This window comes from Candidatus Dormiibacterota bacterium (assembly GCA_035532835.1).
Lineage (GTDB): Bacteria > Vulcanimicrobiota > Vulcanimicrobiia > Vulcanimicrobiales > Vulcanimicrobiaceae > DAHUXY01.
The window spans coordinates 1-89,154 of the sequence record DATKQG010000059.1 but is presented as its reverse complement, the minus strand read 5'-3'; the positions used below and the strand labels follow the sequence as shown (position 1 = coordinate 89,154).

Here is an 89,154-nt window from a genome sequence, read left to right as displayed (position 1 = left end):
ATCCGAAGAACGCGGAGAGAACGGGCTGCAACGCCAGCCGCGCGAGATCGTCTTTAGCGATGCCGATGCACGCGCCGTTCAGGACCAGGTCTATCAATGGGCCGATACCGCCACCAACGGCCAGTCCGCCCAGCCCAACGCGCTCCCAACGCCGTTCAACCCGGCCCCGTTCCCGAATCTCCCCTCCGGAGCCCCCACCCCGCACCCGTAGCGGTAATAGCGGGCTACATCACTCGGAGGCACTACCTTCGTCACGGCGCACGTCGAGACACAGCTCGATGACTTCGCGAGCATTGGTAAGACACTCTTCGATCGTCTCTCCCTGTGTGTGCGCTTCAGGGAAGGCTGGAATGTGGACGCTAAAGCCCCCCGCGCCCGGCTCGGGTTCAAGCACAATGGCATAACGTTGCCAGCCTAGGATTGCCGATACGTCTTCGGCGAGAATCGCCCCAGGAACGGCATACAACGCTTGACGTTATACCGCTTTCGTTATATGCTTGACGTGTGATCGACAATTTTCATGATAGCGACACCGAGGCGATCTTCAATCAAATCCGGGTCCCTCGCTTCGCTGCGTTTGAAAAGGTCGCGATCCGTAGGCTCTTTCAACTCGCCTCCGCCACCTCACTCGCGGACCTGAAAGGCCCCGGCCTTCAACTCGAAAAGTTGAAGGGTGACCGCGAAGGGCAGCGCAGCATCCGCATCAATCAAAAATGGCGCGTGTGCTTTGTCTGGGAAGACGGGCATGCCAACAACGTCGAGATCACCGACTACCACTAATGCACAAATTCACGCTTCGGATTCTTAATGTCCAACGGGAGGCCCGATTCTTATGACGACTCATATTGCGCCGCCGCATCCCGGCGAAACGCTTCTGGAAGACTTCATGCTTCCACTCGACCTGTCAGCGAATCGGCTCGCACACGATCTTCGCATCCCGTCCACGCGCATCGGGGACATTGTTCATGGCCGTCGCGGAATCACCGCCGACACCGCACTACGCCTTGCACGCTATTTCGGAACGTCGCCCGAATTCTGGATGAATCTCCAGACCCTCTATGATTTACGTACCACCGCAGGTGCGAAGGCGCAGGAGATCGCCCAAGACGTACGTCCGCGCGAGACGGCGGTTCACTAGCGCTTAAGGCTAGGCGGCCGTCCAGTCTTCGATGCGTAGGGCCGGCACCTGGGCGAAGGTGCGGTCGTTCGTAACCAGCACCGCATTGGAGCCCAAAGCGTGCGCGGCAATGAGCATATCGAGCGGGGCGAGGGGCTTTCCGCATCGGGCGATTTCAGCCCGTACGGCACCGTAGTGTTCCGCAATCCCAGCATCCCAAGGCAGCACGTCGACGCGCAGCAAGAACTCCCAAACGAGCGCCTGGAGGCGTTTGGCTTCCGGCCGCTTTGCCAGGCAGTAATGTAATTCGCCGGCAGTGACCGCCGAAATGCACAGGGACGCCATCGGCACCGATATGACGCGCCGAACGACGTTTGGCTGCTCCCGTATCAAGCCGCTCACGGTATTGGTATCCAGCATGTATCGCGTCAATCAATACCTTCAAGCGGGTCGCGATCGTGCATCTTCTGGTCGCGTTCCTCGGCAGCCAAAAAGCCGTCTGGAATGTCGGTGCCCTTGAGGGAGGCGAAGAAGCCATCCCAACTCGTGGGCTTGCGCGACAGAATCACATCGCCTGTCTCGGCGTCCCTACGAATGAACACTTCCTTGGCGTCGAACCTGAAGGCCGCGGGTAAGCGTACCGCTTGGCTGCGGCCGTTCGTGAACAGCTTGGCGATGTGGCTCATGATGCTCTCCCAGCGGCGGTATATATCAAAGTATATATCATGCCACACTTGGAGAGCAAGCCAGCTCTAGCGGATCGTGATGGGGATGCCGCGGGAGGCTTGGTCGCCGGCGGAGTTGCGGGCGATCACCTGCATGGTGTAGTTGCCGCGAAAAAAGACGGGGACGTTGGGCACGGTATACGCCATCGCAAACCGGCCGACGCCGACCTTCTGCATATCGATGCTGTAGGTGGCGATCCGCACCTCGACGCTCGCGACGTTGGAGCTGGTGAGCACCGTGCCGGAGATCGTCTGGCCCGGATGCATCGTGCGCTGCGATACCGAGACGCTCACGATTTTAGGTGCCGCATCCGCCGGGCGAATGGGGACGCGTTTGGGTGCCGGTGCCGGTGCCGGGGTCGGAGCCGCGGCCGGGCTCGGCGGAGCGCTCGCGGTCGCCGTCGCGGCGGGCACGGCGGCAGGCGCGGTGGTTGCGGCCGAGCCGGGCGCGCCGGTGGAAACGGCCGATGCCGCAGGTACCGGTGTTTGGGCGGCCCGCGAGAGCGGAGCCACGGACGGGGCGATGCTGGGCGTGGCGCTCGCCGGAGCCGACGTCGGCACGCGGACTTCGCTCACCACCGCGGCGGGCGAGGCCACGGGCGCAGGGCTACCCGCGGCGGATTCGTGCGTCGCCGGGGTGCACGAGGCGAGGATGGCCGCCGGCAGGCAAGCGGCGATGAAGAACTTCGATAGGTTCACGGTGCCGGAAGGTTCGAGGTGCGCAACGGACTTTCCGCGCAGGGAGTCGAAGCCGCGCCCCGATGCAAGAGCGCCCGTCCGGCCGCTTGGCCCTGAGCGTCGTGGTCCCGCTCTTCAACGAAGAGGACAACGTCGTACCGCTCCTCGATCGCGTTTACGCGATCCTGGAACGGCTCCCGCCCGAAACCACGTTCGAGGTGGTGCTCGTCAACGACGGCAGCAACGATCGCACCCTCGCGCGCATTCGCGAGCAGCTTCCGTTACGAGCGAATCTCGTGCTCGTGAATCTCTCGCGCAACTTCGGCCACCAACTCGCGGCCTCCGCCGGTATCGATATCGCGACGGGCGATGCCGTCATCCTCATGGACGGCGATCTACAAGACCCGCCCGAACTCATCGATGCCTTCCTCGCGAAATATCGCGAGGGCTACGACGTCGTCTATGCCGTGCGCAGAACGCGCAAAGGCGAAAGCGCCTTCAAGTTGCTCACCGCGCGCATTTTCTATCGCACGATCAAGCGCCTCACCAAAGTCTCCATCCCCGTCGACACCGGAGATTTCCGCTTGATGAGCCGCCGCGTCGTCGATGCCCTCAAACGCTCGCCCGAACGCCACCGCTTTTTACGCGGCATGGTGAGCTGGGTCGGCTTCAATCAAACCGGCATCGAATACGATCGCGACGAGCGCCTCTCCGGCGTTACGAAATACCCGTTTACGAAGATGATCCGCTTCGCGATCGACGGCATCACATCGTTCTCCGACGTACCATTACGCTTCGCATCGTATCTCGGCTTCATCTCGAGCGCGGCCGCGTTCATTTACGCGCTCATCGTGGTCGGCTACAAACTCTTCAGCCTGCACCCGCCCGGCTACACCAAAGGCTGGGCCTCGCTCATCGTCGCCATTATCTTCCTGGGCGGCGTCCAACTCATCAGCCTGGGCATTCTCGGCGAGTACATCGGCCGCGTCTACGACGAAGTCAAAGGCCGCCCGCTCTACCTCATCGCCGAAATCGAACGCTCGTAGCGCCTGCGCCCTAGATCGTGGCGTAGACGAGCGGGTGCGGCGTCGGGCGTGCATCGCCGATCGCGATAGCGGTTTGTACGTGCGATCCATTCACGTGCACGCCATAGCATTCGGCGAGCAGTTGCCCGCGCTCGACGCGATCGCCGACGCGCACGTTAAGGCGGATACCTGCGGTCGGCGCCTTAGCGCTCCACTCGCGGGCGAGGTTTCCGAGCGCCACCGCATCGATGCGCTCGACGTAGCCGTCGCGTTGCGCGTTCACCGAGTGCGTGCGTTCCGGTAACGCCAACGCCTCCAGCGCGTGACGACTGCCCCCCTGCGCTTCGATGAGCTCCACGAATTTTTCGTACGCGCTGCCGCTATCGAGCACGCTCGCGGCCAAAGCGCGCGGTTCATCGATGCCGGCAAGTTCCAACATTGCGGCTGCAACCTGAAGGCACAGCTCGCGTACGCGCGCGTCGAGAATGCGGCCACGCAAGAAATCGCGCGCTTCGATCACTTCGATGCCGGTCCCGATCGAATGGCCGAGCGGCTCGTTCATATCCGATACGATCGCTTTCGCGCCGCGGCCGAATTCGCGCGAGATATCGACGAGCGCTTGCGCGAGTTCGATCGCTTCGCGCGGGGTCCGCATGAACGCTGCCGAACCGCACTTGACGTCGAACACGAAGCGATGCGCGCCGCCCGCGATTTTTTTCGATACGATCGACGAAGCGATCAGCCCGAGGCTCGGTACGGTTCCGGTGCGATCGCGCAGATGATACAAGCGCTTATCCGCGGGCACGAAGGCATCGCTCTGGGCCGCGATCGCGCAGCCGATGCGCTCGACTTGCGCGACGAACGCATCCATAGGCAGCGCGGCGTTGAAGCCCGCGATCGTTTCGAGCTTATCGATCGTGCCGCCGGTGTGGCCTAGGGCACGGCCCGAAAGCTTCGCGACGCGCACGCCGCACGCGGCCACCAACGGCACGACGATCGGCGAGACGATATCGCTCACGCCCCCGCTCGAGTGTTTATCCACGACGATGCTGTTGGACGGATACTGCAGCGTTTGGCCGCTTGCGACCATCGCTCGGGTGAGCGCGGTCGCTTCGGCGATCGTCAGGCCGCGCCACACGCAGGCCATCGTCATCGCCGCCATTTGAGCGTCGTCGACCGCGCCGGCCATATAGGCGGCCACGATCGCGTCCCAGAGCGACGGCTCCAACTCTGCGCCCTCGCGTTTACGCTCGATCGCCTGGCGCATCGCCCGTTCGTCCATCACGATCCCGGATTTCGCGAACGCGAACGCGAAGCCCGCCAACGTGCACTATCAGCCGGTCGTCGATCAGATCTCGGTTCGCGTTCCGCTCGACCCGTTGATGGGCATGGTTTTTGTCGCACTTTTCGCCGCGACCGCGCTCCTGACGATGCGCCGCGCGAGCTACGGGCTGGCCTTGCTGCTCTTCGTCACGCCGTTCGCGCTCTATCGCGATGCGTTCGGGACGACGATCACGCTGCCGAAGGTGGTGCTGGTGGGCGTGATCGTCGGCTTGCTCAGTTATGCCGGGATACTCCGTTTTCTGCGCGAGCGCGAGTTTAGAGGCATCGCAATCGCCTTAGCTGCGCTCTGCGCGGTGACGCTGCTCACGATCGTCACCGCACTCCATCCGACGCCGGTGTTGCGCGAAACGTTGAAAGCCGTCGAACATCTCGTGCTCTTCGCGGTGGCGTACGTCGCCTATCGCCTGGACCCCAACGATACGTTGTTGCTTCGCGCGCTCTGCGCGTCGGTCGCGTTGGTCGCGCTCTCGGCACTCGCGCAAGAAGTTGTGGGCGCGCCGTCGGCGCTCGTGCTCGGCGATACCATCGTGCCGCGCATCGCCGGCGCGCTCGAAGGGCCCAATCAACTCGGTGGATATTTGGAACTCGCGATCGCGGCGATCGGAGCTTGGGCGATGGAACGCCCCGGGAAGCTCGTCGCGCTATGCTTGGCGCTCGCGGGCTGCGCCGCCGTTCTCACGTTTTCGCGCGGCGCGGCGGTTGGTATCGCCGTCGTGTTGATCGTGCTCGGCATCGTTCGGCGAGACCGCTGGTGGCGCGCGGGCGGCCCCGCATTGGTGGGAATCGGGATCGGCGGATGCGGCGCAACCGCGTGGGGACTCGTCGCGCATTCGTTCGGCTTCGCCCGCGTGGAGGCCGCGACCGATTATTCGGGCGGCGTCGGCAATCGGCCGGAGTTGTGGCGCGCGGCCTGGACCTTTTTTCGCACCCATCCGTGGCTTGGCATCGGCGCCGGTAACTATCAGCTCGAACTCGATCGCGCCGGCGTGTACGGCGTGCGCACGCATGCCAATAGTTGGTACCTGCAGGCATTGGCCGAGGGCGGCATCGCCCTCTTCGCCGCCACGCTTGCTTTCATCGCGAGCGCGATCGCAACGCTGCGCGCGCACCTGCGCGACGCGCAGCCCTGGGCGCTCGGCGCCTTTGCAGCGACGATCGCCCTGTGCGTCCATCAAACGGTCGACTACCTCATCTTTTATCAAAAAATCGGCACGCCCTGGATGCTGGCCATCGGTTTGGGCGCGGCGGCCATCTCCGGTCGTACGCGTTCGCGGCCCGAGTCTGCTATAATCAGCGATTCATGACGACGACGCTTGCCCCAGAGGCCTCCCGCCTGCACGATGCGCTCGTGCGGGCAATTCCGGCTTCGAGCCGTGCGCTGCGCGGCCTGATCGATCGGCTGGCGACTCGGCGCGGCACCTACGCGCTGCACGAAAGCGTCTCCGGCGCGCGGCCCGCGCTCCTGGCCGCCATCCATCGCGAACTCGACGGACAGATGTTGGTCGTCATGCCGACCGCCGACGTTGCCGAACGCGCCTTCGCCGATCTGCTGTATTACCTCGGAGAGGACGATCCCAAAACCGTAGCGCTCCTGCGTTCGCGCGATGAATCGATCGGAGCGCTCGAAAGCCCTTCCGATCGCAGCGCGCGCATCACGCTCCTGGCCGATCTCGCCGACGGAACGCCGCGCATCGTGCTCGCGCCCGTATCGGCGCTGCGTCAGTACACCATGCCGCCCGCCGCGTTCTCCGAACTGCGCTTCACGCTGCGATGCGATGAAGAGACCGGCTGGGATACCACCCTCGGTCGCCTCTATCGATTGGGCTACGTTCGCACCGACGTCGTCAGCGCGGTCGGCGAGTATGCGGTGCGCGGCGGCATCTTGGATCTGTTTGCCGCCGCATCGGATCGGCCGGCGCGCATCGAATTTTTCGGCGATACCGTCGAGAGCATTCGGAGTTTCGATATCGCCACGCAGTTGAGCGATACGCCGCTCGAAGCGTTGCGCATCGACCCGTGGAGCGAGATACCGCGCGACGCGCACCATCGCGAGAGTGTGTTGGAGCGCTTCGCCGGCCCGGCAAACGTCCGCGACGCGCTCGCAAGCTACATCGAAGGCGGCGACGATTTGCCGGATGCGTGGCTGCCGCTCGCATTCGACGAACGGGCGACGCTCCTGGATTACCTGCGCCCCGAAGGCATCGTCGTGCTGGACGAGCCCGGCATGCTCGCAACGATCGAACGCGCGCTCGACGAAGAGCACTCGCGCGAGCAGAGCGTCTTGCTTGCGGGCGTTGAATCGGGCGAACTCTCGATCCGCGATTCGGAAGTTGCCGAGGCGCTTCTTGCCGACGTTGCGGTCGCCCATCCCACTCTTGCCGAGCTCGCGCCGCACGTTGCGGCGCACCCCACGCTCGTGCTCGCCGGCGGGATCGATCCCGACGCCGCGGGCGCGTTCGTACCGGCGGTTTTGGAAGCATTCGTCCTGGAATCGCGGCCGGCCGAACACTTCAATCGGCAGATCGAACTCTTTTCGCAATCGGTTCGCGAATGGGTCGCGCAGGGCGAGACCGTTGTGATCGTCAGTTCCGGCGTCTCGCGAACGATCGATCTGCTGCGCGCGGCGGGGATTACTGCCGAGCGGGGCTTGCGGCCGGCAAGCGACGGGCGCGCGGCGTTGCTGCGCGCGGCACCGGCCGGCCACGGCTACGTCGTGGTGGATCACGGCAATATCGAGAGCGGCTTCGCCATTCCGGATCTGCACCTGCGAGTGCTCGGCGATCGCGAAATCTTCGGGCAGCCTTCGAAACGCATCAAACTGCGTGCCGTCAAAGAAGGCGTGCCGGTCACCCTCGCGGACCTGAAAGTCGGCGATTACGTCGTCCACGCCGTGCACGGGATCGGCCAGTATCTCGGGCTGCGCACCGAGACGATCTTGGGCGCGACGCAAGATTATTTGGATCTGAAGTATTCGGGCACCGATCGCATGCTGGTGCCGGTTACCCAGATGCATCAGGTCACCAAATACTCCGCGGCCGAAGGCCAGTCGCCGCGCCTCTCCAAGATGGGCGGCGTCGAGTGGGCGCGCGCGAAGACGCGCGTCTCCGAATCGCTGGCGAAAATCGCCGAAGGCTTGGTGGCGCTGTACGCCGAGCGGGAACTCGCGCGCGGACACGCATTCGGGCCGGATACGCCGTGGCAGGCCGAACTCGAAGAATCGTTCCCGTACGATCCCACCGTCGATCAGAAAAAAGCGATCGACGCCGTCAAAGCCGATATGGAGCGCCCGCAACCCATGGACCGCCTGGTCTGCGGCGACGTCGGCTACGGAAAAACCGAGGTGGCGATCCGCGCCGCCTTCAAAGCGATCGCGGATAAAAAGCAAGTGGCGGTGCTGGTGCCGACCACGCTGCTCGCGGCGCAGCACTATCGCAGCTTCTCGGCGCGCTTCGCCGGATTTCCGGTGCGCATCGACGAGCTCTCGCGCTTTAAAACCAAAGCCGAACAGCGCGAAACGCTCCGCGACCTCGCGCTGGGCAAAGTCGACGTCGTCATCGGCACCCATCGCTTGCTGCAAAAGGATATCGTCTTTAACGACCTCGGACTCATCGTCGTCGACGAAGAGCAGCGCTTCGGGGTGATGCACAAGGAGCGCCTCAAGGAATACCGCGCCAGCGTCGACGTGCTCACGCTCTCGGCTACGCCGATTCCGCGAACGCTGCATATGTCGCTAGTGGGCGTACGCGACCTCTCGCTGATCCAAACGCCACCGAAAAACCGCATGTCGATCAAGACGATCGTCGTGCCGACGAGCGACGCGATCGTCCAACACGCGATCATCGCCGAACTCGACCGCGGCGGCCAGATTTACTATCTGCACAATCGCGTCGAATCGATCTACGCGGTCAAGAACGCGCTGGAGAAACTCGTGCCCCGCGCGCGGATCGCGATCGGTCACGGCCAAATGACCGAGAGCGAACTCGAGCCGGTGATGCAATCGTTTATCGAGGGAGACACCGATATTCTGGTCGCCACGACGATCATCGAGAACGGCATCGATATCCCCAACGTCAACACGATGATCGTGAGCGATGCCGATCGTTTTGGGCTCGCCCAGCTCTATCAACTGCGCGGAAGAGTCGGCCGCTCCAACCATCAAGCGTATTGCTACTTGCTGTATCAGGGCCATAAAGCGCTTAGCGACGACGCGAAAGCGCGCCTCGAGGCGATCCGCGAGTTCACGCACCTGGGCTCGGGGCTGCAGATCGCTATGCGCGATCTCGAGATCCGCGGTGCCGGCAATTTGCTGGGTGCCGCGCAATCGGGCTTCATCGCTTCGGTCGGCTTCGATACCTATTGCCAATTGCTCGCCGACGCCATCGCCGAGCGGCGCGGCATGGGGACGGCCGTCGAAGACCGGCGCGAGGCCGTGATCGACGTAAAGATCAGCGCGTTCATTCCCAACGACTACATTCCGCAAGTCTCGCAGAAGATCGCCGTCTACCAGCAACTCGCCAAGGCGCGCACCGTGGACGCCGTGCGCGAGATCGCGGCCGGCGTGCGCGATAGGTTCGGCGCGTTTCCCACGCCGCTCGAACACCTCATCGAACTTACCGAGCTGCGCGCGATCGCTTTACAGAAACACGTCACGCGCGTCATCGTCGATGAGAAGCGCCTCACACTCGGAGTCGGCTCGAGCTTTATTTTGGGGCCCGCCGCAATTCCGAAGTTCCAATCGCTTACCAAAAACAAATTCCGTTTTGCCGAAGGCAAGATCTTGGTCGATCTGCCGCCGATTCCGCGCGAAGGCAGGGCCGAAGGCGTCTGGATGCCGCTGTTGCGTAGCTTGCTCGAAGCGCTCTAGCGTTTCAAACCGGCGGATGCCGGGTAATGAGCCCGAAACATGGTGCCCATTTGCCGCTAAGGCTATCTCGAAGTATCGCGTCGCTTGAATCGGCGATCCTGGTCATCATATGGCCGGGTGCGGTCGCGCCGTCGCAGGATGCGCCGGCGAGCGGCGGCAACGTGCTGAGGATATCGGCATGAGATGGAGCTTTGAATCGCAAGACGCCAACGGCGCGTACGGCGCGCGAAGCGACTTGGTCGCCTATCTTGAGTCGCGCGCCAATCACGATTCGGATGTCCCGGCGGCGGCCCTGATCTTCGGCGAACTGGTCGGTAACGTGGTGCGGCATGCGCCCGGCCCGATCTCCATCCACGTGCACTGGGAGAACGGGTTTGCCGTATTGACGGTACGCGACCAGGGGCCCGGTTTCGAGTGGTCGGGGCGCCGGCAACTCCCGGACGTGCTCGCCGAATCCGGTCGCGGACTCTACATCGTCCAGACGGTCGCTCGCTCGCTTAAAGTACGCCGGCTGCCGCACCGCGGAACCGAGGCCGTCGTGCTATTGCCCGTTTCGCTCCGTCCTGCGGCTCAACGCGCCTGAGAGGACCTCACCGCTTCCGAACGAACCCCGCCGACGTGGCGTCGCTCTGGCGCCGCGTCTATTCACTCTGACGTTATCCCACTGGAGCCGACCATGTCGAAAGCCCACCGCATACTCGCGGGCCTCGCCACCGCTCTTCTCGCCGGCACGCTGGTTGCGTGTTCGGGCGGCGGAACGATCGCTACCGTTAACGGCCAAGCGATCAGCCAAGCATCGTTCGATTCGAAGCTCGAAGGTAGCCCGGCCGCGCGCGGTACGCTGCAGCAGATGGTGCAAGAAGCGCTCATCGAGCAGTACGCGAAGAACAACAACATCAACGTCACCGACGCGGATATTACCGCGCGTGAAGACCAGCTCAAGGCGAACTTCCCCAACGGCTCGTGGGGTGACATGCTCAAGGCGCGCGGCTTAACCGAAGCCGACGTCCACAACGCCCTGCGCGAGCAAATCATCCTCGATAAGGCTGTCGGCGGAAGCGTCAAGGTTTCCGACGCGCAGATCTCCGCGTACTTCGCGAAGAATCACGCCGCGTTCGATAAGCCCGCACAAGTGGACGCGCGCCACATCTTAGTACCGGATCTCGCAACCGCGAACAAGATCGAAGCACAGCTCAAGGCGGGCGCGAAGTTCTCCGCCCTGGCCAAGCAGTACTCGATGGATCCCGGCAGCAAGGATAAGGGCGGCGAGCTCGGTTGGTTCCGCCGCGGCCAGATGGTCCCGGCATTCGACCAGGCCGCATTCTCGCTCCCGATCGGCAAGATCAGCGCTCCGGTGAAATCGCCGTTCGGCTACCACATCATCCAGGTCGAAAAGCGTCAGCCCGGCGTCAAAGCCACGCTCGCCAACACGCACGACCGCATCGCCGACCTTCTGCGCCAGCAGCAGGAAGCTCCGCTGATCCAGCCGTTCCTGGCCGGTCTGCAAGAGAAGGCGACCATCACCGTCAACGACCCCCGCTTCGCGGGGCTCTTCCCGTCGCCGCCGCCGGCCGCTGCACCCGCAGCCTCGGTTGCGCCCGCCGCTTCCTCGTCACCCTAGGGACTTTATCCGTCAAAGCTGAAGCTTTGCCGGCTAAAGTCGCCAAAAGCGGTCGCCCTGTGGGCGGCCGCTTTTGCTATCCGAGGGTAAGCAATAGCGCTATCCGGGGGTAAGGGGGGTGGGCGGAGAATGAACGGCGACTGATGATGGTGCGAATCGTGGGGCTCGGCCCCGGCGATCCTAGTTTGATGACGCTCGGGAGCGTGGATGCGCTGCGAAGCGTCGCGCATGCGCTCGTGCTTTTAGCCCCGGCCGATCTCCAATCGTATCTTGCAAGCGCGGGCGTCGCGCTCACCGACGACGTCGCAACGGACGCGGCGCTGATCGTGCGCGGCGGCACCGACGAAATCGAACGCTTCGCCGTCCGCATCGATGCGATGCGCGAGCGCGGCGATCTCGGGATCGGCGTGCTAGGCAACCCGCTCTCCGATTTTCCGGGCCTCCCGCTATTACTACGCGCTCTCGAAGCGCGCGATATCGAAACCGCGATCGTGCCCGGCATGCCGCACGCAACGCTGTCGGCGTCGATCACGATGCCGCTCGTACCGCTTCCGCCGCAGTCCTCGCACTATTCGTGGGACGATCTCATCGAAATCATGGCTCGCCTGCGCCTGGGCTGCCCGTGGGATCGCGAGCAAACGCACCGCACGCTGGTTCCCTACCTCATCGAAGAAACGTACGAAGTGGTCGAAGCGATCGAGAACGAGGATGCGAGCGAACTCTGCGAAGAGCTCGGCGACCTGTTGCTGCAGATCGTCTTCCACGCGCAGTTGGGTTCCGAGACCGGGGCATTCACCGTGGCCGACGTGATTGATGCGCTCTCGAACAAGATGGTCCGCCGGCACCCCCACGTGTTCGGCAGCGCCGTTATCGAAGACGTCGATTCGCAGTGGCGTAGCTGGGAGAAGCTCAAGTCGCAAGAAAAGACCGGGCAGAAACGCGCCAGTCGCCTCGACGGCATCCCGAAGCATCTCGGCGCCCTGCAACGCGGGCAACGGATGCAAGAGAAAGCGGCGCGCGTCGGCTTCGACTGGCCCGATATCTCGGGCGTTTTGGATAAACTGCACGAAGAGCTAACCGAGCTTAGCGAAGCCCGCCGGGCGAAGAACGACGACGACCACGTACGCGAAGAACTCGGCGACGTCTTCTTCACCATCGTCAATCTCTCGCGCGCGCTCGGCATCGATGCCGAAGCGGCGATGCGCGAAGCCAACGAAAAATTCTACCGGCGCTTCCGGTTTATGGAAGAACGCGTCGCCGCAAACGGCAAGGCGCTCACCGATCTATCGCTCGTCGAACTCGAGGAATTATGGCAACAGGCGAAGACCCAAGCAGCCTGATTCGGCTGCGCATGAGCGCGCACGACGCGCACTACGGAGGTGATCTCGTCGACGGCGCGCGGATGCTCGCCCTATTCGGGGACGTCGCAACCGAATTGCTCATCCGCATGGACGGCGACGAAGGGCTGTTTGTCGCCTACGATTCCGTCGAGTTTCTCGCCCCGGTCTATGCCGGCGATTATATCGAAGCGCGCGGCCGCATCGTGCACGTCGGCACGTCGTCGCGCAAGATGGAGTTCGAGGCGCGCAAGGTGATTACCGCGCGCACCGATATCTCTCCCAGCGCCGCCGATGCCCTAACCGAACCGACGATCGTTTGCCGCGCGAGCGGCACCTGCGTCACACCCCAAGCGAATAAGCGCATCTAATCACGTTTTGCGAAGGAGCGTCCATGATCGCGATCACCGTCGCCTACCAAGCCGGCAACAAGATGAACACCGATTACTATTACGGCTCGCACGTTCAGATGGTCGAAAATACGCTCACCGAATACGGGCTCAAAGCAAGTGAGGTGCGCAAAATCGTCGGCACGCCCACCGGCGACCCGGCGCCCTATCAAATCATCACCACCCTCTACTTCGAGAGCATGCAAGCCTACAGTACGGCGATGGCGAGCGACGCAGGCCGCCACGTGCTGGACGACATCAAGAACTTCTTCGAAGGCATGCCCGATATCATGATCGGCGAAGTGTAGCGAACGTCTACACGAGGCGCGCGTGCGTCTTCTTCTGCCACACCAGTTTATAGTACGTAAACTGCGCGCAGAGCACGAAGGCGTATGAGATCGGGTAGCCCATCCAGACGCCGCGCAAACCGTAGTGCTGCATGAGGATGAACGCCGCGGGTACTTCGACCGCCCAGATGGCGAAGATGCCGTTGATCGTGGGCCAGAGCACCGTGCCGCTGCTGCGCATCACGCCGCTGATGACGGCGCTGTTACCGAAGAGCAGATAGCTCCACAGCGTAATCACCAACAGGCCGTGGGCGACTTGGATCGTCGCCGGGTCGGTGATGAACCAACCGATCAAGACATCCGCGAAGATGTAGCAGATCGCGATGAGGATGCCGCCGATGATGTAATTGAGCATCACGGCCGAACGCACGACGCTCCCGAGTTTGTCTTCGCGCCGCGCGCCGATGCACTGTGCCCCGAAGATCGAAGCCGCGATGCTGATCGATATCGCCGGAAATTGCACGTAGCTGATAATTTGGTTGACGGCCCCGTATGCCGCCGTGGCGTTAGCGCCGAAGCGATTCACGAAGCTGATCACCGCAATCTCGGCGAGCGAGACCATGATCACCTGCAAGCCGGTCGGCACGCCGATGCGCACGACCAGCCAGAGAATCTTCGGGTCGAAGAGCATATCGCGCGCCATCTCGGCATCGAATCGCAGTGGATGTTTCGTGCGCGAGAGCATCACCAGCATCGCCGCGAATGCGATCCCCTGGCTGAGCAATCCGGCGACGGCCGCGCTGACGACGCCGAGCTGCGGCAAACCGAACCAGCCACGAATGAGCGCTGGGGTAAAGAGAATCGTCAATACGGTGCTGACGATGAGAAACCACAACGGCGTCTTCGAATCGCCGGTGCCGCGCAGAAATGTCGTGAAAACCAAGTACGGAAAGATGACCGGCGCCGTGAGGAACACGACGCGCGTATAGGCATCGGCTTCCTTCAGAATCGATGCCGGGGTCCCCAGGAGGGTCAGCATGTACGGTGAGACCAACGTCCCGACCACCGACACGAAGATGGCGAAGAGCAACGTCGCCCCGAGCACGGTGCCGGCTATTTTCTTGACGCGGTGCTGGTCGCCCGCGCCGAAGGCCTGCCCGATCAGCACCGTGCTGCCGCTCGCGATCCCAATCAAGAACGAGAACAGCAAGAACACGACGGGAAACACCGCCGAAACGGCCGCCAATGCGTCGACGCCGAGCATTCGCCCTAAGAAGATAAAACTAAACGTCTGGGAAGCGGATTGCAGAACGTTACTGATCATCAACGGTATGAGGAAGACCAGAAAAATTCGCCACATCGGCTTGGTATCGTCGAAGATATTGATCCCCGGCCGCCGTGGGTTCTGCGCTTGCGCCATCCCGCTTCTATCGCGCATGCAAACGCATCGTCCTCTCTCGCGGAGTTAGCCGATCGCTCAGTTTCACGGCGATCGCTCGAAGTCTCTCCCGGTTCGCACGGTGCTCATGGGCCGACAGACAGAGATCCGCGCTTCGGGTGTCGCCAATCGTCGGGCAGCGAACGCTTCACGTTTATGTGAATAATCAAGCCGTTATAATGGACCCATGAGATTCGAGGCGGCGAGCACCGATCCAGCGTATACTTCCCGAGAACGTTATGCCTAAACGAACGATCGCACGGCCTTCTCCAGACCCCAACCTTGCACACGTCGCAGCATTGATCGGGGATCCTGGCCGCTCGACCATGCTGCTCTCGCTGCTGGACGGTCGAACGCTATCGGCCGGCGAGTTAGCTCGCCGCGCGACCGTCTCTCCAACGGCCGCGAGCGCGCACCTATCGAAGCTCGTCGCGGGTGGGCTCATTGTGGTCCAACCTTCGGGCCGCCGGCGGCTCTATCGGCTCGCCGGCGCCGATGTGGGACGCGCTCTGGAAGCGCTCGCCGTCATCTCCAAGCCGGCACGCATCGTCGCCTTGGCACAGAGCGCGATTGCCGGCGAACTGCGCATCGCGCGCTCCTGCTACGATCACCTCGCCGGCCGCTTGGGGGTCGGCATCACCGACTCGCTCGTCGCGCGAAAGATCCTGATTCCCGGCGGCTCGCACGACTACACGATTACGAACAAGGGGCATAGCTACTTCACGGCTTTTGGGCTCGACGTCGCCGACGCGCAATCGAAACGACGGCATTTCGCGAGCCAGTGCCTCGATTGGACCGAGCACCGGTCGCATCTAGCAGGCGCGCTCGGCGCAGCGCTATGCGATCGGCTCCTGGACTCCGGTTGGGTCGTGCGCACGCAGGCAAGCAGAGCGCTGCACGTCACTCCTCTGGGCCGTGCGGCACTCGAGGAGCATTTCTCGTTACGACTCTCGGAGGCGACGTATGCGACTCGATAAATTCATGAAGGTCGCGCGACTTTCGAAGCGACGCACCGAGGCGCACGAGGCGCTCGAGCACGGTCGCATCACCAAAGACGGAAAGCCGGTCAAACCGGCCTATAGCGTGAAACCTGGCGACGTGCTAGAAATCCACTATGCGAGCAAATTCGTCACCGTGCGCGTTCGCGAGGTTCCGCTGCGCATGACGCCGTCGGTAAAGCCCGCCGATCTCTACGAAATTATCGACACGCGCAAAGACGACCCGATCGAGTGGATGTAAATACACGCGCGTTCACAGTTCGAGAATCTCTCTAAGGCCGTCCTCGATAGCGCCCAATTCTGCCGGCGCGACATCTCCCAACTTCTCGCGCAGCCGCTCTTTCGTAACCGCGCGTAGTTGGTCGAGGACCGCGACCGCCGGCCTACCGATAGAGCTCAGCCCAATCAAAAGAGGCGGGCTCTCGCGCGGCGCGCTCGAGAGCGGAACGACCACTACCGTGCGCCGGCGGGCGTTCACGATGTCGCTCGTCAACACGATGCACGGCCGCGTTTTTTGGATCTCCGAGCCCTGTGCCGGATCGAGCGCGACCCACCAGACCTCGCCGCGTCGCGGGCTAGCGGACATGCCACGATTCGCTCGTGGCGTCCGGTAAGGCGTCGAATTCGCGCTCGATCTCCAAGACGTCAGCCGAATCGTTCGCAACCTCGCACGACCGCATCAGCCGGCGCTCGCGTGCGGCCAGACGCTCCGCTACCGCTTCCGCGACGTACCGCGAGCGATCGCGAGCAGCCACCTGCTTGGTAAGTCGTGCAGCTAGCGGTTCGGGCAGGGTGAACGTCATTTTACGCGTCGCCATAGTGCCATACTACCATACTCCCAGCTAATCAATCGCCCGCCCCTCGCACTAAGGTGCCCATAACCCGCCGGACCGAAGACGAGGCCAGCGACTCAACCTGGCGGAATGTTTTTTAGCACGTGAGTATCACCGTCCTCATCGCTCCGGATAAGTTCAAAGGCAGCCTTACGGCCACCCAAGCGGCGCACGCGATGCAGCGCGGCGTGCTCGCGGCTAGGCCGGAAGCGCGATGCCTGCTATGCCCGATGGCCGACGGCGGCGAGGGGACGGTCGACGTCTTTTTGGGGCGCGGCGCGGCGCGCGCGACCGCACGCGTTCGCGGGCCCTTCGGCGACCCGGTCGAAGCGGTGTACGCACTCGCCGGCGGCACGGCCATCGTGGAAATGGCGAGTGCGTCGGGTCTTGGGCTTCTCGAGCCGGCGCAGTACGATCCGATGCGCGCCGATACGTTCGGTACGGGAGAATTGATACGAGCGGCGCTCGACGCCGGCGCCGATCGTGTGATCGTAGCTGTCGGCGGTAGCGCAACGAACGATGCCGGTACCGGCATGCTGCGCGCGCTCGGCGTTCGTTTTCTCGACGTAGACGGCGCCGTCATCGGCGCGGGGATGGCGGCCTACGAATGCTTGGCGACGATCGATCTGCGGTCGCTCGATGCACGCCTTGCGGACGTGCGCATCGACGTCGCCGTTGATGTGGACAATCCGCTCTGCGGGCCCGACGGAGCGGCGCAAACCTTCGCCGCGCAGAAGGGCGCCGATCCGGAACAGATCGCGTTGCTCGACCGGGTGCTGGCGCATATCGCCGGCGTGGCCGAACGTACGCTGCAGCGCGACTATCGCAACGAACCGGGGGCCGGGGCGGCCGGCGGTTTGGGGTTCGCGCTGCTCGCATTTCTCGGCGCGCACATGGAACCCGGCGTCGCATTGATCGCCCGGGAGTGGAACCTGACGGAATTGCTGCGAGGTGCCGCGCTCTGCATGACGGGCGAAGGCAAAATCGACGCGCAGACCCTACACGGCAAAACGGTTTCGGGCGTCGCCGCATTCGCGCGCGCGCAGAACGTTCCGGTTATCGCGTTCGGCGGAGCGGTCGATCCGGACGTTGTGGAACCGCTCGCTCGGTGTGGAATCGGCGTCGTACCCATCGCGCCCCCGCAGACGTCCGCGGCGGAATCGATGCGCGACGCGGCCGAACTGCTTGCGGCGGCGGCCGAAGCGGCCACGCGGCGAACGCTGGGCGAACGCGCGTGGATGTAAAGGAACGAGCCGCATCCAAGCGGGGAAGCGGCCTGGGCGCCGATGCGAAGGATGCACTCACGCGCGATCTCCCGAGCAACGCGCACTGTCGCGATGCATTGATCTTCGGCCTCGCGCTGTACGGCGCCAATCCCGAACGAACCGCGTTCATTACCCACCGTAATGCCATCGCGCGCCTCTTCTGGTCGCTCGTCGACGATCGCAAAGCCCATCCTATCGAATCGTTACCCGTAACGCGTCTCGCGCGTCTGCCCACCTTTGCCATCTCGTTACCCGAGCGACTGCGGGTGGTTCCACCCAAACCCGCGCATAAGTGCGATCGCATCATGGAGGTGCGCGCGGCCTTTCTCGCGTGCGGTTCGCTGGCGGCGGGAAGCCACGGATACCACTTGGAGTTCGTCGTTGCCGACCCCGCGTTAGCCGAGCGCCTGGCTTGGATGCTGCGCAGTATAGGCCGCGCCCCGAAGCAGACCGTTCGCAAGCATCGCACCGTCATCTACTTCAAAGATTTTGAAGCGATCGCCGACGTGCTCACGCTCATCGGCGCGTTCGGAGCGTTGCTCCATCTCGAGGACATTCGAGCGCTTCGCGAGACCAAGAACCGCATCCACCGGCTGGTCAACACCGAGGCGGCGAATCTGCAGCGGGCGGCGGCGGCCGCCGCGAACCAGAGCCAGACGATAGCCTATATCGCGAATGCCTATGGCCTGGGCCAACTCTCGCCGCCATTGCGGGAAATCGCGGAGCTTCGCCTTGCCCATCCGGGCGAATCCCTCGCAGAGATCGGCAATCGTTGCAACCCGCCCATCGGCAAACCCACCGTCTCCAGCCGTCTCACCGCCCTCACGCGCCTAGCGGCCAAGCTTCGGTCTGGAAGGGCTCAAGGGAGCAAGCCCGGTAAACCCCGGAACCCACGGTAAAACCGCGCTACGTCCACGGAGAGCTGGTGCATGCGAATTGGAATCAACGGCTTCGGCCGCATCGGGAGAAATTTTGCCAAGGCGTTGATGGAGCGCCACCCGGGCGTCGAGATCGTCGCGGTCAACGATTTGACCAGTGCCGCCGAGTGCGCGCACCTCTTTAAGTACGATAGCAACTACGGCACGTTCGGCGGTAGCGTCGGCGTCGACGGCGACACGTTGGCGATCGATAACCAACGCATCAAAGTTCTCGCCGAACGCGATCCGGGCAAACTGCCCTGGAAACAGCTCGGCGTCGACGTGGTCATCGAATCGACGGGACTCTTTACCGATGCGGCCAAGGCGCGCGCGCATATCGACGGCGGCGGCGCTAAAAAAGTCATCATCTCGGCGCCCGCCAAAGGCGAAGATATCACGGTCGTGCTGGGCGTCAATCACCAGCAATACGACCCGGCCGTGCACAACGTCATCTCGAATGCGTCGTGCACGACCAACTGCTTGGCGACTGCCGTCAGGCCGATCGTCGAACACCTCGGCTGGGTCAAGGGCTTTATGACGACGATCCATTCGTACACCAACGATCAAAATATCCTGGACGCCCCGCACAAAGATCTGCGCCGCGCGCGCAATGCCGCGACCAACATCATCCCGACATCGACCGGTGCTGCGAAAGCGCTCTACCTAACCATTCCCGAGATCGAGGGAACGTTCGACGGGTTCGCGCTGCGGGTACCGACGCCGACCGTCTCGATGATCTACCTCGTCGCGCAAGTCAAGCGCGAAACGACCAAGGCCGAATTGAACGCGATCCTGCAGCGCAGCAGCCAGACCGATTTGAAAGCCTACGTGCAGTACTGCGAAGAGGAGCTGGTCTCCAGCGATTTCAAGCGCTCGCCCTTCAGCTCGATCATCGATAGCAAACTCTCCAACGCCAACGGGGATTTGATTCAAATCGCCGCTTGGTACGATAACGAGTGGGGATACTCGTGCCGCCTCGCGGATCTCACCTCGATGATCCTCGAAAAAATTCCGGCGAACGCCTAGCACCGCGCCTTGAATTTCCGCACGATCGACGATCTGGACGTTCGCGGCAAGCGCGTCCTGGTTCGCGAAGACCTCAACGTCCCCATGAACGACGGCGCCGTGGCCGATTACACGCGCATCGACGCAGCGCTCCCCACGCTGCGAACGTTGCGCGAACGCGGCGCGCGCATCATCGTCATGTCGCACCTCGGGCGCCCCGACGGCAAGGCAGACCCAAAGTACTCGTTGCGTCCCGTGGCGGCCGCGCTCGCCGAACGCTTGGGTTTTGCGGTGGCTTTCGCACCGGATTGCATCGGCGCCGCGGCGCAGTCCGCCGCGAACGCCTTACGCGACGGCGACATCCTCGTACTCGAAAACGTGCGTTTTCACGCCGGTGAAGAGCAGAACGATCCCGGCTTCGCGCGCGAGCTCGCCTCGCTCGGTGACCTGTACGTCAACGACGCATTCGGAACCGCGCACCGCGCGCATGCATCGACCGAAGGCGTCGCCCATCTGTTGCCAAATGCTGCGGGGCTCCTGATGGAAGCCGAGCTGCGCGCACTGGCTGCGCTCATCGATCACCCGCCGCGTCCCTTCATCTGCGTGATCGGCGGAGCGAAAGTACGCGATAAGGTCGGCGTCTTCACGCATCTCCTCGATCGCGTCGATGCCTTCTGCATCGGCGGCGGCATGGCGAACACGTTTCTCGCGGCGCAAGGTATCGACGTGGGATCGTCGCTCAAAGATAGCGATCTCGAACCGGCCAAGCAGATTCTGGCAGCGGCCCGCGCCAAAGGCGTCACGCTGCATTTACCGGTTGACGCGGTGGTCTCCGATGCGTTCGATGCGGACACGCACGCGCACGTCGTCGCGATCGACGCGGTCGGCGCAAACATGATCCTCGATATCGGCCCCAAAACCGCGCAGGCGTACGCCGCGGCAATCGCCGGAGCGAAGACGATCGTTTTCAACGGCCCGATGGGCGTCTACGAAAAGCCGCCGTATCGGCGCGGCACCCAGGTTGTCGGAGAAGCAATCGCAACGGCCACACTTCACGGCGCGACGAGCGTTGTCGGCGGCGGCGACGCCGCGGCTGCCGCGCACATGCTCGGCTTTGCCGCCGGCATGACGCACGTTTCGACCGGCGGCGGAGCGACGCTGGAGTTTCTGGAGGGCGCCGTGTTGCCGGGCGTCGCGGCGCTGCAGCCGCCGGTCCACGCATAACCCATGCCGACGACACTCATCGCCGGCAACTGGAAGATGCACAAGACGATCGCGGAGACGCGCGCGTTCCTTGCGGCGTTTTTGGAGCGCGTGCCGCACCTTCCGGCCGACGTCGCTATCGCGATCGCTCCGCCGTTTACCGCGCTCTCGGCCGCGCGCGAAGCCCTTGCGGGCCAGGCGCGCGTAACGCTCGCGGCACAGACGATGCATTGGGAGCCCAGCGGCGCGTATACCGGTGAGATTAGCGCGCCGATGCTCGCGGAACTCGGCGTGCGCTACGTGATCGTCGGCCACTCCGAACGCCGGATGTATTGCGGCGAGACCGACCGAACCGTCAATCTCAAAACGCAGGCTGCGCTCGAGCACGGCATCACGCCGATCGTTGCGGTCGGCGAATCGCTCGAAGTGCGCGAAGCCGGAGGCACCGACGCGCTGGTGGTCGCGCAGGTGCGCGCCGCGTTGCACGGTATTCCGCCGGCCGATTTGCAGCGTATCGTGATCGCATACGAGCCGATTTGGGCGATCGGCACCGGACTCAACTGCGATGCGGCGCAGGCCGATCGCGTGATGGGATTGATTCGCACGGCCCTTCCGGGGTTAGCCGAGACATCGCTATTGTATGGTGGAAGCATGAAGCCCGACAACGCCGCGGCATACCTGGAACGCCCCAACATCAACGGTGGGCTCATCGGTGGAGCTTCGCTCGATCCGTATGCTTTTGCCGATCTGGTCCAGAACGCGTCGCTCATCTAACGAAACGGAATCCCATGCACAATCGCCCCATGGTTCTGGCAATCCTCGATGGCTGGGGTTGCAATAGCGACGCGTACGGCAATGCGATCGCCGCTGCGGATCTGCCGCATTGGCGAGCCTTTTTTGAGACCTATCCGTGGACGACGCTCGAGGCGTCGGGCGAAGCGGTGGGATTGCCCAAAGGCATCATGGGTAACAGCGAGGTCGGGCACATCAATCTCGGCAGCGGGCGCGTGGTGCCGCAGGGTGTGGTGGTGATCGACGAAGACATCGCCTCCGGCGCGTTTGCCAAGAACGCCACCCTGCTCCGCACGATCGCACACGTAAAGGGCACCGGAGGAACGTTACACCTGCTAGGGCTGCTCTCCGACGGACAAGTGCACAGTTCGATCGAGCACCTCTTCGCGCTCATCGATGCCGCCGTCACCGCGGACGTACGGCTCGCGATTCACGCGTTTCTCGACGGCCGCGACACCCCTCCGCGATCCGCGGAGCGCTACATCGAGCAACTCGAAGAGCGTCTGGCCGCGATCGGCCGCCCCGGCTCCATCGCCACCGTGAGCGGGCGCTACTATGCGATGGATCGCGATAAACGGTGGGAGCGCACGCAACTCGCGTACGACATGCTGGCGTTCGGCAAAGCGGGCCACCGCGGTATCGATGCAATCGCCGCGCTGCATGCCGCGTACGCGCGGGGCGAAGATGATGAATTCGTGCTGCCCACCATCGTCGGGCCGTCGCGGCAGATCGAAGACGGCGACGCGTGCATCTTCTTCAATTTCCGTCCCGACCGGGCGCGACAGATGACGACCGCCTTCAACGACGGCGACGTTCCGTTCGTCACAAAATCGTATCACGACCTCATCTTCGCCACGATGACGAAATACGATGAAACCTATCCCAACCCGGTCCTGTTCGGCCCGCGCCCGACGTACGAAACGTTCGGGGAAGTGATATCCCGCAACGGATTGCGCCAACTCCGTCTTGCGGAGACCGAGAAATACGCGCACGTCACATACTTCTTCAACGGCGGCCGCGAAGAGCAGTTCGCGGGCGAGGATCGCGAACTCATTGCCTCGGATCGCACCGTAGCCACCTACGATTTGGCGCCCGCAATGCGAGCGAACGAAATTACCGAGTTCGCCGTCAAAAAACTGGCGGAGAACGCGTACGACGCGATCGTGATGAACTACGCCAACGCCGATATGGTCGGGCACACCGGCAAATGGAAGCCGACGATCGAGAGCGTGCAAATTCTCGATGCATGTTTGCATCGCTTGAGCGATGCCGTGCTGAAAACGGGCGGCGTGCTCGCGATCACGGCAGATCACGGCAACGCCGAGGAAAAACTCGATAAGGACGGCAACGCGCTAACCGCCCACACGACCAATCCGGTGCCGTTTATCCTCATCGGCTCGGGCGTGCGCGGGACGCTCGCGAGCGGCGGGAAACTCGGCGACGTGGCGCCGACGCTGCTGACATTGATGGGCCTACCCGTTCCCGCGCAGATGACCGGACACAATCTCTTCACCGCAACCGATCCGACAAGGAGTCTCCCCTAATGATCGACCGCCGTTCGCCGAACGACCGCCTTCTCGCGCACGACGCGAGTGCGATCGAAACTGCCGCCGGGGGAGCGATCGACGTCGCCATCGTGCTGGGGAGCGGCCTCTCGTCGGCGTTGCGCGATGCGTTCCCGGTCGCCTCGATTCCCTACGATCACCTCATGGGGTTTCCGGTCGCATCCTTGGCCGGGCACGCCGGCGAAGCCTTAATCGGCACCTGGCACGGAAAGCGCATGCTCGTCTTTGCCGGACGCGTGCATCTCTATCAAGGATTCTCGCCGCAACAAGTCACGGTCAACATGCGTCTAGCCAAAGCGGCGGGTGCACGCACCGTCGTTCTGACGAACGCCGCGGGGTCGCTGAATCCGTCGTTCCTACCGGGGGACTTGATGCTCATTGAAGACCACATCAATCTGACCGGGCGCAACCCGTTCGTGGGCGTTCCCACCGACAATCCGTTTATCGACATGCACGATGCGTACGCGCAGCGGTTGCGCACGATCGCGGCGCACGCCGGGAGCGATATGCCCACGCTGCGCTCGGGCGTGTATGCGGGGCTCCTGGGGCCGAATTACGAGACCGCCGCCGAGGCCCGCTATCTGCGAACGATCGGTGCCGATGCGGTCGGCATGTCCACCGTCCTCGAAACGATCGCGGCGCGAGCGTTGGGCATGGAAGTGCTGGGCGTCAGCCTCATCACCAACGTCGCCGGCGCGCCATCCACCGCTCACGCCGACATCACCGCCGTCGGAAACGCCGCCGCCCCGAAGCTGGCGTCGCTCCTGGGCGCGGTCATGCGCAAGCTCTAAAAGCCACGAGCTTCCGAACCCAGCGGGCATTGACAGAATGCAACCTTTTGGTTACATTGTTGGAAACCAAAAGGTTACCAACAATTCCCGGAGCAAGCAATCGTTGATGCAGGCAACCCTTCCCAGCGATCGAGCGGACCGGCTCTTCAAGGCCCTGGCCGATCCCACGCGCCGCGAGATTCTCTCGCTGCTGCGAGGCGGCCGTTTGAGCGTCGGCGATATCGCGCGGAATTTTCACACGAGCCGTCCGGCCGTTTCGAAACATCTGCGGCTGCTGCGCGAGGCGCGGTTGGTCGTCGATAGCAAGCACGGCACGACCTCGCTCTACGCACTCAACGCCGAGCCGCTCCAAGCCGTGGATACGTGGTTAGAACACTACCGCGTCTTCTGGCGGCGTAATTTGCAGCAACTAAAGGAGCATGTGGAACACACTCATGATTGACAGCGACGTAACCACCGCCATCGTCGATAGCATCAGCATCGACGCGCCGGTCTCCAAGACTTTCGCCGCATTGACCGATCCCAAACAGCTCGTGCAATGGTGGGGCGACCCTTCGAGCTATCAAACCACGCATATGGACTGCGACCTGCGCGTCGGCGGAGCGTGGAAATGCATCGGCCGGAACGCGAACGGCGAGACATTCGCCGTGTACGGGCACTATCAAGTCGTCGAACCGCCTCGCCTGCTCCAATTCACGTGGACGCACGACTGGGGCGACGGCGCGCAACCGGTGGAGACCATCGTTCGCTACGAACTCGCCGAACGCGAGGGGCGCACGGAGTTAACGGTGCGGCACTGGGGCTTTACCGACGTAGAGGATCGCGACGCTCACGAGCGCGGCTGGAAGAAGGTGCTGAACTGGTTGCGCACCTATAGCGAGGCCGGCCCGGCGGCCTAGCGTGATTCGCTAAGCCGATTCTCAAGCGGTTCTAACGCGATCTTACAGCGGTTCCAAGCTTATGTCGGCATACTGGTCGAGCGAGGAGGAGCGCACCGTGATGAAACGACTCGATCGACTCAACGACGAACTGTTGCTGGCCGAAGCACTCGTGTACTTTGTCTTCATCGGTACCATCGCCGTCATCGCCGCCATCGTCGCCCACTTCGGCTAGGGTGAAGGCCGCCCTTACGCAACCTTGCGAGGGCGGCCGCCCTTGGGGCCATTTTTGCGCGCCGCCGCAGCCTTCGCGGCGGTGAGGGAGCTGCCGCCCCGCTTACCCAACGCGCGAGCGAACGCATCGCTAAATAGGTCGCGTATTAATCCCGGCACATAGATTGCTACGCCGGCCTCATCGAAAATCAGCCCTTCGCCAAGCAAGTCGGCACGTACGTCGCGCAACCGCGCCAACGGAAGGTGCGCGACTTCATCGATCGCCGCAACGGGAATAGCCAGTTCGAGCCCACTACGAAAGCGCAAGCGCACGAGTTTGCGTGCGTCATCAAGCTCTGCCGAAGAGAGTGCCGTCGGAAGCTTTGCCTTCGCCTCGCCCCGGCGCCCGGCTTCCTCCCAATCATGCTTGGTGATCTTTGGGGTCTTCGTCGCATTGACAGGCATCACCACGTGCGGTAGCTGCCGCTGGGATCGATGCCGATGCGCTGGCCGGCGATGGTGGCCGAGCGAATGCGATGGTCCCAGAACGTGAGCACCCGCATGACGGCCGGGCGCAGCGTGGCGAAAAGCGAGCGGGCGCGCTGCGAGACGCTCAGCGCGTCTTTCACCCACGGCGGATGATCGTGCGGCAGCAGCGCGGTGTCGTGCTCGGCTTCGCTCGCGGCGGCGACGATCGGCTCGCTCTGCGCTAGGCCCAGAGCCGCCGCGAGCGACGGCGGGCGCTCCTCGATATCAACGCGACGGAGCATGATACCGCTTGCGCAGGCGCGCGATCGCCGCGACGTGCAACTGCGAGGCGCGCTGTGCGGATATGCCCATACGCGAGCCTATTCTCGCCAGCGGTCCGTCCGCAAAATAATGCAGCGCAAGAAGGGTTTGATGGCGTGGCGGAAGGCCGCGTAGATGGATGCGCAATTCGTGCGCGCTACTGCGTTCGGCGACGATGTTCGCCGGGTCGCGGCTCCAGTCGCATGCGAGCCGCTCGCGCTCGGGCAACGCGCAATCGAGCGAGAGCGGCTGCACGCGATACGCCACCATGGCCGCCCGGCGAAGCGCCGGGCGCGTGCGTTCGAACGCGTCGGGCGCCGGCATCGTACCGGCCTCCACCGCCTGACGATATCGTGCATTTTCGCCGTCGCGCACGGCGCGGCGCACGCGTTCCGGGACCGGATCCATGCGTCGAATGCCGTTGAGCATCGTTCCTGCAATCAAATGCTTGGCATAGTGCTCGAGCGAGGCTCCGCGCTCGGGATCGAAGGCATCGACCGCGCGGACCAACCCGATGCTGCCGTCGCCGATCAGATCGTCCAAATCCATGGTAGGGACCACGCGCTGCACTCGGCGCGCGATCGCGCGTACGAGCGGCAGTAGCCGCCGGATCTGCGCTTCGCGTTCGCTTTCAGTCATGGCGCGCTTCCAATGCGCGAGCGATTGCGGCGGCAAAGCCGCCGGTATCGCGGCCTGCAATCGCGTCGGCGACGGTCTGCGTGCCGAGGGAACCGAATTCGCCCCACGACTTCGTCATCGGCGCCAGCATTTGCGCGAGAAGCAACGATTCGCACGCGCGTCCTACCGCGCCGGCTGCCGCGTTATCCACGTTGCAAGTTGTTGGCGATTCGCAGCATTTCGTCGGCCGCTTGGACGCCTTTAGCGTTCGCTTCGTACGCTCGTTGCGCGGCCATGATCTCCATCATCGATTCCACGATCGAGACGTTGGACTGCTCGAGCATACCGAATCGAATCTGCGGGGCGTTGGGGCCGCCCGCCTCGATCGTGCGCGCACGACCCGACGCACTCGTAGCGGCGAAGAGCGTGCCCCCAACGCTCTGCAGCGCCTCGGGCGCGGCAAACTCCGCAAGGCGAACGCGCCCCATCGTTGTTTTGCCGCCGGCCGTGGTGACGATCAGGCGCCCGTCGCTCTCCACCCGCGCGCCGAGCGCATCCTGCGGAATGCGAATGCCGTCGAGCCGCCAGCCCTGCGCGTTGCGGAGCGAACCATCCGGTGCGCGCGAAAACGCGCCATCGCGCGTGTACCCCTTACGCCCCTTGCCGTCGGCGACGGTGAAGAATCCCGGCCCGTCGATGGCGAGATCGAACGCGCCCGGACTCTTCATGAGCTTGCCCTGCGTGAAGATGGCGTGCTGGCCCGTAACGGCGGTTCCCACGCCGCGCTCGCCGGGCGCGGCCAACACTTCGAACGTCGCGACCGAGCCCTTGAATCCGGCGACGTCGGCATTTGCGAGGTTATCGGAAACGACGTCGAGATTGCGTTGTTGAGCGGCCATTCCGGTCGCGGCGGCGTAGAGCGCGCGATCCATTATTTGAGCCTCGCGACGTCGTTCGCGGCTTTCTGCCGCGTGCCGTCAATCGCGCTCATCACTTTTTCGGCGCTTTCGTACGAACGCTCCGCTGCCAACACGTCGACCATCTCGCCGATCGCGTTCACGTTTGCCGTCTCGATAAAGCCCGCTCGAAGGCTGCTCCCGCGCGGAAGCGGGACGCGCCCGATTGGCGTTCCGTGCAGCATCAGTCGCCCGACCGCATCGAAAGTCGCGCCATCCGGGACGCGCAGTGCTCCGTTCGTACCGAGCAGCACCCGCCCGGCATCGTCGTGGAGATGGCCGCGAACGTCGCGCTCGAATGCACCGTTGCGCGTGCGTACGATTCGCCCCGAGAGTTCACGCACGCGAAAGTTTCCATCGCCGACGATCGCGAGATCGTACGCGCGTCCGGTCGGGCGTAACCCGCCGTGCCCGAGTTGCGCGCGCGATCGAATCACGACCCCGCGGGCCGTCAGCGAACCGCGCGCTACCAGACGGGCAAAGCCATTCGTTGAAACGTTGGCGAGATTACCGGTAGCAATGTCCAGCCGCGTCCGTGCCGCGACCATCGCGCTCTGTGCCCATGCAATTCCATCCATGAAGGCATGCTAAGCCGCCGATATGTCCGATTCGTGTACGCCGCGTTGCACGTCGAAGATGGTAGCCGGCCACGGTGGCCGAAGCCCCAGGCCATGCGACTTAGCCGGGCGGCATCTTTCGCGTTCGCGGTGCTCTTGAGCGTCGCGGCTTGTTCGGCACCGCCGTCGCCGCAGCAAGTTCGTCATGCGAGCGAACGGACGCAGCTTGCACGCCTTCAAAAAACCTATAGCGGGGTCATCGTCGGGTTCGACTTCCACGGGACCACGGTCGACGTCTCCGTCGATCTCAACCAGCTCTACTCGATCAGCGAGGATGACGAGAACGCGCTTAAGGCTGCAACGCTACGCGCTTGGCGTTCGGCGTGGCTCCAAACGCATCCCCACCAGCACGCCGCACTCACGGTACGCTTCATCGATTTTCGCGGAAATCTCGAATCTTCGCGCTCCGTGAAGGTCTGAACGCAGCGCTACACGGTGGCGTTTATCCCGGGTTCTTCGGTGGTATATCGTATGGCATGATCGACGAGCAAGGGGCATTCCGATCGGCCCAATTCGAGTACCAAGCACACAGCCACGCGATCGGCCTACCCATCGGCCGAGCGGTCCGCGAACTGGTAGGATTGCTCGGGCTTTCGATGGTCGCCGAGATCGCAGGCGTCACGGAGACCCGCGCGGTCCAGCAGTGGATGATCGACCGCCGCCCCCAACGGCCGCACGTTCTTCGCTTTGCCCTCCAGCTGGCGAGCACGATCGCGCAGTCGCACGACGCGGAAGTAATCCGCGCCTGGTTCCATTCCAGCAATCCACGCCTCGGCGATTCCAGCCCGGCTACACTCCTGCGCAATCATCCGCTCGGCGACGTTCAAGGCCCGTTGGTCGCAGCGATGCGTTCCTTTTTGGATGAGTCTCGCCAACCGTCAATGCCAGGGCATAACACGCGGCACTACCCCCAGCCAAGCAGCGCCGGCGAGTAGCCGCGAGCCGATTCGCGCCAACTTGTTTCCTCAAACCCGTCGCGCCATAATGACCGGACAGATTTGGAGAAACCCATGGCATACGATCCCACCTTAACCCCAGGCCTCATCGACCATTTTTCACACCGGTGTGCGGAAAACGAGCGCATCGTGTTCGCCAGTTGCGACATCGACATCGCCACCAGCAAGCATTTTGTAGAATACATCGAGCAGGTCGCGATCGACGGGCAAGCCCTGACGATCGATCTGACGCGTTGCGGCTACATCGATTCCAGCGGCCTCAAGGCGCTCGTGCGGCTGCACGAACGCTCGAGCGGCATGTTACGCGTGATTATTCCGCCATCGGGAACGATCGCGCGCGTGTTCCACATCACGCAGCTCGAGAGGGTGCTTCAAGTTTCGCACGCCGCGGCGGCGTAGCGGCGTTAGCGCATCTTTCGATAGATGGGTTGGCCGGGAACCACGTTACGGAATGCCCGCTCGTGCACGGTACCGGCCAGCGATTCGCGTTGACCCAGGCACAAAAATCCCAAGTGCAAAAGGCTGTCGTACGCCAGCCGATGGAGACGGTACTGGATGGCGCCGTTGAGCGACGGAAAAATGCCGCGCGCAACGATTGCGTGAAACTCGTTGATCGGGCCGTCTTCGGCCGGGCTATGCCGCGCGAACATCACGCTTTGCCGTAACCGATCCACCGGAAACGCCTGCAGCTTTGTCGTCTCGAAGAAACGCGACGCCGGAGATACGAGCCCGGCTTGCCGCATCGATGCGGTAAGGTCGGCTTCGGAGGCGTGCGAATAAACCCCGGCCTTGGCCACCGAAGCGGCAACGTCGTTGAGGGTCGTCGCGTAAATGACCGAACGATCGAGAATTCCGGCTTCGTCCAAAATCGCGGCCAGCGAGAAGGCGTTTGCGCCGATACCGCTTCCGGGTACCCAGATGCGGATGAACGAGTAGGTTTGCAGCAACGGGACGACGTGCAACGCGAACGCTTTCAAAAACGGCGGATCGTGGAAGAGCTGCGACGCGCCCCCGGACATCATCACCAAAAACGAGGCAAGCGTCCGTTCGTCGTGAAGAAGCCGGTCCTGCAAGCCTGAAATCGTTGCGATCGACTGCGCGCGCATGACGTCGGCGATACGCCGGCGCAGTATCGCCTGATTCATACTGCGCAGATCGTACCCGCCGTAGCGCAGCAGGGCGTCGATGAGCAACTGCAGCTCTATATCGGCGAGCTCATCGCGCCGCAGGTCCAGCGCCGGGAGAGCCCCCGTTAGAGCGTCTACTTGCTCAACCATAGCTGCAATAGCGAGCGAAGCTGATCGACGTCCACCGGCTTACTGACGTATTCGGATGCGCCGGCGGCGATGCACGCCTCGCGGTCGCCCTTCATCGCCTTCGCTGTGAGCGCGATAATCGGGATCGAAGCGATGCGATCGTCCGCGCGGATCCTGCGAATGGTCTCGAACCCGTCCATCTCCGGCATCATGATATCCATCAGGACGATATCGACGTCGGAGCGTGTTTGGAGGCTGGCGATACCCTGCCGGCCGCTCTCGGCGGCCAGCACGTCCATTCCCTCGGCGCGTAACGCCGCCTCGAGCGCAAAGATATTGCGCGCGTCGTCGTCCACGATTAGTACCCGCCGCCCCTGTAGCGAGTCGCGCGCGGCCTCGCGAGAGGGTCGCCGTGTCGACGGCAGATCGGCCTCCACGCGATGGAGAAAGAAATTGACCTCGTCGAGCAAGCGCTCCGGCGCGCGCCCGTCTTTTACCACCACCGCTGAAGAAATGCGGCGCAAGCGCGCCTCTTCTTCCCGCTGTAAATCGCGCGCCGTGTAGACGATGATCGGCGTGGTTTCATGCCCCGGCTTGGCCCGGAACGTCTCGATGAATTTCTCGCCCGACATATCCGGCAAGCCCAAATCCACGATGACGCAGTCGAACGTGTTGCCCTCGATCGCCTCGAACGCCGCTCGGGCGCTCGATACCGCCGTAACGTTCATCTCGCCGGTGCCGATGAGGTTCACCATCGCGTTGAGCTGCGTAAGGTCGTCTTCGACCACCAAAACGTCCTTGCCGCGACTGTCCGCAAAACCCAACAGGCGATCGAACGTATCGACGAGCGCCTCCTCCGAAACGGGCTTCTGCAAGTGAGCGATCGCGCCGGATTCGAGCGCGCGTTGCTGGTGCTCGTCGCCCGAGATGACGTGGACGGGAATATGCGCGGTCGCGGCCGACGATTTGAGCTGCTCGAGCAGTTGCCAGCCGTCCATGTCGGCAAGCCCGATATCCAGGGTAATCGCATCGGGCATGAACTTGTTCGCCATCTCGAGCGCCTCATGCCCCGAGTGCGCCACCAAGGTTCTAAATCCGCGCTCGGTCGCAAAGCCGGCCAAGAGGCCCGCGAACGTCGGATCGTCTTCGATCACCAAGACGATCTTATCGTCCACGTCGATATTGTATCGGTCGTCGGCACGCCCGATGGCCTCGTCGGAACGCCTGGCCGCTTCCGACGGCGCCTTCGCCAGCATGGCTTCGATCCGATCGATGGCCGGCGGCGCGAGCTGCGCCGTGTCCGCTCGCGGCGCGTTGCGCTGCGCGGGGTGATAGAGCGTGAACGTGCTGCCGATATCGGCGGCGCTATCTACCGTTATTTCGCCGCCCAGAAGTCCCGCAATTTCCCGGCTGATGGCCAAGCCCAACCCCGTGCCCCCGAATTTGCGCGACGTTCCCATATCGGCTTGCTGGAACGCCTCGAAGATGACGCCGTGTTTGTCGGGTGAGATCCCGATGCCGGTGTCCGAAACCGCGAAAAATATCGCCGGGCCGGGAACCGCCAGAATGCGACTGCTGCGATCGACGCCGATGTGAAGCGTCACCGAACCCACCGTGGTGAACTTAAACGCGTTCGATAGCAAGTTTTTGAGGACTTGCTGCAGGCGCGTGGGATCGGTAACGATCGTGTCGGAAAGATCCCGGTCGCGCCGAACGACGAACTGCAGGTTCTTATCCGCGGCGATTTGCCCGAACGTTCGCCGTACTTCGTTTTCAATTTCGTCGAATGTGACTTCTTGAAAGTCGATGGCGGTCGTTCCCGATTCGATCTTTGAGAGGTCGAGAATATCGTTGATGAGGGTGAGTAGATCCGAACCCGCCGCGCGAATCGTCTGCGCGAACTCCACCTGCCGCCCGGTCATATTTCCATCGCTGTTGTCGGCAAGCTGCTTCGAGAGGATGAGCAGGCTATTCAACGGGGTTCGCAGTTCGTGCGACATGTTTGCCAAGAACTGCGACTTGTACTTCGAGGTCAAAGAGAGCTGCTCGGCCTTGCCTTCGAGTTCCGTACGGGCCTCTTCGATTTCGCGCGTTCTACGCTCGACTTCGGCGTTGCGCTCTTGCAACAGGCGAGCCTTTTCTTCCAACTCGTCGTTGGTCTGTTTGAGTTCGAGCTGTTGGCTCTGGAGTTCGCCGGTGAGCGATTGCGACTGCTTGAGCAACTCCTCGGTACGCATCGATGCGGAAATCGTGTTGAGCATGACGCCGATCGATTGCATCAACTGGTCCAAAAACAACAGATGGATTTCGCTGAAGCGTTCGAGCGACCCTAACTCGATGACGGCTTTGATCTCGCCCTCAAATAGGATCGGGAACACGACGACCGAGCAGAGCGCCGCCTGGCCGATGCCGGAGGTCATTTGCAGATACTCGGCCGGGACTTCGTTGAGCAACAATCTCTGTCGCTCGACCGCGGCTTGGCCGACGAGCCCCTCACCGAACGCAATCGCCCGCTTGGAGCGACGGTTGCGAGGCAGCGCGTAGCCGGCCATCAGGAGCAACGTCGGCTCGTTGCCGCTCACATCGCTGATATAGAAGCCGCCGACCTTCGCGTTGACGAGCGGAACGATCTCCGACATGATCAACTGCGTCACCGCAGTGATATCGCGCTGCCCCTGCAGCATCGAGGTGAATCGCGCGAGGTTACTCTTAAACCAATCTTGCTCGGTATTCTTACGCGTCGTGTCGCGGAGATTCTGAATCATCTCGTTGACGTTACGCGTGAGTTCGCCGACTTCGCCGCGCGCCTCGACTTCGATCGTCCGCGAGAGATCGCCCTTGGTCACGGCGGTCGCCACCTCGGAGATGGCGCGGATCTGGTCGGTAAGCTGCGCCGCGAGTTGGTTGACGCTGTCCGTAAGCCCGCGCCACAACCCTGCCGCACTCGGTACGGCCGCCTGGCCGCCCAGTTTTCCTTCGAAGCCGACCTCGCGCGCCACCGTGGTAACTTGGTCGGCGAAGGTCGCGAGCGTATCGATCATGCCGTTGATCGTTTCTGCCAATTCCGCGATCTCACCGCGAGCCTGCAGCGTGAGCTTACGTTTGAGATCGCCGTTGGCGACGCCGGTAACGACCTTGGCGATGCCGCGCACCTGGTTGGTAAGGTTCGCCGCCATCGAGTTCACGTTGTCGGTGAGGTCTTTCCATACGCCGCTGACGCCCTGCACGTGGGCCTGCCCGCCGAGGATACCCTCGGAACCCACCTCGCGCGCCACGCGCGTTACTTCCGACGCAAAGGCATTGAGCTGGTCGACCATGACGTTGATGGTATCTTTCAGCTCCGCGATTTCGCCCCGGACGTCGACCGTAATCTTCTTCGAAAGGTCTCCGTTGGCAACCGCGGTCGTCACCTTCGCGATGTTACGCACTTGCGAGGTGAGGTTCGACGCCATGAAGTTCACCGAATCGGTGAGATCCTTCCACGTGCCGCTCACGCCGCCGACTTGCGCCTGGCCGCCGAGGATGCCCTCGGATCCGACCTCGCGCGCGACGCGCGTCACTTCGGAGGCGAAAGCGTTGAGTTGATCGACCATCGTGTTGATCGTGTTTTTTAATTCCGAAATCTCGCCGCGCACGTCGACGGTGATTTTCTTCGAAAGGTCCCCGTTGGCGACGGCCGTCGTTACCGAGGCGATGTTACGCACTTGCGAGGTGAGGTTCGATGCCATAAAGTTCACCGAATCGGTGAGATCTTTCCACGTTCCGCTCACGCCCTTCACGTCGGCCTGCCCGCCGAGGTTCCCCTCGGAGCCCACCTCGCGCGCGACGCGCGTCACTTCGGAGGCGAAGGCGTTGAGCTGATCGACCATCGTGTTGATCGTGTCTTTGAGTTCTAGAATTTCGCCGCGTACGTCGACCGTGATTTTTTTGGATAGGTCGCCGTTCGCAACGGCCGTCGTCACGTCGGCGATGTTGCGCACTTGCGAGGTGAGGTTCGAGGCCATGAAATTCACCGAGTCGGTGAGATCTTTCCACGTTCCGCTCACGCCTTTGACCTCGGCTTGGCCGCCTAAGCGCCCCTCGGAGCCCACCTCGCGCGCGACGCGCGTCACCTCGGAAGCGAAGGCGTTGAGCTGATCGACCATGACGTTGATCGTATCTTTAAGCTCGAGAATCTCGCCGCGCACCTGCACGGTAATCTTTTTCGAGAGGTCGCCGTTTGCGACGGCGGTCGTCACGTCGGCAATGTTGCGAACCTGCGAGGTGAGGTTACCGGCCATGACGTTGACGGAGTCCGTCAGGTCCTTCCAGGTGCCGCTGACGCCGCGCACGTCCGCCTGTCCGCCGAGTTTGCCTTCGGATCCGACCTCGCGCGCAACGCGCGTCACTTCCGACGCAAACGCGTTGAGCTGATCGACCATCGTATTGATGGTGTTCTTGAGCTCGAAGATCTCGCCGCGAACGTCGACGGTGATTTTCTTCGAGAGGTCGCCGCGAGCGACGGCGGTAGTCACGTCGGCGATGTTGCGGACTTGGGCCGTCAAGTTACCGGCCATCGTGTTGACCGAATCGGTTAAGTCTTTCCAAGTACCGGCGACGCCTTCAACCTCGGCTTGTCCGCCGAGTTTACCTTCGGAACCCACTTCGCGGGCGACGCGCGTCACCTCCGAGGCGAAGGCGTTGAGCTGGTCCACCATGGTGTTCACGGTAATTTTCAGTTCCAGAATTTCGCCGCGGACGTCGACCGTAATTTTCTTCGAAAGGTCGCCGCGGGCGACGGCGGTCGTAACGTCGGCGATGTTGCGCACCTGTGCCGTCAAATTGCCGGCCATCGTATTGACCGAGTCGGTTAGGTCTTTCCACGTTCCCGCGACGCCTTCAACCTCGGCCTGGCCTCCGAGTTTGCCTTCCGAACCGACTTCGCGCGCGACGCGCGTCACCTCCGAAGCAAACCCGTTGAGCTGATCGACCATCGTGTTGATCGTGTCTTTGAGTTCGGCAATCTCGCCGCGCACGTCGACCGTGATTTTTTTGGAGAGATCTCCGCGCGCGACGGCCGTGGTAACCTCCGCGATGTTACGAACCTGCGCCGTGAGATTTCCGGCCATCGTGTTGACGGAGTCGGTAAGGTCCTTCCACGTTCCGGCGACGCCCGCAACCTGCGCTTGGCCGCCCAGGGCGCCTTCCGATCCGACTTCACGCGCGACGCGGGTCACTTCCGAAGCAAAGGCGTTGAGCTGATCGACCATCGTATTGATCGTGCCCTTGAGCTGACGGATTTCGCCGCGCGCTTCGACCGTGATTTTCTTCGAAAGATCGCCGTGAGCGACGGCGGTGGTGACTTCGGCGATGTTGCGGACCTGCGACGTGAGATTTCCGGCCATCGTGTTCACGGAATCGGTAAGGTCTTTCCACGTTCCCGCGACGCCTTTCACCAAGGCCTGCCCGCCCAGCTTTCCTTCGGAGCCGACCTCGCGCGCGACGCGCGTGACCTCGGACGCGAAGGCATTGAGACGATCGACCATCGTGTTGATCGTACGGCTCGAGCGCAGAAATTCGCCCTTGAGCTCGCGGCCGTCGTTTTCGAGCGGCATACGCTGCGAGAGATCGCCGTTGGCAACCGCCCCGAGTACGCGGCCGGCCTCGGACATCGGGAACACGAGATCGTCGATGAGTTGGTTGACCGAGTCGAGGCTGCCGCGCCAAGCGCCTTTCGCGCTCGCGAGCGACGCGCGTTTCCCAATCAAGCCTTCGCGCCCGACAACGTGACTTATGCGAATGAGTTCTTCGGCCAACCGCTCGTTACGCTCGACGCATTCGTTGAACGCCGCCGCGATTTCGCCGTCGATCGCGGTGAAACTATTCGGAAGGCGCGTCGAAAAGTCGCCGTCTCTAAACGATCGCAACGCAGCCAGTAGATGGGTTTGCGGCAGGCCGCCCTTGGGCGGCTTTTTAGTGCTGCGTGAGGGTACCGTAGCGCTAGACATGACGCAAATCGTGCCTCCGAAAGCCGATGAAGACGTCTGCTTCTTCTCCACCGAACCGATTTCCTAAACGGGCAGGCGAGCTGGCCCCAAGGTTTAGATTCCCCGGAACGGGGCAGACTTTAGTGGGTTGAACCGCCGAGCGAGGATCTATGCTTAGGGGTCTCTTTGACCGGCCTCTCGGAGAGGGGCACTTGTCCGCTCTATCGACTCCCAGAGAGCCGTTGGCTCTGCTGGCAAACATCTGCGACCTCTGCGCCGGCTCCGTCGCCGATTTCTGCTCGATCTACCTGCACGGGCACGGCGCCGCGCCCGCCGCATTCGCATGCGCCGACGAAGCTCGATGGGGCGGCGCCCGAACGGCGGCTCTCTCCGCGCTCTTGGAGGACCCGCTGGCCGTCATCGGCCAATCCACGCTCTCAACCGAACCGCTCACCGTCGGCGGCCGCGCGATCGGGACTTTCGTATTAGGCTCGGAGCGGCGTCATGCCGGCGCCGCGTCCGATAGCCCGCACGTAGCCGGCGTATTGACGACGCTCATCTCGATGGCGCTCGAGCAATCGCAGCAGTTAGCGCATCACTATCACGTCTCTCAACGCCTCCAGCAAGCGCTGCTTCCCGATCGCTTGATGCGCGTCGAAGGCCTCTCGTTCGACGCGGCCTATCGGCCCGCGAGCGACGAAGCCGAGGTTGGCGGCGATTGGTACGACGCGTTCGAAATCGGAAACGGCATGATCGGCGTGTCGGTGGGAGACGTCACCGGCCACGGGCTCGAGGCGGCGGTTTCGATGAGCCAGATCGCGCGTGCGATACGCTCGGCGGCGCCGGGCACTAATTCGCCCACCGCGCTCCTCAACTACGTCGACGGGGTCGTTACGTCCCAAGGATTGGGAATGGCCACGGCGATCGTCGGCATCTACGACCCGCAATCGAAAATCTTGCGGTACGCTTCCGCGGGGCATCCGCACCCCGTTCTGCTATCGCCATCGGGAAAGACCTTCGTGCTGCCCGCGGGCGGTCTGCTGCTCGGCCTCGGTATGACGCCGGCGTCGCCCGAATGGACCGTTACCCTCACCCCGGGAACCACATGCTATCTCTATACCGACGGATTGCTCGAATATAGGCGCGATATCATCGAGGGGGAGCGCGAACTCTTGGTTACGCTGGAACGCTTGGCCCGTGACGGGCCCCCGAGCGCAGACGGCCTGCACGAAGCCATCTTTCAAACCATCGCGAACACGGACGATGTCGCGACGCTCGCGCTCCATAATGCGTCGGAGTCGCATGTTGACGGCCACTGGGTATATAGCAGCCTGCCGTCGTCCGCCGGCATCGCGCGAGAGGCTCTGCGTAACGCCCTCGCCACCGTCCACTCGCAAGAGTTTACCGACGACGCGATCTGCGCGGCGGGCGAAGCCATCGCCAACGCTATCGAGCACGGCAGCGACGCCGCGGGCGCGTGCTTCGAAGTCGACTATCTCAAGGGACCGGATGCATCGCACGTTACCATAACCAGCAAGGGGCATTGGAAGGCCTTCACCCCGCGGCCGGAACGGGGCCGCGGGATCCCGATCATGCGCGCGTGCAGCAGCAACTTCGAAGTCGCATCGACCGCACAAAGCACGAAGGTCACGCTTACGCTATCGCACAAGCGACCGCTTTAAGCTCGCTTCTAGGGCCAGACGAGGACGTTCCCCGCGCTGACCAAGCCGCCGCCGAACCCGATGATGAGGATCCGATCTCCCGATTTGACGCGCCCATCGCGGGTGGCGGGAATCAACGCAAGCGGAACGCTCACCGCGGAGGTGTTGCCGTAATCGACGACGCTGAGCAGCGTCTTCTCCATCGGGAAACCGATGCGTTTGTTGAGCGCCTCGATCATACGCAGGTTGGCACTATGCGGTGCGAACCAATCGATGTCGTCCAGCGTTAAACCCGCTCGCTCCAGAATCGACGCGATGGTATTGGGAATATTCTCGATCACCCAACGGAACACGTTGCGGCCATCTTGGCGCAGCAAGCGCGTCTCGTCCACCGTGCCGTTGATATCGAAGCGAAAATTCGTGCGGAAGAGATACTTGCCGGCGCTACCGTCGGATCCCGACGTCATTCCCAGAATTCCGGGTTTCTCGCTCTGCTCGACCAGCACGACCCCGGCTCCGTCGCCAAAAAGGATGCACGTCGAGCGGTCGGTGTAGTCGGCCGAGCGCGTTAAAGCGTCTGCGGCGACAACCAGCACGCGCGTGGCCTGGCCGCTGGCAAGCAGGCCGGTCGCAAGATTGATGCCGTACGCGAATCCCGCGCAAGCGCCGCTGATATCGAGCGCTCCGGCCGTCGTCGGTATGCCGAAGCGATCCTGAATCATCGCCGCAAGGCTGGGGTACACGTAATCCGACGTCGTCGACGCAACCAAGATATAATCGACCGTTTCAATTTCGACATCCGGGTGATGTTCGAGAAGATCGTCGATCGCGTTGAAGGCCAGCGTGCTCGCGTGTTCGCCTTCGCTCACGACGTGCCGCGTCTTAATCCCCGTGCGTTGGACGATCCACTCGTCGTTGGTATCGACGAGCTTTTCGAAATCGGCGTTCGTCAGGACACGCTCCGGCACAAACATACCGGTTGCGGCGACGCGCGCGTGCGCTGCTAGAATACGACCCATTTTTTATTGTAATGCCTCAAGGACGGATTGCGTGAATTGTTTGGTTGAGAGCGACGGAGCCCCCGGCGCTACCAGTTCGCTCGTACGGCCGCCGTTCGCATAGACGGTTTCGACCGCGCGTTCCACGCGCAACGCCGCGGCTTCGTCGCACAGACTCATGCGCAGAAGCAGCGCGGCCGAAAGCATCGCCGCGGTCGGGTTCGCGATGCCTTTACCGGCGATGTCCGGAGCGCTCCCGCTAATCGGCTCGTACAATCCGAAGCGTCCGCCCTGCGGCGTCGCTCGCGTGCCCAGGCTCGCGCTCGGAAGCGTGCCTATCGACCCGGTGAGAATCGCGGCCTCGTCGGAGAGAATGTCGCCGAACATATTCTCGGTGACGATCACGTCGAAGTCGGCCGGACGGCGCACGAGTTGCATCGCCGCGTTGTCCACCAGCAGATGATCGAGGGCCACGTCGGGATATTCCGGCGCAATGCGCGTCACCACGCGTCTCCAGAGACGCGAGGTTTCCAGGATGTTCTGTTTGTCGACCGACGTGAGCCGCTTACGGCGCGAGCGCGCGAGATCGAAGCCGACGCGAACGATGCGTTCGATCTCGGGAGCGCGATAGATCATCGTGTCGATGGCGGCCTCGACGCCGTCGATCGTACGCTGCTCTTTGGGCTGACCGTAATAAATGCCGCCGGTCAATTCGCGAACGACGACTAAATCGAGCCCGCGCACCAGTTCCGGCTTGAGCGACGACGCGTTCTCGAGGCCGGGGAAGACGCGAACCGGGCGTACGTTGGCGTAGAGTTCGAAATCGCGCCGTAGCGTGAACAGCGCGAGCTCGGGGCGCTCGGCGAGCGGCTTTGCATCGTACGCGGGCAACCCGACGCTGCCGAATAAAATCGCCGCGCTCTGCCGGCACAACGCCAAGGCGTCGGGCGAGAGCGCGGGAAGGCCTCGTTCGAGCGCGGCGCCGCCGACGAGCGTCTCTCGACAATCGAGATCGGGGCGAACCGCTTTTAGCACCTCGACCGCGGCATGCGTTACTTCGGGCCCGATGCCATCACCGGGCAGAATCGCTATGATATCGCTCATCGGACGACTAGTAAACCGTAATCCGGCTTGTGTCGTCGCTCGGCGGTTCGCCGGCCGGAAGCAACGCTTCTTGCTTCGGTTCGGGAGCTGCGGCCGGGCTCGGCACGCGCATCGCATTATCCAGCAACGACATGTGCGTCATCAACAGGCTGCGCAGCTCGCTTTTGGCTTTTTCGTTATGTTCGATCGTGCGCTGGTGCTCGCGGCGGACTTCCGCGATGGCGTCGTTATAGCTGGCGATCTCGCGTTCGGCGGTCAAGCGCGCTTGTTCGCGAATCAAGTCGGCTTCCTTGTGCGCCGAAGCCTTCACCTCGTCGGCGGTGCGCTGCGCGAGGACGAGCGTATTCTGGAGCGATTCTTCCATCGCTTTAAAATGGCTGATGCGTTCTTTGAGATCGCCGATTTCGGCCTCCAGCGCCGCGCGCTGATGCGCGTCGTCTTCGAGCGTCTCGATGACCTCGTCGAGAAATTGATCGACTTCGGTGCGATCGTATCCCTGCAGAGCCTTTTTGAAGCTCTTGTGCTGGATGTCGATCGGCATGATTTTTTCCATCGATGCGTTGTGCCTTTAGCCTCTATTGGCCATGAAATCGAGTGTGCCGTCGGTCATCATCGAGTCGCGCAGGCCCGCGGCGTTCACGACGACGCCGGCCGGCACGACGAGGTAGATGGCCTCGGCGAGTTTCTGTATTTTACCGTCGATCGTATACGCGACACCCGACGTGAAATCGACCACGCGCTGGAGCAGCGTGCGATCGGCGTTCTGCAAATTGACGATAACCACTTGACGGTTGCGTAGCGCATCGGCGATCTCGACGACGTCTTGGAAACTGCGCGGCGAGTACACGCTGACTTCAGTACCGCCCCGGCGCGAACCGGCATTGGAAAACGGCACGACGCGGCCGCTCGGCGTCGGCTCGTCGTCGTAGAGTTCTTCTTCTTCGTCTCGGATCGAAAAAAACGACCCTATTTTACCGAACATGCTCATTGTGAACCCCCGGGTTTCATCGCGGTTCCTGCCTGCGGCCAAAGAGGCCGGTGCCGATACGGAGCATCGTGGAGCCGGCGCGCACCGCCTCGCGCCAATCCCCAGACATTCCAATTGAGAGCGTACTTCCACCTACACGTGCCAACGTCTTGGCGGCCAAGGCAAAAGCCCGCGCTATTTCAGCGCGATCGGGCGTATCGGGCCCAATCGCCATCACGCCGTCGAGGCGGAGCGAGGGCTCGGCGCGGATCGCCTCGGCGAGCCGCTCGGCGGCATCGGGCGGGGCTCCGAAACGGTCGGCCGGCGAGATATTGAGTTGGAGCAGCACGGGCAGGACCTTTCCGAGCCCGCTCGCAGCCCGCGCGAGGGCGCGAGCCGCGTCCTCGCGGTCGACGCTCTGGACGATGTCGAAGAGCTCCGCGATGCGCTTGGCCTTGTTGGTCTGTATGTGCCCGATATAGTGCTTGCGGACGGGCGGCAAGCTGCCGAACTTCAGCGCAGCCTCCTGCACGTAGCTCTCGCCGATGTCGCCGAGCCCGGCTTCGATCGCCGCGCGAATCGGCTCTAACGGCTGCTTTTTACTAACCCCGACCAGGATGATGTCCTGCGGCGAACGCCCGGCCGCGCGGGCCTCTTCGCCGATCTGGGCGCGAAGCCGGGCCAGCCGCTCCGGGACGCCGTCGTTCACTTGGTGACGACCGGCCGTTCGTCGGTATGCTGCCCGTGGCGCGAATAGTAGAACACCATGATCAGCCCGATCACGATCATCGGCAAGGCATAGAGTTGTCCGCCGGTGATGCCCATCCAGCGAAAGTCCGCGTGCCGCCACAATTCGGCGACGCTGCGCGTAACGCCGTAAATCGTAAACCACGACCATGCGACCACACCGTCGTTCGGCTTGCGCTTGTAGAGGTACAGCAGAATCGGCAGCGTCAGGATATCGAGGATCGCTTCGTAAATCTGCGCGGGATGCCGGTAGGCCAGCGGGTCCGGGGCCGTCGGGAACTGCAGGCACCAGGGCCGGTCGGGGCGGCAGATGTCGCCCCAGAGTTCGTCGTTGATGAAGTTGACGATGCGGGTGAGAAAGATCCCAATCGGCAGCAGCATCACCACCTCATCGCCCAGGATCGTATAGGTCAGCCCCGGATGCTTGCGGATGAACAGCAAGATGCCCACGATCACACCTACCATGCCGCCGTGGAAGGCCATACCGCCATTCCACACCGCGATGATGTTGATGGGGTTACTGACGTAGAGGGAGAGATCGTGTTTGCTGATGATGTCGTTGAAGACGAAGAACGTCCGGCCGCCCACCAGCACGCCGATCAGGGCGTAAAAGAGAAAGTCTTGGATCTGCTCCGAGGTCAGCCCCAGACGCTTGCGGCCGGCAGGCCGGTTCATCCAGAGGTAGACGCAGACGAAGCCCGCCAAATACGCGATACCGTACCAATGGATATTGATGGGGCCGAGGTGCAGCGCTATAGGATCGATATTTGTCGGATAGGTAAACCAATGGGACATGTACAGGCGTCCAATCTCTTCAGGGGTAACGTGAGATAATCGTGTCTTCTAGTTCACATATCAGCGTCGGGATTGCGTTCCTCGCCGGGCTCGTTTCCTTCGTCTCTCCATGCGTCCTCCCGCTCGTTCCGGCCTACCTGTCGTTACTGACGGGCGAGAGCCTCGAGGATTTGCGAGAAAATGCGAATGCGTCGCTGCGCACCCGGGCGATCGGCCACTCCCTGGCGTTCATCGCCGGCTTTACCATCGTCTTCGTCGCTCTCGGCCTTACGGCAAGCGAGATCGGCGGCCTTCTCAACGCGCATCGGGTGCTCATCGCCCAGATCGGCGGGGTCGTGGTCATCGTGCTCGGCCTGCAGATGATGGGGATGATACGGATCCCGTTCTTGATGATGGACAAACGCGTCCACGTGGCGCACGAGCGCCGCACGTATTGGACATCCGGCTTGGTCGGGATAGCCTTTGCCGCCGGGTGGTCGCCCTGCATCGGCCCCATTTTAGGGGGAATCCTCGCGATTGCGTCGCAGGAGCAGAGCGCACAGGCAGTAGTCCTGCTCTTGAGCTACTCGCTGGGCCTGGCCGTACCGTTCTTCCTGACGGCATTGGCCATCGGGGCGGTGCTCCCGGCGCTCAATCGCGTCAAGCGATTCTTGCCGGCCATAGAGTTTACAGCCGGGCTTTTCTTGGTGATCGTAGGCTTGGTCTTGGTCAACAATGCATTCCTCACCGTCGCAGGATGGTTCTATCAGTTTGTCCCGCAACCGCAACTCTAATCTGCTCCGCACACTCGCGATCGCTGCCGTTGCCGCGGTCGTGTTCTGGCTCGACCAACTCACCAAAGCATGGGTGATGCGTTCGTTCCTACCCGGCGAAAGCCGGATCGTGGTGCCGCGCCTGCTCAACTGGACGTACGAGCGCAATTACCACGGTGCTTTCGGCTTCTTCGGCAGCAACTCGATCTTGCTGATCCTGATGGCGCTGGTGGTACTGGTGGTGTTCTATCTGAGCTTCAAAGACGCCGCGCAGCAATCGTACCTGGTGTGCGTCGCATTCGGACTGATCGTCGGGGGCGCGGTCGGCAATATCGCCGACCGCATCCATCACGGCTTCGTGGTCGATTTCGTCGATTTCTACCGCATTTGGCCGAACATTTTTAACTTCGCCGACTCGTGCATCACGGCCGGCGTCATCTTGCTATTGTTGAAGAGCCTTGCGACACGTCGTCGAGCCTGACGAGGCGGGTAAACGCGCCGACGTCATCGTGGCGCGGCTTTCGGGAATGTCGCGCGCGCTGGTTGCCGCGGCCGTAAAGGGCGGCGCCGTCCGTGTGAACGGCGTGCCCGTCAAGCCGAGCTATCCGCTCGAAGCGGGCGACACGCTCGATTTCGAAGTCACCGCGCGCGAACCGCTCGTCGCGACGCCGGAGGCGATCGATATCCCGATCGTCTACGAAGACGACGACTTGCTCGTGGTCGATAAACCGGCCGGCATGGTGACGCATCCGGCACACGGTGCGACCAGCGGCACGCTCGTCAACGCGCTGCTCGCGCACATCGGGCCCCTTCCCGGAGAGGCGTTGCGCCCCGGTCTCGTACATCGGCTCGACCGCGATACGTCGGGGTTGCTCGTCGTCGCGAAAACCGGCGAAGCGCTCTCGGCACTCGGCATCGCGATGAAAGCGCGCCACATCAAACGCGAATACCTGGGATTGGTGCACGGCGTTCCCGAGCACGCACGCGGGACGATCGACGGGCCGATCGGGCGCGATCCGCACAATCGCCTCAAATACACGATTCTCGCCGAAGGCAAACCCGCGATTACGCATTACGCGCTGCGCGAACGCTTTCCGAAGCACTCCGAGCTGGTCTTCCAACTCGAGACCGGGCGCACGCATCAGATTCGCGTGCACATGGCCGCGATGGGGCATCCGATACTCAACGATCCCGTGTACGGGCACGAAGAGCTACGCTTCGGCCTCCCGGGCCAAGCGCTGCACGCATGGAAGCTCACGTTCGTGCACCCGCGAACGGACGAAGAACTGCATTTTGAAGTCGACCCGCCGCAGGAGTACGTGCAGGCGCGCTTCGCACTGCGCGTGGATCCACACGCCTCGCCGTGAGCCCGATCTTCTCCCTGGCGGCCCGCAGCGGCGACGCGCGCCGCGGAACGCTGACGCTCGCGCACGGCACCGTCGAAACGCCCACGTTCATGCCGGTCGGTACGGCCGCAACCGTCAAAGGGCTAACCCCGGGCGAACTGCGCAGCGCGCATAGCCAGATCATCCTCGCGAACACGTACCATCTGTGGTTGCGGCCCGGCAAAGATCTGCTCGTGGAAGCCGGCGGGCTCCACCGGTTCATGGCGTGGGACGGGCCGATCCTCACAGATTCGGGCGGCTTTCAAGTTTTCAGCCTGCAAGAGCGGCGCAAGCTCGACGAAGACGGCGTCACGTTCAAATCGCACATCGACGGAAGCATGCATCGCTTTACGCCGGAGAGCGTTATCGCCTTCGAGGAAGCGCTCGGCGTCGATATCGCGATGGTGCTCGACGTGTGCGTCAAACTCCCGGCCACGCGCGAGGAGATCGCCGAATCCGTGCGTCTGACGACGGCCTGGGCGCAGCGCTCGGCGGCGGCGCACTCGCGCGATGCAACCGCGGTGTTCGCGATCATGCAGGGTGGCCTCGACCGCGAGTTACGCGAGCGCAGCGCGCGCGAGATCGTGGCACTCGACTTTCCCGGCTATGCGATCGGGGGGCTTTCGGTCGGCGAGACGCGTGAGGAAATGTACGCCACGGCACGCTATTGCGCGGCGATGCTGCCCGAAGACAAACCGCGCTATTTGATGGGCGTGGGCACGGCGCGCGATATCGTGATGGCCGTCGATTGCGGGATCGACATGTTCGATTGCGTCTACCCGACGCGCTGCGGGCGCAACGGCCGCGCGATGACGCGGGCGGGCGAATTCACGATTCGTAACGCCGCCTACACGCGCGATTTCACGCCGCTCGACCCGACCTGCGATTGCTACGTCTGCACCACCTACACGCGCGCCTATCTCAGCCATCTCTTTCGCGCGAACGAGATGCTCGGGCCGCGCCTGCTTTCGTACCACAACGTCTACCTGCTCAACGACCTGATGCGCGGTGCCCGCGCCGCCATCGAAGCCGATCGCTGGCCGGCCTACCGCGACGAAGTCTTAGGAGCCGCAGCCCGGGATTAACTTGCACCCGAACCGGGAAGAATTGCGGTACGTTCAGGAGGCGTTGTATGCCAAAAGTTCTTATTATCGTTACCAGCCATTCCGAGATCGATCCGGAGCATAAGACCGGGCTCTGGCTCGAGGAATATTCGATTCCGCGTAAAGCCTTTCACAATGCGGGCTTTGACGTGGTTACCGCTAGCCCGATCGGCGGGCAAGCGCCGCTCGATCCGCGCAGCCTCGAAGGCGTGCAGCCCGATCCCGAAGCCGTGGCGGATCTCGCCCGGACGCTGACGCTGCAAGAGACCGGCGATGCTTCGCAGTACGACGCCATCTTTCTGCCCGGCGGGCACGGCACGATGTTCGATCTGGCCGGCAATCAACCGATCAAGACGCTGCTGAGCGAATTCGACGCGCAAGGAAAAATCGTCGCCGCCGTCTGCCATGGACCGGCCGCGTTCGTGGATGCCATCAAGGCCGCCGAGCCGCATACCCTGGTGCACGGCCGGCGCATCACCTGTTTTACCGATGCCGAAGAACGCGCCGTCAAACTCGACGCCTTGATGCCGTTTCTACTGGAAAGCAAACTGCGCGAACAGGGCGCGAACGTGGTTACGGCTGCCGACTGGGCCGATCACGTCGAAGTCGACGGCAACTGGATCACCGGGCAGAACCCGCAATCGAGCGGCAGTACCGCGAAAGCGGTGATCAACGCGCTGCAAGCGCGCGTCTAGGAGGCCGCAACCTCGTCGAGCTGCTGCACCACCTGCGCGCACGCCGAGCAAATCGACGGGTGCGCCGGGTCGGTGCCGAGTTCGCGGAACTTCCAACAACGCTGACATTTCGCGCCGTCCGCCGGTTCGATGGTCCAACCCCATGATGGTGCCTCGGGATCCGCATTCTGCGGCAATTCACCCGGAGCGGCTTCCCGCAAATGGAGTTCGGAGAGAATCATCGCCTCACGCAGTGTGTCGCCAAGCTCGAGTAACGACGCGTAGAGACGCGGCGTAGCGACGAGTGTGGCCTTGGCCTCGAAATCGCGCGCGACCACGTTAGCAGCGATCTGGCCGCGTAGCTCTAGAAGCACGCCCCACAGCGCGCGATCGTCGGCCGGCGCGGGCCGCGCGTCGTGCGACCCAAATGACGTATCGAAGACCGAATCGGCGCCGCCGCGCAAATGTGCGGGGATCGCCTGCCATGCTTCTTCCGCCGTGAACGAGAGCACCGGAGCGAGCGCGGTGAGAAAGCGACGTACGATGTATAGGAGCGCCGATTGCGCGCTCCGGCGGCGCGCGTCGTCCTCCGCGAGCGAATAGAGCGGGTCCTTGAGCGCATCGAAATAGAGGCTCGACATCGAGCTTTCGAACGCAATGATGCGCAAGTACGCATCGTGAATCTCGAAGCCGTCGTAAAGGCGCTTCACGTCGCCGGCAAACGCGTCGGTGACGCCGCACGCCAGCCGATCGAGCGGGGCCATGCGGTCGGGTGTAACGATCCGGTCGCTCGGCAGATCGGCGAGGTTCGAGAGCATGAAACGCACGCGATTGCGGATGTTGCGATAGACGCGCGAGACTTGCTCCACCACGTTCGGGCCGAAACGCACGTCGTCGACGAACTCGACCGACGTCGCCCACAAACGCAGCACGTCGGCGCCCCACTTTCCCATGGCGTCGCGCGCGTCGATGCCGGTGCCGCGCGATTTCGACATCGGGCGGCCTTGTTCGTCGTTCACCCAGCCGTTCTTCACCACGCGTTTGTAGGGCGCGCGGCCCTCGATCGCCACCGCCGTCACGAGCGAACTGCGGAACCAGCCGCGATACTGATCGCCACCTTCGAGCACGACGTCGCTCGGCCACGGAATCCCGTCGCGTCCGAGCACGGCAAAGTGCGTCACGCCGGATTCGAACCAGATATCGACGATGTTCTTTTCTTTTTCAAACGCGGTCTTTCCGCAAGCCGGGCAAGCGAAGCCGTCCGGCAGATACGTTTCCACCGGGTCGCTCCACCATGCGCCGGCGCCCACGTCGGCAAAACGCTTTGCGGCCGCGCGCGCAACGCGCGGATCGAGAATCGATTCGTTGCATGAGGTGCAGAGCACCGCGGGGATCGGCGTGCCCCACGTACGCTGTCGCGAGATGCACCACTCGGGGTGGTTTTCCAGCATTTGCCGGATGCGATTGCGGCCCCACTCCGGCGTGAATTCCACCGTATCGACAGCCTCGACGGCTCGGGCTCGCAAACGATTTTGATCCATCGCGATAAACCACTGCGCGGTCGCCCGGAAGATCACCGGATTGTGGCAACGCCAGCAGTGCGGATACGAGTGTTCGTAGTCGAATGCACGCCACAACGCTCCGCTCGCGCGTAAATCTTCGACGATCTGCTTGTTGGCTTTGAAGATGAATTGCCCGGCGTAGGGGCCCGCTTCGGCCGTGAAGACTCCGGACGCGTCGACGGGGTTGAGCACCGGCAATCCATACTTTACGCCGGTATCGAAATCGTCGGCGCCATGGCCGGGGGCCGTGTGCACCGCGCCGGTGCCGGTCTCGAGATCGACGTAGTCGGCGAGAACCAGGGCCGAATCCCGAGCGAAAAACGGATGGCGCACGGCAAGGCCGTCGAGCGCGGCGCCGGTCGCGCGCGCCAGCAGCACGGCATCCGCAAACCGCTCTCCGAGCGCCTGCGGCGCTAGGGCTTCGGCGAGAATCAACGCTTCATTATCGATCCGGTAGAGTCCGTACGAGGCTTCCTCACGCAGCGCAATCGCGACGTTGGCGGGCAGCGTCCACGGCGTCGTCGTCCAGATCAGCACGGCTACCGGCGCATCGCTCGGTAAAGCCGCGGCCGCGGGCCCGAACGCGGCAAGGAGCGCCGCGCGTTGCCCGGCATCGGCCGCAAAGCGGACGTAGACCGAAGGCGAAACCCTGGGTTCGTATTCGATTTCGGCTTCGGCTAACGCGGTTTCATCGTGCACGCACCACAGCGTCGAGCGCAGCCCCTTATAGAGTTGTTGCTTCTCGGCTAAATCCGCGAGCGCGTTGACGATCGTCGCTTCGAACGAGGGATCGATCGTGCGGTACGGATGCTCCCAATCGCCGAAATTGCCCATCCGCGTACGCACGTCGCGCTGGCGGTCGAGCCAATAGAGCGCTCGTTCGCGGCAGTTAGCGCGCAGTTCGAGCGGGTCGATCGCATGGAAGTCCTTGATGCCCAAATGCTTGAGCGTTTCGAGTTCGATCGGCAAGCCGTGCATGTCCCAGCCGGGAATAAACGGCGACCACTTTCCATCCAGCAGCGCGATCTTCACGAACATGTCCTTGAGGACCATGTTCAAAAAGTGGCCCATGTGCAATTCGCCGTTCGCATACGGCGGGCCGTCGTGCAGGATCCACGCGCCGTTCGCCTTGTTCCGTTCGAGCCGCCGCTCGTAGGTGCGCTGCGCCGCCCACCACGCCACGCGCTCCGGCTCGCGTTTGGGCAACTCGGCCTTCATCGGAAAGTCGGTCTTAGGCAAACGGAGGGTATCGCGATAGTCGCGCTGTGCTGAAGTACTCATGGCTCGCGGAGGAGTTCGCCAAGCACCTCGAAATTTCGTTCCGCCGACGCTCGAACGATCGCGATTCGCTCGCGCAGATGCTCCGCGAGCGGGTCGTGCTCCGACATCAGTCGATCGACCGCGGCATCCACGCTCGCATCGCTCGGCGCGGATTGCCCGGGTACCCAGAGCGGGCCGAGCGGATAGGCCAGATCCTCGCAGAGCGCCGCCACCTTGGGATCGTAGGGAATCGCCAAGAACGGCACGTTAAAGCGCGCCGCGAGAATCAACGCGTGCAGGCGCATCCCGATAACCGCGTGCGCGCCTCGCAAGATGGCCGCCGCTTTGGCGAGATCGCACTCGGGCAACAGCATCGGCGCCGTGGCGCACGCGCGGATGATGGTGGTCGCAACCTCGGCATCCGGAGCCCCGCCCAGCGGCAGAAATCCCACCCGCAGCCCATGCTCGGAGCTCAAGCGATCGACCGCCCGCGCGATCGCCTTCGTCCCCTCTTTGAGAGCGGCGATCTTGCGGACGCTGACGATTGCGTATCGGCCCTGCGAAGGGTCCAGGCCCTCGTCCGAGAGATCGGCCTCCTGGGCCGGTAGGTCGTACAGAAACACTGGGTCGGCAGTCTGTTCCACGGTCGTACCTGGTAGAAGCGAGTGTAGCAAATGCAGCGAGCGCGCGTCGCGCACCGTGGCGCGATCGACGCCGCGGCAAAAGTGGCGCACCAAGATACGCCCGACCATATCGAGCGGGCCGATCGACTGCGCGAAAATCATCGTTTTGCGCCGCTGCTTGACCGCTTCGCGCAGGATGCCGGCGTAGTACACGATGCTGCGGACGCTGGTCGCATTCTGCAATAAGCCGCCGCCGCCCGAAAGCACGACGTCCGCGCGGGCGATCGCCTCGCGTACGAGCCGAAAGTTCCAGCGAGGCGTCGCCGCGATGCCCAACCGCGCCGTCGTCGCTTCGGGCGTCGCGGATAGCACTTCGAGTTCGAGCGCAGGGAAGCTCGCGCGCAACCGGCCGACGATGACTTCGAGCAACGCCTCGTCACCCAAATTGCCGAAGCCGTAATACCCGGAGATCAAGGCGCGCACGAACGCCTACGCCGCGGAACGCACGAAGATGCGGCGATAGATAGCGATCGCCACCGCACCGATGGCCACGCCGATCGCCAAACCGTTGAAGATGCGAAAGAGCGAGATGGCGATCGGCGTATGCAAGTGCGAGAACGTATCGACGATGTCGCCGATCCCCACGCCGATGCCCAGCACCAGGAGCCAGCCGACGACGCGGCGATGCGCAACGGTCAGCGCCGGCAACAGCATCATGAACGGATAGCCGAGGAGAAACTCTTTGAAGCGCGGGCGGACGCTCAACACCGTGGTCAGCGTGCTGCGCAACCAGAGTTCCAAATGCGAAGGAGCGATATCGCTCTGGTTTCCGCTGCGCATGACGAGCAGCGCGCCGGCCGCGACGATCGCGATGCCCAAGGCCAACTGATAGGCGCGCACCGGCGCCAGAAAGACGTCGCGCGGGCGCTCGATCCCGGCGTTGAATGCCGGTTTGAACAGGTAGATGGCCAGCGCGATGAGCGGCGGCAGATCGAGCACCAATTTGATACCGCGGAACGGTTCGATCTCTTCCATGGTCAGCGGCGAACTCATCACGCCCACGACGACCAGCGCGCCGAGCAAGGCGACGCCGGTTGCGGCCAGCGTCCAGCCCAGGCTGCGTAAGAACTGCGCCCCGAACCGCGGCGCCGGCTGCTCCGAGAACGCCGGAGCTAGAACGTAGAACGCTGCCGTCTCGAAGAATAACGCGCCGCACAGCGCGATCGCAGAGCGCACGAAGAGATCGTGGTGCGACACGACGCCCGCCGCATAAATCCCCACCGTCGCAGCGTATGCGGCGATCGCCAGCCAACGCCGATACCAGCCGAAGACGCCGAGCAGCAGGACGAAGATCGACGGCACCGCGAGCGCGGCGATCCCAACCAAAAAGCGATTATCGCCGCGGTACTCGGTGATGGGCGTGGCTCGTCCGAACGTGAATCCGTCGCGTTTAAGCTCGGTCGCAAGATCTTTGACCATTTCGATGTTGGTCGCTTCGATCGAGAGCGTTCCGTCTTGGTGCGCCCACGGCCGTAGATATACGACGCGCACGTTCCGTTCTCGTACTCCCAGCACGAACCGCGCCACCACTTCGTCGAGCCGAATTTTGTCGAGCTCGGCTTTGGCGATCGCTTGCACGCGCACCGTCTGTCCGGGAATCAGTCGTGCCAGCGTCGTGTTGCCCTTTTGCACCTGGCCCGGATCGTACGTCTCGATCATGCCGAAATTGAACGGCTGCGACGATGTCGGCCCGTGCTCTTTGAACAGCGCGGCGGCCTGCGGCAAGTGGTCGGGGTAACCGAAGACCTGATTGCGCAACCCGAAGAAAATGACGGTCGATACGAGGCGGTCCTGTTTCAAAACGTCGCCGAGCGCGCGTTCCATCTGCGGCTGGTCGAATCGCTCGTCGTTCTGCAGGCGCGGAATCACCAGCAAGTGTAACTTTTTAGCAAGCGCGATTTCGTCGGTCGGGATACCGAGCGCCGTGTTATTGAAGTAGTCGACTTGCGTGCGGACTTCGATAATCCACGGCTTGGCCGCGTGCAGCACGCGCACGGTTTTCGGCTCGAAGTGCAGCGCCAGCTGCTGGCGATAGCGCTCGTACGTGGAGCGGTCGTAGATCGCCAGATAGATCGCATCCGGTACGATCTTGCCCGCCTTCGCGAGGGCGGCGAGCGTCGGGTCGCTCAGCGCCGAGAGCCGCGCTTGGTTTTGCAGCGCCGCACCGGTGGTCGCGTAGGCGTGCCCTTGCTGGCCGACGTTTCCGCCCAGCTCCTCGGTGAGAGCGAGCGACGTGAGCCCGGCCCGCCGGAGCGCGATCAAAAACGCCGAGGGATTGTAATTGTACGATCGCGCCAAATCGATGAAATCGTTGTAGTCCATCGCCAGCTCGACCCGGTGCGCGTTCGCTTCCTCACGGATGCGAAAGACCGCGACCAGAGCCGAGGCGAGTAGGGCAAGCGCCAAGATCGACGCGACGATACGCGTCCGAATGGATGAATCGATCACGGGGGAGGCAGTTTCGAGCGCCCGCGACGGTGCACCCGCAACGCCTTAGCTGGGAAAAACAAACGGACCCGCCAGAGGCGAGTCCGTTTGCCGTCGCGTATGCGGTTGCCCGCATACCGGGTGTGGGCGACGTCTATATAATCGGGATGCTCGAACGGTCACGTCCATGCGGCATCGCCTGCCCACAACAACGGATATTAGCAGAGATTCCGGTTTCCGGGAAGCGTCCGAACGGATTTTTTACGAATCTCTCTTCCACGCGGGCGTACGCTTGCTTAAGAATGCCTCGATGCCTTCTTGGGCATCCTCCTCCAGGGCATTTCGGGCCATCGTCTCCTTCGTATAGGCATACGCGGCCGGCTGGGGCAGATCGATTTGGGCGTAAAAAGCCGCCTTGCCGATACCGACGACCGTGCGGCTCGCGGAGCCGATCCGGCGGGCTAAATCCAGCGCCGCGTCATGGAGCGACTCCGGGGGCACGACCGCGTTGACGAGCCCCCAGTCGGCCGCCGTGCGCGCGGTGATCGGCTCGCCGGTCAGCAGCATCTCCATCGCCCGCCGGCGCCCGATCGCGCGGGAGAGCGGCACCATCGGGGTGCTGCAGAACAGCCCGATGCGCACCCCCGGCGTGGCGAAGGTCGCCTCGGTTGAGGCGACGGCTAGATCGCACGTTGCGACCAGTTGGCAGCCGGCCGCCGTCGCGATTTTCGCCACCTCCGCAATGACCGGCTGCGGCATCGCGATAATCGTCTCCATCAAGATGACGCAGGTATCAAAAATCTCGCGGTACTCGTTGGGCTCGCGACCGAGCAACTCGCGCAGATCGTGGCCGGACGAAAACGCCGGGCCTTCACCCCGCAAGATGACCGCGTGGACGGAACGATCCCCGGCGATGGCACGGAACGCCGCCGTGAGCTCGCGCATCAGTTCGAGCGAGAGCGCATTGCGTTTCTCGGCCCGGTTCATCGTGACGATCGCGGTGCCGTCGCGGTGTTCGACGATCACGTGTGTGGATAGCGCTGTCTGCATGGTAAGCCTCCGACGAAACAACTGCTTTGAATGTTGGCCGAAAAAGGCAAAAAGCCCGCGGTGGCGGGCTTTTTAAGTGGTGGGCGATGACGGGCTCGAACCGCCGACATCCTCCGTGTAAGGGAGGCGCTCTCCCAGCTGAGCTAATCGCCCTGGGAGCATCCAGGCGAGCGCATGCACCGCCGGACGTTCGGATCCCTTTTCACGTTCGCCATTACCGAATAAACACCGCCCGCGCGTTTACGAGCGCCCTTTTCCCGGGTATGTCGCTAGCGGTGAGCCCGCACTACCGCGCCGCCTATACCGGCGATCCACGCAACGTATCCTTGGCGCGCAACGCCATTGCAAGTTTTGCGAGCATGTGCGGCTTTTCCGAAAGCGACGTCGCCGATATTCGCCTCGCTGCCGGCGAAGCGTTGAGCAATGCGGTCGAACACGGCCGCAGCGCGCGTTCCAACGGATTCTCCGTAGTGTGCCGATTCGAAGACGGCGAGATCGCGATCGAAATTCGCGATAACGGTGATGGATTCAGTATCGAGGGGAGCCAGGCCGCACCGCTCGAAGAGCGCGCGCGCGGATTTGGGATGGGCCTCATGTGCAGTCTCATGGACGGCGTGAACTACGACCACAACGGAACGCGCGTGCGGCTCTACCGACGGCTCGAAGAGCCCCACGCGCCGGGCTGAGAATCGCTACGGCTTCGTGGCCGCGTCGGCGATCTTTTTTTGGAGCAGGTCGAGCGCCGCTCGGAGTTGGGCGTCGTCTTTGGCTTCGCCGAATCGCGCGCCGCGATTCTCTCCGATACTCACATCCGGCTTGATGCCGCGCAGGTTGATGTCTTTACCGTTGGGCGTGAGGTAATGCGCCGTGGTGATCTTGATGGCCGAACCATCCGGTAGCGGGGTCAGCGTCTGCATCACCCCTTTTCCGAACGTTTTCGTACCGACGAGCACGCCGATACCGTCGTCCTGCAGAGCGCCCGCGGTAATCTCGGATGCCGAGGCCGTATAGCCGTTGACCAAGACGCTCACCGGAACGTCGATGCGCGTGTCGTCTTGCGCGTCGATCGTTTGATTGGCGGCTCCGCGCTGCTCTACCGTAACCAGCGGCTTATTTGCGATCATCGTCGAGCTGATCTCGAGCGCCGAATCAACGTATCCGCCGCCGTCGTTGCGCAGATCCAGGACCAGCGCGCGCGCGCCGCCGGCTTTGAGACGCGAGAGCGCCGCATCGAATTCGCTCGGCGTAGCCCGGCCGAAAGCCAGGACGTACACGTAACCGATGTGTCCGGCCAGCATTTTGTAGATAACGGTCGGCGGCTGGATTTCACTACGCGTGATGGCGACGGTTTCGGTCGGCGTGCTGCCGCTGTGCGCGATGGCGATATGCACCACGGTGCCGGCCTTGCCGCGCAGCAATTTGCTGGCGTTCTCCTGTGTAAGCCCTTTGGTCGAGGCTCCGTCGATGGTAACGAAATTATCGCCGGGCAGGATGCCCGCTTTGTCGGCCGGCGTGCCGGGCACTACATACGAGGCGCGCACGAGTTTCGTGGCGGGGTCTTGCTCGATGAGCACCCCGATGCCCGAGATTTTTTGCGGATCCAGCGCTTCGTTAAAAGCCTTGAATTCCTGCGGATCGAGAAACGCCGTCCAGCGATCCTTGACCGATTTCGCCATGCCGTCGATCGCAGCGTAGGCGTACTCGGTCGGGGTACCGTGGGCGGCCTGCGCCACCGACACGATCGCTTGATCGAGTTGCGCCATGCTCGCTTCGCTATCGTCCTGCGCCTGTAGTGCCGGGATGTCGACGCGCGCGCCATGCTTGTGCGCGGCATCGATCAGCGCCGTGCGCGCCGCGTCGAGCAGCGATTGCCCGGCAACTTCCTTGTAATAGGTCGACGAAAGCAAACGGTAACTCTCGCGAACGTCCAAGGCGACGGGCCCGGGGAGCGGCGGCGCCGCGCTCGCCGTTAGGGGCAAGAGAAGGCCGGCAACCAACCCGAGGGCGGATGCTAGGCGAGCCGAACAAGAAAATAAACTCTGCATATACTACGCTATACTATCGCCCTTCCAGAGGTGGTTCGTCTATTCGATACCCATCAAATTTAGGTTATAATCACTCGGGGCTTGACGACCCCTCCCCAGGTGGGTAGGATGGACGCATGATCGAACCACGCAAAACCGACGTCCTGCGCCGCCTCCGGACCGCCCGCGGCCACTTGGAGGGAGTCATCCGCATGGTCGAAGAGGACAGCTACTGCGTGGATGTGATGAAGCAGATCGCCGGCGTCCGATCGGCGTTAGCCCGAGTGAGCCAAATCGAATTGCGTAACCACTTTGAAAACTGTTTTGCTCAAGCGATCCGGCAGGGTAACGAGGGACCGGCGATCGACGAATTACTCAGCGCGCTGGCCTTCGATAAATCGATCGTCTAGCTCCAAGCCTCCACTCTTAAGGATACCGATGAACACCGTTACGATTTCCGTGCAGGGCATGACCTGCGAAAATTGCGTGCGCCACGTCACCCAAGCGTTGCAAGAACTCCCCGGCGTGACCGGCGTCGAGGTCGCTCTAACGAGCGGCTCGGCGACTATTCAGAGCGACCATCCGCTCGAGCGCGCCGAACTCGCCCACGCGCTCGACGAGGCCGGTTACACCCTATCGTGACACAAACAGCCGAGCCGGCGGTCACCGAACTCTCGATCTCCGGAATGACGTGCGCTTCGTGCGTGGCGCACGTTACAAGGGCATTACGCAAAGTACCGGGCGTCAGCGACGCGACCGTAAACCTCGCAACCGAGCACGCAACCATCGCTCACGATCCGGCCACGGACACGGCCGCGCTCGTCGCGGCGGTCGAACGCTCGGGATATCATGCCGCGGAGGCCACCGACGACGACGCCGACGCGGAGCGAACGGAGCGCGAATTCGTCGTGCGCCGGCGTTTGCTCGTGCTGGCGATCGTATGCTCTGTTCCGACGCTGATCCTTGGAATGTTCGTCGGCGACGTGCCCTACAAGAACGAACTCTTGCTGGCACTGACGTTGCCGGTGTGGGCGATCGTTGGTTGGACGTTTCATCGCGGCGCTCTGAGTGCGTTACGCAGCGGAACGGCGACGATGGATACGCTCGTATCGCTCGGATCGACCGCGGCGCTCGCACTGAGCGTGTACGCAACCATCGCCGGCGCGATGACCTATTACGAAACCGCAAGCGCGATCGTGACGCTCGTCTTTGTGGGGAAATACCTGGAGGCCGCGGCGCGTTCGCGCAGCAACAAAGCCCTGCGTTCGCTCCTGAACTTGCGTCCCGAAGTCGCTCACCGGCGCGAGGCGGATGGCCGCGTCGAAGCCGTCCTGGCCGATTCCGTGCGCATCGGCGACACGCTCGTCGTCGCGCCCGGAGAACGCGTCCCGGTTGACGGAACGATCGAATCCGGCAGCAGTTCGCTCGACCGCGCGCTACTCACCGGCGAAGCGATGCCGATCGAGGTCGGCCCCGGCGATACCATCGAGCAAGGTACCGTCAACGGCGCAGGCGCCCTGGTAATGCGCGCCACGGTCGTCGGCGCCGGAACGACGCTCGCGCGCATCGTGCAAGCCGTCCGGCAAGCACAGGGCTCGACACCACCCGTGCAGCGCCTCGCCGATCGCATCGCCTCTATTTTCGTACCGATTATCCTGGCGTTGGCCGTCCTAACGTTCGCCGGCTGGATGCTCACGCATCACGCGTGGTCCACCGCGCTGGTGAGCGCCATCGCGGTGCTCGTCGTCGCATGCCCGTGCGCGCTGGGCCTCGCGACCCCGACCGCCATCATCGCCGGCATCGGCGCCGCGGCCCGACGCGGCATCCTCTTTAAGGACGCGGCAACGCTGGAACGCGCCTCCGCACTCGCGACGATGGTGTTCGACAAAACGGGCACGCTCACGCAAGGCACGCTGCGCGTGCTCGCCGTGCAAACGTACGGTGAAAACGCCGCGAACGCAGTCTTGCAACTCGCTGCCGCACTCGAATCGTTGAGCACGCACCCGATCGCCCGCGCGATCGTGGCGGAAGCCGGCGCGCGCACGCTGCCGCCTTTGCACGCCGAAGACGTCCGCGTAGAATCGGGGCGCGGCATCGCCGGCGCGGTCGACCGCACGCGCGTGCTCGCGGGTAACGCCGCGTTCCTGGCGGCCAACGGCATCGAGACGCCGGCGACCCGATCGGCAAACACGAATATCTACGTCGCTCGCGACGGCACGATGCTCGGCAGTATCGAACTCGGTGACAGCATTCGCCCGAGCGCCCGTGCAACCGTCGCCGCACTCTCGTCGCTCGGGATAGCATCCCTGATGGTAAGCGGCGATACCGAGAGCGTGGTTGCGTCCGTCGCACAGAGCGCCGGCATCGAACGCTGGTATTCGGGCGTGCTTCCGGTAGAAAAGGCATCGATCGTTCGCGACATCGAGGAGAAAGGCGGCGCGGCGGGCTTCGTCGGCGACGGCATGAACGATGCGCCCGCGCTCGCGCGAGCCTCGGTTGGATTTGCAATGGGCGCAGGCACCGCGATCGCGCTCGAATCCGCGCATGCGGCCATTCTTTCGAACGACCCCTACGCGCTCGTGAGCGCGATCGAGATCGCGCGCGGTACGCAACGCGCCATCGCTCAAAATCTCTTTTGGGCCTTTGCTTACAACGTCGTACTGATTCCGCTCGCGGCGTTCGGTATCGTCAACCCGATCTTTGCCGCCGGAGCGATGGGTCTATCCAGCCTGTTCGTCGTCGGCAATGCACTCGCGCTCTCGCGCCGCTATTCGCGGAAGACGCAAGCGATCCCAAAAGCTTAGCAAGAGCATCCCGGCAGCCACCAGCAGCATGCCGCTCCCTTCGAGTAACGAGGGCCGCTCGCCGAGCAGCGCCCACGACCACGCGACGGCTAACAGCGGGCTGGCCAACGTTCCCATGCTCGCTTCGCGAGCGGGAAGGACGCGCAAGATGAAGATCCACAGCACGTATGCGATTGCGGTCGCAAAGACGATGTTGTAGGCGAGAATCGCGATGTAGGCCGGCGACCAGACCGTCGCGCGCGACGGGACCGCGGCGGCAACGATCGCAAGGACGATTCCGCCGAAGATCAACTGCCACATCGTCATGTTATAGAGATCGAGGTTGGCGCCGCGCTGCAGGCGTTTGGCGATAATCACGCCGATCGCCCAAGAGACTCCGGCCAGGACCGCGATCACGTCGGCGACCCAAGCACCGTGCAAGGGTCCGATCATCAGTGCGACCCCGGCCACCGCAATCGCCACCGCTATGCCCGGGACCAGGCGCAAGCGATCGCCCAGCAACGGCCATGCCAACAGCGCGACCCAAAACGGCATCGTGTACGAAAGCATGGCGATCTTACCGGCGCCGGCGGTGACGATGGCCCAGGTGACCAAACCCAAGAATCCCGCAATCTGAAACACGCCGAGCAGCAAGTATCCGATCGGGCGTTCGGGCCACAGCGGTTTGCGCAACAGCGCCGCGAGCACGAGTAAGAGGAAACCACCGCCCAGCGAACGCTCCGCCGCAAAGACGAACGGCGACGCATAGAGCACGGCGGTCTTCATCAATACCCAATTGCAGCCCCACACGAGGGCAATCATCGCGAGCGCGATCAGCGCGAGAGCGCGCGGCTTCACGATGTCGCCGATGCGCGGCGCAGGCGGTCCATGATCGCGGCACCCAGACCGGCGTTCGGGAGCGGCTGCGCATCGATACGTTCCAAGCCGGCCTCGTCGAGTTCGTGCAGATAGCCAAAGAGGTGCGCGGCGGCCTCGCGCAAATCGCCGCCGGGCGAAAGGACGCGCTCCAGCGCGTACCCGCCCGCCGGAGTAGTAAACGCCAGCGCCCCGGCGCGAACGCGCTCGGAGGGCGCGACGCTAGCGAGATCGACGATACGGATCGGCGTGCGCGGTGCGTAATGGTGCGGCAGGACGCCCGGCGCGAGCGGAGCCGACTCGGCCGAGAGTTCGCGAGCGAGCGGCCCGGTAAGCGTTTCGATCTCTTCGGCCGGGATCGCACCATGTCGTAACAGCGTGGGCGACGGTTCGAGCATGACGATCGTCGACTCGACGCCGCGATCGGTCGCCCCGCCATCGATCATCGCATCGACCGCGTCGCCGAGCATCCGTTCGACGTGTTCGGCACGCGTCGGGCTCAGATAGCCGAACGGATTCGCGCTGGGGGCCGCGATCGGCCGCCCGGCGAGCCGAACGAGTTCGCGCGCGATCGGATGCGCGGGCATCCGCACCGCAACCGTCGGTAAGCCGGCCGTCACGATGTCGGGAATGCTCGCCTGTTTGCGCAGGACCAGCGTCAGCGGCCCCGGCCAGAATCGGGCGATCAGCCGGCGGGCAAGCGGTGAAATATCGCGCGCTACCTCGGCAAGCATCGCTTCGTCGGCAACGTGCACGATCAGCGGGTCGAACCTGGGCCGCCGCTTGATCTCAAAGATGCGCGCAACCGCGACCGGGTCGAACGCATCCGCGCCCAAGCCGTATACCGTCTCGGTTGGAAACGCGACGACGCCGCCGCTACGAAGGAGTGCGGCGGCGCGTTCGAGATGCTCCGGCGTGGACGTCAACCTCTCCATGCCCCACCGATTCGCGCCGGGGCCGGTTGGGTCCGGCGCGACGGACGCAGGCTATTGAATGATGAAGACCGGGACTTGGCCCTTGATGACCGAGACTTTGAGCGTCTGGTTCGGGTGAACCGGCGCGAAGTTGACGCTGCCTTTTGCAGTGAGCGTCGTCTCGACGCCGTTCTGCATCACGACCGTGACGTGCTGAGCGTCGGGCACCTTCTCAACTTTAACGACGTACGTTCCATCCGGAATCAACGAGGCATCGACTTGAGCGGCGAGGGTAGCTGCGGGCGCCAATACGGCACCGGCGAGCGAGAGTATTGCGAGTGTAGTACGCACCAATGTCCTCCAAATGACGACGCCAGCATGCTCCGAAAGCCGGGCGCTCCGCTACGACGGAAGGCATAATACGGATGGCCCTAAACGCAATCTTTACCGAAACCGCCTTGCAGGCGAGAACAACGCGATATCCGCATCGGTCCCGCCGTCCAAGGCCAGGCCGGCCAGTATCTCGCCCAGAGCGGAGGCGAACTTAAAGCCGTGTCCGGAGAAGCCGCACGCCGCGATCGCCCGCGCGTCGCGCGGGTGCGGACCGATGACGAAGTGCTCGTCGGGCGTCATCGTATACATGCAGGCCTTGCCGAACCGATAGGCGCCGATCTCCCCCGGTACGAGTGCCTCGAGCGCTTCACGCACCGGGTCGACATCGGTTGCATGAATCTCGCGATCCAAGGCATCGGCGGCCGACGTTTCATCCGAGCCGTGAAAGGCCGCTTTGATTCCCTCGCCGCTATCCGGAAATCCGTAGAGCGGATGCGCCCATTCGGGGCGATCGACGAAAAACGCCGGCATCGTGCCGGCCCGCGTGCGCGTGCTGCGCGGCGCAAACCAGTGCTGCACGTTGCGCCGAACGCTCAGCGGCACGCTCCACACACCGGCAATCGCATCGGTCCAGGGCCCCGCGCACAGGATCAGCCGGTTCGCGCGAACGGCCGTGCCGTCGCCGAGTTCGATCGCGAGCGAGCGATCGTGCTCGCCCTCGCCCCATGCCGTAGCCCGCGTTTCGAAGCGTAATTCGGCTCCGGCCCCTTCCGCGACGATCAGCTGCGCTTCGATCGCGCGCTCGGGAAAAAGCATGCCGCCGTCGGGCTCGAAGAGCGCCGTCTCGTCGTCCCGCACGGCGAAAACCGGAAAACGCCGGCGCGCCTGCCGAGCATCGAGCGCTTCGAGAGCGAGGCCGTGCACGCGTGCGCTCTCACGCGCGCCGGAAAGCGCCGCACTGCGATCGTTTCCGATCATCAGCACGCCGGTCCGTTGCATAATCTGCAGACCGGTCCGCGCTTCGAGCGCCTCCCACGCGGCATATGCGCGCAAAACCAGCGGCACGTATGCCGGATGCTCGTAGTACGCCTTGCGAATCATCCGCGAGCGACCGCTCGAGGATCCGCGATCGTGGCCGCGTGCGTACTGCTCGAGGCCTAACACGCGGCAACCGCGTTGGGCGAGCGCGGCAACCGCCGCGCTGCCCATCGCGCCTAAGCCGATGACGACCGCGTCGTAGCGGCTATTCGCCGGCTTCGGTCTCGACGTGTTTCGCGGCGCCGACGATCATGAATCGCGGTGCGCGCATCTGGTGCTCCGCATCGCCATGCGCATCCGCATTGGCGACGAGCGCATCTTCATCTGCGCCCTCGATGACGGTCCCGCACAGGGGGCACTTCACTTCTAATGCCATATCGTTCCTTAGTGTGCGCCCGCCAGCATTTTTCCCTTTGCCGCCTCGAGTTGCTCCCCGAGCGCCTCGAGCTCCTCGTTGTCGAAAAGCTGCTTCGCCTGCTTGAAGAGCCGGGTCTCCTCTTCTTTAACGTGGTGTTTCACCAATTCCATCAGCACTTGAAGTTTCGCGTTGTAGGTGTCGTCGCCCGGGTCGAGCGCTTCGAGTTTCGCGAGCATCGCCTTCACGTTGGCATGCTCTTCGAACGCTTCGAACACCTCGTCGCTCGGCTCCGTATTGCGTTTGGTCCGCTCCTTGAAGGCCGGGTAGAAGATCGTTTCCTCGATGTGCGCGTGGAGCGTGAGTTCCCGATCGATGTCCTTGAATATGCGTCCGCGCGACACGTGCGCGGTATCGCTCAACGCTTGGACTTCTTTGAAAAGTTCTTCGACGGCGCGGTGGTCGGCTTTCAACAGCGCGATTGCATTCATGGCAGCATTCCTCATGGGCGAAACATTGAAGTGACACATCATGTACCCGCCCTGCCAGGCGTTAAACCCGCGCTCTAGGCAGCCTGAAATTCGGCGATGGCTGCCATGAACGCATCGCCGTAACGCTCGAGCTTCACTTCGCCCACGCCGCTTATGGCCAGAAACGACGACGCATCGCTTGGCTTTTGGGCGGCGAGCGAGCGCAGCGTCGCATCCGAAAAGACGACGTACGGCGGGATCTCGGCAGCATCCGCCAAGCGCTTGCGTAATTCGCGCAGTCGTTCGAAGAGCGCGTCGTCTCCCGCAACGAGCACGTGCTCCGAGGCCTTCTGTTTGCGCTTCTTTTTTACGAAGCGAGGAAGCGCGAAGCGAATGCTGCGCCCTTCGCGCAGTGCGGCCAGGCCGTCGCTTGTGAGGAACAGCGTACGGCGAGCATCCTCTTGCTCGATCCACCCCGCCCGCAGAAGCTCGGAGACCAACGCGAGCCACTGCTCCTTAGTGTACTCTTTCCCGATGCCGTAAGTGGAAAGCTGGTCGTGTCCCCACTCCGTAATGCGCTCGCTCGACGCGCCGCGCAGAACGTCGACTAGATGGTGCGCGCCGGTGGAGAAGCCGCTCTTAGCGCGGACGCGATAGAGACAGGAGAGCAATTTCTGCGCGGCCAGCGTGCCGTCCACGAGTTCGGGCGCCTGCAGGCAATTATCGCAATTGCCGCACGTAAGGTAGGGCGATTCCTCGCCGAAATACGAGAGCAGAAACGCCCTGCGGCACTCCGGCATCGCAGCGTAGTCCAGCATTTTACGCAGGAGACGCTCGGCTTGGGTGCGTTCGGCGACGTTCGGAATTTGCCGGATAAAATAGCGCTGCTTGGCGGCATCGGCACCGTTGAAAAACAACACGCAGTCGCTAGGCAGGCCATCGCGCCCCGCGCGCCCGGTCTCCTGGTAGTATCCTTCGAGATTCTTCGGCACGTCGTAGTGCACGACGTATCGTACGTTGGATTTATCGATGCCCATCCCGAAGGCGATCGTGGCGCAGACGACGCGAATCTCGTCGCGGATAAAGAGCTCCTGATTGCGCGTGCGCTGCAGCGGGGTAAGGCCCGCGTGGTAGGGCCGCGCCTCGATGCCCGCCTGCGAGAGTTTGACCGCAAGATCCGCCGCCATATTGCGGCTCGAAACGTAGACGATGCCGCTTTCGTGCGCTCGCGCCGACGCGAACGAAACGAGCTGCGTCACCGCATCGTGTTTTTCGAAAACGCTGTAGCGTAAATTTGGGCGGTTGAAGCTGCCCACGAAACGCGTCGGGCGGCGTAGCGCGAGGAATCGTTCGATATCTTCGCGGACGCGCTCCGTGGCCGTGGCCGTGAGTGCCAGCACAGGCACGTCGGCGAACGCTTCGCGCAGCGCCGTGAGGCGGCGATACTCCGGCCGAAAATCGTGGCCCCATTCGCTCACACAGTGCGCTTCGTCGACGGCGATATGTCGCAGATTCCAGCCGCGCATCCGCTCGAGAAAACCCGGCACCGCGATGCGTTCGGGCGCCACGTACAGCAGATGGTACTCACCGCGATCGAGCCCGGAGAGCCGCGCTGCGGCGGCATCGCCGTCGATCGAACTGTTGAGAAATGTCGCAGCGATGCCGTTGGCGGTCAGCGCGTCGACCTGATCCTTCATCAAGGCGATCAACGGCGAGACCACGAGCGTGAGACCCTGCGAGAGCATCGCCGGCAACTGGTAGCACAACGATTTTCCGCCACCGGTGGGAAGCAATGCGAGCGCATCCTCGCCGTCGAGCACCGCTTGCGCGATCTCTCGCTGCAGCGGGCGAAAGGAATCGAAGCCGAAGTATTGCTTCAGCGCGGTCTCGAGCGTCACGGGATCCTTATCACGACGAAGGGTGCGGAAGCCTAGGTTTCGCGCCACGAGCGCGGGCTCCGCTCGCTAGCGCGCGAGGTTGTGAATCGATCCGCCGTGGCGCAGGAGCGGCCCGCCGCCGCGCTCGCGCGCGACCGCGACGATTTCGGCGACGATCGAGACGGCGGTCTCAGCCATGGTGACGCCGCCGATGTCCAAGCCGGCCGGGCCGTGAATCCGAGCGAGTGCGGCCTCGCCGAAACCATCCGCGCGCAACGCCGCTCGTCGTCCTTCCTGGGCGCGATGGCTCCCCAGCAGGCCGATGTACGGCGCCTCGCTCGCGAGCCCGGCGCGCAACGCCGGCAAGTCGATTTTCGGATCGTGCGAGATGACGAGCAACGGCGTTGTCGCGCTCAGCATCGCCGCTAGCACGTCCTGCGGCCAATCGACGATGATTTCGTCGACGCCGGCAAGGCGCTCGGGCGTTGCGAAGGCGGGGCGCGGGTCGACGACCACCGTGCGATACTCCAAGCGCGCCGCGAACGACGCCACCTCTTTTGCGAGCGTCGTGCCGCCGACGACGATCAGCGTGCGACGCGCGGGAACGTGCATCACGAATTCCCGCATGCTTCCCTCGCGTTCGTACGCGATCGGAAACGTCACATCGGTACGGCCGGCTACGATGGCGCCGGCAACAACGTCGAAGCCCGCCGGCGGCCGCCACGTCACCACCTCTAAAAAGCCGCCGCATCCGGTGCCGCCGGTGAGAGGATCGTCGCTGCTCAGGTCGATCGAGAGTACGCGCGACTTCCCGTCGCGAGCCGTTTCCATTGCAGCTTCGACGATCTCGCCTTCGTAGCAACCCGCACCGATATCCCCGGCAACCGTGCAATCTGCGGTGGCCGCCATGGAGGCGCCGAGCGGTGCCGGAGCAGCATTGCGGACGTCCACGAGCGTTGCCAAAGCAAACGGCGTTCGCTCCCGGCTCCAGCGCGCGACCACCGCGAAGAAATCACGCATGCAAGCGCGTCCGCCATAGGCGCTCGGCCATGCGCTCCACATCGCGCGCGGTATGCAGTGCGTCGAGCACATCGATAAACGGCCCCGCCGAACGCATTCCGCCCGCGGTCGGAGCGAAGCCTTGCGAGCGCGCGTGCGGATTTAGCCAGACCACCGCCGCACAGCGCCGCCGGATCTCACGCATCGCGCGCTCGAGTTGCGCTCCCTCGCTCGCGTCCAGCCCATCGCTCGCCACGATCACGAGCGTCTGCTCGTCGAGCACGCGTACGCCGTGCTCGCGAACGAAGCTCGCCAAGCTCGCCCCGATCCGCGTGCCGCCACCCCACGATTCACCCAGGCTCGGCAGTTCGGTGCCCGGCCGCACGGATGCGAGGATACGCGTGACGTCGTGGAGATCGGTGCTGAACACGTAGGTACGCGCGCGCCGCGTCGCGCGTCCAAGCGCATAGGCGAATTGCAACAACACCGTCGCGTGTTCCGCCATCGAACGGCTGCCGTCGACGAGTAAGACGATGCGCGGAGCGCGGCGCGGCGGGCCAAGCCGATGGAGCGTGAGGGGATCGCCGCCGGTCTGCAAGCTCGCGCGGAGCGTGCGTCGCAGGTCGAAGCGCGGCCCGCGCGGTTGCGGCGCCCAACGACGCGACCGCCCCAAATGCACGCTGCGCACGAGTTTGCGCGTTGCCGACTCCATCTCTTCCAAGCCGCATGGGTCGATGGATGGCGGATCCGCAGTTGCTGCGATCGGGCTAAACCGCGCGCGCAACATCATCCATGCCGTAGCCGCATCGGGCGTTTCGTCGGCGACGCGTCGCTCGCGCGACGGGCCGTCGCTTGCGTCGCCGTCGGCTTCATCATCGTGCGGGTCGCCTTTGCGCTCGCGCGCCGGGAGGCCGGGAGACGGTTCGGGCTGCGCTCCGGGGCGCGAATGGCGCGGTGCGTATGCGGCCTGCGGTACGCCTTCATCGGGTGCGAGGAAGACGTGCCGATAGGCGTCTTCGAACACCGCAACCTGCTCGGGCGAACTGCACGCGACGGCACGCAGCGCCGCCCGCACGCGCGCGGGATTCGTGATGCCGAGCAGATCGAGCGCGCGCAGCGCATCGTGGACCTCGCGCTGGCCCGCGGAAAAACCGTGCGTCTCCCGCAGCACCGTAAAGAACTCCAGCACTCTGCGGGAGAGTTCGGCGGAGCGTTCAGCCACGGCGCGCCCGCACCGAGCCGATGCCGTAATCGGGCTCGGTTGCGGCAGTCTCCTGCACTCCCGCATCCGAGAGCAACGGCACGTAGCGCGTGCGCTGCTCCTGGAGCAGCTCCCAGTCTCGTTGCACCTTGAGGATACAGCCGTGTGTGAGTTCGATCGTCCGCTCGTCGAGCGCCGCTCGATGGAGCCGCACGAGCGCGAGCGCCCAATCCAAGCTCTCCGCGACACCCGGTACCTTTTCGAAGGGTTGCGCGCGCAAAAACTCCATGAAACGCGCGATCTGCTCGGCCAGTTTTTGATCGATATCCGGAAGCCTGGCGCGCAGGATCTCCACCTCGCGCTCGCGCGTCGGATACTCCAGCCAGTGGTAGAGACAACGGCGCCGCAACGCATCGGAGAGTTCTCGCGAGCGGTTCGAGGTAACGATCACGAACGGCCGCGACCGCGCGCGGACCGTCCCGAGTTCCGGTATCGAAATCTGAAACTCTCCGAGCAACTCCAACAAGAACGCTTCGAACGCTTCGTCGGCGCGATCGATCTCGTCGATCAATAATACGGGGGCTACGTCCTGCGTAATCGCTTCCAGCAGCGGCCGCTTGAGCAGAAACGCTTCGCTGAAGATCTCCGCTTCGCGCGCGAGCGTGTCGGCTGCATCGTGTTCGGTGAGCCGAATGCGCAGGAGTTGCTTCGGATAATTCCATTCGTAGAGCGCGCTCGCGGCATCCAACCCCTCGTAGCACTGCAAGCGGATGAGGCGCGTTCCCAGGACATCGGCGAGGACCTTCGCACTCTCGGTCTTTCCCACGCCTGCGGGGCCTTCGAGTAAGAGCGGTTTCTCGAGCGCGAGCATCAGTTCGAGCGACGTTGCGAAATCTTCATCGACCACGTAACCGCGCTCGGCGAAACGCTCTCGCAGGGACAAGAGCTTCAAGCGCTGCCTTTCGAGGAGAGCACGGCCGCCGGATCGGCTGCGAAGGCGGCACGGCACCCGGCCGCACAAAAGTAATAGGTGCGCCCTTCGTATTCGAAGCGATGGCGCGCGTTCTCGATCTCGACATCCATTCCGCAGATCGGATCGAGCGCGATCGCCGGAACCGCGGCCTCGCTTTCGTCGAGTTCCGGCATTGGGGCCGACGGTGAGGCCGCAACGATCTCCGCGAAAATCGAAACGGCAACGTCTCCCGGGGTGCGCGCTCCGATATCGAGCCCAACCGGATTGCGGATCGCGGCGAGTTGCTCGGGCGAACGCCCTCCCTGCGCGAGCACGCCGAACACGCGCGCGGCGCGCTTCCGGCTCGCGACCAGACCGATAAAAGCAAGGTGCGCGTCGAGGAGCGCGTCGAGCGCCGCCTCGTCGTAATGCCCGAGCGATGCGACGACGGCAACCGTGCGCGCACGCTCCAGCGCCGAAAGTTTGTTCGCGAAATCGCGCAGGTCGCCCACTTTCACGACGACTCCCGAATAATCCGCAAGGTCTGCGGTTTCGTCTTCGTCGACCACGCGCACGACGTCGTATTCAAGCGCACCCGCCATGCGAACGAGCGCCTGCGCGACCGGCGTAAAGCCCGCAACGATCAAGCGCCGCGCCGGTAAGTGCGGCTCGACGTACACATCGGCGGCACCCTCGGAGGCACAACTCATCGGAATGAAGACGTGCTCCGCACCCAGGCTATCGCCGCCGGACGGCGTTTGTTCGCCGGACGACGGTTCGGGGCGAATGTGCAGCAGCCGCGGCGCTCCGCTGCGGATCGCTTCCAGGCCGTAACGCCGCACGATGTCGCGCGAGCACGATCCGCCGACAAACCCTTCCATGCGGCCATCGGCAAACACGAGCGCGCGATCGCCAAGGTGAGAACTTACGGGCGAACGCCGCGAAACGACGACGGCGAACGCAAACGGAACGCGCTCGCGTTCGAGCTCCGCTACCCGCTCTAGGAACTGCATCGCGCCTTCACGTTCGCAAAGGTCGTGGAGATGACGCGCTGCGCCTGCGCGTCTATCACGCGCCCGGCGATGCTCGCAATCGGCCCGCGCATCGTCGCGCTGCCGCTCCAATCGAGCACCGTGCTCGCGTCGCCGGCGGCCTTGACATCGGCCCCCGCGACCAGATCGACGACGCTCCCAAAGCCTCCGCCGCTGATCTTGAGATTCATGCGGCTGCCGTCGGCTTGCGGATCGAGCTCGATCTTGAGCTTGAAGTTTCCCCGCACCGGTCCGACGCCGACCTTAACGACCGCGTCGACGTGATGCGTATCGACGACGTTCGCCTCGACCAAATCCGGGACGCAGTTGGCGACGCTGCCCGGATCGTTGATGAACGCCCATACGCGTTCCTTAGGGGCGGCGATCTCCTCGTGCCCCTGCCACTGTAGGTTCATGGCGTTTTCGCAGCTTCCATAGCGCGCCAGACTTTGTCGCGCGTAAGCGGCATGTCGATATGCTTGATGCCCAGCGGCGAGAGCGCATCCATGACGGCGTTGACGAACGCCGCGGGAGAGCCGACGTTCGGGCTCTCGCCGACGCCCTTAGCGCCGATCGGATGGTGCGGGCTCGGGTTGCAGGTGCTGGAGGTCTCCCACTTCGGCGTCTCGAGCGACGTGGGGATCAGGTACTCCGTGAAATTCGGCTGGAGATTGTTGCCGTTCTCGTCGTAGGCGATCTCTTGCATGAAGGCGATCGCATACCCCTCGGTCAGTCCACCGTGGATCTGCCCTTCGACGATCATCGGATTGATGACCGTGCCGCAATCGTCGATCGCGAGGAACCGGCGTACGTGCGTGTAGCCAGTCTCTTTATCGATCTCGACCACCGCGATGTACGCGCCGTACGGGAACGTTAGATTCGGCGGATCGTAGTAGTACGTCGCCTCGAGGCCCGGCTCGTTCGGCCCGGGATTCGTGTACGCCGCGAATGCGATCTCTTTCATGGTGATCGTTTTGGATGGAACGCCCTTGACTTGGAACTTGTAATCGATCCATTCGACGTCGGCTTCCGGCGCCTCGAGCACGTGCGCGGCGATCTTGCGCGCCTTTTCGCGCACGCGTCGCGCCGCCATCGCAAGTGCCGCTCCGGCGACGGGCGTGCTGCGGCTCGCATACGTTCCGAGCCCGTAGGGCGCGGTATCGGTATCGCCTTCTTCCACCATGAGATTTAGCGGGTCGAGCCCCAGCTCTTCGGCGACGATTTGCGCCCAGGTGGTTTCGTGGCCCTGGCCCTGCGACTTGGTGCCGGCCCGCACGATGCCCGAGCCCGTCGGATGAATGCGAATCTCGGCGCTATCGAACATCTTGATGCCCATGATGTCGAAGTGTTTGCTCGGCCCGGCGCCGACGACTTCGGTGAACGTCGAAATGCCGATGCCCATCAGCTCGCCGCGCGCGCGTTTTTCAGCTTGCTCTTTGCGTAGCTCCTTGTAGCCGATGATATCGAGCGCTTTGTTGAGCGTCGTGTGATAGTCGCCGCTATCGTAGACGAAACCGAGCGGCGTCGCATACGGGAATTGGTCCTTTCGCACGAAGTTTCTCAGGCGAACCTCGGCCGGGTCTTGGCCGAGTTTGAGCGCGAGAAAATCCATGCCCCGCTCGATTGCATACGACGCCTCAGTGACGCGGAACGAGCAGCGATAGGCAACGCCCCCCGGCGCCTTGTTGGTGAAATAGGCGTCGAGCTCGGTGAACGCGATCGGGAAATCGTACGACCCCGTACAGATGCCGAACATGCCGGCCGGGTACTTGGTAGGATCGGCCGCCGCATCGAACGCACCGTGATCCGCGACCGTCGTAACCTTGAGCGCGGTAACTTTGCCTTCTTTGGTCGCGCCGATTTCCACGTCCATGTGGTAATCGCGCGCAAAACCCGTCGTCGTAAGGTTTTCCGTGCGCGTTTCGATCCACTTCACCGGGACGCCGGTGACGATCGAAGCGACGGCGCTACACACGTAGCCTGCATAGATCGGAACCTTGTTGCCGAATCCGCCGCCGATGTCGGGCGAGATCACGTGAATTTTATCTTCGGGGATACCGGTGACTAGCGAGATCACCGTACGATGCGCGTGCGGAGCTTGCGAGGTCATATACAGCGTTAGCGTACCGGTGGCCGGATTCATATCGGCGACGCAGCCGCACGGCTCGAGCGGTGCCGGATGGCAGCGCTGGAAGTACACGCGCTCCTTGATCTTCACCTCGGAGCCGGCCAAAGCCGCGTCTGTCTCGGCGCGCTTGCCAACCTCCCAATGGTAGATGTGATTGGTTTTGTTTTCGCGGTCCTCGCGCACCAGCGTCTTATCGGTCTTCGCGACGAAGGGGTCGACGACGGGTTCGAGCGGTTCGTACTCTACGTCGACGAGTTCGACACCGTCGGCTGCAGCCTCGCGGGACGTAGCGACAACCGCCGCGACTTCTTGATACTGATACAGCACCTTACCGACGGCGAGAACCATTTGCTTATCGTACCCGTGAAACGTCGGTATCCAAGCGAGATTGACACCCGCCAGATCGTCGGCGGTAATGACGGCCTTCACGCCCGGCACGGCCAGCGCGGCGGTCTTATCGATCTTGACGATTTTCGCGTGCGGATACGGGCTATGCACGATCGCGAGATAGAGCATATTCGGCAGCACGATGTCGTCGACGTATCGGCCCTTGCCGGCGATGAAGCGCGCGTCTTCCTTGCGCTTCATGGGGAGGCCCATTGCGTGACGGCCGTTGGTGGGGACTTCGGTTGTACTCACGTGCATCGCTCCTTAAGAAGCTGCGACCGGTTCGGCGGGCGCGGATAATTCCGCGGCGGCCTGCAGAACGGCTTTGACGATGTTGTTGTATCCGGTACAGCGACAGAGATTGCCCGAGAGCGCGTCGCGAATCTCCGCCTCGTTCGGGTTAGGATTCGTCTTGAGAAACGCGATCGCCGTCGCCATCATTCCCGGCGTGCAATATCCGCACTGTAGCCCGTGCTGATCGGAGAACGCCTGTTGCATCGGATGCAGTTTGCCGCCCGATTTGAAGCCCTCGATGGTAGTGATTTCGTGACCGTCGGCCATCACGGCAAACATCGTGCACGATTTTACCGCGCGGTCCCCATCCATCAACACGACGCAACATCCGCAGCTTGACGTGTCGCATCCGACGTGCGTGCCGGTCAGGCCGAGATTCTCGCGGAGAAAGTACGCGAGCAGCGTGCGCGGCTCGACCTCGCGTTCGTAGGCAGTACCGTTGACGGTCACCGAAATCTTCATCGGACATCCTCCAAACCTAAGCGCGCGAATGTTTTTCGGAGCGCGCGTTCTACGAGCACTCCGGCCATCTGTTTCTTGAATATCACCGTACCGCGCGTATCCGCGATGGGATCGGCCGCGTTACGCGCGGCTTCCATCGCCGCAGCGATCGCCGCATTCGAAGGCTTTGCACCGACCAACGCGCGCTCCGCTTCGACCACGCGAAAGCCCTTTGGCCCGGCGGCGCCGAGCGCGATCGATGCGTTGGCAATCGTGCCGTCCGCCGCGAGCGTCACGCGAGTCGCGGCCGCGGCCGTGGCGAAATCGCCGACTTTGCGTTCGATCTTCATGTATGCGCCGGCGGTGCGGGCTTGCGGCGTCGGAAAACGCACCTCCAGCGCCATCTCGCCCTCGCCGACCGCGGTGGTATACGAATCGACGAGAAAATCGTCGATCGATACGACGCGTTCGCCGCCTTTGCCGCGGATGACGACGGATGCGTGTGCGGCGAGTGCGGCCACGGGCCAATCGCCGGCGGGATCGTTATGGCACAGGCTGCCGACGACCGTGCCCATTTGGCGCACGACGGGATCGGCCACGACCGCGCATACATCGGCGAGCAGAGGATAGCGCGAAGAGACGACCGGCGTGGTTTCGAGCGCAAAATCGCGCGCGCCGGCGCCGACGGCGAGGTAGCCGTCGTTCTCTCGCACGTATGCTAACGATGCAATGGGATTGATATCGATCAAGACCGCCGGACGTGCCAAGCGAAAACGCATCGCCGGAATGAGGCTCTGACCGCCTGCGAGGATGCGTGCATCGTCGCCATGGGCCGCGAGCGCCGCCAAGGCCTCGTCGATCGAGTGTGCTCGTTGGTAATCAAATGGGGCTGGAAACACCTGAGCCTCCAAAAACTTTCAAACGCCGGCTGCACGGCAGTCAGCACAGGGGACGACTACGATTCGTTGCCTGTCTACTAATTCCCAGGGCCTAACTGCATGGTGTATGCGCGCTAGCGCTAGATATTCCAAACAGACAAATCTGGAGCCGTAGCGACCTAATTTCGGTACGCGCGGGCCGAAGTTGACCAGCGATACACGCGTTCCCAGCATCCGTTTGCGCTCTTGACGATGAGATCGTCATAGCCGTTGCTACGATGCGCGGAAACGGCCAGAGTATTCGCCGCGTCGGTGATCGTGTGATCGCGCGTTCCATCTTTGTGCCAATCTCCGGCAACGTCGCTGAATGCGGAGATTGGGGCGGCGAAAATCTGCCGCACCCGCCGGCCGTCGATCGCAAACAGGTTCAAGCCGGTAAAATACGCGCCGCCGCCGGAGTAGCTTTCCATCCAACCGGTCACCACGCCGAACGTGTTGGTGCCCGTTCCGATCGAACGCGGGGTGAGGTCGAATCCAACGATACTGTCCGGCCGAATCGATTGACCGGTAGGCTTGCCCGCATCGTCTTCGGCCGCCATCGGTTCTCGCGGAAGTCCCGAATCGCTCCAGCGTGTCGCGGCATCGAAGGGGCCGCCCCGAGCTATCAGGACCGGTACGCCGTTTCGCAAAGCGATAACGCCGAGATAGACGTGCAAAGGCGCGGAGTTCGCATCGCCGGCGCGCGCGCATTGCGGCTGGCCCGGGTAGAGCGGGCCCGCGCCGCCGGCGCAGACGATCGCAACATAACGGTTACGATGGCCCGTCCACGGTTTGACGCCGACGAACGTCGCGGGCCCGTGCGCGTCCGCAGGGAGTACCAAAGTAGCGACGGTCGCCGCTCGTATGCCGACCGGCATGTGCGCGCCGAGGCGATCCGGCGCCGGAACGCCTTGCAGTTGTTCCGCGACGAACGCTTGCGATTGTTTGGTCGCCAGCTTAGGCCCAACCCGATCGAGGCTATGCACGATAACCGATGAAGCGGGGTGCGCGCATGCGAGCAAGGCGACGGCGAGAAGCGTTCTCAAACGCGAATGCCTTCGACGTCGAGCACGATGTCGATGCGCCGGCTCACCACGATTCCGTCGCCCGGCAATTCGCTATTCCAGTTCACTCCGAAGTCGTAACGATCGATACTCGTTTTGCCGGTAAATCCGGCGCGCTCTTTGGGCCCCTTGTCGACGCCGTCTTCCCACCAGGGTGTCTGCCAAATGCCCAAATGTCGCACCTCCAGCATCACCGGTAGCGTCACCGCGCGAATGGTGAGATTGCCGAGGACCTCGTAGTCTACGGGCCCGATTTGCACCGCGCCCGTGCTTGCGAAGCGAATGGTTGGATACTGTTCGCAATGCAAAAAATCGGCACTGCGCAAGTGTTCGTCGCGCGCGGGTTCGCCGCTCCAGCACGTTCGCGCGTCGATCCTCGCCTCAACCGCAAGCCGTTCGGGGTGGCCGGGATCGAACTCGAGTTCACCCTCCATGTTTTTGAAGGATCCCCTGACCCAAGTAACCATCATGTGCCGGGCGCGAAACTCCGCCGCGCTATGCCCGGGCTCAAATCTCCATTTCATCGTTGGCCTACCTTATCGTGTTATCGCTCACGTTAGCTTGTAACACCGTGTGACGTTCCCTTTATCGCGTTATCGCGGCCTCACGTCGCGAACTGCGGCTTGCGACGGCGCAGCACCAGCTTGCGGTACGCGAAGTTCGCGAGTGCTACCACCAGCGCAATCGCCATTGCGGTAAGGAGCTGCACCGGTGACGGCAGCCCGAAATGAAAGATGGAGCGAAGCGCGGGTATGGCGATCGTTGCCGCGAGGACGCCAAGCGCGCCGAGCGAGAGCGCCGCAGCCACGCGGTTCTTCGCCGTGACGCCGTTGGCGATTAAGCCCACGTTGACGAGCATGAAGGCACTAAACACGATCGTGCGAGTTGTATTATCGTCAAGGCCGAAGGACCGCGCATAGGCCAGAGCCGCGAGCGGCGCACAGAGCGCGATAAGCCCTTCGGCGACGTGCCCAAAGACCGCGCGAACGGAGAGCACCGGATCGTCCGGGCGGCGCGGCGGCCGATCCATCACATCCGGCGCGGCCGGTTCCACTTCGAATGCGATCGAGCACGTCGGATCGACCACGAGTTCCACGAAGACGATGTGAATCGGAAGGAGGACCAAGGCGAAGAGCAGCAGGATCGGCACGAGCGCGATACCGGCGATGAGGACGTGGACCGCGATGATGTAGGCGATCGCCATGCGGACGTTGTCGAAGATGCGCCGCCCGAGCCGAATCGCCGCGACGATCGAGGTGAAGTCGTCATCGACTAACACGAGGCTGGCCGCTTCGCGCGCGACATCCGTCCCGCGAGCACCCATCGCGATGCCGATGTGCGCCGCTTTGAGCGCCGGTGCGTCGTTAACGCCGTCACCGGTCATTGCAACGACCTCACCCGATGCGACGAGCAGCTTCACTAGCCGCAGTTTCTGTTCGGGCGCGATCCGCGCGAATACGCTGGTTAGCGCGATGCGGTCGAGAAGCACGCCATCCGAGAGATCGTTCAGGTCGTTCCCCGTGATGACGCGATCCGGATCGGGAAGCCCGATCTTACGCGCGATCGCGCTCGCGGTAGCCGGGTGATCGCCCGTAATCATGAGCACGCGTACGCCGGCCCGCCCGCACTCGGCGACCGCGCCCGGCACGCCGTCGCGAATGGGGTCTTCGAAGGCAATCAGCCCGGCAAACGTGAGGCGCAGATCGCGCTGGTGCTGCTGCAATGCATCGCTCGCAAGGCTACCGCGCGCGACCGCCAGCACGCGCAGGCCTTCGTTCGCGAGCGATTGCACGCGTTCTGCGATCGCCGCGCTTTTGGCCGGGTCGAGAGCGCACATGGCGAGGATGGCCTCGGGCGCGCCCTTGGCCGCGACCTCGACGGATCCGTCGCCGGAAGCGTAGGCATACGCGGTCGCAAACCAGTCGGCGGAGAGCGGATAGTGACGCACGAGGTTCGCGCCGGGTCCCGGCGATGCTCCGGTTTCCCGAGCGCGCTCTCCGATCGCACGCTCCATCGGATCGAACGAGCGAGGCTCGCTTGCGAGCGCGGCCGTCGCCAACAGCTCGCCTTCGCTCGCCCCGTCGAATGCGAGGCTCTCGGCAACGCGCATGCGGTTGAGTGTGAGGGTTCCGGTTTTGTCGCTGCAGAGGATGGTTGCCGAGCCGAGCGCTTCGATGGCGGGTAGACGCCGCGTCAGCACGTGTTCGCGCGCGATACGCCACGCCCCAACGGCGAAGAAGACGGCCAGTACGACCGGTATCTCTTCGGGTAACAGCGAGATTGCGGCGCTAACGCCGGCGAGCAACCCGTTGAGCCAGTCGCCGCGCAAGAATCCGTAAGCGAGCGTCGCGATCGTGCAGACACCCAACGCCGCGGCCGCGAGACGCATGACGAACGGGAGCATCGCGCGTTGCAGCGGCGTTTCGGTGCGTTCGACTTCCGCAAGCGACGAGCCGATTTGCCCGAGGCGCGTTTGGGAGCCGGTCGCAAGAACCGTCGCGCGCGCGCTGCCCGCGACGACGAGCGTCCCGGAGAACACGCGAGCGCCGGCTTCGCTTTTGTTGACCGCGACCGATTCTCCGGTGAGCAACGATTCATCGACTTGCAGGTGCGGAGAGGCGACGATGACGGCGTCCGCCGCTACCCGATCGCCCTCGTACAGCAGCAACGTATCGCCGGCCACGACGTCGCGCCCGGCGATGCGAGTCTCGACGCCGTCGCGAACGACGAGCGCCCGGGGTGAGGCGAGGTCGCGCAGCGCCTCGAGCGCGCGGCTCGTGCGCAGTTCCTGCACCGCGGTGAGGACGACGACGGCAACGACGGAGAAGCCCAGGGCCGCGGCATCGCGCGGGTCGCCGAATATCGCATAGATCGCGGCTGCGACAACGAGCAGCACGACCATCGGTTCTCGTGCGATGCCGAGCGCAAGTTCGATCCAGGCACCGCGCGAGCGTGAAGTCAGTTCGTTGGGCCCGTCTCTTGCAAGCAGCGCTTCCGCTTCGCGCTGCGAGAGGCCCTCGCTCATGCTTGGGTTTCCTTGCGAGCGTCCTCCCGGAGCATACCGATCAGCGTCGGAATCGCCACTTGGAGCGCCGCCGCGAACGGAATGGCGATAAGCGCCCCGGCGATGCCGAATGCCGCTCCCCCGATCAGGAGCGCGGCGAGCGTCACGACCGGCGAGATGCGCACGGCCCGGCTCATGATCTTCGGAATCAGGACGTTGTTTTCGATCTGCTGGATGACGAAGAAAAAGATCAGGATCGCGACGAGTTGCCAGCGTTCTTGCGTGAGCGCGATCAGCGTCGCCGGAATCGCACCCACCACCGCCCCGACCAGCGGGATGAAATCCGCCAACCCGACAACCGCGCCGATCAGGAAGGGAAAGCGAAGCCCGATCGCCGCTGCGCCGATGGTCGCCGTGACACCCATGATCGTTGCTATAAGCAATTGTCCGCGCGCGTATCGTCCAAACTGCAGACCGATGAGTTGGAGCCCGCGAGAGATCGTCGCTCGATGGCGCTCGGGGGCAAGATCGAGGAACATGTCGCGCAAGTGGTCGGATTCGAGCGCCATATAAAACGAGAGGATCACAACGGTGATCGCCGACCATACGATGCCGACCGCTCCGACGGTCGCGGAATAGGCGCGCGCGGCATACATCCGTGCGACGCTCTCGTCGCTCGATGCTTGGCCGATAATGCTCTCTGGCGAGGGAAGCCATGGATAGAGCTCCCGCAAGTGCGCGAGGGAGCCGGTCACCCGGCGCACCAGCGTCGGAATATCGACGACGAGGCGTTGCGCTTCCTCACCGATCACGTAAACGTAGTAGGCAACCGCCGAGCCGATGACCCCGAGCACGAGTACGTAGGCGATGACGAGGGCGGTGCCCCGGGGAAGCGTTCGGCGGCCGGCGCGCCCAAACGAGATCCCGGCGATGCGGTCACCGAGCGGCGCGACCGCGCTGGCCACGATCGCGGAGACGAGCAGGATCAGAATGGCCGGAGCGGCCTTCACGGCCAGCCATGCGCAGGCGAGGACGCCCAAGACGGTTGCGGTGACGGCGAGCGTAGTTCCGATCGGGTTACGCATTAGGTCTCTAACGCTACCACGAGCCGCAAGCAAGAACGCAGAAGAAACGGTGAAGCTCGCCAAAACGGGCCGCGGCGGCCTCCACACGCGCCCAACGATTCGAGAGACTTGCAGCCGAGCCGTCGATGGCGCTTCGTGGCGCCGCAAACGACGGCTTTAGACGCCTTTAGCTGAAGAACTTCCCGAGCGTCATCGTGATGCCGGCGCTCGCAAGCGAGAACTGCATCGTCGTGCTTTGGGCACACACGTCGTCGTATGCAAAACCGTATGCCAAACCGTTGCTGCTGACTTCGTGGTAAACCATTGCGACACGGCCGTGTTCCAGTAGTTGAAGATCGCGTCGGTCGGCTGGTTTGCGCTGGTAACGTTGGATGCATAGTCGCTCGGCGAGAAAGTGCCCATCTCCGACCAATCCTTTCGACAAACACCCGATATTAAAAAGTGCGCTAGGTACCATTTTTTGTGCGCACCAAGCGGCGCTTCGCTGCCTTCCTTTGCCTGCCCGGCCTGCCCGGAGTCCCAGCTCGCTCGAGAATGGTATTATTTGGAAAACATGGAGTCCAGTTGTAAGCTGCCGGATATTACCGTGGCGGCTCACGGGCCGGCCCTCCCTTCGGTATGGGTGACATCGTGAGCGACCGAGAGATACCGGCAACCCACACCGACGTGTGGTTTGACGATTACCGCTTTCGAAACGGCCAGCGTATCGCGCGGCTCCGGATGCACTACGCGACGCTCGGAGAAGCGCATCGCGATGCGGCGGGGCGGATCGACAACGCGATTCTTCTTCTGCACTGGACGCGAGCGGACGCGCGAGTGCTGCTCACCGCAGAGTACGTAGACGCGCTGTTCGCTCCCGGCAAGCCTCTGGATGCGCGCCGTTTTTTCCTGATTTTCCCCGACAACCTCGGCCACGGCCGTTCGAGCAAACCGAGCGACGGGATGAAGACCGCATTTCCCAACTACGGATATGGCGACATGGTGGACCTTCAGCATCGGCTCGTGACCGAGGTGTTGGGAATCGAGCGCCTTCGCGCCGTGGTTGGAATGTCGATGGGCGGGATGCATGCGTGGCAGTGGGCCGAGGCTTTCCCCGACGCGATGGACGCGATCGTGCCCATCGTCTCCTTACCGGTGAAGATTGCGGGCCGCAATCTGCTTTGGCGGCGACTGGTCATCGATGCCATCCGCTCCGACCCCGCTTGGAACGATGGGCACTACGAGGAGCCGCCGGAAGGCTGGCTTCGGGCTTACGCGATCCTTCGCATGATGACCGATAGCGTGCCGCACTTGCAATCCATCATCCCCGATATCGACGCTGCCGAGCAATTCCTCAGGGCCGCCCGCGCGCAAGCGGAGTCGGCCGATGCGAACGACGTGCTGTACGCCTTGGAGGCCTCTGCCGATTACGACCCGGAGCCCGGGCTGGCTTCGATTAAAGCCAAGGTCTACGCGCTGGCTTTCTCCGACGACGAACTCAATCCGGTCTCTCTCAATGCGCTCGCACGCTGCATGCCGCTGGTTGCCCATGGCCGCTTCGTCATGCAAGAAGCATCGGAAGAAACGGTAGGCCACTCAACAACGGCACACCCGAAGCTCTGGTCGGCTCACCTCGCCGCTTTCATGCGCGAGCTCGAAGATAAAAGATGAGTCCGCACGACCATGCCCCGATAATGTGCCGATTCACGCGACCTGCGGAAAGGCAAAAGCAGACCGGATTTTTAAGCATGGGTGATGATTCGCTCGCTCATCGCTCTCGTTGCGCTGCTATTCGCACCGCTCGTTGCCGCTGCCGCGGTTCTCCCCACCGGCAATCTGCACTGGCGGGAGGCCGGCCCCGCGGTGGCCGGCGGCCGCGTGACGGCCGTTGCGGGGTCGAACCGTGATGCAAGTCTCTATTTTCTCGGAGCGGCCGGAGGCGGTGTCTGGAAAAGTACCGACGGGGGCGCCAGCTGGCAGGCCGTCTTCGATAAAGAGGGCGTCGGATCGATCGGCGCGGTCGCGATCGATCCGACGAACGACAACACGGTCTGGGTCGGTACGGGCGAATCGAATCCGCGCAATGACGTCAGTTATGGTAACGGCGTCTACAAGTCGACCGACGGCGGCAAGACGTGGACGAACGTCGGCCTGCGCGCGACGAAATATATCTCGCGCATCCTGATCGATCCAACCGATCCGCAACACGTCATCGTCGGCGCACTCGGCAACGTCTTCGCCGATTCGCCGGATCGCGGCGTGTACGTCACGTTTGACGGGGGAAAGAGTTGGAGTAAGACGCTCGATGTCGGCCCGCGCAGCGGCATCTCCGATATGGCGATGAATCCCGGTACCCCGAATGTCATCTACGCGGGCGTGTGGGAGTTTCAGCGCCGGCCATGGACGTTCAGCAGCGGCGGAAATAAAGATGGCTTGTACCGTTCGGCAGACGGTGGCCGAACGTGGAGCCGCCTTACCGGCCACGGGCTGCCCACGGGCATCACGGGCCGCATCGGACTCGCGGTCGCTCCCAGCGATCCGAATCGCGTCTACGCGCTGATCGAATCGAAGCAAGGCATTCTCTGGCGCTCCGACGATAACGGCGCGACGTGGAAACTGGTGAGTTCGAACACGCTCGTCGATCAACGACCCTTTTACTTCTCACATATCGCGGTCGATCCGCGTAATCCTAACCACGTATTCACCGCGTCGACGGAACTTGCGCAAAGCACCGATGGCGGCAAGACGTTCAAAGCAATCGCGCGCAACGTACACGGCGATTTTCATGCCATCTGGATCGCGCTGAGCGATCCCAAGCGCGTCATCGTCGGCGAGGACGGCGGGTATGCGCTAACGGTCAACGGCGGCGACACCTGGGCGTTCTGGGCAAACCTGCCGATCGGGCAGTTCTACCATGTCGGGTTAGGCAACGACAACCCTTACACCATCTGCGGCGGATTGCAGGACAATAATTCCTATTGCGGGCCATCGAACTCGCTCGATATGGCCGGCAACACCAACGCAGATTGGTACGCGATCGTCTACGACGACGACGGGCAATGGGCCATTCCCGATCCCCACAACCCGAATCTCATCTGGTCGGACGGACAAGACGGAGGGCTCTTCACCTACAAGCGGAGCTCGCGCGAGTACACGTTCGTGCAACCGTATTGGACGACCGTTCAGGAGAGCTACAACATCGCATCGAGCCCGTACCGCTTTAACTGGGATTCGCCGATCGGCTTTGCGCCGTGGAATTCGCACATCGTGTGGTCCGGCGCCAACGTCGTCTTCCAGACGACCGACGGCGGACACACTTGGCGGCCGATCAGCCCCGATCTCACGCTCAACGACAAGGCGCATCAGGCTCCGGCCGGCGGCCCGATCACACACGACGTCACCGGCGCCGAGTACACCGACACGATTCTGGATATCGAAGGCTCGCCGCTTTCGCGCGGCGAGATTTGGGTTGGGACTGACGACGGCCTCGTGCAGATGACGCGCGATGGCGGCGCCCACTGGACGAACGTCACGCCGCCGGATGCGATTCGCTACGGACGTTTCGAAACGGTCGCGCCCTCGATGCTCGAACGCGGCACCGCATACGCCGTGGAAGACGCACACCTGCTGGGCAATAGCGCCCCGCACGTCTGGGTGACGCGCGATTACGGCGCGCATTGGCGTTCGATCGTCAACGATCTGCCGAACGATCTGTGGACGCGTTCGATCCGCCCCGATAACCGCAACCCCAACCTCGTGTACTTGGGAACCGAAGAAGGCGTGTGGGTCTCCTACGATCGCGGCGAGCGGTGGCAGAGTCTGCGCAACAACATGCCCGCCGTTTCGGTTCAAGACATCCGCATTCAACCGCAGTTCGACGACCTCGTGCTCGCGACGCACGGTCGTTCGATTTGGGTGATGGACGACATTCGCCCGCTACAGGATCTCCCCAAAGCGGTCGCATCCGGTACGTGGCTCTTCCAACCGCGCACGTCGTATGAATACAATCTTACGAACAACACGGAAGGCACCTACACGAATTACGCCGCGGCCAATCCGCCGTACGGCGTGCCGATCACATACTATCAGGCCTCATCCCAATCAACGGCACCGCAGTTGACGATTCTCGATGCCTCCGGGCACGTCGTCCGCACGCTAACCGGAACAAACGCCGCCGGTTCGAACCGCGTCGTGTGGAACTTCACCACAGCACCGCCGGTCAAGTGGACGGGCGCAGCGAACCGCGCGTTCGGAGGCCCCGACGACGGGCCGATGGTGGTACCCGGCCACTATGCGGTGCGCATATCGCTGCACGGCAAAACATACACACGACGCTTCTTGGTAAAGCCGGATCCGAAATCCACCGAAACCCAGGCACAAATGCAGCAGAGTTTCGATGCGTTCGCGAAGTTGACGCGCATCTATTCGAGCGTCGACACCATGCTCAATCAGCTCGACAACGTGCAGAAGGCCCTGGGGGATGAGCCTGCGCTCACAGCCGGCCCTGCCGCTGCCGCGCTTGCGCGCGCGCGCCGAGATCGCGCAACCGTCACCGCGCAACTGACGGCAAACTATACAAACTCCGAAGACTCCGTCTCTCGACCGGGCGCCTTGCGCGAGAATCTGGACAACGCGCTGACGACACTCGAAACCTTCCCGCTGCAGGGGATCATCACGCCTGCCGCGGCGCAGTTCTACGCCCGCATCGACGCCGAATACCGCGCCGCGCTGAGTTCCTACAACGCCTACGCGGCCTCAATTCCCGCAATCAACCGGAGCCTCGCACGCGCCGGCGTCCGTCAGCTCCACGCCATTCCTCTGGAGTCCGCAGCACCCTAGGTGCGCACGCGCGCGGGTCGCAAGCTCGTCATACACGTTAACGGGCCTGCGCCTCCTTATCCTCCGGCATGCTGGCGGCCGCCAGCCGGTCCAACTCGGCCGCGTAACAATCCGCGGCCCGGCGCCACCCTGTAAATCCGCTCAGATTTGCTAACGGCGCGCCTGCAAGCGCAAGCGAGCGCACAAGAGCTTAGCGTTTGCGCGACCGTTCGCAAATTGCACGAACATGGGCTTGATGGTGGCATTCCCATACACCGCGAGGGATGTGCTGCGCGAGGAGTCCGGACAAGAGCGTTCCGATCGAAGAAGAGCGTGCTCCGAATCGAGAACGCCGTGAGAACGCGAAATCGAAAGCATTCGCACAAAATGCCGACCGCGGTATCAAAATAATTTCATTCAATATCCCTCAATGCATAGGACACGATTATGAAATTATTATTCGCCGCCAGCGCCCTGGCGGCAGTGGCGGTATTAGCCGGCGCGGCGCCGAGCGCGGACACACAATATGCCGGCGTCATCACCCAGTCGATCGATACGGCGAATGCCTACGTGGGGCAGCCCATCACGCTACGGGACGTGATCTCGGAGGACGGTAACGTCACCGGCGCAATACTGACCGGCCGCGTCGAGCACGTGGTCAGCGCCGGGCCGGGCCGGCGCGCCGAACTGGAGATGGTCTTCACCAAGTTGACGCTCGCCGACGGCGCGCAATATGCGGTGGACGGTGTCGTCACCGGAATGCAGGCAAGCACGAAGAGTAACGTGGGACGCGAAGTCCTCGGAACGGTGGCCGGCGTATTGGTCGGCAATATTATTGCAAAGAGCATCTTTCACGCAAGCGGCGGCGCGGGCGGCTTCCTTGGAGCCGCGGGCGGCTATCTCATCGCGAGCAACATGAAAGAAAACATGGTGGTACCCAACGACTCGGTTGTACGCGTGACGCTGAACTCAGTGCGCCGCCAGACACCCTGAGTGTCGCTCTCACGCCGATACGAAGCGGCGGCTTGCTTGCAGCGATCACGACAGCGGGTGCCATCACCGAGTATGCCCTTCCACGGCAAATGCCGGACCGAACGCGACCGCTTCTGGATCGGACGGCTCCTGGTGGTTCACCCTCTCGACCAAATCGGCTTTATTCCCAACATCCCGTAAGGAGGATGCTATGACTCGACCCAAATCTTACCAACTCGCCTCCCGCACCGCGGCGTTGGTCGGCGCGGGCATCGCCACGCTGCTGCTCGCCGCGTGCGGAAGCAACAGCACCACCACCACGCCCTTTCCCATCGGACCCACGCCGACGCCCATGACATCGTATCCGCCGGGCTCGCCGGCGCCGGTGGGCGCAACTTCGCTCTACGTTTCCAACGAAGGCGCGAACAGCATCATGGTGCTTCCCGCTTCGGGAACGAGCACCGTGACACCGACCGCTACCATCTCGGGATCGCAGACGCAGCTCAATCAGCCGATCGCGCTCGCGCTCGATCCCGCCGGCAATATCTGGACGGTCAATTTCACGGCGACGCAGCCAAGCATCTTGGAGTTCGCATCGATCGCCAACGGTAACGTAGCGCCGATCAACACGATCTCGTCGAGCGTGCTCGTTCAGCCGTCGGCGATCGCCTTCGACGCGGCCGGCAACATCTACGTCGCAGACTACGGGAACGACGCGATCGACGTCTTTGCCGCAGGCTCCTCCGGGAGCGTGACACCCTTGCGTACGATCAAAGGATCGACGACCACACTGATGCACCCGCGCGGCCTGCAGGTCGATAGCTCCGGCAACATCTGGGTGGCTAACACCGACGCTCCCGCCATCGACGTCTTCGCCGCGACTGCGAGCGGCAATGCCGCGCCGATACGGACGATCGCCGGATCGTCGACCCTGCTGGTTAAGCCAAACGGCGTCGCACTCGATGCGGCGGGAAATATCTACGTTTCCAATCTAACGCCGCCGGCAACCGGAACCGTGAACATCTACGCGGCCTCCGCCGTCGCGAACGCGGCACCGATCGGCCAATACACGGACGCGAACTACGTCGGCAATCCGTACGGCATCGCACTCGATAATCTCGGCTACGTCTACGTCGGCGATGAGGGCCCCAATGGAGCCGTGAAGGTCTATCCGCCGGGAACCTCGGGCAACGTCACCTATGTCGAACGTTTCACCGGCATCTTCAACACGCCGGAAGGCATCGCCGTCCGGTGAACGCGGTTGGGCCGACCCTTACGCCGAGCGGCTCAACAATCGCCGGCACGTCGTTCGATGAATACATCATGGATGCGGGGACGGAAGAGCCCAGAGCAATTTCTGAAAGTCCGGGATGCTTTCGAGATTCCTAAACCAGCGACGAACGCCCGGCTGAAGCGCCAGTTGCAGCAGGTTTGGATCGTGCTCGATGAACGCGCGAGAGAGTTGCGCCAGGGCCTCCGCTGCCAGTCCGTAAGCGGCCGCGGCCACCGCAATGCTCACCGGAGAGACGTACCGTCGCTCCGCGATAGCGACGAGTTGCCGATAGACGGCTTCGATGAGCCCTTCCTGCCCGGTATCCGCGTAGGCGCGGGCGAGCAACGCCAACGCCTCCGGGCCGGCCGCTCCTTCTAGCGCTCGCACGTCATCGATCGCCCCCTTTGCGTTACCGTTCAGCAACCGCGCTCGAGCCCGCTGTTCGCGCGCTAGTGACGAATGCACCCCACCGGCGATAATGCTATCAAACATGTCGATCGCGTCGTCGAAGCGTTCGGCGTGCATCAGCACGCGCCCCACAAAGATTTGGAGCGCTAGCGAGGACGGATGCAGAGATAAGGCCCGTTCGGCTTCAGAGAGCGCCCGTTTAACATTGCGCGCACATAAGGCGAGCCACGCGGAAGCGTGGTAAATGGCAACGCTCGGGCTGCGCAGTTGCCGAGCGCGCTCCAGTTCGCGACGAGCGCCCTCGAAATCCCAGGCAAAGAGCGCGAGCGACTGGGCCAGTAACGCGCGCGGCGTCGCCGACGTGGGCGCGACTTTCAATGCTGCGTCGAGGTACGTTCGCGCCTTGAAATACGTGAATTGCGGCGCTACATACTGCTGCTCGCCGAGCAGCAGAACGGCCTGCGCCGCGCCGGTCAGGGGCAATGGGTTCGAGGGCTCTGCGTCGTGCGCGCTTTCGAACGCCGTTACGGCTCGTTCGACCGCCGCGAGATCCTGCGTTTCGAGTAAATGGCAGCCGCGGCAATAAAGACGGAAAGCTTCGCTCGCCACCCTCTGATCGATCGGCGCTCCCCAGGTGGCCGGCTGCTCGGGATCGACGGCCCGCTGCTCGACGACCGCGACCGGAACGGCGAACCGAAAGCCTTTTCGGGGTTGGGTGATGATGTACGAATGATCCCGGGCCGACTCTCCAAGAAGCTGACGGAGCATAAAGACGTGCTGGTTGACGTTGGCAACGCTCACCGTCTGCCCCGGCCATATGCGTTCGGCTAGGGTACCTTTGCTCACGATCTCTCCACGAGATTCAATAAAAATCAGCAACATCTTGAGAAGCTTGTCGCCGATGGGTTTCGTGGTTACCCGATCGGCCAGCAACCTGCGCCCTACGTCCAGCCTAAACGCCCCGAACGTGACCGTGGCCGTTTCACGGGGCTCGCCGGCATCAAACAGGTCCGTGGATACCGCGCCTACGGTACCATCCGGCTGCCTCGTCCCCGCCGCTAAAATCATATAAACCAGTCACCCTTTAGATACAAGTCACTCTTTTAGAGCTGACTTTATCAACGGTCGCCGTCGCCCGTCGCGAACGAACGGACGGCGCCGCGGACAAATGGGTTACGTGTGCCGGGGAACCTCGCACGATTCAAACGCAAAACTGTAAACGTCCAGACCGTATGCCTGCGGTATCAGACGCAATGTATGATAGCCGAAGTTCGCATTCATCACGATATCGTAGGCCCGAGGTTCCTCAACGTTAATAAAAGACATCCCGGACGAATCATAGCGAATATCCCGGCCGGCATCGTCTTTGGGCACCGGGTTGCCGTCCTGGGTCACGTCTACGCGCACCGGCGTCCCATGCTCGGATGTGAGGACGCCGACCAATTGCACGGCATGATACGCAAGGTCGAGATAGCCCGGCCCTCCTCCTGAGACGACGGCCTGCGGCGTTCGGTGCCAAAAACCCTGAAGGTATATGCGCCCATCGGTATTCGTGCCGCGATCGATGTAGCGCGTATCCGCGGACGGCTCGTTAAACGCCGTTGCGTTCGCGACCGCATGATGCGCGACCAGAACTTCCGCCGTCTGCGGATAGCACACGGCCCCGGGTTTATCGTAACTGTCCTGCGGCAAAAGCGCCATGACCGGAGGCAGCGAGAGTTGTGGATGCGCGGCGCGCAGAAGCCTCTGAATGTTCGCTTCGGTTTGCGGATAACCGCCCTCTCCCTCGACGCTCTCGACAAGGTGCCCATCGGGATCGAACAGGAGCTCGTGCGGCCAAATCGTGTTGTGGTAGCGCTCCCAGATCGCATCATTGCTATCGAGAACCACGGGCCAGGTTATTTTTAGCCGCTTTACGGCGGCGGCGACGTTTTCCTCAAGGCCGGAAAAACGGAACTCGGGCGTGTGCACCCCGATAATGACGAAGCCATCACGGTGATATCGCCGATACCACTCGCGTAAATACGGTAGCGTCCGCAAACAATTGATGCAGGTGTATTCCCAGAAATCCACCAGCACCACTTTACCGCGCAACGATGCCACCGTGAGGGGTGGACTGTTGATCCATCCGGCATTCCCATCGAAGTTCAGCAACGTCGTCGGTTGCGCGGCGCTGATGTCCCCGCCGTGCAGTAGCGATGCGAGCAGCAGGGCGACGCACAAAACGCTCTGCATGACGTTCTTAAGCATAGCGATCCATAGTAGTTATTTCTTGGAAGGAGCGGAAAGGGTCGCGCGAACGCGGCCCTTTCCGCCTTTGGCTCATCTTATGTTAGAGCTTGACCTCGAGGTTGAAGTACGCGTTGAACGGAGCCGGAATGAATCCCGCGAACGAACCGTTGCTCGGCGAGTACGACTGCTGCTGCCACGGGTACAGAGTCGTACCGTTGGCGGCTGAGTTATACGCGCTGGTGTTGGCTGGGTTCGCGGCGCCATCGCCGAGCTGGTAGTTCGAAACGTACGTGCCGTTTGCGCCGTAGGCACAAACGTTCGCGCCCGGAGCATACGCCGACGTCCACGGAGCCTTCGTCCCGCCGAAGCAGGTGTGGAAGATGTTCGTGAGCGTGACGCGCGCCGTGATGCGCGGGTTGACGTCGTACGTCAATGCGAGGTTACCGGTGAGCAGGTTCGGGTTGCGGAATTGACCGATCGAAGCAAACGATCCAGTCTGCCAATTCGGCACGTACAGCACGCCGGACGGCGTTGCACCACCCGCGATCAGCGAGAGGTAATTACACTGATTCGGGTTGGTGGCGCTGCTATCGACGCTCTGGCATTCGCGCGGGTCGGCGCCGGTGGTATCGAACGGCGAACCGTACGACGAGCCGGAAGCGAACTGCACGCTCGGCGTGACCGCGAACTTATCGTGACGATAGTTCAAGATCAGCGACGAGACCCAGGGGGAATCGTAGAACTCGAAGCTGGTAACGTAGCCCGGGCTGGTATAGATACCGGCCGGAGCGTACCAACCGTTGGGATCCAACGTGCTCTGCGTGTTCATGTTGTAATACGGGTTGGCGATCATGCCGAGGCCGCAAGCCGTGGGAGCGCCCACGGTACTCGTGGCCGCAACGGCCGGAGTGTAGCACGGCGATCCGCCGCCGGCTTTAGTCAATGCGTTGAACTGCGTGATGACGCCGTTCACCAGATTGACTTGGTTGTTCGCCAGACCGTCCTGGTAACGGACCTGCGCTTTGGTATAGGTCAACGAGAGCTGGCCCGAGAGGCCGTTGCGGTTGAAATCACCCTTGGTGATTTGGCCCTCGACGCCCATGCTGCGGAATTGTCCAACCGGAACCTGGGTCACGAAGCCGGGGCCGATGAAGGCCTGCTCTTGGTACCCGTTGGTCAGGTTGTAGAACGGCGAGATCTTGAAGCTCACGTCGGTACCGCGGATGTGGCGTTCTAGTGAAACGTCATACTGTCCCGACGTCTGCGACGGGATCGGATGGAACGGCGAGAAGAACCCGAGGTTCATGAAGCCGGCCCAACTCGTCGAGTTGTTACCCGACTGGTCGAGGTACTGCACCGATGCGGAGATCGGAGGCTCGATGTAGCGGCCACCTTCGAAGCGCCAGACGGTGTCCGGCGACTCCGTGTACGTGCCCGCCAGGCGAACCGAGTAGTACTTCAGGTTGTAGCTGCTCGGCGAATTGTTCGACCAGAGCGGTGCGGCCACGCCATCTTGCGTGGTGCCGTTCGGGTGAACCCAATTCGTCTGCGCGGTACCGAGCGCCGCGCCGATGGCCGTGTTACAATCGCCGGTTTCGTAGGTCGGAGAGGCCGGCGGGAATTGTCCCGGAAGCAACGGTGCTTCGAATACGGTCTTGGTTACGGTGTTATAGCACGAGTAGTTCTGC

General features: G+C 63.1%; 87 protein-coding genes, 1 tRNA gene and 1 pseudogene. 39 read left to right on the top strand and 50 right to left on the bottom strand.

Going from position 1 to position 89,154, the window contains the following annotated elements; genetic code table 11:
- From VMW12_08040 to VMW12_08030, 3 genes are all read left to right on the top strand, one after another.
- Positions 1 to 211 (top strand): hypothetical protein (locus VMW12_08040; protein HUZ49671.1); only part of this gene is annotated, 211 nt, incomplete at its 5' end.
- A gap of 293 nt (positions 212 to 504) precedes the next feature.
- A complete protein-coding gene (locus tag VMW12_08035) occupies positions 505 to 780 on the top strand; it encodes a type II toxin-antitoxin system RelE/ParE family toxin (protein HUZ49670.1) in 276 nt (91 codons plus the stop codon).
- A gap of 52 nt (positions 781 to 832) precedes the next feature.
- The gene (locus VMW12_08030) at positions 833 to 1,138 is read left to right on the top strand and encodes a HigA family addiction module antitoxin (protein ID HUZ49669.1); all 306 of its coding nucleotides are present in this window, start codon (positions 833 to 835) and stop codon (positions 1,136 to 1,138) included.
- A gap of 9 nt (positions 1,139 to 1,147) precedes the next feature.
- Here VMW12_08030 and VMW12_08025 read toward each other — a convergent pair whose 3' ends face one another.
- The 3 genes from VMW12_08025 to VMW12_08015 all read right to left on the bottom strand — a co-directional run bounded on the left by VMW12_08025 (position 1,148) and on the right by VMW12_08015 (position 2,541).
- Positions 1,148 to 1,549 (bottom strand): type II toxin-antitoxin system VapC family toxin, encoded by a 402-nt coding sequence (locus VMW12_08025; protein ID HUZ49668.1) that lies wholly within the window; start codon positions 1,547 to 1,549, stop codon positions 1,148 to 1,150.
- Positions 1,546 to 1,803 (bottom strand): type II toxin-antitoxin system VapB family antitoxin, encoded by a 258-nt coding sequence (gene vapB, locus VMW12_08020; protein ID HUZ49667.1) that lies wholly within the window; start codon positions 1,801 to 1,803, stop codon positions 1,546 to 1,548. Before vapB ends, VMW12_08025 begins: the two co-directional genes overlap by 4 nt.
- Before the next feature lie 66 nt (positions 1,804 to 1,869).
- Entirely contained in the window at positions 1,870 to 2,541 is a 672-nt protein-coding gene (locus tag VMW12_08015; GenBank protein HUZ49666.1) for a hypothetical protein, read from the bottom strand.
- Between the two features lie 62 nt (positions 2,542 to 2,603).
- Between VMW12_08015 and VMW12_08010 the strand changes: the two genes are divergently transcribed.
- Complete coding sequence (locus VMW12_08010; protein ID HUZ49665.1) at positions 2,604 to 3,566, top strand: glycosyltransferase family 2 protein; 963 nt, start codon at positions 2,604 to 2,606, stop codon at positions 3,564 to 3,566.
- A 10-nt stretch (positions 3,567 to 3,576) separates the two neighbouring features.
- Here VMW12_08010 and VMW12_08005 read toward each other — a convergent pair whose 3' ends face one another.
- Positions 3,577 to 4,869: a thymidine phosphorylase gene (locus VMW12_08005; GenBank protein HUZ49664.1), complete on the bottom strand. Its 1,293-nt coding sequence runs from the start codon at positions 4,867 to 4,869 to the stop codon at positions 3,577 to 3,579.
- 1 nt (position 4,870) lies between these two features.
- Here VMW12_08005 and VMW12_08000 point away from each other — a divergent pair, with 1 nt between their 5' ends.
- The 7 genes from VMW12_08000 to VMW12_07970 all read left to right on the top strand — a co-directional run bounded on the left by VMW12_08000 (position 4,871) and on the right by VMW12_07970 (position 13,408).
- Complete coding sequence (locus tag VMW12_08000) at positions 4,871 to 6,193, top strand: O-antigen ligase family protein (GenBank protein HUZ49663.1); 1,323 nt, start codon at positions 4,871 to 4,873, stop codon at positions 6,191 to 6,193.
- A complete protein-coding gene (gene mfd / locus VMW12_07995) occupies positions 6,190 to 9,753 on the top strand; it encodes a transcription-repair coupling factor (GenBank protein HUZ49662.1) in 3,564 nt (1,187 codons plus the stop codon). Before VMW12_08000 ends, mfd begins: the two co-directional genes overlap by 4 nt.
- 178 nt (positions 9,754 to 9,931) lie before the next feature.
- Positions 9,932 to 10,336: an ATP-binding protein gene (locus VMW12_07990; protein ID HUZ49661.1), complete on the top strand. Its 405-nt coding sequence runs from the start codon at positions 9,932 to 9,934 to the stop codon at positions 10,334 to 10,336.
- 93 nt (positions 10,337 to 10,429) lie between these two features.
- Positions 10,430 to 11,374 carry a peptidylprolyl isomerase gene (locus tag VMW12_07985; protein ID HUZ49660.1) on the top strand — a complete coding sequence of 315 codons (945 nt, stop codon included), beginning with the start codon at positions 10,430 to 10,432 and terminating at the stop codon, positions 11,372 to 11,374.
- Between the two features lie 143 nt (positions 11,375 to 11,517).
- The gene (gene mazG / locus VMW12_07980) at positions 11,518 to 12,714 is read left to right on the top strand and encodes a nucleoside triphosphate pyrophosphohydrolase (GenBank protein ID HUZ49659.1); all 1,197 of its coding nucleotides are present in this window, start codon (positions 11,518 to 11,520) and stop codon (positions 12,712 to 12,714) included.
- Entirely contained in the window at positions 12,684 to 13,082 is a 399-nt protein-coding gene (locus VMW12_07975) for a hotdog domain-containing protein (GenBank protein ID HUZ49658.1), read from the top strand. The genes mazG and VMW12_07975 overlap by 31 nt, the downstream gene beginning before the upstream one ends.
- 23 nt (positions 13,083 to 13,105) lie before the next feature.
- Positions 13,106 to 13,408: an EthD family reductase gene (locus VMW12_07970; protein ID HUZ49657.1), complete on the top strand. Its 303-nt coding sequence runs from the start codon at positions 13,106 to 13,108 to the stop codon at positions 13,406 to 13,408.
- Between the two features lie 7 nt (positions 13,409 to 13,415).
- Here VMW12_07970 and VMW12_07965 read toward each other — a convergent pair whose 3' ends face one another.
- Entirely contained in the window at positions 13,416 to 14,825 is a 1,410-nt protein-coding gene (locus VMW12_07965; protein ID HUZ49656.1) for an MATE family efflux transporter, read from the bottom strand.
- Between the two features lie 239 nt (positions 14,826 to 15,064).
- Here VMW12_07965 and VMW12_07960 point away from each other — a divergent pair, with 239 nt between their 5' ends.
- Both VMW12_07960 and VMW12_07955 read left to right on the top strand, forming a co-directional pair.
- Positions 15,065 to 15,802, top strand: a complete 738-nt coding sequence (locus tag VMW12_07960; GenBank protein ID HUZ49655.1) for a MarR family transcriptional regulator — start codon at positions 15,065 to 15,067, stop codon at positions 15,800 to 15,802.
- Positions 15,789 to 16,064 (top strand): RNA-binding S4 domain-containing protein, encoded by a 276-nt coding sequence (locus VMW12_07955; GenBank protein ID HUZ49654.1) that lies wholly within the window; start codon positions 15,789 to 15,791, stop codon positions 16,062 to 16,064. Before VMW12_07960 ends, VMW12_07955 begins: the two co-directional genes overlap by 14 nt.
- A gap of 12 nt (positions 16,065 to 16,076) precedes the next feature.
- Here the strand turns inward: VMW12_07955 and VMW12_07950 are convergent, their stop codons facing one another.
- Positions 16,077 to 16,409: a type II toxin-antitoxin system PemK/MazF family toxin gene (locus VMW12_07950; protein ID HUZ49653.1), complete on the bottom strand. Its 333-nt coding sequence runs from the start codon at positions 16,407 to 16,409 to the stop codon at positions 16,077 to 16,079.
- On the bottom strand, positions 16,399 to 16,641 hold the full coding sequence (locus tag VMW12_07945; protein HUZ49652.1) for a hypothetical protein: 243 nt from the start codon (positions 16,639 to 16,641) through the stop codon (positions 16,399 to 16,401). The genes VMW12_07950 and VMW12_07945 overlap by 11 nt, the downstream gene beginning before the upstream one ends.
- A gap of 119 nt (positions 16,642 to 16,760) precedes the next feature.
- Between VMW12_07945 and VMW12_07940 the strand changes: the two genes are divergently transcribed.
- From VMW12_07940 to VMW12_07900, 9 genes are all read left to right on the top strand, one after another.
- Positions 16,761 to 17,900: a glycerate kinase gene (locus VMW12_07940; protein ID HUZ49651.1), complete on the top strand. Its 1,140-nt coding sequence runs from the start codon at positions 16,761 to 16,763 to the stop codon at positions 17,898 to 17,900.
- Positions 17,891 to 18,820, top strand: coding sequence for a DNA-binding protein WhiA (whiA, locus tag VMW12_07935; GenBank protein HUZ49650.1), 930 nt, complete (start codon positions 17,891 to 17,893; stop codon positions 18,818 to 18,820). The genes VMW12_07940 and whiA overlap by 10 nt, the downstream gene beginning before the upstream one ends.
- A gap of 30 nt (positions 18,821 to 18,850) precedes the next feature.
- The gene (gene gap, locus VMW12_07930) at positions 18,851 to 19,864 is read left to right on the top strand and encodes a type I glyceraldehyde-3-phosphate dehydrogenase (GenBank protein ID HUZ49649.1); all 1,014 of its coding nucleotides are present in this window, start codon (positions 18,851 to 18,853) and stop codon (positions 19,862 to 19,864) included.
- 9 nt (positions 19,865 to 19,873) lie between these two features.
- Positions 19,874 to 21,067: a phosphoglycerate kinase gene (locus VMW12_07925; GenBank protein ID HUZ49648.1), complete on the top strand. Its 1,194-nt coding sequence runs from the start codon at positions 19,874 to 19,876 to the stop codon at positions 21,065 to 21,067.
- 3 nt (positions 21,068 to 21,070) lie between these two features.
- Positions 21,071 to 21,820, top strand: coding sequence for a triose-phosphate isomerase (gene tpiA / locus VMW12_07920; GenBank protein HUZ49647.1), 750 nt, complete (start codon positions 21,071 to 21,073; stop codon positions 21,818 to 21,820).
- A gap of 14 nt (positions 21,821 to 21,834) precedes the next feature.
- Positions 21,835 to 23,382, top strand: coding sequence for a 2,3-bisphosphoglycerate-independent phosphoglycerate mutase (gene gpmI, locus VMW12_07915; protein HUZ49646.1), 1,548 nt, complete (start codon positions 21,835 to 21,837; stop codon positions 23,380 to 23,382).
- Positions 23,382 to 24,194 carry a purine-nucleoside phosphorylase gene (locus tag VMW12_07910; protein HUZ49645.1) on the top strand — a complete coding sequence of 271 codons (813 nt, stop codon included), beginning with the start codon at positions 23,382 to 23,384 and terminating at the stop codon, positions 24,192 to 24,194. Before gpmI ends, VMW12_07910 begins: the two co-directional genes overlap by 1 nt.
- A gap of 106 nt (positions 24,195 to 24,300) precedes the next feature.
- Positions 24,301 to 24,636, top strand: coding sequence for a metalloregulator ArsR/SmtB family transcription factor (locus VMW12_07905; protein HUZ49644.1), 336 nt, complete (start codon positions 24,301 to 24,303; stop codon positions 24,634 to 24,636).
- Positions 24,629 to 25,093: an SRPBCC domain-containing protein gene (locus tag VMW12_07900; protein HUZ49643.1), complete on the top strand. Its 465-nt coding sequence runs from the start codon at positions 24,629 to 24,631 to the stop codon at positions 25,091 to 25,093. The genes VMW12_07905 and VMW12_07900 overlap by 8 nt, the downstream gene beginning before the upstream one ends.
- Positions 25,094 to 25,321: 228 nt before the next feature.
- Here the strand turns inward: VMW12_07900 and VMW12_07895 are convergent, their stop codons facing one another.
- From VMW12_07895 to VMW12_07870, 6 genes are read right to left on the bottom strand one after another with little or no spacing between them, the layout of a single operon-like run.
- The gene (locus tag VMW12_07895) at positions 25,322 to 25,756 is read right to left on the bottom strand and encodes a hypothetical protein (GenBank protein HUZ49642.1); all 435 of its coding nucleotides are present in this window, start codon (positions 25,754 to 25,756) and stop codon (positions 25,322 to 25,324) included.
- Entirely contained in the window at positions 25,750 to 26,055 is a 306-nt protein-coding gene (locus VMW12_07890) for a hypothetical protein (protein HUZ49641.1), read from the bottom strand. The genes VMW12_07895 and VMW12_07890 overlap by 7 nt, the downstream gene beginning before the upstream one ends.
- Positions 26,039 to 26,713, bottom strand: a complete 675-nt coding sequence (locus tag VMW12_07885; GenBank protein HUZ49640.1) for a sigma-70 family RNA polymerase sigma factor — start codon at positions 26,711 to 26,713, stop codon at positions 26,039 to 26,041. The genes VMW12_07890 and VMW12_07885 overlap by 17 nt, the downstream gene beginning before the upstream one ends.
- Positions 26,706 to 26,903, bottom strand: coding sequence for a hypothetical protein (locus tag VMW12_07880; GenBank protein HUZ49639.1), 198 nt, complete (start codon positions 26,901 to 26,903; stop codon positions 26,706 to 26,708). Before VMW12_07880 ends, VMW12_07885 begins: the two co-directional genes overlap by 8 nt.
- Positions 26,896 to 27,624, bottom strand: coding sequence for a flagellar hook-basal body complex protein (locus VMW12_07875; GenBank protein ID HUZ49638.1), 729 nt, complete (start codon positions 27,622 to 27,624; stop codon positions 26,896 to 26,898). Before VMW12_07875 ends, VMW12_07880 begins: the two co-directional genes overlap by 8 nt.
- Complete coding sequence (locus tag VMW12_07870; GenBank protein ID HUZ49637.1) at positions 27,624 to 28,226, bottom strand: flagellar basal body rod C-terminal domain-containing protein; 603 nt, start codon at positions 28,224 to 28,226, stop codon at positions 27,624 to 27,626. The genes VMW12_07875 and VMW12_07870 overlap by 1 nt, the downstream gene beginning before the upstream one ends.
- Positions 28,227 to 28,319: 93 nt before the next feature.
- On the opposite strand from VMW12_07870, the gene VMW12_07865 reads away from it, so the two are divergent.
- The 3 genes from VMW12_07865 (at position 28,320) to VMW12_07855 (ending at position 29,620) form a co-directional block, all read left to right on the top strand.
- Positions 28,320 to 28,685, top strand: coding sequence for a hypothetical protein (locus VMW12_07865; GenBank protein HUZ49636.1), 366 nt, complete (start codon positions 28,320 to 28,322; stop codon positions 28,683 to 28,685).
- Positions 28,686 to 28,741: 56 nt separating this feature from the next.
- Positions 28,742 to 29,200 carry a hypothetical protein gene (locus tag VMW12_07860; GenBank protein HUZ49635.1) on the top strand — a complete coding sequence of 153 codons (459 nt, stop codon included), beginning with the start codon at positions 28,742 to 28,744 and terminating at the stop codon, positions 29,198 to 29,200.
- A 75-nt stretch (positions 29,201 to 29,275) separates the two neighbouring features.
- Positions 29,276 to 29,620: an STAS domain-containing protein gene (locus tag VMW12_07855; protein ID HUZ49634.1), complete on the top strand. Its 345-nt coding sequence runs from the start codon at positions 29,276 to 29,278 to the stop codon at positions 29,618 to 29,620.
- 5 nt (positions 29,621 to 29,625) lie between these two features.
- Here VMW12_07855 and VMW12_07850 read toward each other — a convergent pair whose 3' ends face one another.
- Both VMW12_07850 and VMW12_07845 read right to left on the bottom strand, forming a co-directional pair.
- Positions 29,626 to 30,498: a CheR family methyltransferase gene (locus tag VMW12_07850; protein HUZ49633.1), complete on the bottom strand. Its 873-nt coding sequence runs from the start codon at positions 30,496 to 30,498 to the stop codon at positions 29,626 to 29,628.
- Positions 30,483 to 36,464: a HAMP domain-containing protein gene (locus tag VMW12_07845; GenBank protein HUZ49632.1), complete on the bottom strand. Its 5,982-nt coding sequence runs from the start codon at positions 36,462 to 36,464 to the stop codon at positions 30,483 to 30,485. Before VMW12_07845 ends, VMW12_07850 begins: the two co-directional genes overlap by 16 nt.
- Before the next feature lie 191 nt (positions 36,465 to 36,655).
- Between VMW12_07845 and VMW12_07840 the strand changes: the two genes are divergently transcribed.
- On the top strand, positions 36,656 to 38,125 hold the full coding sequence (locus VMW12_07840) for a SpoIIE family protein phosphatase (protein HUZ49631.1): 1,470 nt from the start codon (positions 36,656 to 36,658) through the stop codon (positions 38,123 to 38,125).
- A gap of 8 nt (positions 38,126 to 38,133) precedes the next feature.
- On the opposite strand, the gene VMW12_07835 is transcribed toward VMW12_07840, so the two are convergent.
- Genes VMW12_07835 through lgt form a run of 6 tightly spaced genes read right to left on the bottom strand, consistent with a single transcriptional unit; the run spans position 38,134 to position 42,715 of the window.
- Positions 38,134 to 39,123, bottom strand: coding sequence for a ketoacyl-ACP synthase III (locus tag VMW12_07835; protein ID HUZ49630.1), 990 nt, complete (start codon positions 39,121 to 39,123; stop codon positions 38,134 to 38,136).
- A gap of 3 nt (positions 39,124 to 39,126) precedes the next feature.
- Positions 39,127 to 40,206: a 3-isopropylmalate dehydrogenase gene (leuB, locus tag VMW12_07830; protein HUZ49629.1), complete on the bottom strand. Its 1,080-nt coding sequence runs from the start codon at positions 40,204 to 40,206 to the stop codon at positions 39,127 to 39,129.
- 7 nt (positions 40,207 to 40,213) lie between these two features.
- Entirely contained in the window at positions 40,214 to 40,747 is a 534-nt protein-coding gene (locus VMW12_07825; protein ID HUZ49628.1) for a DivIVA domain-containing protein, read from the bottom strand.
- 27 nt (positions 40,748 to 40,774) lie between these two features.
- On the bottom strand, positions 40,775 to 41,188 hold the full coding sequence (locus VMW12_07820; GenBank protein HUZ49627.1) for a cell division protein SepF: 414 nt from the start codon (positions 41,186 to 41,188) through the stop codon (positions 40,775 to 40,777).
- Positions 41,189 to 41,210: 22 nt separating this feature from the next.
- Complete coding sequence (locus VMW12_07815; protein ID HUZ49626.1) at positions 41,211 to 41,882, bottom strand: YggS family pyridoxal phosphate-dependent enzyme; 672 nt, start codon at positions 41,880 to 41,882, stop codon at positions 41,211 to 41,213.
- Complete coding sequence (gene lgt / locus VMW12_07810; GenBank protein ID HUZ49625.1) at positions 41,879 to 42,715, bottom strand: prolipoprotein diacylglyceryl transferase; 837 nt, start codon at positions 42,713 to 42,715, stop codon at positions 41,879 to 41,881. The genes VMW12_07815 and lgt overlap by 4 nt, the downstream gene beginning before the upstream one ends.
- A 41-nt stretch (positions 42,716 to 42,756) precedes the next feature.
- On the opposite strand from lgt, the gene VMW12_07805 reads away from it, so the two are divergent.
- The 5 genes from VMW12_07805 to VMW12_07785 are packed head-to-tail and all read left to right on the top strand — an operon-like array spanning position 42,757 to position 46,650.
- A complete protein-coding gene (locus VMW12_07805; protein HUZ49624.1) occupies positions 42,757 to 43,488 on the top strand; it encodes a cytochrome c biogenesis protein CcdA in 732 nt (243 codons plus the stop codon).
- Positions 43,466 to 43,948 (top strand): signal peptidase II, encoded by a 483-nt coding sequence (gene lspA / locus VMW12_07800; protein ID HUZ49623.1) that lies wholly within the window; start codon positions 43,466 to 43,468, stop codon positions 43,946 to 43,948. The genes VMW12_07805 and lspA overlap by 23 nt, the downstream gene beginning before the upstream one ends.
- A complete protein-coding gene (locus VMW12_07795; GenBank protein ID HUZ49622.1) occupies positions 43,926 to 44,834 on the top strand; it encodes an RluA family pseudouridine synthase in 909 nt (302 codons plus the stop codon). The genes lspA and VMW12_07795 overlap by 23 nt, the downstream gene beginning before the upstream one ends.
- Positions 44,831 to 45,937, top strand: a complete 1,107-nt coding sequence (gene tgt / locus VMW12_07790) for a tRNA guanosine(34) transglycosylase Tgt (GenBank protein ID HUZ49621.1) — start codon at positions 44,831 to 44,833, stop codon at positions 45,935 to 45,937. The genes VMW12_07795 and tgt overlap by 4 nt, the downstream gene beginning before the upstream one ends.
- Positions 45,938 to 45,984: 47 nt before the next feature.
- Positions 45,985 to 46,650, top strand: a complete 666-nt coding sequence (locus tag VMW12_07785; protein ID HUZ49620.1) for a type 1 glutamine amidotransferase domain-containing protein — start codon at positions 45,985 to 45,987, stop codon at positions 46,648 to 46,650.
- On the opposite strand, the gene ileS is transcribed toward VMW12_07785, so the two are convergent.
- From ileS to VMW12_07760, 5 genes are all read right to left on the bottom strand, one after another.
- The gene (gene ileS, locus VMW12_07780) at positions 46,647 to 49,472 is read right to left on the bottom strand and encodes an isoleucine--tRNA ligase (GenBank protein ID HUZ49619.1); all 2,826 of its coding nucleotides are present in this window, start codon (positions 49,470 to 49,472) and stop codon (positions 46,647 to 46,649) included. The genes VMW12_07785 and ileS overlap by 4 nt on opposite strands.
- Positions 49,469 to 50,557 (bottom strand): polysaccharide pyruvyl transferase CsaB, encoded by a 1,089-nt coding sequence (gene csaB, locus VMW12_07775; protein HUZ49618.1) that lies wholly within the window; start codon positions 50,555 to 50,557, stop codon positions 49,469 to 49,471. Before csaB ends, ileS begins: the two co-directional genes overlap by 4 nt.
- A 6-nt stretch (positions 50,558 to 50,563) precedes the next feature.
- The gene (locus VMW12_07770) at positions 50,564 to 52,582 is read right to left on the bottom strand and encodes a DUF5693 family protein (protein ID HUZ49617.1); all 2,019 of its coding nucleotides are present in this window, start codon (positions 52,580 to 52,582) and stop codon (positions 50,564 to 50,566) included.
- A 240-nt stretch (positions 52,583 to 52,822) separates the two neighbouring features.
- Positions 52,823 to 53,611 carry an enoyl-CoA hydratase gene (locus VMW12_07765; protein ID HUZ49616.1) on the bottom strand — a complete coding sequence of 263 codons (789 nt, stop codon included), beginning with the start codon at positions 53,609 to 53,611 and terminating at the stop codon, positions 52,823 to 52,825.
- A 77-nt stretch (positions 53,612 to 53,688) separates the two neighbouring features.
- Positions 53,689 to 53,764 (bottom strand) — tRNA-Val (locus VMW12_07760).
- A 122-nt stretch (positions 53,765 to 53,886) separates the two neighbouring features.
- Between VMW12_07760 and VMW12_07755 the strand changes: the two genes are divergently transcribed.
- Positions 53,887 to 54,297, top strand: a complete 411-nt coding sequence (locus VMW12_07755) for an ATP-binding protein (GenBank protein ID HUZ49615.1) — start codon at positions 53,887 to 53,889, stop codon at positions 54,295 to 54,297.
- Positions 54,298 to 54,303: 6 nt separating this feature from the next.
- On the opposite strand, the gene VMW12_07750 is transcribed toward VMW12_07755, so the two are convergent.
- Positions 54,304 to 55,656 (bottom strand): S41 family peptidase, encoded by a 1,353-nt coding sequence (locus VMW12_07750; protein HUZ49614.1) that lies wholly within the window; start codon positions 55,654 to 55,656, stop codon positions 54,304 to 54,306.
- A 116-nt stretch (positions 55,657 to 55,772) separates the two neighbouring features.
- Here VMW12_07750 and VMW12_07745 point away from each other — a divergent pair, with 116 nt between their 5' ends.
- From VMW12_07745 to VMW12_07735, 3 genes are read left to right on the top strand one after another with little or no spacing between them, the layout of a single operon-like run.
- Complete coding sequence (locus VMW12_07745; protein ID HUZ49613.1) at positions 55,773 to 56,045, top strand: metal-sensitive transcriptional regulator; 273 nt, start codon at positions 55,773 to 55,775, stop codon at positions 56,043 to 56,045.
- A gap of 28 nt (positions 56,046 to 56,073) precedes the next feature.
- Positions 56,074 to 56,277, top strand: coding sequence for a heavy metal-associated domain-containing protein (locus tag VMW12_07740; GenBank protein ID HUZ49612.1), 204 nt, complete (start codon positions 56,074 to 56,076; stop codon positions 56,275 to 56,277).
- The gene (locus VMW12_07735; GenBank protein ID HUZ49611.1) at positions 56,274 to 58,439 is read left to right on the top strand and encodes a cation-translocating P-type ATPase; all 2,166 of its coding nucleotides are present in this window, start codon (positions 56,274 to 56,276) and stop codon (positions 58,437 to 58,439) included. Before VMW12_07740 ends, VMW12_07735 begins: the two co-directional genes overlap by 4 nt.
- Here the strand turns inward: VMW12_07735 and VMW12_07730 are convergent.
- The 20 genes and pseudogenes from VMW12_07730 to VMW12_07635 form a co-directional block, all read right to left on the bottom strand.
- Positions 58,356 to 59,276 (bottom strand): DMT family transporter, encoded by a 921-nt coding sequence (locus VMW12_07730; GenBank protein ID HUZ49610.1) that lies wholly within the window; start codon positions 59,274 to 59,276, stop codon positions 58,356 to 58,358. The two genes, VMW12_07735 and VMW12_07730, sit on opposite strands and share 84 nt — an antisense overlap.
- A complete protein-coding gene (locus tag VMW12_07725; protein ID HUZ49609.1) occupies positions 59,273 to 60,229 on the bottom strand; it encodes an L-threonylcarbamoyladenylate synthase in 957 nt (318 codons plus the stop codon). The genes VMW12_07730 and VMW12_07725 overlap by 4 nt, the downstream gene beginning before the upstream one ends.
- Before the next feature lie 51 nt (positions 60,230 to 60,280).
- Entirely contained in the window at positions 60,281 to 60,559 is a 279-nt protein-coding gene (locus VMW12_07720) for a hypothetical protein (protein HUZ49608.1), read from the bottom strand.
- A gap of 93 nt (positions 60,560 to 60,652) precedes the next feature.
- A pseudogene (solA, locus tag VMW12_07715) lies at positions 60,653 to 61,774 on the bottom strand (N-methyl-L-tryptophan oxidase).
- Positions 61,775 to 61,784: 10 nt separating this feature from the next.
- Positions 61,785 to 61,955, bottom strand: a complete 171-nt coding sequence (locus VMW12_07710) for a hypothetical protein (GenBank protein ID HUZ49607.1) — start codon at positions 61,953 to 61,955, stop codon at positions 61,785 to 61,787.
- An 8-nt stretch (positions 61,956 to 61,963) separates the two neighbouring features.
- A complete protein-coding gene (locus VMW12_07705) occupies positions 61,964 to 62,425 on the bottom strand; it encodes a hemerythrin domain-containing protein (protein ID HUZ49606.1) in 462 nt (153 codons plus the stop codon).
- Between the two features lie 74 nt (positions 62,426 to 62,499).
- Positions 62,500 to 64,302, bottom strand: coding sequence for a DNA helicase RecQ (gene recQ, locus VMW12_07700; protein ID HUZ49605.1), 1,803 nt, complete (start codon positions 64,300 to 64,302; stop codon positions 62,500 to 62,502).
- Between the two features lie 66 nt (positions 64,303 to 64,368).
- A complete protein-coding gene (locus VMW12_07695) occupies positions 64,369 to 65,301 on the bottom strand; it encodes an XdhC/CoxI family protein (GenBank protein ID HUZ49604.1) in 933 nt (310 codons plus the stop codon).
- On the bottom strand, positions 65,294 to 66,502 hold the full coding sequence (locus VMW12_07690; protein HUZ49603.1) for a VWA domain-containing protein: 1,209 nt from the start codon (positions 66,500 to 66,502) through the stop codon (positions 65,294 to 65,296). Before VMW12_07690 ends, VMW12_07695 begins: the two co-directional genes overlap by 8 nt.
- Positions 66,495 to 67,352, bottom strand: a complete 858-nt coding sequence (locus tag VMW12_07685; GenBank protein ID HUZ49602.1) for a MoxR family ATPase — start codon at positions 67,350 to 67,352, stop codon at positions 66,495 to 66,497. Before VMW12_07685 ends, VMW12_07690 begins: the two co-directional genes overlap by 8 nt.
- A 77-nt stretch (positions 67,353 to 67,429) precedes the next feature.
- Positions 67,430 to 68,446 carry an XdhC family protein gene (locus VMW12_07680; GenBank protein ID HUZ49601.1) on the bottom strand — a complete coding sequence of 339 codons (1,017 nt, stop codon included), beginning with the start codon at positions 68,444 to 68,446 and terminating at the stop codon, positions 67,430 to 67,432.
- Entirely contained in the window at positions 68,434 to 68,880 is a 447-nt protein-coding gene (locus VMW12_07675; GenBank protein HUZ49600.1) for a carbon monoxide dehydrogenase subunit G, read from the bottom strand. The genes VMW12_07680 and VMW12_07675 overlap by 13 nt, the downstream gene beginning before the upstream one ends.
- The gene (locus VMW12_07670; protein HUZ49599.1) at positions 68,877 to 71,237 is read right to left on the bottom strand and encodes an aerobic carbon-monoxide dehydrogenase large subunit; all 2,361 of its coding nucleotides are present in this window, start codon (positions 71,235 to 71,237) and stop codon (positions 68,877 to 68,879) included. Before VMW12_07670 ends, VMW12_07675 begins: the two co-directional genes overlap by 4 nt.
- A 6-nt stretch (positions 71,238 to 71,243) precedes the next feature.
- Positions 71,244 to 71,735, bottom strand: a complete 492-nt coding sequence (locus tag VMW12_07665) for a (2Fe-2S)-binding protein (protein HUZ49598.1) — start codon at positions 71,733 to 71,735, stop codon at positions 71,244 to 71,246.
- Positions 71,732 to 72,613: a xanthine dehydrogenase family protein subunit M gene (locus VMW12_07660; GenBank protein HUZ49597.1), complete on the bottom strand. Its 882-nt coding sequence runs from the start codon at positions 72,611 to 72,613 to the stop codon at positions 71,732 to 71,734. Before VMW12_07660 ends, VMW12_07665 begins: the two co-directional genes overlap by 4 nt.
- A gap of 158 nt (positions 72,614 to 72,771) precedes the next feature.
- Entirely contained in the window at positions 72,772 to 73,677 is a 906-nt protein-coding gene (locus VMW12_07655; protein ID HUZ49596.1) for a hypothetical protein, read from the bottom strand.
- Entirely contained in the window at positions 73,674 to 74,219 is a 546-nt protein-coding gene (locus VMW12_07650) for a YceI family protein (protein HUZ49595.1), read from the bottom strand. The genes VMW12_07655 and VMW12_07650 overlap by 4 nt, the downstream gene beginning before the upstream one ends.
- An 80-nt stretch (positions 74,220 to 74,299) precedes the next feature.
- The gene (locus VMW12_07645; GenBank protein ID HUZ49594.1) at positions 74,300 to 76,720 is read right to left on the bottom strand and encodes a cation-translocating P-type ATPase; all 2,421 of its coding nucleotides are present in this window, start codon (positions 76,718 to 76,720) and stop codon (positions 74,300 to 74,302) included.
- Positions 76,717 to 77,784 (bottom strand): AI-2E family transporter, encoded by a 1,068-nt coding sequence (locus VMW12_07640; GenBank protein HUZ49593.1) that lies wholly within the window; start codon positions 77,782 to 77,784, stop codon positions 76,717 to 76,719. Before VMW12_07640 ends, VMW12_07645 begins: the two co-directional genes overlap by 4 nt.
- Before the next feature lie 166 nt (positions 77,785 to 77,950).
- Positions 77,951 to 78,088, bottom strand: a complete 138-nt coding sequence (locus tag VMW12_07635) for a beta-1,3-glucanase family protein (protein HUZ49592.1) — start codon at positions 78,086 to 78,088, stop codon at positions 77,951 to 77,953.
- 326 nt (positions 78,089 to 78,414) lie between these two features.
- On the opposite strand from VMW12_07635, the gene VMW12_07630 reads away from it, so the two are divergent.
- From VMW12_07630 to VMW12_07615, 4 genes are all read left to right on the top strand, one after another.
- Complete coding sequence (locus tag VMW12_07630; protein HUZ49591.1) at positions 78,415 to 79,434, top strand: alpha/beta fold hydrolase; 1,020 nt, start codon at positions 78,415 to 78,417, stop codon at positions 79,432 to 79,434.
- An 84-nt stretch (positions 79,435 to 79,518) separates the two neighbouring features.
- Positions 79,519 to 82,602, top strand: coding sequence for a hypothetical protein (locus tag VMW12_07625; protein ID HUZ49590.1), 3,084 nt, complete (start codon positions 79,519 to 79,521; stop codon positions 82,600 to 82,602).
- Positions 82,603 to 83,028: 426 nt separating this feature from the next.
- On the top strand, positions 83,029 to 83,574 hold the full coding sequence (locus tag VMW12_07620; GenBank protein ID HUZ49589.1) for a hypothetical protein: 546 nt from the start codon (positions 83,029 to 83,031) through the stop codon (positions 83,572 to 83,574).
- 190 nt (positions 83,575 to 83,764) lie between these two features.
- The gene (locus VMW12_07615) at positions 83,765 to 84,808 is read left to right on the top strand and encodes an NHL repeat-containing protein (protein ID HUZ49588.1); all 1,044 of its coding nucleotides are present in this window, start codon (positions 83,765 to 83,767) and stop codon (positions 84,806 to 84,808) included.
- A 66-nt stretch (positions 84,809 to 84,874) separates the two neighbouring features.
- Here the strand turns inward: VMW12_07615 and VMW12_07610 are convergent, their stop codons facing one another.
- The 3 genes from VMW12_07610 to VMW12_07600 form a co-directional block, all read right to left on the bottom strand.
- On the bottom strand, positions 84,875 to 86,116 hold the full coding sequence (locus tag VMW12_07610; GenBank protein HUZ49587.1) for a winged helix-turn-helix domain-containing protein: 1,242 nt from the start codon (positions 86,114 to 86,116) through the stop codon (positions 84,875 to 84,877).
- Positions 86,117 to 86,407: 291 nt separating this feature from the next.
- Positions 86,408 to 87,484: a redoxin domain-containing protein gene (locus tag VMW12_07605; GenBank protein ID HUZ49586.1), complete on the bottom strand. Its 1,077-nt coding sequence runs from the start codon at positions 87,482 to 87,484 to the stop codon at positions 86,408 to 86,410.
- An 82-nt stretch (positions 87,485 to 87,566) separates the two neighbouring features.
- On the bottom strand, positions 87,567 to 89,154 hold a 1,588-nt coding region (locus VMW12_07600; protein HUZ49585.1), incomplete at its 5' end, for a hypothetical protein.

Excerpts from the sequence above, each read along its gene's own strand:
- VMW12_08010 (HUZ49665.1), top strand. The coding sequence starts at position 2,604 with ATGCAAGAGCGCCCGTCCGGCCGCTTGGCCCTGAGCGTCGTGGTCCCG.
- VMW12_07990 (HUZ49661.1), top strand. The coding sequence starts at position 9,932 with ATGAGATGGAGCTTTGAATCGCAAGACGCCAACGGCGCGTACGGCGCG.
- VMW12_07610 (HUZ49587.1), bottom strand. The coding sequence starts at position 86,116 with ATGTTGCTGATTTTTATTGAATCTCGTGGAGAGATCGTGAGCAAAGGT.
- VMW12_07710 (HUZ49607.1), bottom strand. The coding sequence starts at position 61,955 with ATGGCATTAGAAGTGAAGTGCCCCCTGTGCGGGACCGTCATCGAGGGC.
- VMW12_07650 (HUZ49595.1), bottom strand. The coding sequence starts at position 74,219 with ATGAAATGGAGATTTGAGCCCGGGCATAGCGCGGCGGAGTTTCGCGCC.
- VMW12_08030 (HUZ49669.1), top strand. The coding sequence starts at position 833 with ATGACGACTCATATTGCGCCGCCGCATCCCGGCGAAACGCTTCTGGAA.
- ileS (HUZ49619.1), bottom strand. The coding sequence starts at position 49,472 with ATGAGTACTTCAGCACAGCGCGACTATCGCGATACCCTCCGTTTGCCT.
- VMW12_07635 (HUZ49592.1), bottom strand. The coding sequence starts at position 78,088 with ATGGTTTACCACGAAGTCAGCAGCAACGGTTTGGCATACGGTTTTGCA.
- vapB (HUZ49667.1), bottom strand. The coding sequence starts at position 1,803 with ATGAGCCACATCGCCAAGCTGTTCACGAACGGCCGCAGCCAAGCGGTA.
- VMW12_07960 (HUZ49655.1), top strand. The coding sequence starts at position 15,065 with ATGCCTAAACGAACGATCGCACGGCCTTCTCCAGACCCCAACCTTGCA.
- VMW12_07640 (HUZ49593.1), bottom strand. The coding sequence starts at position 77,784 with ATGCGTAACCCGATCGGAACTACGCTCGCCGTCACCGCAACCGTCTTG.
- VMW12_07975 (HUZ49658.1), top strand. The coding sequence starts at position 12,684 with ATGGCAACAGGCGAAGACCCAAGCAGCCTGATTCGGCTGCGCATGAGC.
- VMW12_07625 (HUZ49590.1), top strand. The coding sequence starts at position 79,519 with ATGATTCGCTCGCTCATCGCTCTCGTTGCGCTGCTATTCGCACCGCTC.
- VMW12_07875 (HUZ49638.1), bottom strand. The coding sequence starts at position 27,624 with ATGGATCGCGCGCTCTACGCCGCCGCGACCGGAATGGCCGCTCAACAA.
- VMW12_07985 (HUZ49660.1), top strand. The coding sequence starts at position 10,430 with ATGTCGAAAGCCCACCGCATACTCGCGGGCCTCGCCACCGCTCTTCTC.
- lgt (HUZ49625.1), bottom strand. The coding sequence starts at position 42,715 with ATGTCCCATTGGTTTACCTATCCGACAAATATCGATCCTATAGCGCTG.
- VMW12_07905 (HUZ49644.1), top strand. The coding sequence starts at position 24,301 with ATGCAGGCAACCCTTCCCAGCGATCGAGCGGACCGGCTCTTCAAGGCC.
- VMW12_07670 (HUZ49599.1), bottom strand. The coding sequence starts at position 71,237 with ATGCACGTGAGTACAACCGAAGTCCCCACCAACGGCCGTCACGCAATG.
- VMW12_07765 (HUZ49616.1), bottom strand. The coding sequence starts at position 53,611 with ATGCAGACAGCGCTATCCACACACGTGATCGTCGAACACCGCGACGGC.
- VMW12_07705 (HUZ49606.1), bottom strand. The coding sequence starts at position 62,425 with ATGAATGCAATCGCGCTGTTGAAAGCCGACCACCGCGCCGTCGAAGAA.
- VMW12_07675 (HUZ49600.1), bottom strand. The coding sequence starts at position 68,880 with ATGAACCTACAGTGGCAGGGGCACGAGGAGATCGCCGCCCCTAAGGAA.
- VMW12_07965 (HUZ49656.1), bottom strand. The coding sequence starts at position 14,825 with ATGCGCGATAGAAGCGGGATGGCGCAAGCGCAGAACCCACGGCGGCCG.
- VMW12_07910 (HUZ49645.1), top strand. The coding sequence starts at position 23,382 with ATGATCGACCGCCGTTCGCCGAACGACCGCCTTCTCGCGCACGACGCG.
- VMW12_07695 (HUZ49604.1), bottom strand. The coding sequence starts at position 65,301 with ATGCGTGATTTCTTCGCGGTGGTCGCGCGCTGGAGCCGGGAGCGAACG.
- VMW12_07970 (HUZ49657.1), top strand. The coding sequence starts at position 13,106 with ATGATCGCGATCACCGTCGCCTACCAAGCCGGCAACAAGATGAACACC.
- VMW12_07745 (HUZ49613.1), top strand. The coding sequence starts at position 55,773 with ATGATCGAACCACGCAAAACCGACGTCCTGCGCCGCCTCCGGACCGCC.
- VMW12_07855 (HUZ49634.1), top strand. The coding sequence starts at position 29,276 with ATGGCATACGATCCCACCTTAACCCCAGGCCTCATCGACCATTTTTCA.
- VMW12_07835 (HUZ49630.1), bottom strand. The coding sequence starts at position 39,123 with ATGGGTCGTATTCTAGCAGCGCACGCGCGCGTCGCCGCAACCGGTATG.
- VMW12_07845 (HUZ49632.1), bottom strand. The coding sequence starts at position 36,464 with ATGTCTAGCGCTACGGTACCCTCACGCAGCACTAAAAAGCCGCCCAAG.
- VMW12_07605 (HUZ49586.1), bottom strand. The coding sequence starts at position 87,484 with ATGCTTAAGAACGTCATGCAGAGCGTTTTGTGCGTCGCCCTGCTGCTC.
- VMW12_07725 (HUZ49609.1), bottom strand. The coding sequence starts at position 60,229 with ATGGAGAGGTTGACGTCCACGCCGGAGCATCTCGAACGCGCCGCCGCA.
- mazG (HUZ49659.1), top strand. The coding sequence starts at position 11,518 with ATGATGGTGCGAATCGTGGGGCTCGGCCCCGGCGATCCTAGTTTGATG.
- VMW12_07945 (HUZ49652.1), bottom strand. The coding sequence starts at position 16,641 with ATGGCGACGCGTAAAATGACGTTCACCCTGCCCGAACCGCTAGCTGCA.
- VMW12_07820 (HUZ49627.1), bottom strand. The coding sequence starts at position 41,188 with ATGTTCGGTAAAATAGGGTCGTTTTTTTCGATCCGAGACGAAGAAGAA.
- VMW12_07750 (HUZ49614.1), bottom strand. The coding sequence starts at position 55,656 with ATGCAGAGTTTATTTTCTTGTTCGGCTCGCCTAGCATCCGCCCTCGGG.
- VMW12_07620 (HUZ49589.1), top strand. The coding sequence starts at position 83,029 with ATGAAATTATTATTCGCCGCCAGCGCCCTGGCGGCAGTGGCGGTATTA.
- gap (HUZ49649.1), top strand. The coding sequence starts at position 18,851 with ATGCGAATTGGAATCAACGGCTTCGGCCGCATCGGGAGAAATTTTGCC.
- VMW12_07870 (HUZ49637.1), bottom strand. The coding sequence starts at position 28,226 with ATGGATGGAATTGCATGGGCACAGAGCGCGATGGTCGCGGCACGGACG.
- VMW12_07685 (HUZ49602.1), bottom strand. The coding sequence starts at position 67,352 with ATGCTCGCGCTCGAGAAACCGCTCTTACTCGAAGGCCCCGCAGGCGTG.
- VMW12_07860 (HUZ49635.1), top strand. The coding sequence starts at position 28,742 with ATGATCGACGAGCAAGGGGCATTCCGATCGGCCCAATTCGAGTACCAA.
- VMW12_07665 (HUZ49598.1), bottom strand. The coding sequence starts at position 71,735 with ATGAAGATTTCGGTGACCGTCAACGGTACTGCCTACGAACGCGAGGTC.
- VMW12_07890 (HUZ49641.1), bottom strand. The coding sequence starts at position 26,055 with ATGCTCCGTCGCGTTGATATCGAGGAGCGCCCGCCGTCGCTCGCGGCG.
- VMW12_07850 (HUZ49633.1), bottom strand. The coding sequence starts at position 30,498 with ATGGTTGAGCAAGTAGACGCTCTAACGGGGGCTCTCCCGGCGCTGGAC.
- leuB (HUZ49629.1), bottom strand. The coding sequence starts at position 40,206 with ATGAGCGATATCATAGCGATTCTGCCCGGTGATGGCATCGGGCCCGAA.
- mfd (HUZ49662.1), top strand. The coding sequence starts at position 6,190 with ATGACGACGACGCTTGCCCCAGAGGCCTCCCGCCTGCACGATGCGCTC.
- VMW12_07885 (HUZ49640.1), bottom strand. The coding sequence starts at position 26,713 with ATGACTGAAAGCGAACGCGAAGCGCAGATCCGGCGGCTACTGCCGCTC.
- VMW12_07680 (HUZ49601.1), bottom strand. The coding sequence starts at position 68,446 with ATGCAGTTCCTAGAGCGGGTAGCGGAGCTCGAACGCGAGCGCGTTCCG.
- VMW12_07955 (HUZ49654.1), top strand. The coding sequence starts at position 15,789 with ATGCGACTCGATAAATTCATGAAGGTCGCGCGACTTTCGAAGCGACGC.
- VMW12_07740 (HUZ49612.1), top strand. The coding sequence starts at position 56,074 with ATGAACACCGTTACGATTTCCGTGCAGGGCATGACCTGCGAAAATTGC.
- tpiA (HUZ49647.1), top strand. The coding sequence starts at position 21,071 with ATGCCGACGACACTCATCGCCGGCAACTGGAAGATGCACAAGACGATC.
- VMW12_07645 (HUZ49594.1), bottom strand. The coding sequence starts at position 76,720 with ATGAGCGAGGGCCTCTCGCAGCGCGAAGCGGAAGCGCTGCTTGCAAGA.
- VMW12_07950 (HUZ49653.1), bottom strand. The coding sequence starts at position 16,409 with ATGTCCGCTAGCCCGCGACGCGGCGAGGTCTGGTGGGTCGCGCTCGAT.
- VMW12_07900 (HUZ49643.1), top strand. The coding sequence starts at position 24,629 with ATGATTGACAGCGACGTAACCACCGCCATCGTCGATAGCATCAGCATC.
- VMW12_07785 (HUZ49620.1), top strand. The coding sequence starts at position 45,985 with ATGCCAAAAGTTCTTATTATCGTTACCAGCCATTCCGAGATCGATCCG.
- gpmI (HUZ49646.1), top strand. The coding sequence starts at position 21,835 with ATGCACAATCGCCCCATGGTTCTGGCAATCCTCGATGGCTGGGGTTGC.
- VMW12_07865 (HUZ49636.1), top strand. The coding sequence starts at position 28,320 with ATGCGACTTAGCCGGGCGGCATCTTTCGCGTTCGCGGTGCTCTTGAGC.
- VMW12_07825 (HUZ49628.1), bottom strand. The coding sequence starts at position 40,747 with ATGCCGATCGACATCCAGCACAAGAGCTTCAAAAAGGCTCTGCAGGGA.
- VMW12_07615 (HUZ49588.1), top strand. The coding sequence starts at position 83,765 with ATGACTCGACCCAAATCTTACCAACTCGCCTCCCGCACCGCGGCGTTG.